Source organism: Sphingobacterium allocomposti (genome assembly GCF_008124885.1).
Classification (GTDB): domain Bacteria; phylum Bacteroidota; class Bacteroidia; order Sphingobacteriales; family Sphingobacteriaceae; genus Sphingobacterium; species Sphingobacterium allocomposti.
The window spans coordinates 56,986-168,624 of record NZ_VNHX01000007.1; the positions used below are offsets into that span (position 1 = coordinate 56,986).

Sequence of the window (111,639 nt, forward strand, 5' to 3'; positions counted from 1 at the left end):
ATATCTTTGTTAAAAATCTATAATCTCGTTAACCTTAAAAAAATAATCCGCCCATACATGAAAAGAGTTTTAATCGCAGACGACCATAGTATTGTTCGGTTAGGTGCATCTGTAATTATCAAAGAATGTATCCACGACGCGACGGTCCTACAAGCTCAAACCTACGATGAAGTATATTCACTTGTAACGGAAGAGGCTATAGACCTGCTTCTGTTGGACATCAATATGCCGGGCGGAAATAACATCAAGGTGGTCAAAGAAATCCTAACCGTACAACCGCAGATTAAAATCCTTATCTTTTCATCTTACGAAGAAAACCTGTATGCACTACGGTACATAAACGCCGGAGCTTGCGGATATCTTAACAAAAATACCGCGATGTCTGAGCTGAAGAATGCCATCCAAAGCATCTTAACACGGGGAAAGTACATGTCTGAAGCGGTAAAGGAACTTTACGTACAAAAGCTAACGACAAGCAAATCTTCCTTCGACGAGAGCAATCCGCTTCACAAACTATCCAATAGAGAGATGGACGTCGCAAAACTCCTTATAAAAGGACTAAGCATCCAGGAAGTAGCGACGTTAATGGATCTCAGCTCGTCCACTGTGAGCACCTATAAAAGCCGCGTATTCGAGAAACTGGGCGTCAACAACCTACCTGACCTTATCCAGTTATATCAACTACATAGTGAAGAGTGACAAGAGCTAATACATAAGCTCTTCGCCCCCTTCACCCCTTGCTATAAGCCGCGCCCGCTACACCAATTGCTCCATGGTTACTTCAGGAATATCCTGAACCGACGGGTGCCGCAATTCATGACTAGGCTTATACGCATATCCCCTTTCCACGTCAAGTTCCCATAGTAACGGCGATAAAAACCGTATACAATTTGCAAACCCCTGCGTCGTAGCTGCCAAGTTGCCCGTATCTTTTGAATTTCGGGCTTCGTTTTCAATTTCAAACGGACCATCGAATCCCCTGCTATGCAACACGTCAATAAACCTATTCCAGTCCATGTTGTCTGTACCGCCGAATCCCGGCAGCATCGCTTCGTAATGATGCCGATCCCAGTCGTGTTTGGGTATATCCACGCCGGCATGTTCGGCCAGCTGCGCATCCACATGCTGCATAGGGTACATACCTCCCCACTCTATACGCGCCTTCGTTGATAAGTTCCGTGTGGTTTTTACATGAATTCGCTTTAACCGGTTAATATCCATCTGCTTCATGACTTCAACAGGATCTGTATTTTGCCAGATATCGTGCGACGGATCATAAATTTCGCCATGAGCAGGGCTCGGTATCAGCGCGTACATCAACTTCCGCGCAGCCAGAACAGCGGGCAGATTGTTGTACGTAGATGTATAACGGGAGGATCGCCAGCCTTCCATCGGGCAATTTTCGTAAACAATTGTCACCCCCAGATCTTCAGCATAACGCACAATCGGCTCAAATACCCGCTTATACTCTTCCAGATTTTTCTGAAAACCATCCAGTTCATTACCCAGCTCATGATTATAACCCACGAAAGTGCCCACTTTCACATCGTTGGTGTCGCCACCCAATAAGTGTGCTATACGAATAAGACGCAAGAGATGATTCTGGTTCTTAACCCGCTCAGCCGGATCGCCGCCGATCATATTTTCGAAAGCACCCACCGATAGCTTAAGTCCATTCGCGTTAAATTTATCGATCAGGCGCTTACCATCGTCTACAGAAAATCCTTCGTAAGAAAGGTGGGTTGCAGTATGGTCTTCTCTGGTACCGTCTTTCCTAAACACACATAGATCAATTCCCTGAGCTCCTACTGATGTCGACGTCGCAATCAGCTCGTCCAACGACAGCTTGTCGTAGGCAGAACTCATTATCCATATCGGATTATTTAGTTTTACTGACATATATTAACGGATTGTTTTCTTCGTAAACATAGCTAATTTAGCAGGTTTCTGCAAACGATCCGGCGGGCCGCTGGGGGTGTCAAAAGAAACAGCTAGCTTACGTCTACCCGCTGGGCCCGAGGTAGCAAACAGCACAATCAGCCACAAAAAAAGCCCTTCTCGGGCTAATTTCTGTACGTTCTGCAGAACACATTTATTTTTTATTTTTCAGTTCCTGTATGTTTAAACGCAGCTCCTGAGATAAATTCTTAATATCCTGCAACCCCTTCCGGACACGCGTTCCGGCGGCACTGTTCCCCTTCGTAAAGAATTTGTCGGCATCGGTTTCCAATCCATCTACGAGCGCCTTAAGCTCCTGAAACTTGTCAAAATTAGCCATAATTGAAGTGATTTAAGTTTTATAATTTATTAATATCCAATCACTCATAAAATTAGCATTCTTTGTCAAGAAAAAAAACTTTTATAAAAAAAGACAGCTTTTGCTGTCTTTTTTTATAAAATCCTGCTCTTTCATGGTTACACACCATGAACGGATTAAGATCAATCGACGTTGTCGTGTAAAAAAGAGTTATTAGGGCGGATTTCGGTCTCTCCATCATCGAAGGACAATGTAAATCTCGAAACCTGCGACTGCGATGAATGCGGCACATCCTCTAAGGACTTCTGACGTCTTTTATAAGCCGGCTCATTCTCCAGCTCCTGAAGACCATTGCTAGACTTCAGCTTCATACTCAACTCTTTCAAGCGCAAGATACGCTCTTTGGTCTTCATCAGTTGGTCTTCAAAATCTATTTCCTTCGGTTCAGCAGCAAACTCTGCGTTAACCGTTTCCCCCATATCCTTGGACTCGACACTTGCCGTACTCGGAGCCTCCTCCTTTTTATCCTCGTAAGCATCAAAAACAGACGGAAGCTTGAATTCAAACATAGACGGCGACGTCTTCAGCTCAAATCCGCCCACATTTTCCTGCGTCTCTGCCTGCTCCGGCTCATCAAAGCTTAACGTATGCCGGATAACCTGAGGCTCCTCGCTTTTCGTTACTGCCGAGTGAATAGGCTTGGGCGACGTAAATAAATCCACCTGAGGCGTTGACGATACAGTCGGCGACGCGATTACTGTATTCTGCACCGGTTTAATATACGTCGGCGCAGCAGCCGGCGTAGACGGTTCCTGTGTAGCTACGAACTGATTTTGAACGACAGGCTTCACAAATTGATTGGCAACAGGCTCGGGAGTTAAAGGGAGGGCGATTTTTTCTTTTTCCTTTTCTTTCACGCGCTCCTCCGCTGTCTGAAAACCGGTGGCAATGATGGTTACAGACAACTCGTCTTCTAATTTTTCGTCGATACAGTTACCCCAGATAAGGTCGGCAGACAATCCGGCTTTTTCCTGAATATAATCAGTAACAATAGCTACCTCGTCCATCGTAACCTCCTTCTTGCCCGAGGTAATATTTAATAGAATGTAACGTGCACCTTCAATTTCGTTGTCCTTCAACAACGGCGACGCCAACGCTCCTGTCACGGCCTCGATAGCACGGTTATCGCCTTTGGCAACAGCGTTACCCATGATCGCGACCCCGCTGTCGTTCATCACGGTACGAACGTCTTTAAAATCCACGTTTACATATCCGGGGATCGTAATGATTTCAGCAATACCTTTGGCGGCGGTCGTCAAAATATCATCTGCTTTTGCAAAAGCAGCAGTCATTGTCAGATTACCAAATATCTCGCGCAATCGGTCGTTTGAAATTACGAGGTAAGAATCTACATACTTACGTAACTCTTCAAGGCCTTCTTCCGCCTGCGAGCGTCGACGCTTACCTTCGAAAGTAAATGGAGTTGTAACGATAGCCACGGTTAAGATACCCAGTTCCTTCGCCGCCTTAGCCAGCACAGGACTGGCTCCCGTACCGGTACCACCACCCATTCCCGCTGTAATGAACAACATCTTGGTGTTCGTACCTAACATACGCTTGATGTCTTCAATACTTTCAATAGCCGAATTCTCGCCAACGTCAGGATCTGCTCCGGCGCCCATTCCTTCCGTCAAACTCACCCCTAACTGTACCTTGTTCGGAATAGGACTCAACTCTAACGCTTGTGCATCTGTGTTACAAACGATGAAATCTACCCCGCTAATTCCTTGCTTGTACATGTGGTTTACGGCATTGCCACCGCCTCCACCTACTCCAATAACCTTAATTATTGAAGATTGCTCCTTTAACATTTCAAATTGTATCGACATAAAATAACCCTATTTAACTGTTGCTAAACCACTTAGAAAATCCCCATTAGGTTCAACAATTCAAATGTAATAATACCAAAAACTCAACAAGAGTTTTCCACATTTGTTAGAATGTGGAAAATTTAAACATTGTGGAAAACTTACTTCTTCCCGATAAACGTATCGTCGTCAATTCCGGCGTCGTCCCGGATAAAATCGGAGAGAATTTTAGTAAACCAGCTCTCTTTTTTCCGCTTCTCTTCCGCAATTTCTGTCACTTTCTCCTTCGTCATCTTCTTCGAAACAACTTCCTGCTGCGTCGCCTCGTCGTCTTCAATAGCCTGCACTCCCTTTATTAATAATCCAATCGACGTCGCATACATCGGGCTCTTCAGCTCTTCCAGTGCCTGCCGGTTTAACATTTCCGTTTTTGCAAGATACTCGTTCGGATAACCGATGCGGCAACCTATACCGGTAATATACTCAACAAGCTGAACCAGATGCTTTAACTGCGCTCCTCCTCCGGTGATCACAATACCAGCGATAAGCTTATCCTCGTATCCGGACGATTTAATTTCGTAATACACATGCTCTATGATCTCCTCCATACGGGCCTGAATAATGTACGCGAGATTCTTTACCGATATCTCTTTCGCCTCACGGCCACGGATACCGGGGACACAGATCACCTCATTATCCTTGTTTTCATCGGCCAATGCCGAACCATACCGTACTTTTAATTGCTCCGCCTGATTACGTAATACAGAACAGCCTTGTTTAATATCTTCCGTCACGATGTTTCCACCTAGCGGGATAACAGCCGTGTGCCGTATAATACCTTCGTGAAAAATAGCAACGTCTGTGGTACCGCCACCGATGTCTACCAAGACGACACCAGCAGTTTTTTCCTCTTCATCTAACACAGCCTCAGATGATGCTAGAGGTTCCAAAACCAAAGACGACACTTCAAGATCTGCGTTATCTACGCAGCGTTTGATATTGCGGATATCGGTTACACGCCCCGAAATAATATGGAAGTTAGCCTCCACACGGCGACCCGCCATACCGATAGGTTCTTTAATACCGGGCTCGTTGTCAATCGTAAATTCCTGCGGCAGCACATGGATGATCTCCTCTCCCGGAGGAAGCACGAGCTTGTACATGTCCGAAATCAGCTGTTCGACATCCAGCCTGCCCACCTCATCGTAATCACGCTTAGTCAATATACCGCGGTGCTGAATACTTTTTATGTGCTGACCGGCAATCCCGACGTTGACGACTTTGATATCTACATTCGATTGCGATTCAGCAATGGAAACCGCCTCCCGGATGCTGCTTACTGTCTTTTGAATATTCGCAACGACGCCGCGGTTCACACCCGAAGATTCTGCTTTACCTACACCCAACAGTTCAATCTTATTCGTACCGCTCCGACGACCGACTGTTACACAAATCTTTGTTGTACCGATATCCAATCCCACAATAATTGGATTCTCTTTTTCATTTTCTGCTAATCTTGGTTTCATATGCTGTGTATTTATTGCTGTATATTACTGTATTACTTAATTCATTTTCATATTCATCTGTAAGCTATCGAGCAGCCATCCCTCTTTGCGCTCACAGATAATCTGGTCGTCGTATTTTACATTTACCTTTTGATATGCCTCCGTCCCCACCTTAGGCAGAATATTCTTGTAAAACACGACTAATCTTTCCAACTTCTCCCCAAGCTTGTCTGCGTTGCCCAAGATCAGCTCCTGTGACCCTACACGTGGAACGATCTCAATGTCCCGATTGCTGTTCACATAAAGCTGCACGATCTGGTTGCTCCATAAAGGATCACCCTTAACGTGCTCCACGATTTTCATCAAGTCCTTTACAAGCTTCGTCTGCACCGTATCGAGCGCGTTCTGGTATCCCTCCGCGATATTGCCGTTCGCTATCAGAACGTGCGGCACATATTTTAACGTGACGGGCACCTTTGCTCCCTTTGTATCTATGTAATATTCCTGCCCTACTTTATTTATGACCCGCAAGATCACTTCACGTTGCTGAACTGACACCTGCAGTACACCATCCATGTCGGCGTATATCTCCGCTGCCGCAACATACGGCAGTTCCAGCAACGCCTTTTCTATCTTATCAATGGGGATGTCTTTCAGCGGCTTTCCTACCACCCGTCCGAATTTCGCCTTTACCAGATCCGAAATGTCGTGCTGGTCGATGAAGGCTTCCTTGCCTTGGATCATCACTTTCATGGATACGCATGCCTGCGTCACATCTTTCTTCTTCACGAGGCTCATTAACATACCCACACCGGCCAGCGCCACCAACCCCAGGCATACGTAGCCGACAATATTCCACGGTATGTTACGAATCGCTTTAAGCATGCTCCATGATCTCTTTAAGCGGTTTAACCAACCTATCAATATCTCCGGCGCCAACGGTAACTACCAGCTCCGGACGCTCTGACCGGACAATTTCCAGCACTTCCTCCGGAGAAACCAAGCGTTTCTTGGCCAGCTTTACCTTCTCTAACAACCATGCCGACGTCACGCCGTCAATTGGCAGCTCCCGGGCAGGGTAAATATCCATTAGCAACAACTCGTCTGCAAACGCCAGCACCTCGGCAAAGCCGTCCACAAAATCGCGTGTCCGGCTGAAGAGATGCGGCTGGAAGACGACCGTCAACTTCTTTGCTGGATACAGCTTCCGCATAGACGTCAGGAATGCACGCAACTCCTCAGGGTGGTGTGCGTAGTCGTCAATATAGATGGCATCCGGTTTCTTCACGATATACTCAAACCGCCGTTTAGCGCCGCGGAAGGAAGACAGCGCAGCCTTGATTTTCGAAGGCTCAATACCAAGCTTTAACGCCACGGTCACCGATGCTATAGCATTCTCCACGTTGTGTAACCCCGGGATCCCGAGATGTATCGACGGGATCACCACGTCAGCAGAAACATAATCGAAGTAGAACGCTCCGTTTACAATCTCGATATTCCGGGCATACGCGTCCGACTCTTCTTCTAAGGCATAGCTTACGGTACCACCGAACGGAAGCCCCTTTTTCACGATGGATACGCCTCCTTCTACCAACCGTCCTAGAAACAGCTGAAAGGATTCGACCAGATGGGTGGCATCCCCATAGATATCCAGATGATCCGCATCTGCCGATGTGACCACCGCAATATTGGGATGCAACGTCAAGAAAGACCGATCGTACTCATCCGCCTCAACGACGACAACATTACTTTCGCCGTAAAGGACATTACTCTGATAGTTGGCGCTTATTCCGCCCAGAAAAGCCGAACAGTCGAAACCGGAGTCCTTTAAGATGTGCGCTATCATCGTCGACGTCGTCGTCTTTCCATGCGTACCGGCAACAGCGATGGTAAATCTACTGTCGCTGATGATCCCGAGCACTTCAGAACGTTTAAACAGCTTATTTCCTTTTTCCAATAGAAAATTTTTCAATGCCAGATCTTTTGGAACCGCAGGTGTAAAAATAAGCAAGGTCTCCGCCGAAGGTTCCTGATACTCCGCGGGCAGCAAAGCCACGTCATCCTGGTAGATGACATCAATGCCCTCATTGACCAGCGCCTGCGTCAAATCGGTCTCGGTTTTGTCGTACCCTTTTACCTCGCAGCCCAAGTGCTTAAAATAGCGAGCCAGCCCACTCATTCCTATCCCGCCGATCCCAAGCAGGTAAACCCTCTTTATATGATCCAGATTCATCATCTATTAATTAACTTCAACACCTCTTTTGCAATCACCTCATCGGCATCCAGCATCGCCAGCGACTTGATCTGCGTGCCCAACTCTAAACACCGGCTTTCGTCAGCCAACAGGTCCAGCACCGTATCCACCAGCGTCGTGCGGGCACTTGTATCCGTCACCAGAACGGCCGCCCGCTTGGCAACCAGCGCCTGCGCGTTTTTTGTCTGGTGGTCTTCTGCCACATTGGGCGAAGGCACCAGCACAACAGGCTTTCCTACCGCACACAACTCCGATATCGTCCCTGCACCGGCCCTGGAGATCACCAGATCTGCAGCAGCATATGCGTAGTCCATACGTTGCAGAAACGGCAACAACACTACATTTTCTCCGAGTCTGCCATCCAAAGCCTGCTGCAGCCCCTCATAATAGTAGTTGCCACATTGCCAGATAACCTGAATATCTCGTTTCGAAAATTTTTCAAGCCCTTCCAGTATGCAGTCGTTTAGTGTCTTGGCCCCCAGGCTTCCTCCAGTTACCAGAATGGTCTTCTTCCCCTCCTTCAATCCAAACGATGCCAAAGCTTCCCGCTCGCGGCCAGCTATCTCCACCGAAGACCGCCGGATAGGATTTCCTGTCAGCAACAACCGTTCCTTTGGAAAGAACTTATCCATCCCTTCATACGCCACACATATTTTCTTCGCTTTCCTTCCGAGGCGTTTGTTCGTTACACCGGCGTAGGAATTCTGCTCCTGTATCAAGGTTGGAATACCCATGCCGGCTGCCATCATCAATAGCGGCCCCGATGCATAGCCCCCTACTCCAACAGCCACGTCAGCGCGGAAGCTGCGGATAACACGCCGGGCTTTTAACAGGCTCCCCAACATCTTGATGGGAAGAGACAGATTTTTCATCAGAGATTTCCTGTTTATGCCCTGGATGTCTAAGCCGATGATCTCGTACCCCGCCGCAGGAACCCGATCCATCTCCATCCGTCCCTTGGCACCAACAAACAGAATTTCAATATCGGGCTCCAAACGGCGCAATGCATTTGCAATCGCAATCGCAGGAAAGATATGCCCTCCTGTTCCACCTCCACTGATGATGACCCGATGTGCCATGACTGTACCTCTTTCTTTATATAGTTCCGACCACTACCTTATTAGGCTTTGGCCCTTCGTTTAACTCTTCTTTACCTTTCAGTTCCTCTATGTTTCTGCTAACACTGAGAATAATCCCCAGCGCGACACTCGTAAACAAAATCGACGTCCCTCCCATACTGACCAGGGGCAGCGGAACGCCCGTCACCGGCCCCAGTCCGACGGCTACCGCCATGTTGGCCAGCGCCTGAATCGTCAGGCTAAAGCCCAGTCCGGCAGCGAGGAAGGCACCAAATGCCCGCGGGCTCAATGTCACGATACGTATACACCGGTACATCAACGCGATATACAGGAACAACAGTATCGCGCCTCCAACGGTGCCGTACTCCTCGATAATAATCGCGAAAATAAAATCGGAGTACGGGTGCGGCAACAAGTTACGTCCCACACTATTTCCGGCGCCCTTTCCAAATAGCTCGCCGGAAGCTATCGTCATTTTTGCCAGATTGGCCTGATAGTTTTTGTCTTCCTGAAACGGAACGTCGGCAGCCCCCGGTTCCTCCGTACGGAAAAAACCCTCAATGCGGCTCAGATAGGTCGCCCGCCGCGGACCAATTAAAATAACCAGTGCCAGAAGGAAGCCCCCACCCACACACACAATAGCTATCTGCTTAAAACTTATCCTCCCAATCAGCAACAGCAAGACACTTGTTCCGAACAACATCAATGCGGTAGACAAATTGGCCCAGGCAATCAAGATAAAAACGAGACATACCGCCCCCATGATTGGTACGAAAGACTTTTTAACATCTTTAATATCTTCCTGTTTACGCGACAGCATTCTAGCCAAAAAGGTAATTAGCGCCAGTTTGGCTAAATCGGACGTCTGAAAGGTCTGGTTGATGACCGGAATGGTCACCCACCGGCTGGCATCGTTAACCTTGTTACCGCCGATCAGCGTGAACAGCAATAACGGGATCGTAATAATCATCAGCAATTTCGATATTCCTGCGTAGTAACGATAATCCAGTTTATGCGAAAGATACATTAACACGATGCCGATAGCTATGATGGAGAAATGCTTAAATAAATACAATTCCGTGCCCTTTCCTTCCTTATATGCCAACGTTCCTACCGAACTGTAAACGGCAAGCAACGACCAGCCGGATAGGATGATCACTATGATCCAAATCCACTTGTCTCCCCTTAATTTACTAAAAATCTGATCCATCATGGGTTCCCTCCTTGTATTATAACGCCATCACCGCCTCTTTAAATTTGTCGCCACGTTCTTCATAATTTCTAAACCAATCGAAACTTGCACAGGCCGGAGACAACAGCACAGTATCGCCTTTTTTTGCCAGGTGCGACGCCATCTCAACGGCCTCCTGCATAGACGAGCTGTTGACAATGACATCTGTATCCTCTTCGAACGACTCGTGAATACGAACCGTATCTTTACCGATACACACGATCGCTTTGACCTTGGCCTTCACAAGATCGCGCAGCATTTCATAGTCATTCCCTTTGTCCACTCCGCCCATGATCAGGATGATATCAGGCGAAAAGCTCTCCAAAGCATACCAAACCGAATTGACGTTCGTCGCTTTCGAATCGTTGATATAATTAACACCACCAATACAGGCCACATGTTCCAAACGGTGGGCAATATTGACGTACGACCCCATACTCTCCTTCATGGTCTGGTTACGCAATTCCTGAGCCTTTGCTATTAAGCCCGATGCCATATTGTTGTACACATTGTGTTTGCCCTGTAACGATAACTCTTCAATATTCATCGTAAATGTTTCTTTATTAGGTATGTTAATTACTATATTTCTATTACTATCCAGATAAGCTCCCGCCGCGACTTCATCTTGCTGTGAAAATGGCAGATGTAAAGCCTTCGTCGCAAACCGTTCCAGTCCTTTAGCCGTCTCCGGATCGTCCGCACAATAGATGAAGTAGTCGTTCTCCGTCTGATTTTGTATGATACGGAACTTAGACGCCACATACGCTTCCATACTGTGGTTATAGCGGTCCAGATGATCGGGCGTTATGTTCAGAATCACCGCAATGTCTGCACGGAACCGGTACATGTCGTCCAACATAAAACTTGATATCTCCAACACGTATACATCGAAATCCGAACGGGCAACCTGCCGCGCAAAGCTCTTCCCGATATTGCCTGCAAGCCCCACGTTTACGCCCCCCTGCTTCAACATGTAGTAGGTCAACATCGTCGTTGTCGACTTCCCGTTTGACCCCGTGATACAATACAGCCTGGCTTCCGTGTATTGAGCGGCGAACTCGATTTCCGAGATGACCGGTATTCCCATTTTTTTCAGCTGCTGCACCAGCGGAGCCTGTTCCGGAATTCCCGGACTCTTCACAACGATATCGGCCTTCAGGATTTTCGACTCCGTATGTTGCAGCTCCTCAAACACAATACCTTCGCTCTCCAGCTCCTTCCGGTAGCTCTCCCCAATGGCACCACGATCGGAAACAAACACCTCGAAGCCCTTTTCCTTACCCAGGACAGCAGCACCCACGCCGCTCTCTCCGGCGCCCAGAACAACAAGCAAACCTTGTTGAGGATAATATGTATGTGCTATATTGGGCATCTTATCGGGTTTTTAATGTTACAATCGTTACGATAGCCAGTATGATAGACACGATAAAAAACCGCATGACGATCTTTGACTCGTGATATCCTTTCTTCTGATAATGGTGATGCAGCGGCGACATCAGAAATATACGGCGGCCTTCACCGTACTTTTTCTTTGTATACTTAAAGTACGAGACCTGCATGATCACCGACAGGTTCTCCAGTAGAAAAATACCGCACAGCACCGGAATCAATAGTTCTTTCCGGATAAGAATGGCAAATGCGGCGATGATCCCTCCGATAGCTAAGCTCCCCGTATCGCCCATGAACACCTGGGCCGGATACGCATTGTACCACAGGAAGCCGGTGCACGCCCCGACAAAAGCCCCCGCAAATATGACAAGCTCGCCCGAGTTGGGGATATACATGATATTCAGATAGTCGGAAAAGATCACGTTACCCGAGACATATGCCAGGATGGCCAGCGTGATACCGATGATAGCTGACGTTCCCGTCGCCAGGCCGTCTATTCCATCCGTAATATTCGCACCATTGGAAACAGCAGTAACGATAAAGACGACAACTACCAGAAACACCAGAAAAGTAACGAGGTTTCCGTTTAAGCCAAACATACTCAACACCTTCGCATAATCAAACTCGTTGTTTTTATAGAAAGGAATATTGGTTTTCGTCGACTTTACATTTTCTGCATAATACCGTTCTCCCGTCTGCGTATCCGTCATTATTTGTACTGCCTTTGTCGATGTTGGATTTTTCACTTCCTGGCGAACAACAATATCAGGGTGAAAATACATCGTAATCGCAATCAGTGTCCCAAGCCCAACCTGGCCTATCACCTTAAACCTGCCCGCCAGGCCTTCCTTATTTTTTTTAAAAACCTTAATATAATCATCTAAAAAGCCGATAGCGCCCATCCAGATCGTTGTTACGATAAGAACAATGACATATATATTCTCCAGCTTGGCAAACAAAAGCGTAGGAATAAGTATGCCGGCAATAATAATTAGCCCGCCCATCGTCGGCGTCCCCGCCTTCTGTTTTTCTCCGGCCAACCCCAGATCTCTTACCGTTTCGCCAACCTGTTTGTTATGCAGTGCCCGGATCAGACGGCTACCATAGACCGTCGTGATGATTAACGAAACAATGACAGCCATTGCCGTTCTGAAGGAGATATACTGAAACAACCCTGCCCCCGGAATGTGCACGTAGTCTTGTAGCCAGTCAAATAGATAATATAACATTCGTTCTTTTTATTGTTCGTTAAAAGTCTGCTCCAGTACCTCCCTATCGTCAAAGTGATGTCGGACACCATTTATTTCCTGATATTTTTCGTGTCCCTTTCCGGCAACCAAAACAATGTCTCCCGGCTGCGCGAGATGACAGGCCGCCCGGATCGCTTCCCGTCTCTCAGCGATCGTAAATACGTTCTTTTTATCCTTAGCGTCCACACCGGCTTCCATATCGCGGATGATCGCCATCGGATCCTCGGTCCTGGGATTATCGGATGTGATAATCACTTTATCGCTTAACCGGACAGCCACGGCAGCCATTTCAGGCCGCTTCGTCTTATCGCGGTCTCCACCGCACCCTAACACGGTGATGATCTGCTGCTGCCCGCTCCGCAGGTCGCGGATAGTCGACAGCACATTTTCAACGGCATCCGGCGTATGTGCGTAATCGACCACCCCCAAAACACCGTCCTTGCTACGCAACACTTCAAACCGGCCATCAGCACCTGTTATTGCACTCATCGCCGTTAAAACTTTCATGGTCTCCTGCTCCAGTAAAATCGCAGCACCGTATACGGCCAGCATATTGTACGCATTGAAGCCACCCACCAGCTTTACCCAGACATCATGCCCGTCGACATGCAACAGCATGCCATCAAAGTGGCTCTCCACGACCTTTGCCTTGAAGTCGGCCATATTCTTCAAGCCGTAGGTCTTTTTATGGGCAAACGTATTTTGCAACATAACCGCACCATTTTTGTCGTCCGCATTCGTCAGGGCAAATGCAAAGCGGTCTAAATCGTCGAAAAACTTCTTTTTGGCCTTTATATAATTATCGAATGTACCATGGAAATCCAAATGATCATGCGTGATATTCGTGAAGATACCACCTGCGAACCGCAGTCCTGCAATGCGTTGCTGCACAACAGCATGCGAGCTGACTTCCATAAAACAATAGTCGCACCCATCGTCTACCATCTCGCGGAGCAGGCTGTTCAATGCGATAGGGTCAGGCGTCGTATGCGTAGCCGGAAGCACTCTGCCACCGATCTTATTCTGAACAGTCGAGATCAGCCCCACATGGTATCCCAGATTTTCAAAAAGGTTAAAAAGCAACGTCGCGATCGTCGTCTTACCGTTGGTACCTGTAACGCCGACCAGCTTTAGGTCTTTCGACGGATCCCCGTAAAAATTTGTAGCTAAAAGCCCTAGCACATACGAGGTGTCGTCGACGAGGACATATGTCACGCCTGTGTCGGTAGTTTCAGGCAGCACCTCGACCACCACCACGGCAGCTCCCTGCGATATAGCCGTATCCAGGTACAGGTGCCCATCCGTATGAACGCCACGGACCGCCACAAATAAGCTATCCTGCGCCACCTTGCGCGAATCGAAACATATAGACAGCACATCAACATCGAGTTCACCCTCAAGTTGCTGCACCGGAATTGCATGTAATAATTCTTTTAGCTTCATATCTCTAATTCAGCGCCAGGATAATTGGCGTTCCCACTTTTAATTTAGTTCCCGCGACCAGTGATTGGCTGACCACCTTCCCGTAGCCCGAAACCCTGGTCTTGAAACCTGCATTCTCCATCGTGAACACAGCATCTGAAAGGCCCATCCCTATCACATTGGGAACGACACCTTCTTTCACCTGCACTTCAACAAAAGGCCCCTGCTTTGCCGAGGAATCTGTCGCCTGCGCGAGCATATTCCAATTGGTAGGGTTAAACCCTAAAGCCCGGTATACGGCTTCCGAAGCCTCCTTGGATCCATTCAACGTAAGCGGCACCTTGGCACCCGACACATTCACTTTCCGGCTTGCCAACGTACCGTGCAGTGAGAGGTCGTTTGCATAAACCATATCCGCGAGCTCTTTGAATACCGGTCCGGCAATCGCCCCGCCGTAATAGCCTTTACGCGGGTTGCGGATCACGACAATCATCGAATATTTTGGGTTCTCCGCGGGGAAATAACCCGCAAACGACGATTGATAACGACGGGCCCCATAACCTCTGGCGCCGTCATTCATCTGCGCCGTTCCGGTCTTACCGGCCGAAGTATACAAGGGCGAACGCAAACGCTTTCCTGTCCCTTCAATCATAACCCCTTCCAACATTTTCTTAGCCTTGCGGATAGCCTCCGCCGAAGCTATCTGCTTATTGATAACTTTAGCCTCAAACTTTTCCACTGTATTCCCCAGATGCCTGATCTCCTTTACAAAAAGCGGCGCAACAAGCTTACCATCGTTGGCCACGGCGTTATAAAACGCCAACATCTGCAGCGGCGTCAGCCGAAGCTCATACCCGTACGCCATCTGCACCAAAGAGAGCTTGCTCCACGTCCGGCTTTCGGGCGTTTTCACCCAGGGCTTCACCTCTCCGGGAATCTGTAGCCCCAAAGCCTGGCCCAATCCAAATTGATGGAGTTTCGATGTGTACCTCGCCGGCTTGTCCCCATAGTGCATATTCACAAGCTTAGCAATACCAACGTTCGACGACTCCTCAAACGCCTCCTTAACCGTCACTATCGACTTTTTAGGCGCATGCGAATCCTTAATGGTATGCGAGGGCACCTTATACGTACCATTGCCGATATCAACTGTCGTCGACGTATCCACTAACTTATCATCCAGCAGCGCAAGATAACTGGCAAGCTTAAACGTCGAACCCGGGTCGGCACCCTGCGCTATCGCATAGTTATACTTCTCCCGGAAAACACCTTCGCTATCCCGGGTAAAGTTTGCTATTGCCCGAACCTCGCCCGTTTTCACTTCCATTAAAATGACGCAGCCATTATCCGCATCACTCGCTATCAGCTGCTTCTCTAACGCGCGCTGAGCCATATCCTGCATGTTCACGTCCAGCGTCGAGATGATATCCGACCCATCCACAGGAGCAACCTCTACCTCGCGGTTTACAGGCACCCACACACCACCGGCAATCCGCTGCATCATCTGCGAACCGCTCGTTCCGTCTATATAAGATCCATAGGCACCTTCCAATCCCACCAGAACCGTGTCCCCTTTCGTATTTTTATAACCTATCGTTCTTGCCGCCAGATTCGTGAATGGCAATATGCGTTTATTCTCGCGCACCGTCACCAAGCTGGTAGGATATCGCTTTTTTCCTTCCTTAAAAGAATGGAACAAAGGAAACGTTTTGATCAGCTTCAGATCCTGATGCGAAACATTCCGTTTTATCAAAACATACCGTTGACGCTTTGCACGTGCATTCTTTAACATGACCAGGTATTGCCTCGTCGACTTATCTTTGAAGTGGGCAGCTAGATGATTGGCCAACGAATCCACTTTGGAGTTAAACACGTCGTCCGCCTCCACAGGAATAGACATCGCGTCGAAACGCAACTCATACTCCGGCACCGAAGTCGCCAGCAGGCTTCCGTCGTTTGAATATATATTCCCCCGCGCCGCCTCGATCACACGCTCGCGGATTGTCAGACTATCCACCATCGCCCGCCACTCGCCACCATCCACGTACTGCAGGTGCAACAGCTTACCAAAAACCAACAATGCCCCAAACACCATTAGCCCGAACGCTAGGTACACCCGTATAAGTATAGACTTCCTAATATTCATATGCTATGTGTTTATTCGCACATCAATCCTCTTGTTTAACTACCTCAACCTTAATCGGAGGCTCCGTACGCTCCTTCAAACCCAATGTGTCCGCGCGTTTAGCTATCTCCGTCTGCGTAGTAAGCTTCATCAACTCGGCCGAAAGCGATTTATAATCCCAACTCAATTCTTTGACATCACGCCCCAGCCGGTCAATATCCCGCACTGTCCTTTCCGCCAGATGCCTATTGGAAATATACAACAGCCCCAGCAGCGCTATAAAAGCCGCAAAAGGAAGATTCCGTGCCACCAGATAACTTGACAACCGCCGCCCGGAAAAAAATGAACGCAAAAAGTGCTGAGTCTCCTCAACCTTCTCCTCCACCGATTCATTCATCTTTTCCTGAATCTCCTCGCTTAACTCCTTATTTTTAATCGTATTTCTCGACATCACTAAAAAATTAAGCTTCCCGCTCAGCCACGCGCAGCTTCGCACTGCGGGCCCTATTGTTTAACTCCAGTTCAGCGGCACCGGCCGTGATCGCTTTCCGGCTAACCACCCGAAATGGCTTTATCTCATTCCCGAAGAAGTCCTTCTCCACCTCTCCTCTAAATTTTCCTTTTTGCATGAAGTTCTTAACCAGCCGATCCTCCAGCGAGTGATACGACATCACCACCAATCTCCCTCCTGGCTTTAGAACCGATACCGTCTGCTCCAAAAACTCCTGCAGCACGTCCAGCTCCTTATTCACCTCAATCCGCAACGCCTGAAACACCTGGGCATGATACTTATGCTCCTTCGCCCGGGGCACCAATGGCTTAATCACCTCTTTCAGATCCGACACCGTCTCAATACCCCCATTCAGGCGGGCCGTAACGATGGTTTTCGATAACGTCCGGGCATTCTGAATCTCCCCATACATCCCGAAAACCCTATGCAACTCCGCCTCGGGGTACGTTTGCAACACCATCTTCGCGTCGAGTTCGGAAACCTTATCCATCCGCATATCCAGATCAGCATCATAGCGAATGGAAAAACCACGATCGGGAGAATCAAACTGATGCGAAGAAACACCCAAATCTGCCAAAATACCATCAACCTCCTTCACCCCCAACAAACGCAGATTGTTTTTCAGAAACCTGAAATTATGGTGCACCAACGTAAACCGGGGATCATCAATAGCGTTATGGATAGCATCAGGATCCTGATCAAATGCAATCAGCCTACCGCCGTCGCCCAGCCGCTGTAATATCGCTCTCGAATGTCCGCCACCACCAAAAGTCACATCAACATACACGCCATCCGGCTTAATAGCAAGCGCATCCATACACTCCTGCAACATAACAGGCACATGATAACCCATCGAATTAGCCATCCAAACCTCCTTCCATATCAAATCCACCCATTACCTGTTCTGCCAGATCGGAAAAATCCTCCTCCGACAATGCCACCATCTGCTCTTCGTATTTCGGCTTCGACCAAACCTCTATCTTCTCCAGATTACACGCCAACACAAGCTCCGATCCAATCTCGGCATACTCCAGCAAACTCTTAGGTAGCAGCACCCGTCCCGCCGAATCGAGCATCAACTCTGTCGCCCCGCTCATAAACTTCCGCACAAACTCTCTGTTTTTGGTCTGAAACTGATTCAGCCGCGAAAGCTGCTTCAGAATCTTGTTCCATTCCGTACGTGTATAAATAACCAAATTTCTCTCGAAGCCACGGTTCACAACAAGCCCTTCACGCTCAACATCAGGCAGCTGCCTCTTGAGCCCGGCAGGAACAACCATCCTGCCTTTCGTGTCCAACTTGCATTCGTATTCTCCGATTAAAAAGTTCATTAGTCTATAAGCCTAACCTAAAATTAATGTAAAAGTATACACTTTCTCCCACTTTCTCCCACAATTTAACACAAAAAAGTTTTCCACAACACCCAAATACCTAGCCAACCGGCACAATACACCGTAAATATTTAATAAACAACCACTTGAATACATCAAGCAAGCTTTTCCCGCGACGGCAGGCAAAAATCCATGCCACCCCAAAAGAAATCTTCCTTGGGTCGTGCAAAAGCATTCCTGACACATTTTAACACATTTTCAACGACGATGTGGGAGAAAGTGGTAGAACAAGACAACAGTGACGCATCGCATTCTAGTCGCACACTTTTTCGTTATTCTGACGGAAATCCGATATTTTTGCTTTCAATCGTCAGCACCTGCTTGTTAAGGTCCAGGAAGCAACCGGTCCTATATGTGTATCGGTGTCCGTTCCCTATCAGCCAGGCGACAGGCCTGCAGGGGCATTAGTTCAAGTTTTAATTTTTATTTCACTATAGGAAATGTACAGAAGTCATAATTGCGGAGAGTTACGCGCGACACACGTTAACGAGGTAGTCACCCTTGCCGGATGGGTACAGAAATCACGGGATAAAGGTTTCATGGTTTGGGTGGATTTACGGGATCGCTACGGAGTTACGCAATTGATATTTGATGAAGCACGCTCGGAAGCGTCGTTAATGCAGTTAGCACGATCGCTGGGGCGCGAATTTGTCGTCCAGGTAAAAGGCACGGTCATCGAACGGGAATCGAAAAACAAAAACATACCGACTGGCGACATCGAGGTTCTGGTCAACGAGTTAACCATCCTGAACAAAGCCCAGGTCCCCCCTTTCACCATTGAGGACGAAACAGACGGGGGCGAAGACATCCGCATGAAACACCGGTACCTTGACATACGGCGGAACCCTGTTAAAAACAACCTGTTGTTCCGTCATAAGGTAGCTCAGGAAGTCCGCAATTATCTATCCAACCTCGATTTTTGCGAGGTCGAAACACCTTATCTGATCAAGTCCACTCCGGAAGGTGCCCGCGACTTTATTGTACCGTCACGGATGAATCCGGGCCAGTTTTACGCCCTGCCGCAGTCTCCTCAAACGTTCAAACAACTGTTGATGGTAGCGGGAATGGACAGGTATTTTCAGATCGTGAAATGCTTCCGCGACGAGGATTTACGGGCAGACCGCCAGCCGGAGTTTACACAGGTCGACTGCGAAATGTCCTTTATTGAACAAGAAGACATTTTGAACGTTTTCGAAGGATTAACGCGTCACCTACTGAAAACGATCCATAATATCGACATTGAAAAGTTCCCACGCATGACATTTGAGGAAGCCATGCGCCGATACGGAAATGATAAACCGGACATCCGTTTTGGCATGGAGTTCGGCGAACTCAACGCCGTTGCACAGCACAAAGCCTTTTCCGTGTTCAACACAGCGGAACTCGTCGTGGGCATTGCTGTACCGGGAGGAGCTTCGTATACGCGGAAACAGATCGACGAATTAATAGAGTGGGTTAAACGTCCGCAGGTAGGGGCCTCGGGTATGGTGTACTGCAAGTGTGAGCCGGACGGAACGTTTAAGTCGTCTGTCGACAAGTTCTACGATCAGGCTGACCTTGCCCAGTGGGCAGAAGCCACCGGCGCACAGGCCGGCGACCTCATACTGGTGCTCTCCGGACCGGCAGACAAGACGCGTAGCCAGCTCAGCGCGCTCCGTATGGAGCTCGGCAACCGGCTGGGATTACGGAAGCCGGACGAATTTGCTCCACTGTGGGTAGTCGATTTCCCGCTTCTGGAATGGGACGAAGAGACCGGACGTTACCACGCCATGCATCACCCGTTCACTTCGCCGAAGAAAGAAGACATGCACCTGCTGGATACCGATCCGGGGAAAGTGCGTGCCAATGCCTACGACTTGGTCTTAAACGGAAATGAAATCGGAGGCGGTTCTATACGTATTCATGACAAGGAAACACAAGCCCTGATGTTTAAACACCTCGGATTTACGCAGGAGCAGGCGCAAGAGCAATTCGGCTTTCTGATGAATGCTTTTCAATACGGTGCTCCGCCGCACGGGGGGCTGGCATTTGGCCTTGACCGTCTAGTGGCCATTTTAGGTGGGCAGGAAACCATCCGCGACTTTATCGCCTTCCCAAAAAACAATGCGGGACGCGACGTCATGATCGACGCCCCCGCCCGGGTCGACGCAGCACAGCTGGAAGAGTTGAGCCTTGCCTTAGCACTGCAGGAAAAAACGCAGTAGAACAGCGTATAGCATGACACAACAAAAACTCCGGCCCCACACCTGCGCCGGAGTTTTTTACATCCGTCCGAAGAGCCGCCGAAACAAAAAAAGAGCCCTCGTGGGTGGCAGACCTTGTTAATCTTTTAGAAAAAGATTAGCTTTACCACATGGGAGAGCATGTTGCCGAGAAGTTTTTAAAAGATAGCGCAGTAAAGTCCTTCGACCTGCGCCACCGGGAAATTGTCAACACCAATATAGGCAAGTACAATCTCGCTTTTGAGTACGGCAAAAGCAAATTTTTTGACCTGGAAAACTCCAAAAAGAAAGCGCATCTCATCAAATGGAAGGCCATCGAAAACCTTGACCGATATCTACTCGATTTCGAAGCCAATTTTACGCGGCGGGGAGGTAAAGTAATATGGGCCAACGACGCAGAAGAAGCACGCGTGGAGATCGCACGCATACTAGAAGAGGTAGATGCTAAATCTGTTGTCAAATCAAAATCCATGGCCACGGAAGAAATTGAACTCAACCAGTTTCTCGAGAAGAAGGGCATCGAAAGCATAGAAAGTGATCTCGGCGAGTTCATCATACAACTTTTAAAGCAGAAACCCTATCATTTTGTGACACCGGCCATGCACCTCAGCCTCGAGGAAATTGCGCAGCTGTTTCACGAAAAATTCGGCACACCGTTGGACGCTACAGCTGACCAGCTGACTGTTAAAGCACGGGAGCTGCTGCGCGACAGATACGCCGCTGCCGATGTCGGGATTACCGGAGGCAATTTTATGGTCGCCGACACCGGTAGCATTGCCATAACCGAAAACGAAGGGAATGCTCGCCTGACAACCACCTTCCCAAAGGTGCACATCGCCGTTGTAGGCCTTGAGAAAATTATTCCGAGCCTGCAGGATCTAGACTTATTCTGGCCGCTTTTAGCCTCGCATGGCACAGGACAGAACCTAACGGTATACAACTCGATTTTAAGCGGACCCCGTCAGCCGGGCGAGACCGATGGGCCCGACCAGATGTATGTAATCATCCTGGATAACGGACGGACAAACCTGCTCGCCCAAAAAGATCAGCGCCAGGGTCTATATTGCATCCGTTGCGGCGCGTGCCTCAACGTGTGCCCGGTATATCAGAATATCGGCGGCCACACCTATGATACCACGTACCAAGGCCCCATCGGATCGCTCATCGCCCCCCACCTCAACGGTCTGAAGGAATTCAAACACCTTAGCTTCGCCTCTTCCCTTTGCGGGAAATGTACGGAGGTATGTCCGGTAGGAATAGACATCCAGAAAATGCTACTACTGAACCGCCGTGACAGCGTCGAACAAAATCTCTCCCCAAATAGCGAGAAAAAAGCATGGAAAGGATTCGCCTACGTCCTCCAACGTCGGAGCCTGCTCGACTTTCTGGGCGGGAAGATGAAAAACTTCTTTCTCAAAACGCTGTTTAGGAAGACTTGGGGTAAGCATCGGGAGTTACCGAAAATAGCCGACAAATCCTTTTCCAGACAATGGAAAGAACAGGAGAAGTCCGGCAAATAAATACTTAATAGGGATCTACATCAATCGAAATACGAATCCCTCTATTTGCTTTATCCTGTTCAAACTGCAAGATAGCTTGCCGGATCAGTTCCTTGACTTTGGCAATACTTACATTGTTGCGTTCTATCTTTAAGGTAACTGTTTGTATAAAGTGATTCCGGATCCGCGAGATCAATGGCGGCTCCGGGCCGAGGACCCTACTGCCCAGCTGTACGCGGAGCAGATCCGCCATCCGTAGCGCTCCATCATGCACCACCTGCATATCCGTATGTTTCAGGTCTACCTTTATCAGCCTATAAAACGGCGGATACAGATAATTCTTCCGTTCTTTTACTTCGGTCATAAACATAGCCTCGTAGTCGTGCTGTATCACCTGTTCGAGCACGCGGTGGTTCGGTGTATACGTCTGTATGATAACTTTTCCCTCGCGCTGTCTCCGCCCTGCGCGCCCCGCCACCTGTGAAAATAACGAGAATGCGCGCTCGTAGGCCCTAAAATCGGGAAAGTTGATCATCGCATCGGCATTGATAATACCGATAAGACTGACACGCCCAAAGTCGAGCCCTTTAGCAACCATCTGCGTACCGATTAAGATGTCGAATTCGTGGTCATCGAAGGCCGAGATAATCTTGTCGAAGCCGTATTTTCCCTTCGTCGAATCCAGATCCAGCCGGCCGATTCTCGCCTGGGGGATGAGCAGCTCAAGCTCCTCTTCCACCCTCTCGGTGCCAAAACCCTTGCTCTCGATATGAGGCATCCCACAGGCCGGACACACCTGAACGGGGGGCTCCGTATGTCCGCAGTAATGGCAATGCAGATGATTTGTCGATTTATGGTATGTCAGGCTCACATCGCAGTTTATACATTTCGCCACCCAGCCGCACGTACTACATTGCACGAACGGCGTGTGTCCCCGCCTGTTCTGAAACAAGATAACCTGCTCCTTCCGTTCCAGGGCTTCCGTTATCTCCTTCAGCAGGATGCCGCTGAAATAGGAAAACATCTGCTCCTTCCGTCCCTCCTCTGCGATATTGATCACCTCAATAGCCGGCAGCTTTGCATCTCCAAAACGTTCTGTCAGCGCAACCAGTCCATACTTTCCGGCTTTCGCATTGTAATAGCTTTCGATCGATGGTGTGGCCGATCCCAGCAACACTTTCGCGCCGTGTACGTACGCTAAATATATAGCGGTATCCCGGGCATGATACCGCGGTGCCGGATCATACTGCTTATACGAACTTTCGTGCTCCTCGTCGACAACGACGAGGTCCAGATCCTGAAATGGCAGGAAAATCGAAGAGCGGGCGCCGATAACGACCTTATATTCGCCCTTCAATACTTTATACCATACTTCAGCCCGTTCGTTATCGTTGAACTTCGAGTGGTACACACCAAGCTTTTCGCCGAAATGCAACTTCAGTCTATCGGTAATCTGGGTGGTCAGCGCGATTTCGGGCAACAGGTACAGTACATTTTTTCCCCGTTGAAGCACCTCTTCAATTAGACGGATATATAGCTGCGTCTTTCCTGACGCCGTAACGCCATGCAGCAGCACAACGTCTTTTTCCCGAAATTCCTGTTTAACCCGCTCAAACGCCTCCTGCTGTTTCTCATTGAAGACAAAGGCTGACGTTACTTCGACCTCCTCGCCGCCCAGCCGTGACACTATTTTCTCTTCTGTACGAAAAACGCCTTTTTCGATAAGCGAAGTGACAACAGACGAGCCTACCCCTGTTGCCTCCATAATATCTTGTCTCGTCACCTCCGTTTTCGTCTTCCGCAGCTGCAGAAAGGCCAGCACCGCATCCTGCTGCTTAGGTGCCCGGTTAAGGGAATCCAGCAGGATACGCACCGCTTCCCCATCAGCAAATTCCGGCGCAAAAACGAGAAAAGATTTCCGCTTTGGTTTAAACTTATCTTTTATCTCTTCGGATATCAGGATATATCCCTGGTCGAACAGCGATTTCAACAGGGGAAAGACCGTTTTCTGACCGAGGAGTTTAATAATGTCATTCACCGTAAGTTCGCTGGCGACCTCCAAAGCCTCCATAACCATATATCCTTTATCGGAAAGCAGGGACCGATCCAGATCTTCGCGCCCCGAAGCCACAATCTTCGTCTCGCTCGCCATCTTCATGACAGCGGGCAGAGCGGCCTGCATCACCTCGCCCATATAGCACATATAGTAGTCGGCCATCCACTCCCAGAGGGCCAGTTGGGCGGCGTCTACCACAGCATGCTCATCGATAAGGTTCAAGATATATTTGGCCTCATAATTTAACGGAGCTTCCGATGAAATCCGATAAATAACGGCCGAATAAATCTTGTTCCGGCCAAACTGAACGATCACCCGTTTTCCTACAGCGACCTGTGCGTTCCATTCCAAGGGCACACGGTACGTATAGGTCTTCGCTATGTGCAGCGGCAAAATAACCTCTACAAATAAGGTTTCACGGTCCAGCTGAAATAATGAGGCTTCCGACATAACAGCAAATGTAACAAAACCGCCATGTACTACCATGGCGTCATCAACGAAAAAAACAATTCTTATGAGTGGCGGATGCCGTTGCTGATGCTACGGGATTTGCTATGCCCTAAGGCCACGCGGCCGGCTATCGCAATTTTAGAAGGCTACCCTATTTACGGGCTTCAAAGCGGAAGGATGCTAAGGTTGTCAAAAGCTGAAACGGGCATTGTGATAAACGTCCGAACGCTCCCTCCGCACACGGCAACTTACTTCAGATGTCTATGAGCGGTTTCGTAGGGCGGCTACAAACAGGCCGACCCAGCCGACAATAAAACAAAGCCCCCCGAGTGGAGTAACAGGACCAAGCAGTCGCATGCTTTCCATCCCGAGCAATTCCCGGACACTTAACAGGTACAAGGAGCCAGAGAATAACAGTATACCCAATGTAAAAGCAATAAACGAAACACGGATAGATGCATTCTTCGCTCTAGAAAAGGTAGACAAGAATAATAAAGCCAACGTATGATAAAAGTGGTACTGGTTCCCCGTCTTCCAGGTATCCAGATGATAGTCACTAATTTTCCCTTCTAATCCATGTGCACCAAATGCTCCCAATATCACAGCGGTAAGCCCAAAAAAGGCCGCTGTCAATATAATTTGTTTATTCATAAAAGAGATTAAAATCTAATGTATCTTTTTTGCGCATATAAATGTATAAAATATAAGGCATATTGCGCTTAAACTTCGTGAATTTTTAAACCGTCCGCTTTGAAACGGCCGTTAGCTGCCGCACGGCGCGGGTACTCTACCAAAATTCAGGGAGATCAAACAAATACACTTTATTTTTTTATTTTTGGGTAGATACAGGCTTAGTGCGATGAGAAACACGATTATAACAACGATTTTACTATTCATAGCGGTCATTGGAGCTTCCATATATTATTTCGCCAATCTGGACGGTGACAAAAAGAAGACACTACGTCCCATGACCTTTCTTCCAAAAGAGACCTTCCTCATCGCAACCCTAAACAATGATGCCACATCCGACAATATATTTAAGGACTTCGAGATATTCGACGCACTCGTTGGCAGCGAAGCTATACAGCGATGGACATCATTGAAAGCGAAAATCCTGAGAAATGCCTCCTTACAACCTTATGTAGACGGTGTCGAAATGTACATATCTTTTCACCCTGAAAAAGAACAGATCACACCTCTATTTACCATCCCCACGCTGACTCCTGTCGAGAAAGCAGATCTTCCGGCCATCGTCGATGAGCTCCGAAAAACCTATCAGGTAACGCAAAAGGATACGCTGGGCAGCCGGTTTTTTAGCTTTTCCGGAGAGGAAGCAGCAGACGTGTTTCATGTACTTTACCATGAGGGGATATTTTTTGCCTCTTACTCCGCCCCCCTTCTGCATCAGATTTTAGACGACAACGCGGCCAAGCTGGAAAAAGCGCATATAGATTACTTCATAGACAACAACAACCGGAACTCACCGATGAGTGTCTATTTTATACATGATCAGATTCCGCAGATCGCTAAGCAGGTATTACGCCGTAAGTCAGGCGATACGCTGGGCCTCTTTGAACAACTTGGCGGAAAATCTGCATGGAATCTGAATTTTAAAAACGACGCACTGATACTCAGCGGCGAGAGTGAGACTTCCGGAAAAAAAGACAACTACCTTGAAATATACGGGCATCAAGCGAAGACGACCCAAAGTTTGTATAACGTCTTTCCCGAGAGCACAGCCAGCTACCTATCATTCGCGATCAGCGATACCGCGCGGTTCAGACAAGATCTGACGGCGTTATTCACGGCGAGGCAGGAGCTGGATCAGCTTCAGCAGCAATTCTCCCAGATCAAGAGAGATAAAGGCGTATCGTTCGAGACCGATTTGCGTCCGGCATTCGGACGGGAGTTTGCTGTTGTCGAGCAGAGCAACCAAACGACGTTGGCCTTTGTGGTGCTGGCCGACACAGCAGCGTGGAGACAGGCTGCGGCGCCCATTGTGTCGGAAGTCGCAGATTCCATATACCGGTTCAACCACGCCAATATACCGTATGCCCTATTCGGAGACCCGTTAAAAGCATTCTCCCGCCCCTATTTCATACGCCTAAAGAACATCTTGGTGCTGGCTAATCACCAAAGCCTGCTTCACACCTATCAGCAGGACTGGCGGCGGTCGGACCTGCTGATCAACACGCTGGGATTCAAAAATTTCGAGCGAATACAAGGGAATGAAGCCAATATAACCTACTTCCTCCGTACGCGGACGGCAGCAGGTACGGTCAGCAATTTATTAAAGCCCGCATACGCAAAAAACTTTCAGGACAAGGACAATTTTGGCTACCAAGATTTCTACTCCTGGTCGGTCCAGATATCGGGAAACAGCGGAACGTTTCTTTCCAGTATCTATGGCATATACAAAAGCAAAAGCGCTTTAGGCGCTACGCCGGCGTGGACCTATGCGTTTGAGAACCGCCCAATAACGGCTCCCGCCGTGTTTGAACATTCCGATACCAGCCAGTTCATCCTCATTCAGGAACAGGATCATACCGTGCATGCGATCCATCCGACAGGAAAAAAACTGTGGTCGGCGGTTTTCCATGGCCGGATCGTCGGGCAAACCCAGCAGCTGGCGGACCGTTCGCTTGTTTCGGTTACGGACCGTAATCAACTGTATCGCTTTGATCCTTTTGGCAACTCCCTCCCGGGCTTTTCATTACATATGCCTTACGAGCCTTCGTACTCGCCGACCATCGCTCAGGTAGGCCGGGAGCAGCTGATATTTGTTCCGGCCGGCCGACGTATAGCTGTATATACCCTCGAAGGCAAAAAAGTAACGGATTGGGATCATGTCGAACTGGACGGCCGCATATTATTCGACATCAAAGTTAAAAACGACCGTGTATTCGTGGGCACCGACCGCGGACACTTCTATCAGTTTGGTGCGGACGGCGAACTGCAAAAAGAAGTCGTAATCGAGGGAAGCCATTTTAAAAACCCCATTGGACTGGCCGACAACACACAAAAGCAAACCGCCATTTACGCAGTGGATACAGCGGGAAATCTGTTATCAATCGACTTCGAGCACACACCTGCGAAAAGTAGCCTGGGCGCTTCGGCCCCCGAAGCTATCGTCGCGTTTTCGCCACAGGGGAACGAGGATGCGAGATCTATAGTGGCCATCGACCAGAAACAACTGCTGTTACGGGACATACAGGACAGCGCGACCCACCATGAATATACCTTTACGCAGATCATCGAGGACCGTCCACAGCTGTTTGCCGCAAACGGTGGAGGCCGCCTCCTTGGGATCGCAGTTCGTGGCAGTTCACTGATATACCTTTTCGACGAACAAGGAGAACTTCTGGACGGGTTTCCCGTAGAGGCACTGCCCGGCTTTTACTACGGAAAGATAGACTATAACAGCGCTCCTTACCTGTTATGTATACGTCGGGATAAAAAGCTGTATGCTTTTAAAAACTGAGCAAACGACGCCGGATAAAAAACGGCGGTTTTATCGGGGACACAACAACCACAGGATGCAGCATGAAAACCGTAAATTTGTAGGACCCGCCGGGTTGCGCAAGCCACTAAGGATTAACATTTTTTTAAGCATTCTTATGCTTAAAAAATTTCCTTAACCAATAAAATTATAGTAGGTTTGCAAACTTAGAATACATATGCTGACAGGAGAAAATAATTTACAGTTACTCGCTACACCTAAAAACATTGTTGTTACCACCCATCACAAACCAGATGGAGACGCACTAGGCTCTTCATTAGGTTTATACCACTGGCTGAAGGCTAAAGGACATGTTGTACAGATCGTGTTATCGTCGGATTTTCCTTCCTTTTTAGATTGGATGCCGGGCAGCGAGCAAGTAATTATTTATCCACAGGCTCCCGACGTGGCCGAGAAGCTGCTGAAAGAGGCCGACATCATTTTCTGCTTAGACTATAGCGCACTAAGCCGTACAAACGTGCTAGAACCGATTATCCGTTTAGCTGAAGGGCAGAAGTGGATGATTGATCATCATCTGGATCCCGAAGATTTTGCTGCCGTAAGCTATTGGGATCCGAACGCCGCCGCAACGGCCCAACTGATATACACCTTTATCTGCGACGTTAATGGCGACCGCGGGGCGCTGACGTCCGATATTGCAACGTGTCTATATGCAGGCATCATGACAGACACGGGATCATTCCGGTTTCGTTCGACCACCGCAGCGGTACACCAGATTATTGCCCAATTAATTGAAGCTGGCGCAAAAAACTGGGAGATTCACGAGTATGTATATAATAGCTCAACGGAAAACCGTCTGAAGTTTTTGGGCTACTGCCTATTAAACTGCCTCGAAGTTATTCCTGAATACAACACGGCGATCTTTGCCGTGACCAAAGACGATCTCGAGAAGTTCGAGGTTACCACGGGCGACACCGAGGGGCTGGTGAATTACGCATTATCCGTTAAAGGCATTCGATTAGCTGCGTTATTTATTGACAGAACCGAATTAATTAAATTATCTTTGCGATCAATTGGCGAGATTCCATGCAATGAAATCTGTAAAAAGTATTTCAACGGAGGAGGACACCTGAATGCGTCGGGAGGCAGTTCCAACGAGGAATTAGGCGCCGTCGTTAACAAGTTTAAATCGATATTACCAGAATATAAAGAAATATTAACAAAATAACTTAGTGATTATATCAACAAAATGAAGAAATCAATTTTATTCCTATCGGCAGCTGTCACCTTGTTAGCGACTGCAGCTTGTCAGAATTTTAAGAAGGGCGACGGCGGTCTCGAATATAAAATCGTAGAAGATGCCGGAGGCGAGAAAGCAAAAGCCGGAGACCTATTATCCGTTGACATGATTGTCAAGTCAGACCGAAAAGATTCTTTACTGCAAAGTACATATGATATTGGCCTGCCGCAGATTGTAAATATAGCTCCAGATTCTATTCCGGGCTTATATCCAGGCGATTATAACTCGATGTTCAAATTACTCGGCGAGGGCGATAGCGCTATCTTCCGCTTAAATCTGGATACGATGGCTGCGAAGACCGGACAACCAAAGCCTGAATTTGCGGACAAGTTTGTTACCTTCACCATCAAAGTAAGAAAGCATTTCAAAAAAGGCAACCTAACCGATTCAGCCTTATACGCTCAGATCGACCAATATTTCAAGGGTGAGATCGAAGGACTTAAAAAAGCCGAAGAGGGCAAACTGGCCGGATATATTGCCAGCAACAAGCTAGAGCCGAAGAAAACAGCATCAGGTCTGCAATATGTTGTTTCGTCTGAAGGAAGCGGAAACAAGCCTGCGGTTGGCGACACGGTGGTTGTTAACTACACCGGTACACTGGTATCAGGAAAAGTATTTGACACCAACAACGCTGACATCGCAAAGAAAAACAACACGTTTAACCCGATGCGTCAATACGAACCTATCCGTTTCCGTCTTGGACACGATCCAGTTATCCAAGGGTGGACAGAAGGCCTACAGTTGTTCAGCAAAGGAACAAAAGCGACGTTATTGGTACCTTCTAGCTTAGGTTATGGCGAACGTGGCGGCGGTGCTATTCCTCCATATGCGCCGTTAGTGTTCGATGTGGAACTGGTAGACATCATTCCTGGTCCGAAAGCACCGGCAGACTCTACAGCAAACAACTAAGTATCTTATCAGATTAACAATAAAAACGCGGGATTATTATTAATCTCGCGTTTTTTCGTATTACGCTATGTCTTCTTATACGAAAGTCCTAAATTTAGCCGCGTTATCTTTTATATAGCTATGTCTTTTGAACCATATGTCCTAACGGATACACACACACATATATATTACCACGCAGGAACCGGGAAACTGGAAGAACAGATGCAGCGGTGTTTCGACCACCGTATCGAAAGGCTGTTTTTACCAAATGTAGACACGGAGTCTGTTTCTGCCGTATTCCAAACGGTAAACGACTATCCCGAACATTGCTTTCCGATGTTAGGCCTTCACCCCTGTTCGGTCAAGGAATCGTACAAAGACGACCTTCGGCAGCTGGAGCACCTACTCTCTGTGCATAAGGTATATGCCATTGGCGAAATCGGCCTTGACCTGTATTGGGACAAAAGTACGCTGGCGTTTCAAAAAGAGGCATTCCGCATACAGGTCGGTTGGGCGAAATCCCTCGGTCTTCCAATCGATATACACTGCCGCGAAGCATTCGATGAACTCTTCGTGCTCCTGAACGAGTTGAAAGACGACAGGCTATTCGGCGTCCTTCACTGTTTCACGGGCAACCTACAGCAGGCCCATCAGGCTATTGAACTCGGCTTCTCGCTGGGAATCGGCGGCGTGGTCACATTCAAAAGGGCCGGCTTAGATCTCGTTGTAAAAGAAATAGATCTCTCGCATATCGTATTGGAAACGGACGCCCCCTACCTCGCGCCCGTACCCTTCCGGGGAAAAGAAAACGAAAGCAGCTATCTGCACCATATCGCCCAAAAAGTCGCCGACCTACACGAAGTCGACCTGGCTACCGTCGCCAAAATCACGACCGAAAACGCTAAAAAAATATTTGGGATTTAAGCATTAACCATGCAGAACATATTTATTATTTACACAGGTGGAACCATAGGAATGGTTAAAGATCCGGATACCGGCACCTTCGTCCCGTTTGACTTCGAGCTGATCGCGAGAAACCTACCCGATCTGGCCCGATTAAATTATAGACTGACCGTACACTCCTTTACGCCGATCATCGACTCTTCGAACATGAAGCCATCAATATGGTTGGAAATGGCCCAGATTATCAAAGACAACTATGAACATTACGACGGCTTTGTCATCTTACATGGATCAGACACGATGTCGTTCTCGGCTTCCATCTTAAGCTTTATGCTGGAAGGACTACAAAAGCCGGTTATTCTTTCCGGATCTCAGCTGCCAATCGGCGAAATACGAACCGACGCAAGGGAAAACATGATGACAGCCTTGGAAATCGCATCGGCTAAAGAGAATGGAAAGGCCATCATCCAGGAGGTATGTATACTTTTTGATAACAAGCTGTTCCGCGGAAACCGGTCGTTCAAATACAATTCGGCAAAATTTGAAGCGTTCCGCTCGCCCAACTATCCCGTACTGGCAGAAGCCGGCATACACATCAACTACAACCGGGAGGCCCTGCTCGATAATACCGATAAGGAATTTATCCTGCACACCGAACTCGACAACCGCGTGGGCGTTCTAAAGCTTTTTCCGGGCATCAGTCCCGACTTCATACGTGCTATACTCGACGCCGACGTCCGCAGTATCGTCATGGAGACATTCGGATCGGGCAACACAATGACCGACGAATGGTTTTTAGATATGTTGGCGGCCGCAGTAAAAAATGGCAAGAATATCCTCGACATTTCGCAATGTAAGGTAGGATCGGTTGAGCTGGGCAGGTACGAGACATCTCAAGGACTGAAAGCTATCGGCGTTCTAAACGGGTACGATATGACGTTCGAAGCCGCCGTTACCAAGTTGATGTATCTACAGGGACAATTTGATGATCAGGAATCCGTAGCATATTGGGTCGAAAAGAACATTCGCGGTGAACTGACAGTAAACGACTAAACGGGCAAAAAGACCGATAGAAAAAGAGGTTGGTGAACTGCGTCACCAAACCTCCTCTTACTATACATATAATCAACCGTTTTCTTTTTTTACGCGGGACAGGTTTCCCGACGTCTTTTTATAAATAGCTGTTTCACGCGCGTCAGTTTATAAAAATCGTACAGTGCAATGATCAGCAGGATCGCGCAGGTCAGGTAGAAGGTTCCGTTTTGAAGATAGAGATAGCCCAACCCCGCAAACAGACCGCCGAGTACGTACGCGATCATAATCGTGAGCAGCAAGTGAAATTTGTCTACCAACGCCTTGTTTTCCCGGTTCTCACGTTTACTGAACATGGACACCAGAATGGCCAGGTCTGTCGTCAGTCCTGTCAGGTGCGTGGTTTTCACGACAGAGTTTGAAATACTTGCCGTAAGCCCGTTCTGGAGCCCCATGGCAAACAGCAGCGCGGCAACCAGAAACTCCGTCTCCTGCAACGTATTTTTATAGAAAAAGTCCAGATATATCCCTACAAACAGAATACTTAAAAATTCCAGCATCACGGGTATAGCATGAGAAATATATTGGCTCCAACGTCCTTTCCCTTGGATAATCACGAAATTGGACAGGAAACTTCCGATAAAAAACAGAAGTATCCACAGCAGCACGACCGCCCCTTGATACCAGTTGCCCTTGCTCAGCTCCTGCGCAAATACAGCATAGTACCCCGTCACGTTCGACGTGAACGCAAAAAATACGGTAACCGATGCTACGTTAACCATGCCCGCCGAAAAGGCCGTCAGCCCACCTAGCTTCAGATTATCACCTAATGTTCTATGATTGCTATACTTTCTTAGCATACTGGTCTATCTGTCCCTTTCTTTCCAAAACAATTTCAATAATTCCCTTTACCTGCAGGTCGAAGTTTAAATGCAGCACCAGCTTATCTTTACTGATTTGCTGGATCTGAAAACTCTCCACGGTCTTTCCGTCCTTCCGCACTTCCAGCACGTGCCCTCTACCCTTGATAACCCATTCCAGTCCGTTACCCTGTCCAGCTTCTGCCGACTCGAGCGTACCATCCTTGTAAAAGCGCCACACGCCGAGATGCAGATCCTCAATATTCTGAAGGATTTCCCTCTTCAACCGTTCCTGCAACTCAGATGTCGAAGCCGACGCCGGCGTCGCGTTCGCCTTCTCCAGGCGCCAGTCTTTCTCAACCCACTCGCCCTGAATCAAACGTTCAGGGTTCTCATGGTACATAACGGTCAACGACGCTCCGATTAACAGCAGCGCCACAAACACGTAGTTTATCTTAATCAATACATCCCTACTCATAGCTAACCTTCCATCCTTTCCTGAAAAAAATACTGTCCATTGTATCGATATTGTCCGTCTCGTTTCCTACGACAGGCAGCGAAACAACTTCGGGCAATGCTTCCAACCCAACAGCTTTCAACACGTTCAATATGTCAAAAGAATGACGGTTGAAAAAACGGAATCCGTATGTCTCCGGTAGCACCACTTGCGTAATGCGGTTTCCTTTCAGATAATTCCGTACATAACGCGCATTTTTTGAAATCAACAGATCCGCGTACATCTCCACGACCGTCTGTTTAAAACGCGACTTGATCATCTCACAACCCTTAACAAAATCTTCGCCCTGCAGCCTCGCCAGATGATCATCTTTGGTAAAGCCCAGCAGTCCGGTAATAGAATCGCCAAGATCATATCCACAAACTAACACCAATTCGACCCGTTGATTATCAACATTGTTCTCTAAGTATTCCAACGCTATACGCAAAGAATCTACGGTGAAATCTGTAGGAACAAGAACACGCTGTATACCTGACATAAACTTTATTTTAATACAAAGGTAGGTCGCGCACATAGCAACGGCATGAAACCGCTATTAGATTTCCATTAGACTTTAAGGCAGAAGATTAAAACAGGATTAGAAAATAAAGAAAGATTAAAACAGGATTAAAGACGCTTGATGGTGGGCAGTTCAATCCGGACGGTTGTCCCCTTTCCCAGCGTCGAAGATACCGACAGGTCGCCCTCGTGCATTTTTATTATATTTCGGGCTAAGGGAAGACCGATCCCATAGCCGGAAAAATTCGCGGTGTTGGAGGCTCGGAAATAGGGATCGTAAATATAAGCAAGCTCCTGCTCCGGAATACCGATTCCCTCGTCTTTGATCAGAATGAGCACACCATTTTCAAAGGCGCCTAAGGCCACGTAGGCCGTGTGATTGGCGGAATACTTACAGGCATTAGAGACAATATTAGAGATGGCTAACTGCAACAAAGGGGCAGAGCCGTTTACCTTAAGCTTCATGCTGTCGTCCGGAAGCATGCTGAAATCTGTTTTGATATGAAATCGTTCGTTGATGGCCTTGACAGTCATCTCGGCGTCCATTACGATCTGATCGATGCGCACGGGCTTGAAGTTAAGGTTATTGTTTTCATAGCCGGTCCTCGCCAGCAATAAAAGTGCGCTCGTTTTCTTTTCCAGCTTCTCGGCAGCGTCGACAATTTTTAGCATAGCCTGCTTATATTCCTCAACGCTCCTCTCTTTAGAAAGAGCAAGATCGGCGATACCGATGATAGACGTCAAAGGTGTATTCAGCTCGTGGGAAGCATTGCTGATAAAATTTTTCTGCGTTTCAAACGATGTCTCTATCCGGTTCAGCATTCGGTTGAACGTGTTGGCCAGCTTGTTCAGAACGCCTTTATCCTTTTCCTCGCTCAGACGTAAGTAGAGATTTTCCGATCCGATTTTTTTTACCTCATCTATCAGTTCGTTAATAGGCTTTATGAAAGAACGCTTAACAAGGAGGGAGACGACGATGACAAATAGAACGCCCAACACCAGCGCTATCAGCAGCAGGTTGCGCAGATAGTTTAAGTGGTGCGTGTAGAAATAATTTTCTGCCGAAACGCCTACGATGTAATGCTTCCCTTTGTAGGGGTAATATTTTGTAGAATAGAAAGTATTCCCCACTTTGAAATTACTTTCTCCCGTTTTCTGTACCTGATTCCACAGCGATGTATCAAAGCCCGTTGTGTGTATGATCGATGATTTTCCGTCAAACTCAATGACAAATTCGCGCTGGTTGTTAAGTTCTTCCACGTAGGTCAGCGACCAGCCGGTATGGCTTCCTTTTCCGTTGAACATATGCTCTGCCGCCAGATTGCGCCGAAGATCCAGACGCTTATAAAAGTCGGCAAACGCAAAGTTCGTAATCGAATACATGATAAATCCCACAAACGCCACCGTGTAAATGACCAGTATGGCAATCAGCGCGTACAGTGTGTTATTATAGTTTCTCATGCATTCTCCACTTTTAACACGTATCCCATCCCGATAACGGTATGTATGGCCTTAACCGGCGTTACACGCTCAATCTTTTTACGCAGGTAGTTCACGTATACATCAACTACGTTCGAGCCGATGTCGAAATTTATTCCCCAGACTTTATCGAGCAGCTCGCTACGCTCAAAAACTTTTTCAGGCGACTGTATAAAGAGGAGAAGCAGGCGGTATTCCGTAGACGTGAGGTTAAGCTCATGACCGTCGGCGTACGCCACCTTTTTGTAGTCGTCGATTTCCAGAAATTTATAGTTGAACTTGCGTTTTTCGGTCGACTGTACCTGTTTGGCAATTTCCTGTTTACGGCGGATTAATGTTCTCACTCTGGCTTTCAGCTCAATCAGCTTAAACGGCTTGGACAGGTAGTCGTCCGCACCGCTGTCCAACCCTAGCACCACATTTTCGGCGCTGCCCAGGGCTGTCACCATCAAAATCGGCAGATCCGTATATCCGATGGCACGCAGGTTCTTGCATATCTCCAATCCGTTCATCTCAGGGAGAAGCACATCGAGAATAACAAGATGAACCGCATTCCGCTGCAGCTTATGAAGGGCATCCTCGTATCGCGTCGCATGAAAAACTTTGTAACCGTCCTCTTCCAGTCCCTGAATGATGAATTCGGCTACATTTTTCTCATCTTCCACTAACAATATTTGTTGTCCTTCCATAACCACCACGTTTATCTATAGATTTAACCTTAGCTAAAATAGAAAATTTTCGGACATAATCCGGAAAAGCCGCAACGAAATCGGGGGCGTATCAGGGGGGGGGCAGCAAAAATTACGCGGGAGCGGGATGACGATATCTCGCCGTTTCTACTGTCGGAAGAACAGCAAACGTCATCTTGGTTTACACCTATCGACAGCTATCCCATTTCCTGAAACAGCGGTAAAACTCGGTGGGGTCTTTCGGTTTGATCACCCGATAAGTGCGCTCATCGACCTTGGTACAGACGAACGCACAATGGAGGATGCGCAGCCAATCCATGTCCAGCTTGCTCAGACAATAGTCTGGAAACGAGAAACTGAAAGATTTGACGTTTCCAATATAATCGACCGACTGCTCCCGTGTGGCATCCTGAAACAGCTGCTTCGCCAATGCCGCACTCATATCCGAATCTAATATACCTCTAAACTGCTTATTCATACGTTCTGTGTCTTGTCTCGGGATTGTATATGAATAACGTTTAAACCGGCATTTCGTTGGCATCGGCGGCAGATTTTAACACCATGACACGCCTTTTTCTGAAGCCATGCCATCGTCCCTGCGCGTTATGGCCGGCGCCGTCTCTCGTGCTATATCGACCAAGCAACAGAAACGGGCGCCTTCCGCGGGTCAACGGCACATGAACAGGCTCTCACTATAACGGGTGTGCAGTATGTTGCAAAGGTCCTTCGAGCAGCAGGTTTATCAGCAGCTGAAACCGCTGCTCATATTCGGGGCTCACGCTGCCTTCGGCATCAAACAAATCCTTTTTCTGAATAGGAACGCTATAAGGAAGAGTCCATGCCCGCAACGACTTGGCGACGACGTCCATCCCGTTGATCCCCTGCATTGCCTGAACACCGTCTGCCCAGCAGACCAGGCCGATGCGTTTACCGCTCAGGTACGGACGGGACATCTTCGAACTGCATTCCAGCCAGTCCAGGCAATTTTTCATCACCCCCGTCATCCCGCCATGATAAAGCGGCGTAAGCCAAATGTGGAAATCGGCGTTAGTGAAGCGCAGATTCATAAGCTCTACGGCAGTCGGAATCTTGTTGAGCTGCATATCAAATAGCGGAATGCCCGCCTCAGCCATATTAAACACGTCCACTTCCACATCACGTGCGGACAACTTATCTTTCAGATGATTAGCAACGCGCTCCGATGTCGATCGCGGACGGCGGTCTAATGCACCGTTGAATATTAATACTTTCATTTGGTTTCTATTTACTTGTTAAACCTACCATCACCAGCGGCGCCCGAGCTTCCATGCTTGCTTCGCAACCGTCCGACTTATCCCCCTGCCTTTAATGCTGGCCGGTCCTGATAGATCAATCCATATTCCTGTCCAAGCAAAATTAGCATATTTTTAGTTTTACAATTTACTGATTCTCCGTAAATCCACCTAATATTTCTAATATATTGGCACAGCAAAAAGAAGAGCGATGAACACATCCCGTTTTACGGCGCATTTCGGCACGGAGGAGGATTGCCGGCTGCATTTGACAATAGATTCTTAGCTAAGACATTTCCTCTTGTTATTTTAAAAATTTCACCTACTTCTTTTGACGCCCACTTAGGGACATTATAAGTATTTTCACTTTTAAATCTCAATTGAGCAGAGCATATTTTCTTACTAAGCGTATTCACATAGGAAGGTGAATACAAAAAACTCCCTAATGAAGTTGGTGGCAATGAAACTTGTCCACCTAGAGAGGTAACTGCAAAAATGAAAGATTTACTTTTTGGTTACCATTCCTAGCAGGTCGAAACATCCTTGTATATTTCTTCTATATTTATAGGGGGTTAGTAGGGGGTTAATAGGGGTATAATAGGGTATTGATAGAGATGCTATCCCTATTAATACGCTCTAATTTCCCTGTAAAGTTGCACTTAAGGTAGAATCTGTGACGATTATGCACAGTAAAGCCAGTGGCCCTGCTGCCTATCGTTAACAGACAGCAGCTTCCACTGGCTTTCCAATCATTCGTTTACAGTTATTTGTTCCACCAGACTTTGGTCCACAGCACGTCGTCGCCCTGTCCAGCCAACGCCCGTCTGTAGTTCTCCCGATTCACACTTTGTTCTTTTAACGGATAAACAAAGCGTGACGGAATGGCGTCGCCGACCTCAGGCGAAAAACGGTAGGTTCGCGTTTGCCCTTCCACTATGCCGGACCAGACGATATCATCCTTCTTCACCAGAAATAAAGGATAACCTGTCCGACGGATTTCCGACCACGCCTCTATACCTTGGTTAAAAAGCGCTAAATATTTCTGTGTCAACACCGTTTCTTTCGATGCGGCCGGCAGCTGGTCGAGGTACGAGTTGGCGTCTTCGTCGGCTACTCCCCATTTTTCCAGAGAAGCCCGTACACCATTTTCGTATGCAGACTGGTCCCAGGACTTGTACTCCGCTATCAAAAACTCCACCTCCGCGTATTCCTGCAATACCTCCGCATAATCGGCCGCATTGATAATGTCGCCGGGCAGGGAAATCGCAGTTACCGGAAACACGTTGGCCGCATCCAGCGGCAGTCCATAGGGATGCCCCACGTACGCACCCGCGGCGTTGGTCTTCGCATACTTAGGCAACCGCGGATCCTGCGCCGTAAAGGGACCCCGCTTCCCTTGAAGCGCTTCCACAACAACGTGCGATACCGCGAAGTCTTTCCGGTTTGCCGTCACCGTTGCCCGAAACAGCGGCGCCTCGTTTGGTGACGTCTCCGAATAGCGAAACACAGCGTTGTCGGCATTCGACGAAAAGACGCCCTTGGCCAGCGCATCTTCGATATGGTCCCTTGCAAACTGTGCCTCCTTGTTAGCGATACGGTTGGCCAACCTTAAGCGTAACGAGTTGGCAAACTTGGCCCATTTTGCATTATCGCCGCGATAGATAACGTCGGCCTGGCCGAAGGTCGCTTCGGAACGGTATTTTATCAACGTATCTCCTGCCTGTCGCAGCTCCTGAAGGATGTCCTTATAAATCTTTTCCTGTGTTGCGTACGCCGGCGTCAGGTTGTCCGGATTTTGTTGTAGAGCCTGAAAGTCTGGATCGTCCGATCCGTATGATTGATATGGAATATCACCAAACACGTCGCTCAAGGAGTGAAATGCAAACGCCTTTAACACGCGGGCGATGGCGATCTGGTTCGCATTACGGCCCGCCGTGCCAGCGGCAGCAAGCGCTTTGGTCTTTTCGTCCGTATTGAGTTTGATAATTTCGTCTAAGTTGTTGAGCGCTTTATACATCCCTGACCAGTAATTATCGGCATATGAAGTATTGATCACATAACGCGACTGATCCGTATAAATATGCTGGCTGAAATACTGCGCATATAACTGTGCTCCCCGCAGCCCGATCTCTTCGCTACGCAATGCGTCAACCAGCTTTTTTTCCGCACTCACCAGAATATAAGGGGTAGACACCGAGGAGGGATGGTTAGGATCCGTATTGATCTCCTCAAAAAGATCCTTGGAACAGCTGCTCCCCGCCACGAGTATCAATCCCAAAAGAACAATTTTATATAATTTCGATATTTTCATGATGCTAAAATTTTACGTTGATGTTAAAGCCGTAGGTAAGTGGAGTAGGCATGTTGCCACCCTCGATCCCCTGAACATTTCCCCCGCTCGAGGTAAACTCGGGATCGATATATTTACTCTTCGTGTAGATGTTCCACAGGTTACGGCCGTAGACAGCCACACCCAAGCCCCTTACTGCTTTATCGCTGTTTAGTCTAAAGGTATATCCCAGTGTGACTTCGCGGAGCTTCACAAACGTGGCGTCGAAGATAGAAAAGGCTGTCGGCCCGTTGTACTCATTCCTGGCCCACTGCTGAGCCGTGATACGCGTGTCATTTTCCCTAGCATTACTAACGGTATAGGTTCCGTCGGCATGAAAAGCCACATCCCCCTTTACACCGTCCAGAACAACACCTGTTTCCCGAACATTATTAGCGGCTGTCTTATCCAATATTCCGGCATACATCCCAACCTTATAGGTCTGGGAGAAGAACTTACCTCCTACCCGTCCATCAATGAGAAATCCCAGATCGAAGTTCTTGTACGTTATCGTATTTTGAAATCCAAATAGGAACTTGGGCAATATCGACCCTAAAGGAACGAGCTGGGATGTGCGCATATATGTTCCGTCTGCCTGCACCACTCTCCTTCCATCGGCCGCATAAACAAAGTCGTATCCCAGCAACTGTCCATAAGACTCTCCCTCACGGGCCGCAAGAGTTACAAGTGTATTGCTCAGCGTAAGCGTGTTCACGAGCTCATCCAGCTTAACAACCTTATTCTCATTGCGGGACCAGTTGACCGCGGTATGCCACCGGACGTTCTCCCTCCTGATAGGCGTACCACTTAGTATGACCTCTACCCCCTTGTTTGTAATCTCTCCAGCGTTCAGCACCTTTGCGTCATAGCCAAAGGCAGAGGACACCGGCACCGGAAGAATCTGGTTACGCGAGCTATTGTTGTAATAAGTCACATCAAATCCCACACGGTTGCCAAACAATTGTAGGTTCATTCCGGTCTCCCACGAGCTGGTTATCTCGGGCTTCAGTGCAGCATTGTTTAATATGCTGGGCAGACTGTACGACGGAATTCCCGAGAATGCTTGATCGGCTTCATAGACCTTTAGCAACTGATAGGGGTCGGTATCATTCCCCACTTGCGCCCATCCCAATCGTACTTTTGCGAAAGAAAGCCAGCCTAAATCTTTAAGGCCCTGTAATTCACTGACAACGAAACTCCCCGTGACTGAAGGATAAATAAACGAATAGTTATCTACAGGCAGCGTCGACGCCCAGTCATTCCGCACTGTTCCATCCAGATAGAACAGGTCTCTATAACCCAAAGAAAGACTTCCGTATACCGATGCGATGCGCTTATGGTATTTATAGTTTTCAATTGTCACTGCCGACGCATTTCTCAGGTTGTAATAATTCGGAATGGTGAGCCCTCCCTGCGTAACAGCGTAATTGACCTTCCGTTGCTGATCCCGTAGGTTGGCTCCTACATTGGCTACTAAAGAAAGGTTGTCCCATCTTTTGTTGGCTGTGGCTAAGAACTCGTAATTATATTCGTTTAGCGCATTGCCCGACTCCTCATATTGCGACTGGCTCCTTGAGTACACAGCTATACGGTCTTCGGCCTGAAAATTGTAAATATCGCCATGCGCCTTGATGTCGAGCGTGAGCCAGTCCAACGCTTGGTATTGCGCCCCCACGTTACCGTAAAAGCGGTCGCGCCGCTCTTCCAGATAGCTTTCGTACGCCGACCAGTAAGGGTTATCGATGAACCGCGTTGCCTCGGCCGCCGGCGTGTTCTCCCAGCTTGTTCTATTCCAGGCCAGCGGCGTGCCGTCTTCCCTTTTATAGTTCCTCAACCTTTTATAGTCTACCTGTACGGCGCCCCATTGGAAGGCCTCCAACATAATATTACGGTTCGAAGCTCCGGTCCACGGTTTTCCGACCGAAGCATTCCGGATATAGTTTAACGTGGAAGATATCTTTAGCCGCCCCAGTTGCGTACTACCTGAAAAGTTCAGCCCGTTACGCGACAAGGTCGAGTTCGGCGTCGTACCCCCGACATTTTTGTTGGTATAAGAAAGACGGTACGCGGTATTGTCTGAAGTCCCCGCAATAGCGATATTGTTGGTATTGGCGAGTCCCGTCCTAAAAAAGTAGTTGACGTCGTGCTTAGGGTAAAGCCAAGGCGTCGGCTTCAGGTAGTCCGCCTCATCTTCGGGATTTAAGCTGTACCACTGCAGCACTTCCGTACCATCCAGCCGTGGTCCCCAGCTCTCGTCAGAAGCATAGTCCACTATTTTATAGTCGTTCCCGCCGATATTTACGGTCTGGAACGTCGTGGAGTATCCCTGTCCATAAAGCTTTTGTCGTTTTGGAAGGCGGACAACATGCTCAAGGTCTAACCCCGTATTCACGGAGATCTGTGTGCGCTGGCCGCTGACGGCCTTCTTGGTGGTGATCAGGATGACGCCGTTGGCTGCACGTGCACCGTACAGTGCCGCTGCCGAAGGCCCCTTCAGAACCGAGATATTTTCGATATCATCCGGATTTAGATCCTGAATAAGGTTGCCGACATCCTTCCCCGCGCTTCCATTGATCGTAGATGAAGAGTTCAGATCGGTGTTATCTATCGGGGTGCCATCAACGACATACAGCGGCTGGTTATTGCCCGAAATGGAATTTATGCCCCGAAGGGTCACACGCGAAGAGCCCCCCATATTTCCTCCCGATGTCACAACCTGCAATCCCGCAACCTTACCTGACAGGGCGCTCAACGCGTTTGTCGGCCTGGTCTGGAGTTCCACGCCCTTTACTTCCTGAACAGCATATCCCAGCGCTTTTTTCTCTCTCGATATGCCAAGCGCCGTGACCACAACCTCGGTCAGTTCGGAGCTCGTCGGGTTAAGTTTTATGGTCAGAAAATCGGTATTCAGATCGGTGATCGTAACCTCTTCAAACCCCACGAATCTAACCGTGACGGAAGGCTGCTCCGCTTTCACCTGCAGGCTGAACTCGCCATTGGTATCTGTTTGTGTCTGTACCTTCGTATTGTTATCCGTAATGCTTGCTCCCTGGATAGGCTGGTTATGCTGGTCAATAACCTTTCCCCGTATCGTGGTCTGTGCGTAGAGCTGTCCCGTTCCAAGAGCAAAAACGGTCCCCACTAAACTAAAAAAGTTCAACGTATTCATTCAAAAGTAAATGGTTAAGGTGATGAGCTACTGCTCAAATAGAAATGTTTGATGCGTCACTGCGGACCTTTATCGGAGATAATTCTTTCCTCAATTATCTCCTATACACATTCGTTTACAAGTAACAAGCGACATAGTTTTAAAATAACATAATTCCGAAGCGCAAAAATACACTAATCCTATTAATCTAGTAGACTTTTTTGTTAAAATAACGTCATGTTGTAAAAAACCGATTTACAACATCGGCTGGGGGTATGTACGAGGACACAACGAAACGCAGGATAGTTTGTTCTATCTGTGTTATCAACTCGAAAATGAACGCAAAACATACCACAAGCATTTTAAAGCTTCTATTAATTTTTACGTTGACGGTCATCATCCTGGTGTACGCGAAAAGCGTACTCGCCCCGATAGCTATTGCAGCTATCCTTTCGATGCTTTTCGTCAATCTCTCGGCGAAGCTGGAAAAAAGGAACCTGCCCCGATGGCTTACGGCTCTTCTCTCCGTATTCATCCTACTCCTTGCGGTAGCCGCTCTATTCTTCATCCTCAGCTGGCAGGTGCAAAGTTTCGCAGAAAATGTTGACTCCATGAAGGCGAATATGTTAAAATTGCTGTCCAGGGTTCAGGACTGGATACATAACCAGTTCGGGATTGATCAGGAACAACAAAAAGATATCGCTAAAGAACAGGTGACGCCTACCCCCACCAACGGAATGGCCGGCAACTTTGCCGGCAAACTAGTCGGGCTGCTGGTTGATATGGTTCTGGTATTCGTATACACCTACCTCTTCTTATTTTACCGCAGCCGGATAAAGAGTTTTCTTATCCGGATCTCGGCGCCAAACGATCAGGAAAGAGCATTGAACATCGCCCATTCGTCGGCCAAAGTGGCTACAGACTATGTGGGCGGGCTCGTAAAAATGATTGTTGTGCTCTGGATTTTATACGGCATAGGGTTTAGCGTCGTCGGGGTCGAGAACGCAATTTTCTTCGCCGTGCTTTGTGGTGTTCTGGAACTTGTTCCGTTTATCGGCAACCTGACCGGGACTTCCATAACCATCCTCGGCGTTCTGGCTCAGGGCGGGAAGGGCGATATGGTCGTTGGCGTCATTATCATCTACGCCCTTGTGCAGTTTGTACAGACCTACCTTTTAGAGCCACTTATCGTTGGCAACGAGGTAAACATCAACCCCTTATTCACGATTATCAGTCTCGTGGCTGCCGAAGCCATCTGGGGCGTACCGGGAATGATCCTCGCGATACCTGTGACGGGAATTGTCAAGATAACATGCGACAGCATCCCGAGCCTTCAGCCGTTCGGCTACCTCATCGGAAGCGACAGGAAACGTCGAAAATCCATCTGGAAAAGGCAAGGCCGTCCGGCCTAACGATTTCGCCGCAGATTAGTACGCCGTCTGGTCAAGGTAATAACTGCGTTGCAACTGAAAAAGACAAGTCATACGGACTGTTTCGACGGGCTTCAGAAAAATGGTGATTTCAAGCGGAGCGACAACGAAGCTAATTCAATAGCCGCTTCAAGCTGCATTTCCTTCCCTGACTTATCCCGAAAAGCCTGCATGAAAGCGCCTTCCTGCCCTTGCTATGAAATCTCTGAGGTCATAAAGAATTGTCGAACGGAGGTGAATATCAAAGATTCGGTTATCTTTGTACCCAAAAGACAAACATGGGATTTCTCCGTAACAGATGTGATTATCCTCTTAAATACTGGATTAAACGTAGCGCGGGCTTCTCGCTGTGCATCGTTGCTATCCTCGTCATCGACTCCCTTTATAAGGATCAGTCCCGTTTCTGGTTAAACACAGGCGTAGGCTTCATCGGCTTTTTTAGCATAATACTATGCAATCTCGTACTCCACATACATTTCGACGTCAAAGACCCAATCAAGTCGCCCCTTAAAGTTAAATTGCTGAGCTTCCTGCTCACATTTACCGTCTGTCTGTCGATGTTAGCCTTTTCGGCTCATCTGGGGATGTTGACACATGAAGAATGCCTGATGATCGAAGGTTCAACGCTGAATTTCTTTCTGCTCTCGGGTTTCCGCGCCGCAATCTTAAATTTTATTGTCCTACTTTGGCTCTATTTCCTGATGACCGACTATTTTAAGAATCAGCTCGAACTGGAAAGGTCAAAACTGGATAAGCTGAAGGAGCGCGCCGTAAACCAGATGCTTAGACAGCAGGTACAGCCCCACTTTCTGTTTAACGCGCTCTCGAGCCTGAAATCACTGATCAAAAAGGACAGTGCCATGGCCGAGTCGTACCTGCTACAGCTTTCAGACTACCTGCGGGGCAGCTTTATGACGTCCGAAGATGGGCTGGCCACCGTAAAGCAGGAGCTGAACCTATGCGAGGGCTATCTCTCTATGCAGAAGATCAGATTTAAGGAAGCTATACAGTATCATATACAGGTGTCGGAAGCCGTGTACAAGGACCTGCTTCCAATTTTTTCGCTACAGCCTCTAGTGGACAACGCTTTAAAGCACAACCTATACACCACCGAACAGCCCTTGCATATCACCATTCTGGAGAAGGACGGCTGGATCATTGTCCGCAACAACGTATGCCCCCGCAAAACATCTGTCGAAGACAACAACAACTATGGTTTAAACAATTTGAAGGAACGTTTTAGTTACTACCTTAAAGATAGCGTGATCATACGCGAAGACGGTCCTGCTTTCGAAGTACACGTCAAAATTATTCAGGCATGAGAACCATCATCATTGAAGACGAAGACTTAACGGCCGAAGACCTAGCGCTTACTTTAAAACGACTGGAACCAGCTACCCACCTATGCGCGCGGCTGTCGAGCGTCAAGGAGGCTATTGCCTATTTCGAAAACCCGCCTGAAATAGATATCATTTTCAGCGATATACAGCTGGGCGATGGTGAGTCATTCGATATTTTCAAAGCCGTTCAGCCGCAGGCCCCGATTGTATTCTGCACTGCTTACAACCAATACATGCTCGAAGCCTTTCAGCATTTTGGGCTGGATTATATTCTAAAGCCGTTTTCGGACGAAAGCATCCACCGGACGTTAGACAAATACCGTATGCTCCGCCAAACATTTAACAAGTCGGCGTTAGACATGGTAAATGCCGTAGATCAGCCGGCGAAGCTACCGGATGGTCGGAAAAAATCCCTGATTGTCATCCACGGCGATAAAATTATCCCCATTCAGCTGCAGGATATTGCACTCTGCTACATAGAGTATGAAAATGTTTTCGTGAAGACACACACAGGAAAAGAATATATCGTCAACAAGTCGCTCGAAGAAATGGAGCATTTATTGGGGGCCGATTTTTTTCGGGTCAACAGGCAGCACATCCTGAAACGGGATACCATCGCTTTCGCGAACATGACGCTCTCCCGCAAGCTGGTGCTGACCCTTCATGTGGAGCATCCGATCAAAATTTCCGTAAGCAAAGAAAAATACCACACGTTCATACAGTGGTTAGAGGGATAAGTTCACGGCCGCTGACCAACCATTCGCCGAATGAATGGGCAGTTCAACCGAAATTTTGTCCGTTTCGCCCGAATTTCTATTTCGGATAAGGTGCAATCCTTGCATATTTGTTCTGTGTCCATTGCGACATACAGACCGGTACAATCTAAACAAATAGTACAACCATGAAAAAGTATGTATTGATTTTCAAAACTTCTATTCGAACTATTTTAGAGCGCTCGCATCTGATCAGCAAACTTTACCAAGTATCAAAAGATGTAAAGTTTGCCACCATCGATTTAGATGACGAAGATTTCATACTACGGGTAGAATCCACACAGCGGAACGAAGATTTTATCTCCAGATTCCTGAAATTAGAAGGGCATCAGGTAGCTTTTCTCGCCGCCTTCGAAAAAGACGAACAAGGTCGTCCGCTACTGCAGGCAGCCTATTACTAGAGAAAGACATACCCATACGTATTTTTTCGACCGCTATGTATGGGCAGCCGCTTATACGTCCTTCGGCAGACCAAAACTGTCCGAAGGACGCTTACTGTCCTGTGCGCTCCTCGTTACTCTTAAAGTCTTCCACCAGCACACTCCAAACCACATTCGCTGCGTCGTCTGTCACCAGCATATAGGATTTTGTAAACGCCACCGCGACGGGCCTGCCATAAACTTCATTGGTCTGTTCGTTCGCAATAAAACCAGTTAAGAAGTCCTGAGGTTCTCCCTTCGGCCTCCCTTTATCGAACGGTATAAACAACACCTTATATCCCGAAAAGGTAGACCGGTTCCACGAGCCGTGCTGCCCCACATAGGCTCCCTCGGGAAAGCCCGGCGCCTGATTAAAAGCGAGTCCCAGGGACGCTGTGTGCGCGCCCAAGGCGTAGTCCGGCACGATCGATTGCGCAACCAAGGTCTTGGGCTGACGGTTTTCCCACCGCGGGTCGGGGTGAGTTCCCCAGTACGCATACGGCCAGCCGTAGAAACCGCCTTCCTTGACGGAGGTAATGTAATCGGGCACCAGCTCATCGCCTAATTCATCCCGCTCGTTCACGGCCGCCCACAAAGTCGACGTACGGGGTTCGATCGCCATACCTACAGGGTTGCGGATACCCGTAGCGAACTGACGCTCATTCTTTCCATCGAGATCGACCTCCAATATGGCCGCCCTCCGCTCCTCATGTTCCATGCCGTTTTCACCCACGTTACTTCCGGATCCTACGGATATAAATATCTTGGAGCTGTCGGCATTCAGCACAATATTGCGTGTCCAATGGTTGTTATACCCACCCGCCGGCAGATCGACCAGCTTCTCACCGGTCCCCAATGGCTTGCCATCCCTGTAGGGGAACCTTAGCAGCGCATCCGTATTGGCAACGTAAAACCAGTCTCCATGCACGAGCATCCCATAGGGCTGGGACAGGCCTGACAGCACCATCTCCTTCTCGTCGGCCATCCCGTCGCCGTCCGTGTCGCGGAACCGCCACACCTCATTCGGGCTCGCACTTCTAAACTGGTTCCTCGAATCTACTTTCTCATCTTTATCGCCCGGTTTTTCCGTACGGGCCTGTGCCACGAAAACATTTCCGTCCGGTGCTACATATATATTCCGCGGGCTATTCAGCCCATCCGCAAAGCGGGCCACCTTAAAGCCCTTGGCCGCCTCGGGATGCCGGCCTTCTTTCCACCCTAAAATTTTGGCAAACTTATTTTTTGATGGTGTGGCCAATGGCTCCTGTGGGACGATCTGCAATCCATATTCTGTATCGTGCGCCAGCGAATCGGTTCCTCCATTTTTAATCCGGTGTGAATCCCGCTTCGTATTACCGCACGATGCGGTAAAAATTAGAACGCCTATAGCTGCCAGAAAACGGAACCTGCGGTCTGCTACCCTTCTTTTAACCATTGTCAATCTCCTTTTCTTTACTTTAACAACAAATTATTCACCTAAGTTATAACAGAAAAAATGCAGAATGGTTCTCTACAGGTTTACACTCCGTAAAAAATCGTATCGGCAACGCGGCAATGGCCATATCTGCCCCACAAGAGCGGACCAACGCTTGCCACGAACTTTTTTATTCGTAACTTTACGACTTACCAACGACCGAAAGGAATCGCTTTACCTGAAATGGGAGATGTCTTATTTATCTATAAAAGACTCATAAACACGGGAGTAAATCCGGGGAGGTCCTATTTGGAAAATAAGCGTACACAGATGCTCAATCTTATTGCCGCTATGTGTGCTCCGCTGACTCTCTTTTTTTTTGTTTTAAATATCTCCGAGTCCCGCTATCTGCTTTCGGCCATTAATCTATCAAACTGTCTCGTTTCCGCATCCGTCTTTGCGCTTCATCGCGTCGGCCGTTATGGTACCGCGCGGATCATGCTGTTGGGCTTTAATTTCATCTTCTTCACGCTTGGTAATTATTTTTATCAGAACGGATCGATATATTTTTTACTTAGCATTTTAATTGTCAGTATCTTGGTATACGACAGCAAATGGCTACAAACCCTCTTTGCAGGAAGCATTATCGCGATTATCGTCTGGCTGACGTTTTACCCCAACCCCGCCATAGAGGCTGATCAACTTTCCATGGGCAGGAAAATGATGAATACCGTAGGTGCGCTCTTCTTCATCGCTTTTATTATCGCTTTCTTTAAACATATCCAATATGATTATCAGGCCAAGATCGAAGAGCAGCATAAGAGGCTGAAGGACATAAACGACAATATGCAGAACCTGTTTTCCATTGTCTCCCACGATATCAAAAGCCCACTGGCGTCCCTGCAGAACATGCTCTCGCTTTTCAAGGCCAATCTGCTGTCGGCAGAAAATGCACAACATTCCATCAACCTGATGAACAAACGCGTTGTGCAGCTCAATATAACCCTCGAAAATCTCCTCCACTGGAGCAGTAAAAACCTGGACGGCATAGAGACCCACCCGAGCTACATTAATATACGTAACGCGGTCAAAGAAACCTGCTACTTCTTCGAACCCCTGGCCGAGCAAAAGGCCATTACGTTTACCATCAATATACCGGAAGGCCTCTTCGTCTTCGCCGACTACGACCAGCTGGGAATCATTCTACGCAATCTGGTCAGTAATGCTATTAAATTCAGCTTCCCGAACGCATCCATATGCCTGACGGCCAAACCGAAAGGACAACAGGTACATCTTCAGGTCATTGACTTTGGGACGGGCATGGAACAGGAAAAAGCCACGCAATTGTTTCTGCACCTTCAAAGCCCCATGTTCGGTACGGACGGAGAACGCGGATCAGGTGTAGGTCTTTTGTTGTGCAGCGAGCTGGTCAGGCGGAACGGAGGAACGATTACGGCCACCAGCAATCCGAACCAGGGGTCGATATTTACGGTCACGCTGCCCGCGGGCGTACCGAAAAGCCCGTCCGGAAACCAGACGTCAGGAGAGACGACGACGAAGCAATCGATCTTCTAATAGCTAATGGCAGATGGCAGATGGCAGATGGCTATAGCCGTAAAGGCGTTGATTTGCAAAATTGTAAAGCGAGAGGCTAATAGCGGATGGCTATTGGCAGATAGCTAATGGCAGATGGCAAATGGCTATAGGCCAGCAGCCATTAGCTAGTAGCCGCAGAGTCGTTGATTTGTGAAGTCGCGAGAAGGTACGACGAAGCGATCTAACCTGCTAACTATTCTAACTTCCAATTTCTCACTTCTCATATCTCATATCTCACTTCTCATATCTCACGTCTAATATCTGAGTTCTCACATCTATATTGCCCCTCAACCCGGGGCGGGGTTTTACTTGGAAGGACCCAAGTAAACAAGGTCCTCCGGCCGAGGTTCTTGGTGCTACCGTGCCTTATCATAGCCTAAACCGTTCCGAACTTACTGCGTTCAGACAAGGAACGGTTCTTAACGGCTATTATGGCGGCCCGCTGACGCAGTCGAACCAATGCCGGTCCTTCCCCCAGTGCAAGGCCGTGGAACCGTGAAGACTACTTCGTAGTTAGATGGGTTGTTCGTAAAGTCGTGGCTCTTGGCGTAAAGATTGACCCCGTAGGGGTCATATATTCATAGAAAAATGTGACATCCATCAGACGACCCTGACGGGGTCGAATATATTAGCGATTGGGGGAGATCGTGAAGTCGTTGATTTGCAAAGCCGTAAAGCGAGAGGCTAATGGCAGATAGCTAATGGCAGATGGCAGATGGCTATAGGCCAGCAGCCATAAGCTAGTAGCCGCAGAGTCGTTGATTTGCAAAGCCGTAAAGCGAGAGGCTAATGGCTAATGGCTATTAGCAGATGGCAGATGGCAGATAGCTAATGGCAGATGGCAGATGGCTATAGGCCAGCAGCCATAAGCTAGTAGCCGCAGAGTCGTTGATTTGTGAAGTCGTAAGCGAGAAGCTAATGGCTATTAGCAGATGGCAGATGGCAGATGGCAAATGGCTATAGGCCAGCAGCCATAAGCTAGTAGCCGCAGAGTCGTTGATTTGTGAAGTCGCGAGAAGGTACGACGAAGCGATCTAACCTGCTAACTATTCTAACTTCCAATTTCTCACTTCTCATATCTCATATCTCACTTCTCATATCTCATATCTCATATCTCACGTCTAATATCTCACTTCTAACTTCTCACTTCTAAAACATTGTACCTAAAAAACAGTTTATCTAAATTTGGTAAACTAAAAGCAACATATGACAGCTTTATTTGGCGACGATAAACATATCCCATGGGTCGACTTGGGGAAAGGCGTAAAACGGAAGGTGATGGTATACAACGAAGAACTAATGGTTGTCAGGGTACAGTTCGAAACAGGTGCCGTCGGCGAACTCCATCGGCATCCTCACACCCAGACTTCCTATGTCAGCGCAGGGAAGTTCAAGTATACCATAAACGGCCGGGAGCAAATCATGGAGCAGGGCGACGTATGCCTCGTTCCGGGCGGTCAGCTCCACGGATGTGAATGTCTGGAAGCGGGCGAGCTCATAGACGCCTTTACCCCCTATCGGGAGGACATGATCTAGCAGCTACGGCGGCACCCGCTAGTCTTCCACGACAAAGCGGATTTCCTGCATCGAGCGGCGGTCGCGGAAGCTCACCGAAAGCCGCTCACGGATGCCGTGAAGCAGCTCGTAGTTGGGATCCGCCTTATACGCGCGTTCAATCTCCCGGAGTGCAACAAGCACGTCCTGATCGTCGTCACATTCTTTATACACCTCCTCGGAGAATGTCCCTAAGTGTCGGTCCTCGACACTTCTGACTATTTTAATCCGTCTTTCGGGTATCGTGATTTCCATATGTTAATAACCGTGTTAAAAATTTCAACCAGCGTTCGATTCAAACCTTCTAGACGATGCGTTGCCACTGAATGCTGATCCCTTAATTTTGCGTTCCCTGATTTCCCTGTTGCATGATGCTGTCCCGAGGCACCTCCCTCGCCGCCGAATCGCCGATGCTATCATCCTGAACGGTCGGCGCCGCCGACTCTGGCCTGTTGTGTACGTTGGTACTGCTCTGGCATCCTCCAAGAATGCTGATCAAGCCCGATAATCCTAGTATACACCAAATTTGCTTATTCATACCACCTCCTCTTTTTTTACTTATTTAACACAGATGTCAACAGGCGGTTCCCCGCCTACACAAATTCGCGTATATGCTCCGTAAGAAAAGGTGTTTTTCTTAGAAAAAAGGGGGAAACACGCGCGCGGTGCACGCGCTACCGGAGCAGCGGGCGGCAGTGGTCTTTTGCTATTACCGAAAAAAGGCCGAATACCATTCCGCGGACAAACGTTGCGGAAAGGCAAATAAATAGTTAGTTTTGATAATAGATGATACGATTCGGCATTATACTGCTGTCACTTATGGCGGCGATCGCTTCCTTCGCTCAGGAAGCGAACAAGGGAAAACGAGCGCGCGACTACGGCGTTGAGATCGGTGTCATGCCCACAGGGCGATGGAACGCCATTACCGACGTGCAGGGCGTCAAAGTGGGCCATACGACCATTATCCGTGGAGACACTGTTCACACCGGAGTCACCGCAGTGCTACCGCATGGCGAAAACATCTTCCAGCACAAGGTTCCGGCGGGCGTCCTCATTGGAAACGGCTTCGGGAAGCTAACAGGATCGAGCCAAATTGAAGAATTGGGCAATATAGAAACGCCCATCATTCTTACCAACACGTTGAGTGTCGGACCCGCCGTCGAGGCCGTAGTACGCTACACATTGTTACAGGAAGGCAATGAGAAAATACAATCGGTAAACGCAGTCGTCGGAGAAACCAACGATGGCACGTTGAACGACATACGCGGTATGCACGTATCCGCGGGGGATATTATTTCGGCCATTTCCGCAGCCCAATCGGGCGAGGTGGCCGAAGGAAATGTGGGCGCAGGTACCGGCACTGTCTGTTTCGGCTTCAAAGGGGGCATTGGAACGTCTTCCAGAAAGCTGCCACCATCCCTTGGCGGCTACACCGTGGGCGTACTCGTCCAAAGTAACTATGGGGGAATACTGCAGATCAATGGGGCACCTGTCGGCGCTGAACTTCAGCAATATTCATTTCGTGACAAACTACTCAACAATGTGGATGGGTCGTGCATGGTCATCGTCGCGACAGACGCGCCGCTGGATGCGCGAAACCTAAAACGGCTGGCGCACCGGGCCTTCCTCGGCCTCGGAAAAACAGGAGGCATAGCGTCCAACGGCAGCGGAGAATATTTCATCGCTTTTTCGACGAACGAACAGTCGCGTATTCCGCACCAGACAGAAGACGCCGTGCTAACGCTGCCCACGCTGCAAAACGACTTCATGTCTCCGCTCTTCATGGCCGTCATCGAGGCCACCGAAGAAGCGGTCATCAACTCCCTCTTCGCGGCGGAGACCGTCAAAGGACACCACGGCATTATTCAGGCACTGCCGAAGGAAAAAGTACTACCTATTCTCGAAAAATATAACGCAATAAAAACAAACGTAAAACCATAAAAGCACGCATGCAACCCCTAAAAGCTATAATCAACGGACGTCTTTTGTTGGACAATGAGGCAACCCTGAGTATCCACGATCTATCCGTCACCCGCGGCTACGGCATATTCGACTACTTCAAGACGGTCGATGGGCGCCCCATATTCTGGGAAGATAGTCTCGACCGGTTCTTCCACTCTGCACAGCTCATGGATCTTCCCGTCCCGTACACACGCACGGAACTAAAAGACCAAATACAGACGTTGATGCAAGCCAACCAGATCGCCGACTCCGGAATCAAGTTATTACTTACCGGCGGGGACAGTCCGGACGGCTATAGCATCGGAATCCCTAACCTGATAATTACCCAGCATCCGTTACAGCGGAATGCCGACAAAGAGCAGAACGGAATAAAGCTCATCACTTACGCGTATCACCGTCCTTTCAGCAGAGTGAAAAGCACAGATTACGTAATGGGTATACAGGCGTTAAAAAAAGCAAAAGCCGCCGGCGCAGAAGATGTTGTCTACGTACAGCATGGCCTACTCTCCGAATGTCCACGGGCAAATATCTTTCTGATTGACAAGGACGGTACATTGATTACGCCTGAGGAAGATGTTCTCGCAGGCGTGACAAGAAGATACATACTGGAAATGGCCCGCCCACATATGAAAGTCGAAACACGCAATGTGACGTTGGAGGATATGACAAACGCCTCCGAAGCGTTTATCAGCAGCACGACGAAGAACATCACGCCCGTATTGCAAATCGATGACGTCGTATACGGAAAGCAGCCGGGTCCGCACACAAGGATGCTTCAATCCCTGCTTAATCAGCTGATATACGACAGAGAAGCGGCGTCTGCTACACACCTGCCGTAGTAGCTCCGGCTCTTTTGAGACCGGCAGCCCCTATACTTTCGATAATGCCGCGGAGTATGGGGGCATACTTCGCCGGACACAAAGCCCCCTATAGGAAGACCGCCTATAATAGCCGAAGCGATGAATGTTGGCATTCATCGCTTCGTTGCGGCAAACCCGCGCTATTTTATACTACCGTTCTACCACCCCTCATTTTGCGCAATCCCCGCATTCGATACATCTTGTGGCGGTATCGGCCACACATGATGAACCGAAGGGTTAAAGCGACGGGCAGGCCACACTTCAACAACGCTGTACGTCGAAGCCGGATCAGTTTTTGTGACATGTGCTCTTCCCGTCGCAGGTTTAGCGTAGGCTGCCTGTGCATCTCCCCACCGCACCAGATCCGAATGACGATCTGTATATTCCGCTGCAAATTCTGAGCGGCGCTCTCTTTTCAGCTCCGTCATCGTCGCGCCCTGGATAGGGGGCAAACCAGCTCTATTCCGTACCAAGTTTATTTCTGCATCTCCGTTCTGCCCCTGCATGATGAGCGCCTCTGCCTTCATCAACAGGATTTCAGCATAACGCACCAACGGAACATTAAGATCGGAAGTAGGGTAATCGCCGTTCGGATTTAAATGTTGCTCCTGCGGAAAACGGAAAGGCTGCATATACTTCTTAAACTGAAAGCCTGTCTGGGAGTTCGACGAATAATAGCGTCTGTCCTGGCCGAAAAGCGTAAACTCGTCGCCAAACTCTAAGATCGTGGCCTTCTTCCGATGGTCTCCTTCCTCAAAAGCGTTATACAGTTCCAAAGTCGGATGGAAATATCCCCATCCGTTATACAAGCCGTACCCGGTATTTTCAAACAGCACAGCCGGCAATATCGAACCTCTTATTTTGTTCGAAACGACAGAAAATATATACTCGGTGGAGTAGTTATTCTCGATATAAAATACGCTGGCGAAGTCTTCTTCAGGCTTGTCGGTATCAATGAGCCGGCGCCCTGACCCTGAGTTTGTGACCATATCGCAGTATCTTACCACCTGAGACCACTTACTTGCATCATAGCGTGCCCATTGCAGGTTTGTCTTAGCTAAATACGCATATGCCGCGTCTCTATTTGCCCGGCCAAGATCTTCCGGTCCGTAAGCTGTGAGCAATGGCAACATTTCGGCGGCCCTCAACAGATCAGCTTCAATCTGCGTAAAGTTTTCCGATACATGCGCCGGGCGCACAAACTCCGTCTCCAGCATATTTTCCTCGGTGACAATCGGGATGCCCGCGCGCTGATCGCCATAGTACTGGGCCAAGTAGAAATAGGCATACCCCCGCATAAAGTACGCTTCGCCCAATACCCGTTGTTTCGTGCTTTCGGCAATATCCATTGCAGGAACCCTATCGAGGATCGTATTGGCCCGCTGTATGATCTGGTAAAACTTTTTATACATACTATTCACGCGACTTTCTGCCCCGGTGGCCGTAAAATTACGGACCGCAGCAGATCCTGCGTCGGTACGCCCCGTAACCATATCGTCCGAAGCGTTGACATACCAAAACAACCCGCGACCAAACATGTTATCATCGCTGAAATGTTCATACAGGCCGTTGGCGGCGAAGATAGCGTCTGTCTCCGTCTTCCAATAGTTTGCATCCGTCGTCGTTCCCTGGGGAACAAGATCCGTGAAGCTCTTGTTACATGCCTGTGTCACTACCGTTAACCCTAAAAGTAAAAAAGCTATATTTTTATTGAATTGCAGTTTCATCGTATTTTCTATTATCTGTTAAAAATTGACATTGAGTCCCAACGTATATGTCTTCGCCAGCGGGTAATTTGCTACATCCAGTCCGATTGTCCCAACTTCGGGATCAATGCCGGAATAAGAGGTGAACGTAAATGGATTTTCGGCAGAGAAATATAATCTGGACTGTAGCTTTCCAAAGAATCGGGGCATGTTATAACCTACCGTAATATTCTTAATCCGGAAATAATCGCCGCTTTCCAGATACCAGTCGGAGTTTGTTCCGAAATTGCCATTAGGGTCTTGGCGGGACAAAATAGGAATATCCGCTCCGGGATTCTCCGGTGTCCATGCCTGCAACACCCGGGCATCTAAATTGTATCCTTGTAGACCGGCATGATACGTTGAATATTTATAACCGTTGAAGATCTTAGCCCCCGAAATACCGTATGTCAGCACATTTAAATCAAATTGCTTATAGCTTGCGTTGAACGAAAAGCCATACGTGAACTTCGGAACAGCGCTTCCCATATATACCCGATCATTGTCGTCGATACGCCCGTCGCCGTTAGCATCCACAAAACGCAAATCTCCTGGCCTTGCTCTTTCTTGTATTACTTGGTCTCCTGTCCGATGTGCCTGTACCTCGTCTTCCGACCTGAAAATACCGGCGGTAGGCACCAGATAATACGAATAAAGTGCCTGCCCAGGGGTAGAGCGATAAGGTAATAGCACACCGCGAACATGGTTGCCGTGCGCTATAAAGTCGTTGAAGTATCCATCCAGATGCAGCAATTCGTTCTTATTGAAGGCGATGTTGGCATTTACTCCCCACTTCCAATCGCCAAAACGATCGTTATAACGGGCTGCAAACTCAAAGCCTTTATTCAGCACGTCCCCGACGTTACTTGTGGGGCCAGACGCCAAGCCCAAATGAGGATTTGCTTCATTCTCCATGACCATTCCAATCGTCTTTTTACGGTAATAGTCAGCCGTCACGCTCAATTTGTGGAACAAGCTAAAATCCAATCCCACGTCAAACGATTCAGATCGCTCCCATATAATATCCGGATTGAACTGTTTGGTTATCGAATAATACCGCGCAAGGTCCCCGCCACTTCCTATGGGCACGGTGACGCCCGTCGACAAAGGCAGGTTATACGCATATATATCCACAGACTGTATGTTACCTATCTGCCCCCACGATGCGCGTAACTTTAAGTCGCTAACGACCGATGCATTGAAAAATGGCTCGGCAGAAATTTTCCAGGCAGCAGACACGGAAGGAAAAACGTCGGAACGATTTTCTTCCGTCAATCGGGAACTACGATCTTGACGCACGCTTGCTCCGATAAAATAACGTCCATCGTAGTTGTAGTTCACCCGCGCGATTGCCGAAGTAAGAGCGTCCTCCCAAACATCGCTTCTCGGCAGTGTGGGAATCGATGCCGCGTTCCTGATATATTGATTCCAGGGTTCCTCGCTTTCAAACCCCATCGCCTGGATATAAAAGCTCTCAAACCGTGTTTTCTGCGCCGAATAAACGGCCACCGCATCCAGGTGATGCTGACCAAATTCTTTGGTATAATTCAGTTGCTGGTCCCATATCCAGCGCTGCTCCTGCGACTCTTCGTGCGTCAGGTAGTTGTTGGCGTTCGATCTTCCTATTTCGGGGATTTTAGGATCAAAACGTTTGTAAGAATTGCGGTTAAGGTTGAGCGCAAAGTTTGACGTAAACGACAATCCGTCGACGATTGTCACACGTGCAAAAGCATTGCCGTTGATGTTCAGTCTCGGATTATGTACCGTTGGGCGAAGTAAAAGAGCAACGGGATTATACGTATCTCCGTATGTTCCGGAGAAGTTGGACAGTTCGAACGGAACTGTACCGTGAAAGTTGCCGGACTCATCATAGACAGGTGCTGCGGGATTCATATAAATTGCATTGATTATAGAACCGCTATAGCTGCTTGAGGTGTTCGTCCCCTGCATCTTCGTCTGGTTCAAATAGATATTCTGTCCCAAGGTTAAGCGATCAAAAAAATCGAATTCCGTTTTTAGACGATAGGAAAACCGTTCATAACCAGTATTCAGCAGTAGTCCCTCTTTATCGTGGTAACCAAATGAGGTACTATATCTCGATTTTTCGCCGCCTCCCGAAAGCTGTACATTGGCATTCAGGATGTTGGCCGTTTGGAAAATTTCTTTCATCCAGTTGGTACGTGTCACCTGCCCCCATGGATTCAATGCCGCGTCGTGGCCTGGTGCAGGCGTTACTCCATCATTTGCAGCAGCGATATTGTACACGTTGGCATACTGTTCCGCCTTTAGGGCGGTGGGCAGGTTGTGGGCGTTCTGCCAGCCTCTATATAGGTCTACATTCAACCGTGGAGGCCCCATTTTGCCGCTCTTTGTCGTGATAACGATCACACCCGATGAGGCCTGCGCTCCATAGATAGCTGCCGCTGCGGCATCCTTTAATATATCGACGGTTTCGATGTCATTTGGGTTGATCGGGCCACCGTAATAGGGTATCCCATCGACGACATACAAAGGCGACTCACCATTCACGGAACCCATCCCGCGGATCATTACACTCGGATTCGAAGTGGGGTCGCCTCCGGCCGACATCACCGTGACACCGGCGACATTTCCCTGCATCATATCGGACAAATTGGTCAACGGCCGCGAGACTTGTTGAGATACGTTCGGCAACGAGCTTACAGCTGTCGTGAGGTCTCCGCGTCGCTGCTGCCCGTATCCAACAACGACGACCTCATCCAATTCGGAAGTCTGCTCGGTCAAACGGATCAACATAGAGCTGCTCTCTCCCGCTTTTATCTCCTTTGCTACAGTCTCGTACGGATTGTAGCCCACCATCGTGACCTTCAGGCGGTAGGATAGCGATGCGTCAATACCATCCAATACGAAGATACCCTTCGCGTCGGTGGCGACCTGAGCTACGGTCTTCCCCTGTGCATCCAGCAACTCCACGGTGGCGCCGGGAACAATTGCTCCGACATCATCCACAATGGTACCCCTCAATAGTCCGCCTGTCTGCGCCCAGGCATTGGCGGCCATGAAAAGCGCTGCGCCGCTCAATGCCAGCCTAACGCTTTTAAAGATGTTTCTCTTTTTCATCTGATTAAATTTGATTTTTATCGGTAATGAAGCTTGCATTATTCATTTATTCCATCTTCAACTGCATTCATGAACATACGACGTTCAGTTATTCATCCCTTTTATTGACGGGAGTTTATGCAGATTGCCTTAATTAATGTCTGTAAGTTGATTGAACGCTTAACCATGATTTCACTGAATCGAATAACCCAAACGTGATATCGAAAATTAATAATGGTTGTTCTTTTCTAATTCTTTATGCCCCTTTCGGATATGGATCCCCTGCTCACTTTCCTCATAGAGAAGATTGTTCATCCGGCATATAATCTGCAGGACTACCTGAAGGGAATCTTCATCGGTGAATTCTCCCGTGAATGTCAGTCCATGTAGATCGGCTTGGTCAAACAAAATATGTATATTCTTCTGTTCTGACAGGCTGACAAAAACCTTTTCTAAAGGCGCATTATCAAAACGTAATATCGGTACGCTCGCGTCAGGAACCAACTCCCGGGCTTTATCCCCCGTGAATTCCGGCCGGGGTCCGCCCTGTACGGAAGGGTTCCGATGGAGTTTTATGGAGTTAGATCCCACATGTAGCTCATCCCCTGGCATAAGATATTGATCGTCTATTGTCTTAAAGCTCTCCGCTGTTGCTTTAACAACCACCTTCCCGGATAGCAAGGTAACCTTTAACATCTCCTTGGTATACGTATCGACGATAAACTCGGTCCCCAAGGCAGTTGTCGTATACGCATTTGCCCAAACGACAAAAGGCAACAACGTGTCGCGGACAACCTGAAACCGTGCGCGCCCGGATAAGACAAGTTTCCGCTCTTTCTGACCAAATAGCGTCGTATAGGACAATGTACTTCCGGGGGATAAAATCACCTTTGAGCCGTCAGGCAGTACCATCCGCTGGTCACGGTCCTTGCTGTTGCGCGCTGTGATGGTGTCTATTGCGGCATAAGACTGCCCCGGTATCTCCTGAGGGGTAGATCTCCTCAAAAAAAGATGAGCGGCCAAACCGAGACATAGCACTAAAGAAGCCGCAGCCAACCAAGGTGATACCAACCTTCGCTTTACGTGGGATGCGGCTTCTGTTATACCCATCTGGTGATGTAGCTTGTCTAAAATTTGCTTGTATTCGTTGTCCGCGAAGAGCTCAGACTCATCTATAGCAGACTGAAGGAACTCATCCCCCAGTTCCTTTTGCAGTTGTTCTTTTCGTTCTTCCAATTCTGTTAATAGGCGCATGTGTTCACGCGCGGACATGTGTCCGGCCCAGAATTTCTTTATAAGACTTCGAATATTCCTGTTCATCACCCGTAAATACACGAGTTTGGGGCGGAGGGGATGATTTTTTAGGTTAAAAGATTATGAAGAAAATATGAAGAGAAAAAGATTGCGACCTAGCTACAGAAAAAAAAGAAACAACATAGCCTTCCCCACATACGCTGGATAGCGGTCTATGAGATAGGCCCGGATAGCTTTGTTTGATTGCTTAAGGTAGTCGCTGACTGTTTGGGGGCTGATGCCAAGTTGCGTAGCCACGTCTTCTTTTGTACGCCCCTCGTACCTGCACATCCGGAATACTTCTCTTTTTCGCGCAGGCAAAACATCAACTGCTTCGTCGAGTAGCTGCAGCTGCACCTGGAAAACATCCTCTTTGCTAAGAACATCCTCCTCGTCGGCTGCGATTTCCTGCGGATAGTCGGCTAAATATGCGACTGATTCCTGAACCTTCTTCCGCAGCACATTCAACGACTTATTATAGCTGACCACGAATAGCCAGCTGCCAACGCTTATTTCCGGACTGATTTTATATCGATTCTGCCAAAGGGCAAGAAAGACGTCCTGTAATACCTCTGCCGCCAGCTCCCGGGTTTTAATGAGCTTAATGATATTGGCATGCACCGGCTTGTGGTAACGGGCATACAGCCTGTTGAAAGCGGTAACGTCGCCCAGGGCCATTTGTTGTACATCGTGAATCTCGCTGGCAACGTCGAGTTTATCGTTTTTTTTCATATGCATACGGCTGCTCGGAAAAATCTCAACAAAATTATCCAAAAACGAAACCGAAGTCCAACTGCCCCCTATTATAAAATTGTTAAGTTATGAGTAGCCCTCCCGGGTATCTATCCTTCGACAAGCTCAGGATAGGCTCATCAAACAGATGTCAGGCTGAGCCCATCGAAGCCCTGCTATCCTTCGACAATGTCAGGATGACAAGGCGCCCTCTGGCGATAACGTCAGGCGGAACACATCCGGCGGCCCGCAACACCCCTGTCGAAGAGATGTCAGGCTGAGCCCGTCGAAGCCCAGGATGACGCCATATGTAAACGAGAAAGGTCTCCTTCCGGGCGAAAGAAGACCTTTGTAAAACCAATTATAACTTGCCGCCATGCTCTAGCGGTTTGAATTATGAACTGTTAAGTTACATACATTTCCGCAGTTTCGCAAATATTTTTAACAAAATAAAAGGGCTAATTCACTACCTCAAAGGCACGGAAAACAGCATGCTCCTCAGTACTTCCGGAAAAGTGCAGCCCCGGCCGCGGGCTCCTGTCCCATGGCGGGAGGTCATAAGCCTGGTCCTCCGGCACGAGGCTCTCTATCTCCGTCCACGTAGACGCCGTCTTCGTAAATGCAGAACAGTGCCCATCCTCGTCCAAGACCAATCTCAGCGTCGCCTCTTTCGCATACTTTGGCAACGTAGATTCGCCTATGGTGCGCCTCACCCCTTTTTCCATCCGCCAAAAGATAGCCTTGTCTTCCAAAATCCCTACACCGACAGCCCGATCTTTGTCCCCATAAATGACCAGCCCCTTTAGCGCCCCGACGCTGCTGTTCGTCAAGTCGATAGCAGCTATGGCCTGGTATGCCTTCCGGAGCGGCCGGATGGTCAAGGCAATTCCTGCCCGATTGTCTTCTGCGGATGTTCCTGTCAACCACAGCCCTTCCGGCCGGTACGTGAACTGAGGTGCTGCGTACCGGAAATCCCACTGCCAAAACCTGCCGTTAGACGTCGAAGCTTTCAAGGCAACATCCTGCTTCTGATATCGTCTCTTATTTTCAGGCTGGATAAACGTAAATATCGGCTCGCCGGACGCCGACCAGTCGAGTTGGGCAAGCAACCCTTCACGGCCCGTATACACATTTCCGGTTTTACTGTAACCATGGAGCAGATAAAATATCTTATCCTCAGCCGATTTCACAAAAGTGCCATGCCCCATACATTTCCAGTCTTCATTTTCTCCCAGGAGAACGTCGGTTCCGACCCGCTCGTAAGGTCCTTTCAACGTGCGGGAGCGTACGGCCTGCACATGGTAATCGCAATGGAGCCCGCAACAGTTCCCTGCCGCGTAAAACATATAGTAGTAGCCGTTGTGTTTCAGGAAGCTCTGTCCTTCGATCCCGACCTTCGCCGTGTCCTGTAATAATGAAAAGGGTTCACCTATCAGACGCAGGCCGTCGGAGGAGAGCTCGCTGCCCAAAATTTCTATGGGCCGCTCATCAAGACCATAAGCCTTCCATGTCATAAACAGGCGGTCATCTTCCTTTACAACAAATGCGTCGATGGACTCCGAGCCGTATGCGACCACGATACCACGGTCAACAAAGTCTCTATCCGGAAAGCGCGAGGTTGCCACACCGATGCAGGAGACGCCGTCCGATTTTCGCTTTGCGGAATAATACACATAATAAACACCGTCGTGATAAAAGTACTCCGGTGCCCAGAAGGAAGAGGCTGCCCACGCTGGGGGTTCGGAAAAAACGAACCCCTGCTGTTCCCAGTTTTGCAAGTCTGTCGACATATAAATCGGAAAGTGCGGCCCCCATTCGCTGGATGTCCCTACGGCAAAATACGTACCGTCTACCAGTATCACAGTGGGATCGGGAAAATCTCCCGGTATCATGGCGGCCCATTGTCCAAACGTTACAGACGTAATGACGATCTGCAACAGCATTGACAGACCTATTCGATATAAGAAGCGCTGTGTTAAGAAGTTCATAGTTGACCTATTATTTGAGGAAACAAAATACCAATTTTTCTTCAGTTTCAAAACATGTGCTGCCGTGCCGGCCGCCCCAGAGCCATAGACCGTCAGCCTGTCGGCGGCAAATAGTACGTCCTGGCACACGTTACCGCGCTCTGCTCTTTAAAAGAACAATTTTACACAAACGATTGACTAATCAGATTGTTACAAGACGGCCCCGATTTGGTCCTTCGCAGCTTCAGCTAAACCGTTTAAATTAATTAATTTTACAGCGAAACTTCAACCATCATAAGAATAGATAAGAATGAAAAAATTACTTCTTTGTGCACTGGCACTGCTGGCGGTTGCCGCCGCTTCTGCACAACATGCTGACAAATCGGTTCCGATTATTCCCTTGCCTAATTCGGTGAAACAGTTGGATGGCCGTTTTGTCATCAGCGACGCTACCGTAATTAGCTACGACAGCAAAGAGAGCAAAAGTATCGCCGAACTCCTGCAGTCGTTCGTGGCATCGCAATATGGCATGAACCTCCAACTTAGTCAAAAGAAACAGCCTAAGGGTATTTCTTTTGTCTCGAAAGATCAAGGCAATAAAGAAGCCTACGAACTTCGCGTGACACCTCAGGAGGTCGTTATTTCTGGTGTCGAAGCGGGGTTGTTTTACGGCTATCAATCGTTAATACAGCTTTTTCCCTTGAACGCCACACCGGATCAGCTGTCTCTCGCAGCGGTGGAAATTAAAGACGAGCCCCGCTTTTCGTATCGTGGCCTGCACCTTGACGTGGGACGTCACATGTTTCCGCTTAGTTTTATAAAGAAATACATCGACATTCTAGCGTCTTATAAGCTCAATACCTTCCACTGGCATCTGACCGAAGATCAGGGCTGGCGGCTGGAGATCAAAAAGTATCCACTTCTTACAGAGGTTGGCGGCTTCAGGAAGCAAACCTTACTCGGGAATTACAAGACGGACGGCGACTACGATAACACGCCCTACGGAGGCTTTTACACCCAGGAAGAGGCCAAAGAGATCGTAGCATACGCCAAAGAACGCTTTGTCACGGTTATTCCGGAGATCGAGCTGCCCGGACATGCTTTAGCTGCGCTTTCCGCTTATCCGCACCTTGGCTGCGGAGACAATCCCGGCCCCTATACTGCTGCGCAGACGTGGGGCGTGTTCGACGACGTATTCTGTGCCGGTAAAGAAGAGACCTTCGAGTTTCTCGAGAACGTTTTAGACGAAGTAATTGCTATATTCCCCAGCGAATATATTCATATCGGCGGAGATGAATGCCCGAAATCGAAATGGAAGAGCTGCCCGCATTGTCAGAAGCGGATCAAAGAAAACAACTTAAAAGATGAGCATCATTTACAGAGCTACTTTATACAGCGCATTGAAAAATACATTAACAAAAAGGGGCGCCGTATCATTGGATGGGACGAGATCTTGGAAGGCGGGTTAGCACCAAATGCTACCGTGATGAGCTGGAGAGGTGACGAAGGAGGAATCGCCGCCGCTGAGCTCGGACACGATGTCATCATGACACCCAACAGCTATGGTTTGTATTTTGATCACAAACAGGGACCGGATCGACACCGTGAACCCCTAAGTATCGGAGGATATTCAAATCTTGAAAAGGTGTACAGCGCAGACCCTCTGCCTAAAGCGCTCGATATAACGAAACAAAAGCATGTAAAAGGCGTTCAGGCCAACGTGTGGACCGAATACATTGAGACGCCGAAGAAAGTGGAGTTTACGATCCTCCCGCGGTTGTTGGCTCTCGCCGAAATTGCCTGGACCGCGCCGGAACGAAAAGACTGGAAAGACTTTTCGGAAAACCGTGCTGCCCGTCATCTGGCAAAGCTCGATCAGACAGAAACTGTATACCGCGTTCCCGAAGTGTATGGTCTTAAAGACACCATTATTTATGCGTCGGAATATACGATTAGGGATCTGAAACCGTCCGTCGAGGGTGCAAAAATTTATTACACGCTAGACGATTACGATCCGTCGGAGCTGGATTTAGAATTCACCAAAGAAGTCAAGATCACGGTACCGGAGAACAAACAACGGATATTTAAGGCTGTAGTTGTTACGCCGGGCGGGCGCCGGAGCAATTATGTGAAGGCGGTTATTATCAATACGAAGAAATAGCTTTTTTATTCCTCGCAGAGAGGAACGGGGGCGCGATCTTCAACGTCCTAAAAGAATAGATCGCGCCCTCATTAAGTGTAAAGTATAGATTGCGTCACCTTCGTTCGTAAGGTTGACAATCGCGCTTAAAAACGTGCAAAATTCCGTCATCGAGAAGGGACGACGATAGCGGCAGATGGCTAATAGCAGATGGCTCTAAGCTGTAAAATCGTTGATTCGTAAAGTCGTGAAGATATAAAACCGTGGCTCTAAGTGCAAAAGATTGACCTCGTAGAGGTCATATTTCAATAGAAAACCGTGTGCCCAATTACACGACCCTGACGGGGTCGAATAAAAAGCCCGATGGCAGATAGCTCTAAGCTGTAAAATCGTTGATTTGTAAAGTCGTAAAGCGAGAGGCTAATAGCTAATGGCAGATAGCAGATGGCTTTAAGCCGTAAAGGCGTTGATTTGTAAAGTTGTAAAGCGAGAGGCTAATAGCTAATGGCAGATAGCAGATGGCTCTAAGCTGTAAAGTCGTTGATTTGTAAAGTCGTAAAGCGAGAGGCTAATAGCTAATGGCAGATAGCAGATGGCTATAAGCCGTAAAGGCGTTGATTTGTAAAGTTGTAAAGCGAGAGGCTAATAGCTAATGGCAGATAGCAGATGGCTATAAGCCGTAAAGGCGTTGATTTGTAAAGTCGTAAAGCGAGAGGCTAATAGCTAATGGCAGATAGCAGATGGCTATAAGCCGTAAAGGCGTTGATTTGTAAAGTTGTAAAGCGAGAGGCTAATAGCTAATGGCAGATAGCAGATGGCTATAAGCCGTAAAGGCGTTGATTTGTAAAGTCGTAAAGCGAGAGGCTAATAGCTAATGGCAGATAGCAGATGGCTATAAGCCGTAAAGGCGTTGATTTGTAAAGTTGTAAAGCGAGAGGCTAATAGCTAATGGCAGATGGCTGTGGAGACGCAAGATCTTGCGTCTCAGCTATAAGCCGCAAACCTACACTCTCAAATCTCACTTCTAACTTCTAACTAACTATTCTAACTCCAAATTACTCACTTCTCATATCTCATATCTCATATCTCACGTCTAATATCTCACATCTAACTCCTAACACCCCCGCTCTCCCCTCGGTAGTGAGAAATAAAAACTACTTCCCTTCCCTAGTGTACTTTCCACGCCGATCTCTCCGCCATGCGCCCTGATAATCTCGCTACATAGGTAAAGGCCTATTCCAAATCCCGAAACGGATTTCGTCTTATCACTCTCAATCCTATAAAAGCGCTCGAATATTTTTGGGATATCTTCCTGATTTAGCCCGAATCCCTCGTCGGTTACGCGCAGCAATACGCGGTCCCCATCCTCCGCGCACGATACGCAGATCGACGACTGCTGTGGCGAATATTTCTCGGCATTACTGACAAGGTTCTGGATCACCTGCCCGATCTTCTCCCTGTCTCCGGTAACCCAGATGGCGTCCGCAGCGTCGAAAGTAAACCGGTGCTTTGGCCCCGACGTTTTAATTTCCGCTTCCAGCTCCTTCAGAAGTATAGCCATGTCGAACACCTGCCTTTCAAGGAAAAGCTTTCCAGACTCGAGCCTGGATACATTCAAAAAGCTGTTGATTAGGTTTGTCATTTTGCTCAGCTGCCGCGCAGTTGAGCGCAGCAGGCTCTCCTCTGAAGTATCTCCGTTTTTCTGTGTCCGTCTTTGCAATATCTGGATATAGCCCAACGCCGAAGTCAACGGGGTCTTCAGCTCATGGCTCACCATACTGATAAAATCGTTTTTTCGCTGCTCATCCGCCTTCATCTCCGTGATGTCGACCGCCGAAATAACAGAGCCCGCAAACGAACCGTCGGCAAGAAACCGTGGAAGACTCCGCGCGAGCAGCCATCGGTTCTCCTCGCTGCAATCCGTCAGCCGGAATTCGCACTGCCACTGCTTCTGTTCCGATGTACCAGTAGCCAGCATCTCCGTTAACGCCTTTCTATCTTCAACGAAAACGTGATTGAGCCAGGCGCCCTTATGGAGAAAAGCCACGGGTGTCCCCAGAAGCGCTTCCCAACGCTTATTGAAGTAGATCTCGCGCCCCTGGTCATCGGTTAACACAATCAACACGTCCATTCCTTCAGCCATCATACGGAACCGCACCTCGCTCTCCGAGACGGCCATCTCCGCTTTCCGGATATCAGTAATATCGCGCGTGGTCCCGGCCACTGCCGTTACCTCTCCCTCATCATTCAATACAGGCGTAAAAATATAGTCGTAAATGCGACGTCCCAACACAGCATGAGGAAAAGAGACTTCCCCGCGGATCGGCTGCTTGGTAGCCCTTACCTGATCAATTTCGCGTTCGTGCATTGCTGCATGCCAGTCCTCGTATCCGTTTTCTGTCAGCCGCCTGCCGATGGCCTCGTCCCATGTTTTTCCCCACATGGTCAGCAGGGCATCATTTGCATAGGTAAAACGGTACTCCAGGTCGAATACGTAAATAAGATCCGGCGTTCCCGAAGCAATAGCTTCGTATACACGCTTTTGCTGCTCCGAATCCTCTTTGGCCTGACGCAACTCCTGCTCGACCTTCCGGCGCTCCGTGATATCAGTCGACGTACCAAACCACTCGACGACCTCCCCGTCATCATTAAAAACAGGGACAGCGCGCGACAACGTCCATCCCACCGAGCCATCCGCGCGAAGCACCCGATGTTCCGATTCAAACATCATGCGCCTTTCCGAAGCCCGCTGAATGGCGGCAGCCACGCTGTTATGGTCGTCGGGCGGGATGTATCTCACCATCCAGTCAACAATTGGCTGGTTCGCGTCTGAAAGGAAACCCCGTCCCGCAAGCGAAGTCATTACGCTCCAGTCAGGACTCATGCTGAACACGATATCGGAAGTGGCGCGGACTAAAGCTAGAAAACGTCCTTCCCGCTCTTCAATAGAACGGAATTTGTCCCCTGACGGCTTATCGTTTAGTAGCTTCATAACTCAATTCTCTGTATATAATAAATAGCCGGATAGCACGTTTTGTTTTCTCATTCACAATTAAGAGAAAACCGGCATTTCTCCGTTGCAAACCGCGACGATCAACAGTGTTGGTTGTCAGACACTACAGTGATTTTATACGCTAATTAGCCCGTTTTCTATTTAAAGGTAGTGCAAAGTACATTAAATAGAAAATAAAAAATTGTTACCATTCTTGTAAAGCTGGGCACCGTCAGGATAAATAGCTACCTTTGCGGAAGTTTCGTGGAGAAACACCAGCAGAGCACTCAATGGCGTATGGGAGTAACTGAAGGTTCGATCCCTTCCTCTGCAACAACAGAATACGACTATAGATCCATTCCGGCTTCTCTTAGCTATCGGTGTATGCCGGCTGCGGTATCCGCCGTCGTTTCGGCAGATCGGCCACAGCGGTTGCGTAAATGGGCGAAACCGGAAGATCGTACACAGCTACTTTGATATGACCACAGCGCGGACAAACAACGGCATAGCCTCTTTTATCTTCTATCTTCTTTTATGGAGCAACCTTGTGCTCCCCCGATCACTATATGGGCAGACAGCCACTGCTGACCACGGGAAGCGGTTTTCCGACATCAACGACCTGGCATCCTTTTTCTCGCTAGACAAGGGGCCGCAGGTCATTATCAGCGGCCATCGGGGCAGCACGGAGAGTGGGCTCGCCGAGAACTCGATCGAAGCTTTCGACACCGTATTGTCGCATCATTTCGCTTTTTTCGAAGTCGACCCCCGTCTGACGAAAGACAGCGTAATTGTGCTCATGCACGATGCCACGCTAGATCGGACAACCAGCGGTACGGGTAAGCTCGCCGATAGGACCTGGGACGAAGTAAAATCCTTGCGGCTGAAGGACCGAAACGGGCAGCTGACTGATTGCCGTATTCCTACATTGAAGGAAGCTATCGCCTGGGCGACCGGCAAAACCATATTGAATCTAGACAAAAAAGACGTCCCTTTGCCGGTTATGGCCAAACTGCTACGCGACCTCGGCGTCGCAAACCTCGTTATGGTAACAGTACATTCACCTGCAGAAGCGCTATTCTACCGCAACCATTTCCCCGACCAGATGCTCTCCGTTCATGCAAAAACCGAGCAGGCTTTACAGCAGTACATCGATTCGGGACTTGAAATGCGTCATATGATCGTGTACATCGGTTCTCAGATAACCCCTGCGAACAAAGCACTCTACCGGAAGCTTTCTGCAATGGGCATACGGGCAATGATCAGTGCCTCGTCCTCATACGACAAGCATGGGGACGCATCAGAAAGAGCTCAAGCTTATCGTGCTATACAAGAAGACGGGGCGACCGTTATAGAATCGGACTTTCCTATGGAAGTCAGCCGCGCGTTGGACATCAAGTAAAGGACGGAGAATATGGCATTTTAACCCTATGAAAGGTGAAACAAATGGGGTTTTAGACGAAAACTGACGTATAAAACGGCGGATATTCGTCAAAAACTAAATGACCACGGCCACTTTTCCAACTCAAACTTCGTTTTTGTAAAATGACCATGGCCACTTTTAAAAACGAACGTTCGATTTTTTATTTGACCACGGCCATTTTGGGGTGTATAAGCACAAAAAAGCCGGCAACTCGGGAAGCCGGCGTCATTTTAGATCTGCGCTGCGTTATGCTGCCATTGCCCAGCACCGGACATACCGCTGCTCCCGCGGACCTGCGCTCATGCGGCAATCCAAGCCAGCACTGTATTTTTGAGTAATGTTACGCTCTATTTTCCGCATGATGAATGTCATTGATATTGATAATAATTCAAAAAAACCATATTTTTACCCCGAACTCCGGCTCTTTATCCGTGATATTGTTTGCCTTTTTTCCAACTTCCGGCCGGAAATATAAATTTAGGATGCGCTTTCAAAAAAAAGCAAATTTTATTACAATTGGATAAAATTTACAATAGTTCCTTGCCACAAGAAGGCCTTATCTCCCTTTCCGGCAGCTTTTCTTTCTATCCAGAGAGGATGCATACAGCTATAATATAACATATTATCACCCCGACGGACCGGAGCCGACGAGAGTGGTGGCGTTCTATTCCTTGCGAATTTTTGTGCTTAAAAGACCGGTGACAATCCCGTATTGGTTATTACGTCGACACAGCGCTGCGGGTGATCACCTCCTTCGGTTCAGATATTCATTATAACTGTTTTTAATATACAAAATAACGTCGTACTCCGACATCCTTCGGACAGAATCAGCAGATGGGCGGTATAACTGCATGAAAGTTTGTAAGGATTCCCCCTCCAGACCGGTCAGCCTTTGAACCGTAGGCTTCGAGAACATGTTGTCAACATATCTTTCGTCTTCCTCCTTTAACAGAACTTTTTGCAGTCTGGACTGAGGGGACTGTCTTTTTCCCAATAATGATACAACGGAAAGCACATCAATGCTAATTAATGACGCGGTACTGCTATTAGCCTGGTAATAGGGGCGCGGAGCACCGGAGTAGTCCTTCGGCACGAAAACACCTTTAAATCCCGGCTTCCTGTAATTGAATGCTTCAGCAAACTCCTGTCGAAGTTTTAAGGAGTCCATCGTATAGTTTCTTGATGCCACCACCTCCACCGCATCCAGCAGAATGGATGTTTGCTCCATATAAACGTCGAGGTGTCCCGCATGTATGCCATGGATAAACTCCTTATGCGCCCGGTACCCGACTAAAGAAAAGGTTATGGTGTCGCCGGGACTGACGTCCGGCAATATAAATCGGCCATAGATGTCAGAATACGCGGTGCGGGAGGTTCCGCTGACAGCGACGCCCGGAAGATAAATGCCTGAGTATTTATCTTTGATTGTTCCCTTCAGATCCTGCGCAAAAGATGTGCGGCCCATGGTAAGCAACAGCAACAACAAATGTAATCCCTTCAATTTCAATTAGTTTTATATAAAACTAATTGAAAAACAGCATTCCGCAAGGCCATTAACCCCTTTTTAACACCTGTCAGACGGTTTCCTACCCGCCGCTGCCTAGATTATATCTTATAACCCGCGCGCGCTAAAGTTCACGTTCGATCTTGTCAAAATAGCGCATTACCTGCTCCTCTGTTCTAACTTGCAACTGCACGTGACTGCCGTAAAGACTGGTCCGCAGTTGTCGGTATAACGATACGGCATTTCGCAACGCTTCCAGTAACGGCTGCTTACCGTAAGTTGGAATAGTGAGTTTTAGCTGGCCGAAATCCTCGCTGCTTAAAGCAGTCTCCACCTTCCTCACTCCTCTTGGCAGCGCTTTGTTCTTAATATGCAGTAATGGCCCGAATACGACCATCCGTAGAAAACCGAGGAAGTCGAACGCTTCCAGATACTCGCCTCTTCCGACTTTCAGCAACGCATAATGTACCCACGTCCAATACCGGTCTTCAATCCACTGGTAGTCCGGGTACGGAAAGGCGGCCTGTGAGTTGCAAAGCGCCCGTTCAAGCTGCTTACCTTTATCAAGTAATAATATAGGCGTCTCGACACGATGATGAAATTCGTCGAGCGTCAGAAATTTAATATCAACATGCAGAAGCGGATTATCGTAGAGACAGATAAGCACTCTAGGTTCGCCGACATGCTCTCCGGTAAACCCTGACAGAAAATCGCCCAGTCTTTTTGCATAATTTACCATCAGGTCTTTATTATCGGAGATTTTCTTTTCCGTCACGATGATCAGGTCCAGGTCGGAAAATTCATCCAGCTCATTTGTTATCCAAGAACCGGCGGCCGCCAGTCCAATAACATTATCGTCCGTTTCTAACAGCTGTTTTGCGCGGTCTGCGAACTCTCGTTGTATCATTATCTCTCCATTTGGTGTATTCGGAACGCCGATACCCCAAATATAGGCACTGCCGTCTATTCTATCAAAATCGAGGTGCCATAAAAAAGTGAATGCGCCTTTTTCTATTTCCGCGATGGATAGGGCCCGGCCCGGGCCGCCAGAGCCTGTCGGATCTCTTTTAGCTGTTCTAGTTGGCCCGCCTTGTTTATTGTTAGATATAGTTGCTGTTATTGCTTACTTTTAAGCTATGGAAACATTTTTGGAAGCTGCCCGAAGGTATACGCCGATCTCGCAGCAAGATGCCGAGTACTGCTACTCGTTCTTTAAACGAAAGTCTTACAAAAAGAACAGCCTGCTGCTGGAGGAAGGCCATGTAGCCCACGAGGTGTTCTTCATTGAGAAAGGCACATTGCGACAGTTCTTCTTCAATGAAAAAGGTGTCGAGAAGACGTGCAACTTTGCTTTCGAGACCGACTTCCTGACGGATCTCGAGAGTTTTTCCAAGCAGATTAAAGCGACAACAAACATTGTGGCCCTTGAGGCCACGGAATGCCTCGTCATGACCTGTGAAGATGCCGCGGCTTGCATGCGCCACTCTGCTGGCATTGCCGCATTTTTTAGCCGCGTTATCGAAATGGTGGCTACCGATAACATCAGGCGTATTCAATCCATGCTCTCACAGCCCCCAGAGCAACAGTTCAGGGAGCTGGTGCAGGCCAGACCCGACATCCTGCAACGGGTTCCACAGCGTTACGTCGCCCAGTATTTAGGCGTTGCGCCGGAAAGCCTCAGCCGCATACGGAAGAGAATGTTGCGGATCTCAAAATCTTAACCAGGATCATCGTTTTGCTGCCTATTAGCCCGTAGCTTTGCATAGTAAACATATACTCATGCAAGTTATACTAGGAGCCGGAGGCGATATCAGCACGCTATTGGCAAAAGAACTAAATTCTTATACATCCCAAATCAAGCTGGTGGCACGACATCCGAAGCCGGTCAATCCAGGCGATGAATGTTTCCCTGCCGATCTGCTGGATGCCAAACAGGTAGACCGCGCCGTTACGGGTGCCGAAGTGGCCTATCTGACAGTCGGTCTGAAATACGACAGCCGCATCTGGGAGCGGCAATGGCCGTTAATCATGCAAAATGTGATTGATGCCTGCAGGAAGCACGGCTGTAGGCTGGTATTTTTTGATAATGTGTACCTATATGATCCCGAGGCGGTATCGAACATGACGGAAGAAAGCGCCACGAACCCCATATCAAGGAAAGGCCGGGTACGCCTCCAGGTGCTCGAGCTCCTGCAGCAAGCCATGGAACAGCAGGGGCTGCAGGCGTTGGTCGCCCGATCGGCCGACTTTTATGGTCCGGACTCGAAAAACGGGATACTCAATACGCTGGTACTGAACAGCGTTTCACAACGAAAAAAACCGAGCTGGCTGGCCGATGCACACAAGATCCATTCTTTCACCTACACACCCGACGCCGCCAAAGCAACTGCTCTCCTCGGGAACACCGACAGCGCGTACCAACAGGTGTGGCACCTCCCCACCTCAGGGGAGCGCTTAACCGGAAAGGCCTTTGTCGAGCTGGCCGCTTCCATAGCGGGCACAAAGGCCTCATATACCGTGCTGACACCGTTTCTCCTTTCGCTAGGCGGACTATTCAACCGGACGATCAAAGAAGTCATCGAGATGAACTATCAATACGACAGGGATTATTTCTTTGACAGCAGCAAATTCTGTGATGCTTTTGGCTTTGTACCAACGTCTTACGAGACAGGGATACGCGAAGTGCTGGGAAGGTAAAAAAGCCACGTTTTCTCACCGCGTAATACCAAGGTGCTGGAACACTCCGCTGCGAAAATCAATTCGATAACATTGCTAATCCCATAATCCGGAGGAACAAAGATGACAATGTTTTTTTGGAAAAACATCGTCATCTTATTCTTGTTCTTTTGCTTTTAGCGTATCACCTTCACCCGAAAATTCTCTATTGTGTTGGCTTCATGCGCGGCTACCTTTAACTTTGTAAATGGCTTCTTAGTAAAGAACAGGGCACTCATATTACTTATGCCTCCATCGGCAAACAACTCTATAGAATTGCGGTCTACTAAAAAGCGAATGCCCAACTTACCTCCTTGAACCAATCGCGATGCAACGGGGCGATGGATAAATTTGTCGCTGAAATTCGTATTCCCGGCTTTTGAACGGTCAATGAAATACTGCTGTCGATCTGCATCGTAACCAAACACCAAAGCTTCCCCATCTTCATTCGATAACGTTACCTGGAAGCCGGTAGCTTTATTCAACGTAAACGATGCGTCAAAGGTATTTTGGAGTGAAGCGATAGCGTCACTTAAATCAGTTTCATTAACTAATTCTACCGACTTGACTTTGGTCGTTACTTCGCTTACCTTGTCAATTTCCGAAACGGGCATAGAGGTTAACAGCCATTTATCGCCCTCTTTCGCCAAGCCCAGTTCCCGTACAACCGTATTTCCGCTTCGCCAGGTGGAGGCCGGAACATCGTTTGCATATTCCCAGTTGCTCATCCAGCCGATCAGCAACTTGCGGTCGCCGGTATTCGAAAAAGTTACCCCCGCGTAATTGTCGGGACCGTAATCCATCCAACGGATATCGTTGTGTTCGCTTGTGAATGTTTTGCCATCAAAATCTCCGACAAAATATTGCGTAGCCGAGCCGGTGTTCGGTCCACCGGGATTGATACTAACTAATAACACCCATTTCTCGCCTTCAGCTGTAGAGAACGGCAATAAATCCGGACACTCCCACACGCCTCCATGTGCACCTATTCCCTCACCAAACTCGCTTAATCTTTCCCAAGCTTTCAGATTTTTGGAACCATAAAAGGTTATGGATTGCTTAGTAGCCAACGTCATGATCCATTGTTTTGTTTCGGTATGCCACATCACCTTAGGGTCGCGAAAATCCCAAATGCCTGGATTGGGCAATACGGGATTCCCTTCATACTTCGTCCACGTTTTACCTTGGTCCAAACTATAAGCGATACTTTGGGTTTGGTGCAATCCGGTTTTCTGATCCTCAATTTCGTGGCTGTGGTTGGTATATATAGCTACTAACGCGTTTGCGCCAAAACCTGCGGTATTATCTTTGTCGATAACCGCGCTTCCTGAGAAAATTGTTCCCAAGCTGTCGGGAAAAAGCGCAATCTCCTGCTCTTCCCAATGTACTAAATCCGTACTCGTAGCATGTCCCCAGTGCATGGGACCCCATTTCGTATCATCCGGATTATGTTGGAAAAACAAGTGGTAGGTTCCATTCAGATAAACCAGACCGTTGGGGTCGTTCATCCAGCCATTTTTGGGAGAAAAGTGATAAGCCGGGCGATAGTCTTCCAAACTATCGATCTGCTGGTTTTGCTTTGTGGAAGTTTGCTGTGGTCCACATCCGATTAGAGCAAAAGCCAATATCCCAATTGTTAATTTATTCATCGTTATTCCTTTAATAATTTGTTTATAAAAGTAGTTCATTAAACATTAGGATTTTATTACGGCCATTCCCGATATTCTTATTGTTCCGTGATCGGAAAAAATAGCCCAAGGATTTTCATTCATTTTGTAAATACGATTAGTAAATGCAACGTTGTTATTTACGTAGACCACACAAACCGAGTTTTCGATGACGATCTTGATATCAAACACTCTGTTTGCAGGAACAACGAGCGGTGTAAAGTTGAGTTCTTTCTTCGTTACAGCATTCCTGTTTTCCTGATGCATAAATAGAGAAGGCATCCCCCAACGATTGGATGAAGTCAAGTCAAAAGATACACTATAAACCTCTGACAGATCATCACACGCCCCGAATGAAAAACCAAAACGTTCCGATTGTGACGCATCTATTTTCATCGAAATCTTTACCGGTTCCCTATTTCGATTGAATAACACATAACTCCGATTAGAAGACGAGGTACTGATTGTAAAAGTATTCGCATCGTTTGAAACATTGCCTTCTGATTTTATCTGGGCAAAAGCCACTTCTGTATTAAACTTTGCATCCACGGCATCGGGAATAGCTGGATACAGCTTACCGCTCGGCTGTTTTATCAATTTATGCGATATCAATGATCCAGACCAGTGCAACTCGTTATTGCTATTTACCGTCTGTCCGGTAGAACACCATCCCGATAGGTAACGTGTAGTGCCGTTACTCGCCGTCTTTCCGGCATATAGGTATAACCCATCAAACGTCTCGTGATGTCCATCCGCATCACGACAAATCCTCCACGGACCATCGGGCGAATCCGAAATCCGATAAAAGGTTTTACGATGCTCATCACGATTAACACGGGAAAACGTTAGGTACCATTGGTTATCCATTTTAAATATATCCGGGCATTCCAATATTTCCGAATCCGTTTCTATTTCGTGCTTTCCGGGATGGTCAGACGTTGTTGCTACTAAAGGCTCGATGAGTGACCAGTTGCTCAAGTCCGGAGATGTAAAACGTGCAAGTGTCCCTTTACCATCTTTACGGGTCGTAACCAGCATCACATAGCTATTACGCGTTTCGTCCCAATAAACATGGGGATCTCGGAAGTTATTTTGATCATATCCGCCCGGTGCTTGGAAGGCTGCTCCCGGTTGTTTCGTCCAATTTAGCATATCCGATGACGTAGCCATCATCACTTTTTCAGCTGGATTCAGATGGGCATTATGCCCGGTATAAAAGCTATAGTACGTATTATCTTTTTTTATAAAACTTCCCGTGCCTATCCACTCTTCTTGACTTCCTATCGCTCCAGAAGGTATGATTTCTGTAAAACCTTCAAAAGATGCAAAATCAGCAGATCTTGTCAGATAAATAGGATGATGATTTGCATTTTCATACAGATAGAACAAGTAAAATCTATTGTCATCCGCATTGAAATAAGGCATCGGATCACCCACAAAGCCCTGTTGTGGTTTATAAAACAGCTGATATCCGCCGGCTTCTTGCTTGTTACTGCATGTTATAGACATATCAACCGTGGGGTCGGGTTCTGGATCGGTCGGAGCAGGTATCTCATTGTTTTTGCACCCTGTCAGCAGGTGTACATAGAATAAAAATGGAAATAGGCCTATCATTGCTTTCATATCGTTATTCTTTAGGAAATGCTTTCAATTCGTCCCAATACATCCGCTGTGTTTCGAAAGCTAGAGGCGAGCCGTTAGGGTGCTCATGCGGCATCACCAGGATATTATTAATGATCGCTGTGCGATTCGCAGGAATTTCAAATATCAACTCCTGCCATTCACCGAGATGATCTTCGGAATACCATGCTCTTAACCAATCCTTATTGTTTTCGCCATCAGATTGTATTTCAAGCTGCACATCTCCAGCCACCTGTTTAAGCACCATAATGGAGAAACGGTTGTATTCGGCAGGATCGATGTTTACTTTGTTCTCGTTCCAAAGTGCTCCTCCATGCCATCCTTCTCCTGTAACTGCATTTCGCACCATGGAAACACATAAAGGTGAAGCATTGATTCCATCGGTTTTAGGGTTGTTACTTTGGTTTTCAACCGCCGTTCCCAAATCCGCCCATTGGGGGGCAATGTTTTCACCGTTGAAGATGATCAACGGCTGCTTCGGCTCATCTCCTATTATTGCCGTGGCTGTATAGCTGAACGTTTCTCCCATATACGACAACGTATAGGTTACCGGCGAACTGAAATCAACATAGTTTCCTTGTGCCGGAGATATTTCTGCCCCGTCGGTGTATTCTACCATCGGGCTAAGCTGGGTCAGATCGGTACCCTCGGGTAAATAAATGACAATACTGTTATCATTTTGGTTGATCATACCGGTACGGTTCCCGATACGAAAAGCTGTTATTTCGGCTTTGATTTCCTTAACTATTACGCGATACGTCTGGAATACATTTCCATTATACACACGGTATATTACTGGCGAACTAGCAGAAAACTGGAAATTCTGCGCAACTCCGGAAGCTGGCTTTATTGCTGCATTGGCAGGCAAATCGATAACAGGTGCGACAGCGGATAAATCGGTACCCGCTGGAACTAGAACCGTGATTGTTCCGGTTTCGTTATCTACGACGCCATTAACATGGGCTACTTTAAACGCCAGCACATGGACATCAGCATTCAAATCCAGCGAATCGGCTACTTCTTGCTTGCAGGCATTAAAAAGCCCGCCGAGTAGTAGAACCAGTCCTATATTGATGATTATTTTTAAAGTGTTCATACGATTTTATTTTCCAAACCCTCTTTTTAATATCCAGGATTCTGTTGGTACAGATACTTACTTAACCTAATCTGTGCTTCGGGAATAGGCAGGTACTCGTGCTTATTCGCTGCAAACTGTGCGGAAGCATAATAAGACCGTCGCGACCGTTCCGCATTGTAATAAGCGTTCATAGTCTGCTCGGCTACGCCCCAACGCACCAAATCAAAAAAACGTTCGTTTTCCATAGCCAATTCCAGCCGTCTCTCCCATCGTAGTGCTTCCCGGGCGACTGATTCACTCCAGTTAATATTCACACCGTCTCTATAAGTCTCAATAAGTGTCTTGTCGCTGGTGTAACCTGTGAACTGCATGCTACTTTTTGCACGGGCGCGTATCTCATTGATTAAAGGCAAAGCTTCTTGAGGACGATGTAGTTCGATAAGTGCCTCAGCCCGCATCAATAAGACATCAGCGAAACGAATCAGAATCCGATTTTTGGTATTGGCATAGAAAGGAACCATCGGTACAAAACAATCGCAGTCGGGGTCTACATTTTCTTTTAACGAAGCGTATACAGAATAATCTGCCGGGTTACGATTCCAACTTTCTTCATACAAACGGTCTGTATTGTATTTATAAGGTAAACCCGGGATGGCTACCGTATGGAAAAGTCTTGGATCGTATTTTTCTGTGTTACTGTAGTTATCCAATGTATTGTAATTTTCTATCGGTAACCCATTGCCCGTTGTACGGAAAGCGTTGACCAAACTCTGGCTTGGTTTTTTAAAATCACAACAACCTAACCCCATCGGTACCGAAAGGACATCCGACAGGTTTACCCGTCCGAATTTCGTTCCATCGTCCTTCGAATATTGTACGGAAAATATAGCTTCTTTACCATTTTCATAACTACCGGGTAAAAAATTGAAGGCAAAATCGGCTTCCAGGCTGTAGTCCGAAGATAACACGATCTGTGTGTTTTGCAACACTTTTTCCAAGTCTGCCGCATCAATTCCTGTGACGGTATTTCGCTCCGGATCACCTTGCCTATATGCTTTATACAAATAAGCTTTTGCTAGGTATGCAGCAGCAGCCGTCTGATTAGCCCTCCCGATCTCCGTTTGTGTCGGAGGTAAATGATCTACAGCATATTGAAAGTCATCAACGATTTTCTGCCAAAGCTCATCGTTCGACAGTTCCCGATTGGACACGGTCTCATAACTGTCGATCGGTGTATTTTCGTCTATATAGGGTACATATTTGAACAGGATTTTAAGCATAAAGTAAAAATGTCCCCGCAAAAAACGAGCTTCTGCTAGTTTTACTTCTTTACCCTCAAAGTCACCAGCTTCGTGTATCGTACGGATTGTCGTATTCGCACGGGAGATGGAAAGGTAACATTGAAACCATAGACGGTCTACCTCACCAAAATTGGTCATGATATTATTGGATACTTCCAAGAAATGAAAAACCTGTATATCCTGCGGACCAGAGCCACCTTTATAGGCGTCATCCGAGCGAACCGTACCATAAGGCCATAAGCTAAAAGGTACATCGTAGTGATCGTTTCCCAAAGCCGAGTAGGTTGCAGTAAGTAGCCTATCCACGTCATTTACCTGATCTGAACTCAGCACCCCATTGGGTGTTTCGTCCAGGAAATCGGCGCAACCGGCTAACAAACCAGTGGCAAAAACCATCGTAACTATTTTATTAAATGCTCTTTTCATGGTGTAATAATGATTAACGTTTGTCTTCTAATGATTAAAATATGACATTCAATCCTGCCGTCCAGGTTGTTGGAATAGGGTAACCCCATCCCACATTTTCAGGGTCTACCCCTGTAAATGCCTTTGACTTTACCGTGAATAGATTTTGTCCGGTCACATAGAAACGCAGACGGCTCATGCGCAATTGCGAAACCATATCTGTAGGAAGCGTATACCCAAGCGACAAATTGCGTAATTTTAAATATGAACCATTTTCTATATAATAGGTAGAAAGACGGCCTTCGTCATTGTTATTGGTTGTTTGTAACGCCGGAATATCGGAACCGCTGTTTTGCGGTGTCCAAGCATTCAACAAGCGTCTTCCTTTATTTGAATTTACATCGTCTACACTCCAGAAATCCGTCTGCTTTTTTAACCAGTTTTCGACATCAATACCTTGTACGCCTTGAAAATAAGCGGAGAGATCAAATCCTTTATATTTGAGTGTTGCATTCAAGCTGTACGAAAAATCAGGGTGTGGATTGCCAATCCAGGTCCGGTCAAGATCGGTAATTTCGTTGTCGGCATCATAAACATTCACATAACGTAAACGTCCGATACCTTTACCTGTCTGGTTAACATGTGCATTCACTTCATCTTGGTTTTGAAAAATACCATCTGTTACGAATCCGTAGAACGATCCCAATGGACGGCCAATAATGTTATCGCCTTGACGGCCACCATATGAGTTTTCCACCGCTTCCGGCAAATGCGTTATCTTATTTTTATAAGCAGAAATAACCCCCGTTAATTCATAGTCCAGGCCAAAAGCCGTCTTGTTACGATAACCAGTGGTCACATCAATACCTTTGTTCTCCATGGAAGCACCATTTGCCCAACGATAGCCGCCTTCACCCACCACACCGATGTAAGCAGGATTAATCAACATATCCTTGGTGGCTTTCACGTACCAATCAACCGAGCCGAACAAGTTCTGTCCGAAAAGTGAAAAATCGAGACCGATATTGGTTTGTGTTGTTGTCTCCCATTTCAAATCATCGTTTTGGGTCTGGATCTTGCGATATCCCGATGGTAAAATCCCCGATCCGTTTCCTGCCAAGTCATAAGCTGTTCCATTTACGATATCCCAGGTCGGGTCGGCGACACCATATTCCGGTACAAAGAGTGCATAGGTCGCTAAGTTATCGATACCTTGATTTCCGGTCTGACCCCAACCTACCCGTAGCTTTACGTCAGAAATAAAGCTTTTAGTGCTTTCCATAAAACGCTCTTCTGAAATACGCCAACCTGCTGTTACCGCAGGAAAGGTTGCAAAACGATTGTTTTTTCCGAAGCGTGAAGACCCGTCGTGTCTAACAGTAAAAGAAGCTAGGTAACGATCATCAAATACGTAGTTTACTTTTCCGAAATAAGAAAGCAAAGAAAAACCTGTCGAACCGCCACCTACTGCAGCTGTTCCGGTACTGACGCCTGGCCACATATATTCCGGTGTTTCAATAACGAAAGCGCCTTCTCCGGCGGTATATGCATTAAAGGATAGGTCCCGTTGCCTATTCATCTCCATACCACCTAATATATCGAAAACATGCTTCTCTATTGTTTTTCTATAATTCGCGGTATTTGACCAAGTCCATTTCATCCCATGGCTTTGTTCCATGTTGACGCCCGTTCTATTATTGTTCAAAAAACCGGATTGATAGGAAACTTCCATGTGACGTTTATAAAAATTGCCATAGTCAACACCATAACTGGTTCTTACATGCAAGTCCTTGATAATCTCTAAATTTGCATAGACATTTCCGAAAAGCCGCCAATAATTGTAGGCATTATTCCGATTGTCGTAAAGCAATCGCATAGGATTATGTCGGTCATTCATCCCTTGAGAAGGGCCTCCCCAACCGATACCATCCACGGTATGCACCGGAATAACGGGCAACGCTTTTAATGAAAGATCCAGTACGTCCCCCGGCGCCTGAACTTCTCCCGTATTATTCACCGTGAAGTTTTCTCCTACAACCAGTTTCCCATCAAAAAACTTATAGTCGGTATTCAAACGAGCCGATATACGTTTAAAATTCGTATGCTTCAGCGTTCCGTTATTATGAAAATACCCCAACGAGAAAAATGAACTGCTTTTGTCGGTTGCTGAACTAAATGAAGCATTATACGATTGAATCAACCCCGGTTTAGACACCTCATCAAACCAATCCGTATCCGAGGCGCGCATCGTCTGTCTGCTGTCCAGAAATTGAGATACATAAATATGATCCAGCTGCGGCTGACCGTCGGCATTGTTACTCCAATCAAACTGATAACCGATATTATTGCTATTCGGATTGGCTCCGCTATTCATCATGGCCTGCCACATCGCTTGTCCGTATTCCTGTGCATTGAGCACTTCCATCCGGTTGTTAAAAAAGGTGCTTGTCGCATAGGCATCAAAAGTGAGCTTCGGATCGCCTGATTTTCCTCGCTTGGTCGTGATAACAATAACACCGTTTGCTGCCCGTGAACCATAAATGCTTGCAGAAGAGGCATCCTTCAATACCTGTATACTCTCGATATCGTTCGAATTCAACTCATGCATTCCTCCCTGAGTAGGCACACCATCAATAACGTATAATGGGTCTTGGCTGCTATTTAAGGAGCTGATCCCACGCATCCGTACCGTAGCCGCGCCGCTGGGGTTACCATCTGCCGTTACGGTCATGCCCGGAACACGTCCTTGTAAAGCTTTAATTGGATTGTTTTCGGGCGCTTTCATCATTTCCGTCACATTTACGACGGAAACCGCGCCGGTCAAATCCTTCTTGCGCTCGGTTTGGTAGCCCGTAACTATCACTTCCTCCAGCGCCTGTTCAATACTGGTCAGACGAATTACCAGAAATCTTGCGGTTCCTGTGGCTACGGTTTGCGGTTCGTATCCTACATAGGATATCTCGAGAGAAACATTACCGTTTGGTAGCGACAACGTAAATTCTCCTTTTTCATTCGTCTGTGTGGTCTGCTGCGTTTCCCTGACCACTAAAGATGCGCCCACTATGGGCACGTCTGTACTGCTGTCTGTTACCCTCCCTTGAAGCGTTACCTGCTGTGCAAACCCGGTAACCGAAAAAAGAACTACATACAAAAGCAGGATTGCTCTCTTTTTTGTAAACATATAATTGGTTGCTTGTTAATGAATAAAAAATTTAAGTTTATTAATATTTGGTATTGTCTAAAGAATTTAACCATACAAACCTATTGATCGTAACCTCGTCGTAACTCGGACATGCCCCCGTGCTTTGCGTAACAAAGGCGCTTAGCGTTGTGGCAAATTCCAACATTTCCTCAGGTGTTTTCTGATGGTCCTGACGGCAGCGCTGCGATAGAAAAGCGGCCAGAAAAGAGTCTCCGCTGCCAATAGTATCTTTCACCTCCACCTTCAAGGCGGGGAAATGGTAAGAGAATTTTCCTAACCAAGAATGATAGATAGCACCTTTCGCCCCATAGGTTATGATAAGTTCATTAATATTAAAGGTAGTCATGACGGCTTCGGCTTTTGCAGTATCAGTGTCCGCATCCGATAATCCCATCCAAGCAGCTACAAAACCCAGTTCCTCTTCATTCATCTTCACCAAATCAGCATATCCGAGCAACTCAAAGATGCGCTCTTTCGTATAATGAGGAGCACGCAGATTAAGATCGAATACTTTATAATTCGCCACTTTTATTAGCATTTGAAGCGTTTGATAACTGGCATGATGACGCGTGGACAAACTACCGAATACAAAAAAATCGGCTTTATTCACAGTTTCTATTTCTTTTTCTCCTAACGCAATATAATCCCACGCAACAGGGAACACAATTTCGTAACGTACATCTTTGTTTTCGTCGATATCAACTTCTACTGTAGATGTTGGATATTTGCTATCTTTTTGGAAAAGCGTTAAAGGAATAGCCAATTCCGCACATAGCCTTATAATATCTTCTCCGTCAGCATCCCGACCTACACGTGTAAGCATGTCAGTATGGATACCCAACTTGTTTAAATGATATGCTACATTAAGCGGCGCTCCACCTAATTTCCGTCCGGTAGGCAGGTTATCCCAAAGTATTTCACCGAAACACACACCTTTGCTATTTGATATTTCTCTCTTCATGTTTTTTTCAATTAGTGTAAAGGTCTCGCATCCCCCATATCCTCGAGCGACTTCCCTTTGGTTTCCGGCATCAATTTCCACACATACAGCAACTGTAGTAGCATACATCCTGCGAAGATCAAGAATGTATATCCCCCTCCTAATAATTCGGTAAGTGCAGGAAAACAAAAAGTAATGATCGCTGCCATTACCCAGTGGGTTAAACTGCCAAGAGTTTGCCCCTTTGCTCGAACTTCATTCGGAAAAATCTCCGAGATAAACACCCAAATAACTGCTCCTTGTGAGAAGGCGAAAAAGGCAATAAAAAATAGGAGATAAAGGGTCACTGCGATACCTTCTGTGTGACCGGAAAAAAAGGCATACGATACCAGCGATAGCGACGCGATCATTCCGATGGAACCAATAAACATCAGTTTACGCCGACCGACCTTATCGATAAAGTTGATGGCAATCAACGTAAAGATAAAGTTAACCAAGCCTATACCGACCGTAGATAACAACGAGCTCTGTGTCCCTAATCCCGCCATCTCAAATACACGAGGCGCATAATAAATAATCGCATTGATGCCCGATACCTGATTGAATACGGCGAATAGAATCGCTAATATTACCGGAAAACGATTAGCTTTCGAAAACAAACGGGCTTCTCCTTTACTTTGGCTCTCTTGCTGACTTTTCAATATTAATTCGATATCGTTGTCTGCCTGCTCTCCGCTGACCGTCTTCATAATAAGCATAGCTTCTTCTTTTTTCCCGCGATGTAATAAAAGCCAACGTGGACTTTCCGGCACAAAAAAGATCAAGATAAAGAAAATAAGGGAGGGAAAGGCTTGTACACCAAGCATCCAGCGCCACGACTCTTCCCCTCCTTGCCCTATAAAATAGTTGGACAGATATGCTATCAATATTCCTAACACCACGTTGAACTGAAATAGTCCTACCAACTTCCCTCGCGATTTGGCTGGAGAAATCTCTGATATGTATATAGGAGCAGTTACGGACGATACGCCTACCCCAATACCGCCTAAAAAACGAAACAGGATAAAAGTGTGCCAATCTTGTGCTAATGCGGTCCCAATCGCTGAGAAAAAATAAAGCGCTGCTACCAAGAACAAGGTGGTTTTACGACCCAATTTATCGGAAGGATAAGCGCCCATTGCTGCACCGGCAACCGTACCGATTAACGCTATCGCCATAGTCAGCCCGTGTTGAAATTCGCTGAGCGACCAGAATAGCTGAACGGCTTTTTCTGCACCCGAGATAACGGCCGTATCAAAGCCAAATAAAAATCCGCCCAACGCCACGACGAATGACCAGGCCAAAACTGTGTTTTTGTTCATGTTACTTTATTTACAACTGATTAATCCAAAATTAACATGGACTTTATCTATGCGTAAATAATGGGCGATTTTATTATATCAAATTTGTAACCATCACAAACATTACACAAAACACTGTGTATCAATACATTTACAAGAATCCAGATATTTAGATATATGAATTTTGTATCATTTCTTTAGATTATGTTACCTATCCGGATCATTAGCAAAAAGTGTATTATAGACACTAAGCTGTATTCTTTTGTTAAGAAAAAACAATTTCATGTATATTGTCATTAAAATTCAAAAACACGAGGATGTCAAAGTTTTACGTTTTTTTTGCTTTCATGATGCTTTTATGCTGCCATTCTTGCCAACCGACTGGAAATAATACGCAGTTTACCATCGCTTTTTCACAGTGTATCGGTGATGACGCTTGGCGGGAAACCATGTTGGATGAAATGAGAAGGGAACTGTCTTTTTATCCAGACATCGAATTTGTCTACCGCGATGCCGGAGGAGATAACCAAAAGCAGATACAGCAAATCAAAGAGCTACTTGAACAAAACATCGATCTGCTCATTGTTTCGCCCAATGAAGCCGAACCTTTGACGCCTATTGTCGATTCCGTTTTTCACAAAAATATTCCGGTCATTGTGACCGACCGCAAAACTTCTTCAGGTTTATATAACGCTTATGTTGGGGCGGACAACCTTGCGATTGGTAAACTAGCTGGACAGTTTATTGTGCACGCACTCAACGGACAGGGACAAATAGGTATCGTCACCGGTCTGAAAGGCACATCGGCATCTATCGAACGGAAGAAAGGATTACTCGATGCGTTAGATAGTGCAGGTACGGTTCATTTGGGGGTTGAAATACAAAGCGACTGGGAAAGGAACACTGCCTATGCACAAGCTAAACAGCATATTGAACAGCTTCTTGAGCAAGACATCATTCTGGCGTTTAATGACCAGATGGCTTTTGGTGTCATCCAAGCACTCCAAGAAGCGGGGGAAAGCCATAAGAAGGTTATCGGTATCGATGCACTTCCCGGCGAGGGCAATGGATTGTCTGAAATTGTCAACGGAACACTATTCGCCTCCATGCTCTATCCCACCGGCGGCACGGAGGCTATTCGCACCGCAATGGCTATTTTACAACGTAAACCTTATAAACGGGATAATATTCTGGGAACAATCGTCATCAATCAAGATAACGCCGGACTCATGATGTTGCAATCCAACAAAATACAGGAACAACAGGAAGATATAGACAAGCGGCAAAAGCTTATTGTCGAACAAAATAAAATATACCGTGACCAACAAACGACGTTAAACGTCTTAATAACAAGCTTGGTCCTGGCGGTGGTGTTCGGCGGCATATCAGTTATCGTCATCAAAAGCAATTGGGAGAAAAATAAGCACCTCGAAAAGCAGAATGAAGAGATACTTTCGCAGCAGCAGCAGATTGTTGAGATGAATCATCAAATACAAGCAGCTTCGGAAGCGAAAAGTAGATTCTTTACAAACGTGTCTCATGAATTTAAAGCGCCACTTACACTCATTCTCGCTCCTATGGAGGAATTAGAAAAGGAAAAAAAGCTCTCGGCCGAAGGGCTGGACCACTTGGCGCGCATCAAACGGAATGCGAAAAAGCTTCAGCAGCTTGTTACGGATCTAATCGATATTCACCGTATAGATAAAGAACAAAGACAGCTACAGGCTACATCCGTCCAAATCGATATATTTGTACAGCAGCTGTTGAGCAGTTTTAAGCCTCTGTCACAAAAGAAACGTATCTCGCTAAGTTACATCAGCAAAACGCCCCTTAAAGAATTATGGATAGACGAATATTTGATGGAACAGGCGCTTTCGAATCTCTTGTCAAATGCTTTTAAATTTACGGCGCCTGGAGGAAAAATAAGCGTGATTGTAGAAGAAAATACCTTCGGCGACTATCTACTTATTCGAGTTGTCGATAACGGAAGCGGTATAGCTTCCACAGATATCGATTATATATTCGACAACTTCTATCAAGGTGAGCAGCAGCTTTCTGGTTCAGGAATTGGCCTAGCTTATGTAAAGGAGATTGTAGAGCTTCATCATGGGCAGGTGACAGTCAGTAGCAAGAAAGGAGCCGGCTCTTCTTTTACCTTACGTCTGCCAACGGGACATTCACATTTAACAGCAGACGAAAAGGCAGGATCGTTGAACAAGGCACGCCAAACGGAACGTGAAGAACGCATTCTCACCATAGATACGTTAACGGAGGAAAAACCCTCCTTTTATTCTAGCAAAGCTCCGAATATTCTGATTGTTGACGATCATACGGACCTTCAACTTTTTCTAAAGGACATCCTAGAACACGAGTACAACTTGACATTTGCGAAAAGCTACGCAGACGCTTTCTCAAAAATCGAAAAAAGCTATCCGGATCTAGTCGTGAGCGACATTATGTTGCCCGACGGGAGCGGTCTGGATTTATTAAAAATGGTCAAGAACAGCCCACAGTATGACAAAATACCGGTATTACTGCTGAGTGCGTTGGACACAGAAGAGACCAAAATTGAGGGAATGCGTCTGATGGCTGATGCTTATCTCACCAAGCCCTTTGGCGTCGATCACCTGAAAGCCGTAATAACTAATCTCATTACATCCCGAAGGCGATTGAGAGATCACTATACGAGCATTCTTGAACCGGACGACACGGCATTAAACACAACACAGCGAACTGCACAGGACAGGAGATTTATGCAGAATTTGGATACAATTATCGAAGAGCATCTGGGCAACAAATCGTTCGGCGTAGAAGATATTGCGCGCGCAATGAATATGTCTCGTGTACAGTTGTATCGCAGAACCAAGAATCTTCTAAATAACAGCGTCAACGAGTATCTTCTACAACGCCGCCTAACCAAGTCCAAGCATCTTCTGTTAGACGGACTTGACATTAACGAGGTCGCACAGCAGGTCGGCTTCTCGTCGGGTGCATATTTCGCAGCGGCGTTTAAAAGACAATTTGGTACTACCCCAAGCGCGTTTCGAAAAGGCAAGCTAAAGCAATAGCAAAAAGAGCCAGAGATGTGGCAGGCTATGGATAACACTTCAGACACAGCACTGTTAGCAGCTCATCGCTACCTGTAGCGTTCAACTTAACCATACCGTTATAGAGTAAACTTACTTATAAGCCATGAAGCACATCTATTTACTGCTCGCGTTACCTGTTTTTTCTTCCTGCTCAAAAGACACCGGCCCGGTGGGCGCCAACCATGGCCTGGAAGTTGACGTGAAGTGGAAATCCGTCAGCGCTACGTGCCCGCACCGCTCTAACAACTTATGCAAATCTTATTTAATATCCAAGATCGAATTCGCGGAATAGGCGTGTGACGTCCGGGCCATCGAAGAATAAGACGAAACGAACGCCTTTTGGAATTCAAACAACATTTTACTGATGAGTGAAAAAGTCAAAGGCAATTTGGAGCTCTTCCGCTACCGTACCAGCTTTCTTACCCGCCGATGGAGTTTATTGCCTGAAAAATTTCGTGTTTGGACCTTTCAAATATTTCGCCGCCAAATTCCTCATTGTCCAAAGAAATGGTCGTGACATCGCTTACCCCCATGATGCCGAAAATAAAACGGAGATAGGTTGTCTGAAAGTTCATGTGGGCATTTTTCTCATTTTCCCCGTAACCGGAGTCGCCCCTGCTTGAAAGGATGAATAATTTCTTGTTTTCAAGTAAACCAACATAGTCGCCATCCGGCTTTCCGGACCGGAATTTCCATGTCTCATTGATACGCATCACCTGATCTATATAAGCCTTTAAACCACTTGGTATAGACCAGTTATACATGGGCGTGCCGATGACATAGATATCGTGCTCCTTCAGCTCTTTTATTAACCCGTTGCTGAAGTGCAGCGCTGCCTGTTGTTCTTCGTTTCTGTCCTCCGATTTTATAAAAGCACCTCCAATCCACGTTTCATTGATGGGCGGGATAATATTTAAGCCCACTTCCCTGAACGTAAACTGGTCTGTCGGGTGTCTGCCTGACCAGTTGGCAACAAATAGTTCCGTAAGTTTTCTACTATACGACCGTCCGCTTCGCACACTTGCATTAATTACCAATACCTTTTTCATCTGCTTTAAATTTTGATTAAAGCAAAGCTCCGTCGTATAAAAATGAAAAATATTGATCTAGTTCAATGGAGGTTGTTTTTCCGGCGAATTCTGCTCAGAAACTCAGCGGAGATTCCCAAATAGGAAGCAATAAGGTACTGGGGAATTTTAGCCGCCATTTCCGGATAGGTCCGTACAAAATCGAGGTATCGGTATTCCGCATCGTACACATTGTTGAATACCAATCTCCTTTGTAAAGTACCAAGATAGCCTTCCAGAATAATACGGAAATACCTTTCAAGCTTTGGCATTTGCTCGAGCATCCGTTGGAAGGCGTGAAAGTTGATCTGCAAAAGCTCGGTTCGTTCCAAGGCCTGAATATTATATATGGACGGTTTCTGCTTACGGAAACTATCAATATCGGTTGCCCACCAGTCGTCTATCGCAAAATAAAGAATCTCCTCATCGCCGCTATCCGCATTTATATAGAACGCCTTTAAAGTACCCGAGATGACGTAGTTGTCCGTACGGCATACTTCCCCATTTCTCAGTAGATACTCGCCTTTGCGCAGCGTCTTTGTCGTCCAGAATGTATCGAAAAGGACGACATCTTCCTCGGTAAGCCGGATATGTCGGGAAATGTGCTCCATTAATTTTTGCGTAGCTGCCGTCATTTGCTATCTCCTGTGTATCGGTTGCGGGACCAACTTAACGAAATTAACTTAATTCACCAATATTCGCGTTCCAGCGATCTCCGCACCAGTTGAGGCGCCACCTGTTCACCGTTTCAATAAGCTAAAATATCAACTACAGAATCACGGGCTAAGCCCTTCAAAACAACATCTAATCAGTTGCTCTGGTTAAAAAAAATAAATCCTTGATCCGACATACGTGGACCAAGGATTTTGTTCGGCTCCCGAAAGTTAATTTTTAATTATTTGAACTCGATCTTCGTGATAACCGGAAAATGATCAGAAGGAAATATTCCATCAGTTTCATCCTGTAGTACCGCGTATTCGTTTACCCGAAAGTGGCTACTTGTAAAAACATAATCAATACGACCTTCATAGGCGCGATCGTTATTCATTCCGTTATATGTACCGATCGGTCCTTTGGGAGCAGTTTCACTGATGGCTCGGCTATCGTTGAGGAAGCTTGTCAAGGTAATGATAGGCCTTTCCCCCGGCCGGGCATTCATGTCGCCGGCCATGATCACGGGCTGTCCTTTCGCCATAAATTCTATACGCTCTTTCATGAGCAGCGCAGATTTCTCCCGTGCCTCCACACCTATATGATCGAAATGCGCGTTAAATACAAAAAAGTTACGCCCGGTATTCCGGTCATTAAAGAGTGCCCAGTTACATAGTCTAATTACGGCCGCGTCCCAACCATATGAACTTTTCTCCGGTGTTTCAGACAAATAGAAGCGTCCTTCGCTGCGCACAGCAAATCGCTGTCCATCGTAGAGTATCCTTTTGGATGTCCCTACCATCTGCAGCCCGGTTGCTCTTTGAATATCCGCCGCTTGGTTTGCTTGATCCTCTTGAAGACACAGGATATCAATATCGTGTTCGATAATCTGCTTGATCAGTAAATCCTTGCGTCGAGCCCACTGATAATTTGCCGGTATGGCCTCCGTATCGTGCAGGATGTTATAACTTGCCACAATAAACGCTGGCTCGCCTGGTTCCGAATCGTCATCTTTATTCTCAAGGGTCGCTGGTTCGCCCTTTTGGCAGGAGACAATGCCCACCAAAAGAACGAACCAATAGAGGATAGCGTATCTCATAACAAACGTATATTAGATCAATCTGTAATAATCCTGAACTCCGCGATTGCCGGTCGCCGGCTACTGATAGAGGGACCCAATCGATAATCGACTAATCTTTGTGCATCAATATTCTTATACAAGATATGATCCGCAACAAAGTCTGCTCCGTGCTGATTTACCGTCGCTTCACAAGGGCGGCAACCCGGCGTCATTTCATCTGTCAATACAGAAGGCAGCATATCCGATCCTTCATTCTGAAAAAAGAAATTGCCAGCTACAAAAACAGGAATATCCATGTCTTTAATGAAATTTACGATGGTTTCTGCCTGTAAAGGACGGTTATGATTTCTTCTATTCGCATTGCTCCCATCGTCTAAGTGTACGCCAATAAAGGCTATATCAATGTCTCTGCTGAAACTGACTTTCAGGTATGCCAACGGACGTTCATCCCCGTTTACAGCGGGATCTACGGGCAATTTCATGACGGACGACTCCGCTATCGGCAACTTAGACAACACCGCTAGGCCGAACTGTCCTTCCCGGTAGCTGTCAAGCTGCGGCGCAAATACATACTGCATACCTACATCGGTTGCGATAACTTCCGCCTGATTGATGTTGATGCCCGTACGCGTATTATTTTTATCCACTTCTCTCAGTACCACGAGATCAGCCTGCTCACTGTTAATCAGTTGGGTGATGGCCGAGTAGTCGGCATTTGCATTGTTTATACCAATGGAAATAATTTTGATATTGTTAGGATCTTTCTCTTCTTCTTCTTTATCATCATCAGGATTAGTTGCACCCGGTGTCGGTGGATTTGGATCCACCGGCGCAACATAACTTTCCCAAGGCGCTTTACTGCAAGAAGAAAAGACCATCAGGCAAATAAACAAGAAACTTAGTGAAGTTTTCATGATAGGTATCTTTTAAATATAATTTTCAATAATTAGTAACCAGGATTTTGTTCCATATTCGGGTTCGACAACATTTCCACTTCCGGTATCGGCCACCAAAAGGAGCGCTCGCCATTCGTCGTACGAGTCTCCACTTCGATCCTCCTTCCGGTTTCTGGATCGACGGCGCCATACACCGTACCATTCATTACTTCTTTCCATGTTCCCCATCTTCTGATATCAAAATAGTGAACACCTTCAAAGGCAAGCTCTACAGATCGCTCCTGACGGATAAGTTGGCGCATCTTTTCCTGGGAATTGTATTTATTTAGGGAGATATTCGGCATCCCCGCTCTATTGCGTACCATATTAACATAATAGAGTACATCCGGATGATCCCATTCGCCGAGCTCTACGAGAGCCTCAGCATAGCTTAATAAAACCTCCGCATAACGGATAATCATAAAGTCCAGTATCCTTGTGCTGGCTGTATTCACTTTATCCCGCTCATCGAGATATTTTTTTACCCAGTAGCCAGTAGACGTGGAATATTGGATCCCCAAACGATTGGAGTTAACACCGGAGTTATCAAATGGGTTTAAGGTAGAGCTCATAAAGGTGTCGCCCACCAAAAATACAGACGCTTTCAGTCTAGGGTCGCGCATATCCTTGTGATTAGGATCGCGTCGAAATAGTTCAATAGAATCTGCAGAAAGCTCGTTTAAATTGCGTCCATCCTTGAGCTGATACGTATCGACGATAGCGGCCGTAGGCGACAGGACAGTTTGCCCTCCCTCGCTCGGTATACCAATAGCCGTAAATGCACCAGTACTTCCCTGATCCCGAAAGAAAATCCGTTCTTTGTTTTCTTCGCCGGCGTAACGAAACAGATTCGTATAACTATCGGCTGGATTTGGTGCGCGATACAGCTCATACTCTCCCAATTCTATCACCTTTAATGATGCCTCTCTTGCAGCTTCGTAATCATGGAAAAATAAAGCGAGCCTTGTCATCAGTGCGTAGGCAATCCCGGATGTGATGCGTGTACGGTCAGCGAAATCGTAGCGGGTAGGAAGCTTTTCTGCACAGGCCTTCAGCTCGGACATGGCAAACGCATACACTTCTTCTTCTGTATTCCGCTTCATATAGCTATTCTCCGGACTGAGCGCGGTGGTTACGATCGGCACACCCCCAAATAGCATCAGGAGTTCCATGTGATAATACGCCCTTAGCGCCCTGGCTTCCAAAATAAACCGTTCCCGTTTCCACTCTTCCATATACACACGACCGATATTTTCGAGCAGGCGGTTTGTTCGTCGGATGGTTTTGTAGTTGTCCATATAAATATGGTTGGCTCTGTCCCAGTTCGACGCCTGTATCCCCCTGACGTACGCTTCGTATTCGCCACGCGTATTCTGCCGTGCCACCAGCTGGTCGCTCAGGGCGTCCAGAAACATGATCTGCCGGCCCGACAGACCATGCGGAATGCCGACATAGCACCGATAGAGCCCCAGCTCCGCATCTGCGGCTGTATTCCACCACAGCTCATCGTAGACACTGGTAGGGTGGTCCTGCACCAAAAACTTCTCACAACTAGTTGTTATTAACAAACCAACTGCTAAACATGCTGAATAAATATATCGTTTGTTCATTTTTTTAAAATCTTATACTTGCTCCTACTGAATATGTTGCCATGATACTGTGTTTCCATTGATCGCCCCGGCTTTCGGGATCCACTAATTTCATACTCGTGAAGGTCATGGGGTTTTGGGCGTTCAAAAACACGCGTAATCCAGAAAGCTTAAGTCTGTTGGCCAACTGTTGGTGTAGTGTGTAGCCCAACTGGATGAACTTCACACGCACGTACGCGCCATTCTGGAACCAGAAGTCGGATGCCATACGGTTATCACCCGGGCTATTATTTAAGCGTGGAAAACGCGCATCGGTTCGATCAGGTGTCCAATAGTTATCTGCGTAATAAGTTGTAGGCACGCCACCATCGGCTATCCCATCGAGTGGAAGCGCAAACATTCCCGTCAGCATGGCATCACTCCTGCCGGTACCCTGAAGTAAAAACTCCAAGTCGAAATTTTTGTAATCAAACCTAAAGTTGGAAAAGAAGTTAATGCGGGGCATAGGATCGCCAATGATTGTTTGATCAGCTTCATCAATCAGTCCATCCTGATTGATATCGATGTATTTAATGTCACCAGGGGCTGACAAGTGGCTTCTGACCGGAATCAGTGGGTTGCCGTTGTCGTCGAAGTCGTCTGCCTGCAATAAACCATCCGTTCGGTACCCAAAGAAACTGCCGATACTCGAACCCACTTGGTTGCGGACCGCGCCGCTACCGTCGTAAGGTCCTCCTACAAGACTCAAAATCTCATTCTTGTTGTAAGTAAAACCCGGTCGTACCGAAAAACCAAAGCCGTTATCCAGCTTTTCTGTGTAGGTTAGCGACGCTTCCCATCCCTTATTTTGTACCTCGCCGGCATTAACCGGCACTTTTTCCTGGAAGCCTCCAGTCAAGGGTAATTGTGGCTGCAAAAGCATGCCGTTGGTCCGCTTGTCATAGAAATCGACCGTCAGCTCCAGTTTATTAGATGCAAACAAACCCAAGTCGAACCCGACATTTAGCATATCGACTTTTTCCCAAGAAATATCCGGATTGCCGTGAGTCACTTCCAAAGCGGTGCTTGGATTGATCAACGATTGGTAAAGGTAAGGGTCGATGTTCTCGTTTCCGAGACTACCGTAAGAGGCTCTTAGCTTTAGGTTGTTTACTATGGTAGACTCGTTCAAAAACGCCTCGTTGTGCAAGTTCCATCCTACCGCTACCGAGGGGAAGAAACCATACTTTTTGCCGGGGCCAAAGCGAGAGGATCCATCCATACGAACCGTACCTTCCATCAAAAAGCGATCATCGTACGAGTAATTCAATTTGGTATATGCCGAGCGCAAAGCATATACGGTCCAATCACCCTGATTTCGCTGCTCCTGTGAATAACCCAAAATACCGTACACGCTATGCTTATCGCGGTTAAGCGTATAGTCTGCATTCAGACCCACAAAATAATAGGTCGAACGAGACTGGCTCGCCTCCCGTTGCAGGCCCCATGTCCGCAGCAACACGCCGGTATAATAGTTAAAGTGATTGAAGTTTTCGCGTACATTATGGTGCGCGTCGCTATTCAACCGGAAGCTAAACTGTCCGTTCAGATTTAATCCCGGAAGCACCGTCCATTTCGGGCGGAAGTTGATCAGCGATTCTGTGTACTCATTTTTACGTACTCCGCCTACTTCCGCGTAAGCCAAGGGGTTCACAATATCTGCAAACTGTCCATAAAATCGTCGTCCGTCCCGATCGGGATAGCGTGGCAATACATTCGGCGCTACACGATACAAATCCTCCAAAAAGCGAAACGTACCGCCTGATGTCACCCGATTTGCGAGTTCCCGATTCCGTTTGATGGCCGTAAAATCTAAATTGACCAAAAAATTGTCAGCCAGGGTGACTGTCGTATTTGCCCGGATATTAAAGCGCTTGAGATTCGAATTCGGAAGCATACTGCCCTGATCCATATAGTTTCCTGTCACCGCGAAGCGCGCCAGGCTGTTACCGCCACTCACAGAAAGGCTGTGGCTCGAAATCGGCGCCATCTTATCCAGCATCAGGTCGACCCAATTCGTATTGGGGTACAAGAGCGGGTCTGTTCCCTTACGCGTCTCCTCAATAGTAAGATCGGTATGTGGGGGAAGTTTCCCCGCCGCAACGTGCGCTTCGTTATCCATCTCCATATATCGGACCGCATCTACCGTTTGGGGCAATGCTGTAGGTGTCTGATAGCCGTAATAACCGTCGTAATTCACTCGCATTTTGCCGGGTACCCCCCTCTTAGTTGTAACGACAATCACACCATTTGCGGCACGCGACCCATAGATAGAAGCTGCGGCGGCGTCTTTCAGTATCGTAACACTCTCGACGGTAACCGGATCGATATGGTTCATATCCATGGGCACCCCATCTACCAAAACTAGAGGGTTCGCACTATTTAATGTGGTTATACCGCGAATATACACCGTCGCGGCGTCACCTCCTGGTAAACCCGAGCCTTGGTTGACTTGAATACCAGTTACTCCTCCCTGCAATGCCTGTGAAAGGTTCGTGATAGGCTTCCCAGCAACATTACTTGCTATAGGCAGGGTCGACAACGAACTGGCAATGTGCTTTTTCTGTTGTTCGTTCATCCCCACAACGACGACTTCTTCCAGAGCAGCGACATCACTCTCCAAAGCAACCGGTAAGCTTCTCTCGTTCTTCGTAACCCGGAACTCTTTGGAAAAAAAACCAACCATTGAAAAAACAAGTATATCACCTTTTTTTGCACTTACAGAGAAAAACCCCGATTCATCCGTTATAACACTTTTAGAAGTTCCTTTTACATGTATGCTTACACCAGCTAGGGGTACCGGTGGCTCCTGGGTGTCATATACCACACCATTGATCGTTACTGTTTCCTGCTGGGTGTTAACGGATACCCTCTTGTTTTTCTCTCTGTTCTTTTCGAGGATAATCGTTTTCCCTTTCACGGTATAACTCAATCCCAAGTCTTTGGAGATATCATTCAAGGCAGTAGAAAGGGGAACATCTTTTAGGTTCACCGCTAGCGGGGTGCGCTTTACCAGATTTTCATTGTAGATGAAATAATATCCTGTTTGGTTGTGTAGCTCCTTAAAAATCTCTTTAAGGCTACTGTTTCGAGTTTGCAACGTAACATGTTGAGCCATGGTATTCGCGCTGAGATGCACGTTACATAGCAATAATAAAATACCAATAAATTTCATAATGAAGAATATTCGTCGGAGTGAGTAGAAAAATCTACGGTGTTTTACATTGTCCACTAGCGTTTTAGGCCATAGGAGTTTAAAATGTAATACTTCTTTCATACATTTGCGTGTTTGATTAATTCTTTAAAGAATGTGCTGACTAGCAACGGCAGCAGTTGATTTGATCGAACGTCTTCCTTCTCGGTTGCCGCCGGGAAGGTTTTTTAGTTTACTGTTTTGTTATTCTACATAAGTTCTTAATTTGATTGTTTAACCATTATTTTATTCTTCTGGACGTCAAAACTTACCCCCCCTGCTCGCTCCAAAATATCAAGAAGCACCGCCAATGAGTCGTCCCGCGACACCATACCGGTTAGTTTCACGTCTGGTATTTCTTTTTCGTAAGCAACTTCAGCATCATACCATCTTCCTATTTGCCGCATTACCTGTGGCAGTTCAGATTGGTCAAAAAGAAAGACTCCATTTTTCCAGGCGATGATAGGTTCTATATCTACGACACCCACCCGAATTCCTGTTTCTTTCCGCTGAATTTCAGCCTGTTGCCCCGGGATTAGGCGTCGGGCTTCTTTGCCCTTCTTCACGTTAACAGAGCCTGTCAACAAAGTAATCTCGTTCTTTTGCTCTTCTGGATAAGCCATCACATTGAAGGAAGTCCCCAACACTTCCACCTCGCTTTCCGCGGTCTGCACCAAAAACGGTTTGGCGGCATCGTGCGCCACTTCAAAATAAGCCTCGCCTTCCAACTTGACGCCACGCTTGTCTCCGGAAAAATGACTTGGAAAAATTAACGAGGACGATGCATTCAGCCAGACTTTGGTGCCGTCGGCCAAAACAATTTGATACTGCCCACCTCGTGGCGTGCGGATCGTATTTAACTGCGCCCCCGAGTCCTTAGCCAAGGTGGATTGGTCGACTTGGTACACGACTAATCCTTCAGTGTTATTGGATATGGTGATACCTGATCCAGCAAGGATTTGGTCTTGCTTTGCGTCGGTCAATATAATCTCTTTTCCATTAAACAGTGTCAGTATGGCTTTATCGGTCCCAGGCTTCGGATAAGAGACCACAGACTCTTCTGCTATTTTTGGTTGCGTGGTATTGGTTATCTGCCAATATGATATAGCGGTCAACATCGTGACAAAGACAATTGCCGCAGCGGCAACACTTGCCCTTCTCCCAAACCACCGTCGTTTTTTTAATGTCTGCTGTTCTTCAGAAATTTGTGCTTTTTCGCTTATCCGGTCAAAAAGATCGGCGAGATGCTGGGCTTGTGCCGGTGACTCCTCGCTATCCAGATCTCTATCCAATTCTTCTAGGATTATCTCCTTTAAGAGATTTTCATTCTCATCTATATCAAAATAATAGTATAAACGGTTCAACTCCTCTGGACTACACCTGTTTTGGAGGAACTTTCGGAACAAGAGCGTGATCGAATGCGGATGTTTTTCCAATCTTTTATGTTTTCTTTCCCCTATTACGTCTGAAAAGAAACTTACATCTGCTTTGGTTACATTTTTTTTGAGGAGGGCGATGCCAGCACCCTATTTAATGGGCAGGCTAACAGTGACTATATCTACAAACGTGTGAGATGGAACAAGTGGGAAGTGAAAAAACCAATAACGTTCACCATGTTATTTAGAAAATCAAGAAAAACAGGAGGGCGATATAATGACGGGCATAAACTAAATACTCTTTCAACGTTTTGGTCGCCTTGACAATATGATCATTTATAGTGGACGTCGATATCCCGAGTAACATACTCACCTGATCATAGCTGTAGCCTTCTAATTTACACAAGCGGTAAATTTCGCGTCGTCGAGGAGGGAGCCGTTCCACGGCTTTCCACAGTATAGTATTGTTTTCCTTTTCTCCGATCCATTTTTCTGTTGGCGATTCACGTTCTTCTGAATCTTCCCGTTCTCGCGTAACAGTCGAAATAAGCACACGCTCTCTTGCATTTTTCCTAAAATGGTCGTAAACTGTATTCTGAGCTATTTGATAGATGTACGGCTTGAATGGCCGATCTGCATCAATGAAAAGTCGGTTTTCCCAAATTTTAACAAACACTACCTGCAACATGTCGTCGGCTATGTCATTAGATTTGGTCATCCGCAGTATATTGCCATAGAGTTTGCCGCTATACCGATTATAGAGTTCACGAAAAGCGCATTGATCGCTTCGCTTCACTAAATCCAGTAAGGCAATTTCGGACAAATCAACGTACAGATCGGTATTTTTTTTCATCTGTCTATTTTTTACAATGGCGATGAAGCTGTCATGGTTTAATTATACTGCTGCATCATTTTTGAAAACCACGACGGTTTTATCACTATTAACCTATGCAAGCATTGAATCCCATGCAATTCAACTGCACAAATTTAAAGCTCGAATATTACCTGTATATTAAGAAACGATAATTTATATCGATCTTGTGCTTTATTGGTCACCTATATGAAGCGCCGACAAACTGAACGTAAAATGGTCTCTTGGGTGTCTGCCTGAGCAGTTGGCAATAAATAGTTCCGTAAGTTTTCTGCAATACGACCGTGCGCTACGCACACTTGCATTAATTACCAATATCTTTTTCATCTGCTTTAAATTTTGATTAAAGCAAAACTCAGCAAGATAAAGATTAACTTAATTCACCAATATTCACTTTCTTGCGATCTCCGCGCCATTTAAGGCCACCTATGTGTCCGTTTCAATAAGCTAAAAGATCAACAAAAGAGCGACATAGGCCAAAATCACACCGAAGCGCGTTTCTCTGCCAATAGCCTCAGAGCCGGCAGGGCGAGGTCTTTGTACCAGAAGGAACGTAAGGGACCAGCTTTAGCGCTTGTACGATATGTCTCCGGTTGTGATAAATCACCACCCTAAGCGTGTCACCTAAGCGCAGTTTTATCCACTTGGATATCGATATCGATGTCTTGACCTGCGTGAGGTCGACCCTTTTGGAGGCTTCCAGAAGTTGGAGTAACTGTTCCTGTTGATGGATGGATCTGTCCAACACAGAGGCACCCAGAGAGGTGCCTGCCGGATCCATCGGTTTAAAAGTCTTCATTCTGTTGAGTTTTTCTTTAGGTAACATGCTTTTCGCAAAATAATTACCCAGAACCCCAGGTTTGAAAACAGTCGAAGGTCGACTATTTGCATTATGGAGCCGGAACGCTATTTCTGGGATGTAAAAATCTCCGTACCGGTTCAAGTGTTCCACACATTCCAATATATTCCAACCACCTGTGTCCGGCTTGCGGTTCAGCACGTCTTGCGGCAACTGTTTGAATGATTGTAACTCCTGGATATGTTGCTTTGTAAGGTCTGTTAATTCGGCCAGTAGTTTGTCAACGTATAACATGTCTGTTTGTTTTTGACAAAGCTCCGGTATTCCCTGCACATAATGATTGATTGAAGTCAAGATTTTTTGAGGCGAGATAAAGTCTCGGGAGCCATTTTCAAATACGAGGCAATGTGTTTATGTGGAATCCGATGAAACAATTCCGGACTTCGCTGCAATACCCGTTGGTAACGATCTTTAGGCGAACTGGTAAGCAAATCCATTTCGCGTTCCAATTGTTGAAGCACCAGCTGTTCAAGCATGTCTTGCCACAATTGGCCGTTTGCAGGGTCTTGCTTAATGAACGATAGGCAAGCAGACCTGGAAATCTGCTTCACTTTGGTCTTTTTGATTGCTTGTATTAAAAAAACAGAGGGTCTTCCACTAATAAAACTATCCAACGAGGTGACAAAATCACCAGTATACCCAAATCGAACGATATGCTCTTCCAAGGTATCCTGCATACAGACTTTCAAGCTGCCGGATACGACGTAGTACAGGCTTCTCTCCACCGAGCCGTACGCCGTGAGATATCCATTTCTTTCCACAACGATGGTCTTTTCCCATAGGTTGAGGTCTTCCAGCCGGCTGTACAGTTCGCTTGCGAAATTCATGTTATTCTTTCAAGATGCTCGAAGATAACAAATAGTTTGGGCACATGTCAAAATGCATCGTGTTTTTTCGTGTTAGCTACATTGGCAGCATCTCTCGTAACAACAGCCAATTTTATCGATCGTTTATGCCATGGCGATTTAAAATGCGCTTCGTCGAACTGCATATTTGTTAAAAAAAATTCTTTGTTGTATCAGCTGACGCACGCTATTTTTTAGGCGCACAAAAAAGGAGACAACCCGTATGTGGTGTCTCCTTTAGTAGCGGGGAGCAGGATCGAACTGCCGACCTCAGGGTTATGAATCCTGCGCTCTAACCATCTGAGCTACCCCGCCGATTTTTGTGTTGCAAATATAGCAAATAGTCGGGATATGCAAAGGAAAAAAAATTGCTTTCTACACTTTTTTCGCAGCCAGCGATACAATAAGCTCATTCTTAACGCGATAATTTCTTCCCCGAAGCACGACAAAATAATTCGGCTTTCTATTTTGATTCACAAAATAAAATTGTATTATTACGACGAACGGGAACGTCGTTAGTTTTAACCAAAACAAACTATATGGAACAAAAAGTAGAAATTCATCTAGAATATATCATAAACTCATCGCCTCGAATTTTATTTCCATTTATCCAAGAACCCAATGCCTTGTCACAATGGTTTGCAGACGACGTCAACTACAAGGACGGTGTCTACGAATTTATCTGGGATGACGAATCTAATCGCGCAAAACTGATATCAAGCAAGGAGAACAAGTCGGTAAAGTTCAAGTGGCTCGATGACGACCCGTACTATTTTGAAATTGAGATTCTGCAGGACGAGCTTACCAACGACGTAGCCTTGTCCATAACCGATTTCGTAAAGCCCGACAACCTCGAAGACAGAAAGAAAATCTGGGACAACTCTATCGGTTATCTACAGAGCGTAATCGGCGCATAAAAACGACTTGATTGGTACAAAAAATCGTATCTTTGTAGCGGAATAGCAGCAGGAAATCTGGTGGCGGCATGAAGAAGATACACTTATTAATTTTACAGGCATTCATTAGACCATTCATGGTATGTTTTTGTATCGTGATGTTTGTCCTTTTGATGCTGTTTTTATTTAAGTATATCGACGATCTTATCGGAAAGGGCTTCGAGTGGTATGTATTGATGGAGCTGATTGGCTATCAGTGCGCGGTTCAGCTATCGATGGCACTCCCCCTCTCTATGCTGCTTTCTTCCATCATGACTTTCGGCAACCTCGGAGAAAGCTACGAACTGGTGGCCATAAAAGCAGCTGGCTACTCCCTACGGAAAGCGATGACGCCACTGATTTTTCTTGTCGCGCTTTTCGCTGGTGGATCTTTCTTGTTTTCCGACTACATCCTGCCGGTCGTCAACCTGAAAATGGGCTCCCTGCTATGGGATGTGCGGAATAAAAAGGCTGATTTTTTAATTAAGCCAGGTATTTTCAACAACAGTATTCCGGGTTATTCTATCCGCGCCCGAAGCAAAAGTGAAGACGGCACGATTCTCTACGATCTCATGATCTATGATCACCGTTCCGGAAATTCGGCCAGCAACGTTCTTCTGGCGAAAGAAGGTTTCATGCAGAACTCCGCGGACAATAACTATATGATCCTTCGTCTGAAAGATGGCGTCCGTTACGAAGAATCCCGTGCAAAAAATGCGAAACGCTACGACCCACGCCAGCAATTTACGCGGTTCCGGTTCAAAGAAACCGAACAGAAGTTTGATATGGAAGCCTTCCAAATGAAAAGAACAGACGAAAGCCTGTTTAAAACGCACCACTCCATGTTGAATCTTAAACAACTTAAGCTGTATACGGATTCAAACCGCCTGCAAATGGACAGCGTTTCGAGAATCGTCTTCATGGAAACCAAAAACTATGTCAGCTACCTATCGAGCTATTACCGCGATCCGAAGGTAAAGCCAGCTCCTATTAAAGGATTTAATGATTTCCTACAGGATTATGTTCCCGCAGATCAAAGAAGATCAATAATAAGCAATGCGCTTGGTCAAGCCCAGCAGCTAAACAACATCTTCGAGATGAAAGATCCCGAGTTCAGGACATACGTCGATAAAGACATCCGTTACCACATTGAATTCCACCGTAAATTTACCCTCGCTGTATCCTGTCTGCTGTTGTTCGCCATCGGGGCCCCTCTTGGCGCAATCATCAGAAAAGGCGGCCTCGGGCTACCCGTCGTTGTAGCCATCATCTTCTTTTTAATATACCATATTATCTCGACGATGGCAGAAAAAGCAGCCAAGGATGGTAGTATGGACCCGCTTATCGGGATGTGGATGGCCGTCATTGTCCTGACGCCGCTGGCTATCTTTCTTACCTACAAGTCGACCACGGACTCAGCTCTGTTCGATGCCGACCAATACAAGATCAAAGCAGAAGCGGCATTGAAGTGGATTAAGGACAAGCTGGGAAGGAAAGCGAAATAACAACTGCTCTATTTTTGACAAGTTGATTATACAAAACAGCGTTAAGAAATCTACCTTTGCACAGAAAGACTAACACAAAAAATGGATATAAAATTAAACACGATCGAGGAAGCCATTGAGGACATCAAGGCTGGAAAAGTCATCATTGTTGTCGATGATGAAGATCGGGAAAACGAAGGCGATTTCGTTACGGCAGCCCGTAATGCTACGCCTGAAGTGATCAACTTCATGGCCACCCACGGACGGGGGCTGGTATGTGCCCCGCTGACGCAGGAGCGGTGTGCCGAGTTAAAGCTCGACCTTATGGTTGGACAAAACACCGCGGTTTATGAAACAAATTTTACGGTTTCTGTAGATTTACAGGGATATGGATGTACGACGGGGATCTCGGCGTCTGACCGTTCCAAAACAATCAAAGCACTTATCGATCCCAATATCCGCCCTGAAGAGCTCGGGCGCCCAGGACATATTTTTCCATTAATAGCAAAAGATGGCGGCGTTCTACGCCGCACAGGCCATACCGAGGCAAGCGTCGACCTGGCCCGCCTGGCAGGATTCGAACCCGCCGGCGTACTGGTAGAAATATTGAAAGAAGATGGCGAAATGGCCCGCCTCCCCGACTTAATGGAGGTGGCTAAGCGTTTCGACCTTAAAATAATCAGTATCGAAGATCTGATCGAATACCGGCTGAAACACGACTCGCTTATCCAGGAGGAAGAAACGGTTAACATGCCGACAGAATGGGGCGACTTCAAATTAAAAGCATTCACACAGAAGAACACGGGCGAGCAGCACCTGGCGCTATACAAGGGCGAGTGGAATGAAGACGAACCCGTGTTGGTCCGCGTGCATAGTTCGTGTATCACGGGCGATATATTCGGCTCCTGCCGTTGCGACTGCGGACCGCAGCTGCACAAGTCCATGCAGATGATTCAAGAAGAAGGCAAAGGAATAGTCGTCTACATGAACCAAGAGGGCCGTGGCATCGGCCTGATCAATAAGCTGCATGCCTACCGCCTGCAAGAGCAAGGTGTCGACACCGTTGACGCGAACCTTCAGCTGGGATTCAAAGCAGACCTCCGCGATTACGGCGTCGGCGCCCAGATTTTACGCCACATGGGCGTTAGCAAAATGCGGTTGATGTCGAATAATCCTACAAAGCGGGCGGGCCTTGTGGGATACGGACTAGAAGTGGTGGAAAACGTGCCCATTGAGATCACCCCCAACCCGTACAACGAGCGTTACCTCAAGACCAAGCGGGATCGCATGGGCCACTCGATTCTGAAAGGACACTAGGCATACATACGAAGGCCATCCCTGCCGGATGGCCTTCCTGCTCAAGCTTCCCGCGCGTAAATATATCGGGGATATCCCTGAGACTTTCGGTATCCCCCGTTAGTGCCTGGCTCTTCGATAAGTAACAGCATCATATTATTACGAACCTTTTCCACCTGTGAGGTGTTTATCCCTGTAAAAAAGATCGTTATGAACAACCCACTATTCCTAGAAAAAGCATATATAAACGGAAAATTTGTCGAAAAGAACAAGATGTTCGAAGTAGTCAACCCCGCTACGTTGAAGGTTCTTGGATCCGTTCCGGACCTTGGTGTAGCCGATTGCCAGAAAGCTATTGAAGCAGCCCACACGGCATGGCACGGGTGGCAGGAGACGCCTGTCGGAAAACGTTGCCAGCTGGTACGCCGGCTTTTCGAGCTGATCAATCAACATGCAGCGGATCTAGCGGAAATCATGACGAAAGAGTGCGGAAAACCGTACACCGAATCACTGGTTGAAGTGGAATATGCGAATTCGTTTATGGAGTGGTTTGCAGAAGAGGGGAAACGAATGTACGGCGAGACGATACCTGCCCTGAAGTCAGGCACACGCCTCGCGACAATCAAACAGGGAGTCGGCGTCGTTGCAGCAATAACCCCTTGGAACTTCCCGCTGGCAATGATCACACGCAAGGTAGCTCCGGCGCTGGTTGCCGGATGCACCGTCGTCCTAAAGCCGGCTTCACAGACGCCGTTCTCTGCTATCGCATTAGCCAAGCTCAGCGCTGAAGCGGGCATACCAAAAGGCGTTTTCAACGTCGTAACGTCCAAGGACAGTCAGGGCATCGGAAAAGAGCTGGCAACCAACCCGGCGATCCGTAAGATTTCCTTTACAGGCTCCACGAGCGTGGGAAGTACGCTCATGGCGCAGGCGGCGGGCACAATCAAGCGTGTATCGATGGAGCTCGGAGGGAACGCACCGTTTATAGTGTTCGACGACGCCGACATCGACAAGGCTGTTCAGGGGGCTGTTGCCGGCAAGTTCCGCAATGCCGGACAAACCTGCGTGGCCGTCAATCGATTTTATGTACAGGAGCCGGTGTACGACCGCTTCGCCGAAAAACTCAGCGAAGCCGTAAAGAAACTCAACGTTGGAGACGGCATGCGGAAGGATGTACAGGTAGGCCCTTTAATCAATTCAGCGGGGCTCAAAAAAGTGGAGGAGCATGTCGCAGACGCACGGCAAAGAGGCGCCAACATACGTATGGGCGGCGAACGGCTGGACGGCCTGTTTTTCCAGCCTACGGTGCTTACGGACGTTCCCCATGACGCCCTGATCGCGTCTGAAGAGACGTTTGGGCCAATATGTGCCTTGTTCCGCTTCCGCACAGAAGAGGAAGCGATAGACCTTGCTAACGATACTCCATTTGGCTTAGCCGCCTACTTTTATTCGAATGATATCTTCCGCTGCCAGCGTGTAGCCGAGAAAATAGAGTCCGGAATGGTCGGTATCAATACGGGAATGGTATCCAACGCTTCTGCGCCCTTCGGGGGCGTGAAACAATCGGGCATCGGTCGCGAAGGCTCCTCCTATGGATTGGAGGAGTACTTAGAGGTCAAATATCTGTGCTACGGCGAATAGGCCTAGCTGCCCGTTACCACAAATGGTACCGGACACCCAGCATCAGGAAGTTCGGATCGACGTCTTCCCACTCGAAGTGGTATTTTGCTTTGTATCCTGCATATACAGACAGGTTTACCGTCGGGAAATAATAGCTGACACCGGCCTGCGCATTGGCTACCGTGTAGTTTTCCCTCTCCTCGGGCATTACAACCGTGTTTTCGAGTACGCTGTCGTACCGATAAAAATCCTGACTGAGACCCGCGCCTAGGAACACGTTAAAATTGCTCTTGGTTTTGTCGAGGATCGAAAAGAGATAATCCGCTCCTACCGCCACGAGTCCGTTCCGGCCATATACCTGGGCCTGCACCGCAGAGCGGGTGGCAAAGTCGTATTTCCCCTGAATACCGAAGGTGCCATTGTATGCAGGCGACTCGAGCTTGACATCGCCGTAAAAACCGAAGGCCCATGCGTGGTCCTGCGATTTCACGATCGTAACCGTAGCGGCCAACATGAGCAATAAAACTATCTTTTTCATTTCGATTTTAATTTTAATCTGTATTTTCTCCTTTTGACTTTCGATATAGCTTGTAAAGCCTAATAAGGACCATCAAGAGCATGGCGAGACCAACCAGTCCCAGAACGCCATAGATCCAGCTGACGGCCGACCGCAAGATAACCAAAAACACGATAGCAAAAAGAATAATGGTAGAAACTTCATTCCACATCCGGAGGCGGGACGATGTCCACGTACAGCTGCCGGCTGCAAGCCGATGCATAAGCTGCTGGCTTTTGAAATGATAAAAAATTAATCCGGCGACAAAAAGAAGCTTCATCTGCATCCACCCCTGCTGTAAGAGCGCGGGAGACAGGTACAGCATTGTCAGCGCAGATGCGATAGTGATATACATTGCGGGGGTTGTAATAACCCACCATAACCGCCGCTCCATGACGGTAAACTGTGCGTGAAGGATCCGGTATTCAACATCAGACTTCTGCTTCGCTTCAGTATGGTAGATAAACAGACGCGGCATATAAAATAGACCGGCCATCCAGCAGACCATAAAAATAATATGTAGCGACTTTGCGTATAGATATAGCATGTGCAGATCTGATTGCAGGTTATAGGCAACATGTAGCTCCCTATAACCTGATACCGTTAATATTTAAATTCTTTCACGACCTCTATGGCATATTTCACATTGTCAAAAGGAATGTCCGGCATAATACCGTGTCCAAGATTAAATATAAAACCAGCTTCGCCACGCATCCGTTCGAACAGCTGAAGAATTTTCTCTCTGATGACCGGTTTATCCGCATACAACACAAAAGGATCTAGATTCCCCTGAACGGCAATTCCATCGGGCAATATATGTTTTATATTTTTCAGGTCCGCATTCCAGTCGACCGAGATAACATCAGGTGCCGCTTCGGCCATCAACGGAGCAAATACCGAAGAGCCTTTGCAGAACGATATTACGGGTACAGAACGTTTAATATTCGACAATATGTACTTATTATAGGCGTGCGAAAAATCGCGGTAGTCGTTCCACGATAATGCCAATGCCCAGCTGTCAAACAGCTGGATTGCGTTTACCCCCGCGTCGATCTGCATGTTAAGGTAGCTGACGGTTACGTCGGCAATTTTCTGCAAAATCGTGTGGGCCAGCTCCGGTTCGTTGTTTAACAAGAGCTTGGTGCGTTTAAAGTCTTTAGAAGAGCCTCCTTCCACCAAATAGCTTAGAATGGTAAATGGCGCACCGGCAAAACCTATAAGCGGAACACGTCCGTTTAAGCGATCCTGTATGACACGGATGGCATCCGCAACATATTCAAGCTTGTCCAAACAATCGACACGCAGGACTGCGGCATCCGCTGCCGAACGCACGGGATTGCTGAAACGTGGTCCCACGCCTTGCTCGAAGGACAAGTCGCCTCCCATAGCTTCCGCGGTTACCAAAATATCCGAAAATAAGATTGCTGCATCCACATCCAGAAGATCAACAGGCAGCATGGTTACGTCGGCAGCGATTTCCGGCGTTTTGCACATCTCCAAAAAGCTGTACTTATTCTTTATTTCCCAATACTGCGGCATAAAGCGGCCCGCCTGACGCATCATCCATACGGGGGGGCGTTCTGTTGGCTGCGACAAAGCAGCCCTGATTAATAAATCGTTCTGTAAAGTTCTCTCCACTTAGCTCTGTTTATTTAATTCTATTTCTATTTTTTCAACAATTCCTCTCTGCCTTTCGGTCAGCTTTAGCTTCCGCGCCAGCTCCAGATAGGCCGGCACGCGGTCGAAGTTACGTTTCCGCAGGTTAATATTTGCAAGATTAATCAGAACGAATCCCTTCTCGGTATCCCGCTTCCATGGTAAACGGGAAGCGAGCTGAAAATGGAACTCGGCTTCGTCGATTTTATCTTCTTTTAACGCTATATTTCCCAACATAAACTCGTAGTAGTTTCTCCGTCCTTTACGCAGCTTATTTGGATCTTTTATCTCGTCCAGCAGCGACTTTGCCTTGGCATAGTCCTGTTTGTGGAACGCCTGAGTCGCCAGAAAAACTGTGCCTTCCCGAAAATGGCTCCACACGAGGTAACCGATTCCTCCGAGGATATAAACGACAAAATTGTAATGTCCCGCGTAAATGGCATAAAGAAGAAAAGCCACCGCAATGGCGATGATAATCATTCTGGATTTTGTATTCATCAGTTCGTTAAGCGGTAGGTGTATCCGTAAACTTATAGCCTACACCGCGTATCGAATGGAAATAAACAGGATGTTTCTGGTCGGGCTCAAAGTACTTTCGGAATGTCAAAATGAAGTTGTCTATCGTCCTTGTCGACGGATATACATCGTAGTTCCATACCGTCTCCAAGATCTGTTCGCGGGAAACGGCCTCGTTCTTCCGTTCGATCAACAGTTTAAGCAGCATGGTTTCCTTCTTCGTCAACGATGTTATCGTTCCATCAGCATGATGCAGCTCATAGGAGTTGAAATAGATGGTCTTATCTCCAATAGTATACGAGTTGAACTCTTTTAAGTCGTCGGGCTTCAGACCGCGGCGGATCAGGTTGCCGACACGTAGAATCAGCTCCTCCAGATTGAACGGCTTGACGAGATAATCATCTGCACCCTTCTTGAGGCCTGTAATCCGGTCTTCGCTGCTATTTTTGGCGGTGAGGAACATAATAGGCACTTCCGTGTTCTGCAAACGGATGGTCTCCGCAACCTGAAAGCCGTCTATTTCAGGAATCATGACGTCTAAAATGACCAGATTGAAACGTTCTTCTTTGAAGATCCTCAAGGCTTTCTTGCCGTCAGTCGCCGTTGTTACGCGGTATCCTTCCAGTTCCAAGTTTAATTTGATGGCTTCTAACAGATGTTCTTCGTCTTCCACCAAAAGTATACGCTGTTTAGCTTGCATAGTTTTCAAATGTTACTTCAAAAATACTCCCCGAGGGAGTGTTATCTTTAACCCTTATCGAGGCATTATGTTTTTGCAATACGGTCTTCACGATATACAACCCCAAACCTGTGCCTTTAGTTTTACGTGTCGATTCATTCCCGACCCTGTAAAACTTATTAAATACGTTCTTCTTCTCATCATCAGGAATTCCCTGCCCATGGTCGGCTACCGAAAACACTAACCTGCCCTCGTCCTTTTTCTTTAAGGTCACAAGAACGTTGGCACAGGGCGGCGAATACTTGATGGCATTTTCAATCAGGTTGTTCACGACATTCGTAATCGCGAACTTGTCTGCGTGAATTACAACGTCCTGCTCAAGGTCACTCTTAATGATCTGCGAGCTGCAGACGTTTTTTTGCAGGCGGTCCACCACGCTGTTGACCACGTCCGTAAAGTTAAAATTTTCTTTAGGCAAGTTAAAGCTACGACTTTCCAGCTTCGTGGTCAAGAGAACGTTTTCAACTAAATCGTCCAGCCGCTCAATATCCTTCAACGAGTTCGCCAGAAACATCTTCTGCTGCTCACGTTCCAGATCCCGCTTCAGAATGGTCTGAATATATAGTTTTACCGACGCCAGCGGCGATTTCAGTTCATGTGTCACCGCCAACAAAAAGTTCTGCTGCTGCTGCTGTAATTTATGCTCCCTGCTAAAGAGCTTTTTGAGACGCATGGCGCCCCATATAAAAATCAGTAAGAAGAATATCCCTTCGCCGATGATCATCCCCTTTCTCTCGGGCTCATAGCTCACCAACAGATAACCCCACCAGAGAAGCTGCATCACCGCGTAAAACACCAAAAAATAAAATAATACGAGGGCTCTCTTCATATAAGAAATATCAATATATGCACAAAAATAACCATTTACGGGGCCGAAAGGAAATAGCGGACACTTTTTGACACTAATACGAAGAATCGAGCTGTCCCCTGATAGTAAAAGATCCCCCCTGCCGGCCCCTTACTTTTGTTTCTGAAAACGATTTGCCTACCTTTGCATATGTTTTTTGAAAAGAAAGATATCTTTTTCGATTTAGATCATACCATCTGGGATTTCGACAGGAACGCACGTGAGACACTGCACGAGCTGTACTATAAATACGCCTTCGACGAACTGACCGGCTCCAAAAGTTCGGATGCGTTTATAGAAACATATACCTACAACAACCATCGGCTTTGGGATTTATATCATCACGGCAAAATCGACAAACCGACACTTCGAAAAGCACGTTTCGAAGACACTTTCCTTGCGCTTGGCTTGGATCCAGAACTTTTTCCATGGTCGTTTGAGGAGGACTATCTGCGGATATGTCCCACCAAAACGAATCTGTTTCCCAATGCACACGAAACGTTAGCTTACCTAAAGGGCAAATATCGGCTGCACCTGATCTCTAACGGCTTTAAAGAAGCCTGCGAAAAAAAACTCTGCCATAGCAAACTTGCCTCCTATTTCCAGACAATCGTCATTTCTGAAAATATCGGTGTCAACAAACCTCATCCGGATATCTTTCACTATGCGTTAAAAAATGGATACGCACAGTGCGAGCGTTCGGTCATGATTGGGGACAACTTAGATGCCGACATACGCGGCGCGCAAAACGTGGGCATCGATGCTATATTTTTTAACTCCATCGGCCTCGAGCAGCCCGCAGACGTGAAGTACATGATCACCGATCTACAAGAGCTACAGACGTATTTTTAAGCGCCGGCGACTGCAGCGGACGACTTTTGTGGGAATAAAAAAACCGTCTCATTTGAGAAGGGCACTGAAAAAGTCCCCTTAGAAAAAAGGCTAAAAAAAGGAGTGGAAAACAGCAGTTTTCTGCTCCTTTTTTCGTATCTTAATGTAGGCTT

Annotated in this window: 87 protein-coding genes and 1 tRNA gene; 27 read left to right on the plus strand and 61 right to left on the minus strand. The window is 47.3% G+C overall.

The window, feature by feature from the left end:
* Positions 1–57 precede the first annotated feature (57 nt).
* On the plus strand, positions 58–699 hold the full coding sequence (locus BC792_RS07020) for a response regulator (protein ID WP_148908284.1): 642 nt from the start codon (positions 58–60) through the stop codon (positions 697–699).
* A 57-nt stretch (positions 700–756) separates the two neighbouring features.
* Here BC792_RS07020 and BC792_RS07025 read toward each other — a convergent pair whose 3' ends face one another.
* The 15 genes from BC792_RS07025 to mraZ all read right to left on the minus strand — a co-directional run bounded on the left by BC792_RS07025 (position 757) and on the right by mraZ (position 18,222).
* The gene (locus BC792_RS07025; RefSeq protein ID WP_148908285.1) at positions 757–1,899 is read right to left on the minus strand and encodes a sugar phosphate isomerase/epimerase family protein; all 1,143 of its coding nucleotides are present in this window, start codon (positions 1,897–1,899) and stop codon (positions 757–759) included.
* A 193-nt stretch (positions 1,900–2,092) separates the two neighbouring features.
* A complete protein-coding gene (locus BC792_RS07030) occupies positions 2,093–2,278 on the minus strand; it encodes a histone H1 (RefSeq protein WP_148908286.1) in 186 nt (61 codons plus the stop codon).
* A 161-nt stretch (positions 2,279–2,439) separates the two neighbouring features.
* Positions 2,440–4,146 (minus strand): cell division protein FtsZ, encoded by a 1,707-nt coding sequence (gene ftsZ / locus BC792_RS07035; RefSeq protein WP_148908287.1) that lies wholly within the window; start codon positions 4,144–4,146, stop codon positions 2,440–2,442.
* Between the two features lie 140 nt (positions 4,147–4,286).
* On the minus strand, positions 4,287–5,651 hold the full coding sequence (gene ftsA / locus BC792_RS07040) for a cell division protein FtsA (protein ID WP_148908288.1): 1,365 nt from the start codon (positions 5,649–5,651) through the stop codon (positions 4,287–4,289).
* Between the two features lie 36 nt (positions 5,652–5,687).
* Complete coding sequence (locus BC792_RS07045) at positions 5,688–6,515, minus strand: cell division protein FtsQ/DivIB (RefSeq protein ID WP_148908289.1); 828 nt, start codon at positions 6,513–6,515, stop codon at positions 5,688–5,690.
* The gene (gene murC / locus BC792_RS07050) at positions 6,508–7,863 is read right to left on the minus strand and encodes a UDP-N-acetylmuramate--L-alanine ligase (RefSeq protein ID WP_148908368.1); all 1,356 of its coding nucleotides are present in this window, start codon (positions 7,861–7,863) and stop codon (positions 6,508–6,510) included. The genes BC792_RS07045 and murC overlap by 8 nt, the downstream gene beginning before the upstream one ends.
* Complete coding sequence (gene murG / locus BC792_RS07055; protein ID WP_148908290.1) at positions 7,863–8,963, minus strand: undecaprenyldiphospho-muramoylpentapeptide beta-N-acetylglucosaminyltransferase; 1,101 nt, start codon at positions 8,961–8,963, stop codon at positions 7,863–7,865. The genes murC and murG overlap by 1 nt, the downstream gene beginning before the upstream one ends.
* A 16-nt stretch (positions 8,964–8,979) precedes the next feature.
* Positions 8,980–10,173 (minus strand): FtsW/RodA/SpoVE family cell cycle protein, encoded by a 1,194-nt coding sequence (locus BC792_RS07060; RefSeq protein WP_148908369.1) that lies wholly within the window; start codon positions 10,171–10,173, stop codon positions 8,980–8,982.
* 19 nt (positions 10,174–10,192) lie between these two features.
* The gene (murD, locus tag BC792_RS07065; protein ID WP_148908291.1) at positions 10,193–11,566 is read right to left on the minus strand and encodes a UDP-N-acetylmuramoyl-L-alanine--D-glutamate ligase; all 1,374 of its coding nucleotides are present in this window, start codon (positions 11,564–11,566) and stop codon (positions 10,193–10,195) included.
* 1 nt (position 11,567) lies between these two features.
* A complete protein-coding gene (gene mraY, locus BC792_RS07070) occupies positions 11,568–12,812 on the minus strand; it encodes a phospho-N-acetylmuramoyl-pentapeptide-transferase (protein WP_148908292.1) in 1,245 nt (414 codons plus the stop codon).
* 9 nt (positions 12,813–12,821) lie between these two features.
* Positions 12,822–14,276 carry a UDP-N-acetylmuramoyl-L-alanyl-D-glutamate--2,6-diaminopimelate ligase gene (locus tag BC792_RS07075; RefSeq protein ID WP_148908293.1) on the minus strand — a complete coding sequence of 485 codons (1,455 nt, stop codon included), beginning with the start codon at positions 14,274–14,276 and terminating at the stop codon, positions 12,822–12,824.
* A gap of 4 nt (positions 14,277–14,280) precedes the next feature.
* Positions 14,281–16,401 (minus strand): penicillin-binding protein, encoded by a 2,121-nt coding sequence (locus tag BC792_RS07080; RefSeq protein ID WP_148908294.1) that lies wholly within the window; start codon positions 16,399–16,401, stop codon positions 14,281–14,283.
* Between the two features lie 22 nt (positions 16,402–16,423).
* Positions 16,424–16,831 (minus strand): FtsL-like putative cell division protein, encoded by a 408-nt coding sequence (locus BC792_RS07085; protein WP_148908295.1) that lies wholly within the window; start codon positions 16,829–16,831, stop codon positions 16,424–16,426.
* A 10-nt stretch (positions 16,832–16,841) separates the two neighbouring features.
* Positions 16,842–17,744, minus strand: a complete 903-nt coding sequence (rsmH, locus tag BC792_RS07090) for a 16S rRNA (cytosine(1402)-N(4))-methyltransferase RsmH (RefSeq protein ID WP_425262449.1) — start codon at positions 17,742–17,744, stop codon at positions 16,842–16,844.
* A gap of 4 nt (positions 17,745–17,748) precedes the next feature.
* A complete protein-coding gene (mraZ, locus tag BC792_RS07095; RefSeq protein WP_148908297.1) occupies positions 17,749–18,222 on the minus strand; it encodes a division/cell wall cluster transcriptional repressor MraZ in 474 nt (157 codons plus the stop codon).
* Between the two features lie 500 nt (positions 18,223–18,722).
* Here mraZ and aspS point away from each other — a divergent pair, with 500 nt between their 5' ends.
* Complete coding sequence (aspS, locus tag BC792_RS07100; RefSeq protein WP_148908298.1) at positions 18,723–20,486, plus strand: aspartate--tRNA ligase; 1,764 nt, start codon at positions 18,723–18,725, stop codon at positions 20,484–20,486.
* Between the two features lie 149 nt (positions 20,487–20,635).
* Positions 20,636–22,024 carry a LutB/LldF family L-lactate oxidation iron-sulfur protein gene (locus BC792_RS07105; protein ID WP_148908299.1) on the plus strand — a complete coding sequence of 463 codons (1,389 nt, stop codon included), beginning with the start codon at positions 20,636–20,638 and terminating at the stop codon, positions 22,022–22,024.
* A 4-nt stretch (positions 22,025–22,028) separates the two neighbouring features.
* On the opposite strand, the gene priA is transcribed toward BC792_RS07105, so the two are convergent.
* The gene (priA, locus tag BC792_RS07110) at positions 22,029–24,509 is read right to left on the minus strand and encodes a replication restart helicase PriA (RefSeq protein ID WP_148908300.1); all 2,481 of its coding nucleotides are present in this window, start codon (positions 24,507–24,509) and stop codon (positions 22,029–22,031) included.
* Between the two features lie 261 nt (positions 24,510–24,770).
* Positions 24,771–25,160 carry a DUF423 domain-containing protein gene (locus BC792_RS07115; protein WP_148908301.1) on the minus strand — a complete coding sequence of 130 codons (390 nt, stop codon included), beginning with the start codon at positions 25,158–25,160 and terminating at the stop codon, positions 24,771–24,773.
* Between the two features lie 208 nt (positions 25,161–25,368).
* On the opposite strand from BC792_RS07115, the gene BC792_RS07120 reads away from it, so the two are divergent.
* The 5 genes from BC792_RS07120 (at position 25,369) to BC792_RS07140 (ending at position 32,113) form a co-directional block, all read left to right on the plus strand.
* Positions 25,369–27,990, plus strand: a complete 2,622-nt coding sequence (locus BC792_RS07120; RefSeq protein WP_148908302.1) for a PQQ-binding-like beta-propeller repeat protein — start codon at positions 25,369–25,371, stop codon at positions 27,988–27,990.
* A 196-nt stretch (positions 27,991–28,186) separates the two neighbouring features.
* Positions 28,187–29,197, plus strand: a complete 1,011-nt coding sequence (locus BC792_RS07125; protein ID WP_148908303.1) for a DHH family phosphoesterase — start codon at positions 28,187–28,189, stop codon at positions 29,195–29,197.
* A gap of 21 nt (positions 29,198–29,218) precedes the next feature.
* Positions 29,219–30,178, plus strand: a complete 960-nt coding sequence (locus tag BC792_RS07130; protein ID WP_148908304.1) for an FKBP-type peptidyl-prolyl cis-trans isomerase — start codon at positions 29,219–29,221, stop codon at positions 30,176–30,178.
* A 120-nt stretch (positions 30,179–30,298) separates the two neighbouring features.
* Entirely contained in the window at positions 30,299–31,081 is a 783-nt protein-coding gene (locus tag BC792_RS07135; protein WP_148908305.1) for a TatD family hydrolase, read from the plus strand.
* 9 nt (positions 31,082–31,090) lie between these two features.
* Positions 31,091–32,113 carry an asparaginase gene (locus tag BC792_RS07140; RefSeq protein WP_148908306.1) on the plus strand — a complete coding sequence of 341 codons (1,023 nt, stop codon included), beginning with the start codon at positions 31,091–31,093 and terminating at the stop codon, positions 32,111–32,113.
* A gap of 89 nt (positions 32,114–32,202) precedes the next feature.
* Here BC792_RS07140 and BC792_RS07145 read toward each other — a convergent pair whose 3' ends face one another.
* The 9 genes from BC792_RS07145 to BC792_RS07190 form a co-directional block, all read right to left on the minus strand.
* Positions 32,203–32,952, minus strand: coding sequence for a YoaK family protein (locus BC792_RS07145; protein ID WP_148908307.1), 750 nt, complete (start codon positions 32,950–32,952; stop codon positions 32,203–32,205).
* Positions 32,936–33,430 carry a hypothetical protein gene (locus BC792_RS07150; protein WP_148908308.1) on the minus strand — a complete coding sequence of 165 codons (495 nt, stop codon included), beginning with the start codon at positions 33,428–33,430 and terminating at the stop codon, positions 32,936–32,938. The genes BC792_RS07145 and BC792_RS07150 overlap by 17 nt, the downstream gene beginning before the upstream one ends.
* On the minus strand, positions 33,423–33,947 hold the full coding sequence (locus BC792_RS07155) for a hypothetical protein (protein WP_148908309.1): 525 nt from the start codon (positions 33,945–33,947) through the stop codon (positions 33,423–33,425). Before BC792_RS07155 ends, BC792_RS07150 begins: the two co-directional genes overlap by 8 nt.
* A 128-nt stretch (positions 33,948–34,075) precedes the next feature.
* Entirely contained in the window at positions 34,076–35,428 is a 1,353-nt protein-coding gene (locus BC792_RS07160; protein WP_148908310.1) for a HAMP domain-containing sensor histidine kinase, read from the minus strand.
* On the minus strand, positions 35,425–36,135 hold the full coding sequence (locus BC792_RS07165) for a response regulator transcription factor (protein WP_148908311.1): 711 nt from the start codon (positions 36,133–36,135) through the stop codon (positions 35,425–35,427). Before BC792_RS07165 ends, BC792_RS07160 begins: the two co-directional genes overlap by 4 nt.
* 187 nt (positions 36,136–36,322) lie before the next feature.
* Positions 36,323–36,613: a hypothetical protein gene (locus BC792_RS07170; protein WP_148908312.1), complete on the minus strand. Its 291-nt coding sequence runs from the start codon at positions 36,611–36,613 to the stop codon at positions 36,323–36,325.
* Between the two features lie 214 nt (positions 36,614–36,827).
* Positions 36,828–37,388: an NADPH-dependent FMN reductase gene (locus BC792_RS07175; RefSeq protein ID WP_148908313.1), complete on the minus strand. Its 561-nt coding sequence runs from the start codon at positions 37,386–37,388 to the stop codon at positions 36,828–36,830.
* 781 nt (positions 37,389–38,169) lie between these two features.
* The gene (locus tag BC792_RS07185; RefSeq protein WP_148908314.1) at positions 38,170–39,717 is read right to left on the minus strand and encodes a SusD/RagB family nutrient-binding outer membrane lipoprotein; all 1,548 of its coding nucleotides are present in this window, start codon (positions 39,715–39,717) and stop codon (positions 38,170–38,172) included.
* A gap of 4 nt (positions 39,718–39,721) precedes the next feature.
* The gene (locus BC792_RS07190; RefSeq protein WP_148908315.1) at positions 39,722–42,904 is read right to left on the minus strand and encodes a SusC/RagA family TonB-linked outer membrane protein; all 3,183 of its coding nucleotides are present in this window, start codon (positions 42,902–42,904) and stop codon (positions 39,722–39,724) included.
* 314 nt (positions 42,905–43,218) lie between these two features.
* Here BC792_RS07190 and BC792_RS07195 point away from each other — a divergent pair, with 314 nt between their 5' ends.
* The 4 genes from BC792_RS07195 to BC792_RS07210 all read left to right on the plus strand — a co-directional run bounded on the left by BC792_RS07195 (position 43,219) and on the right by BC792_RS07210 (position 46,827).
* Positions 43,219–44,295, plus strand: a complete 1,077-nt coding sequence (locus tag BC792_RS07195; RefSeq protein WP_170249982.1) for an AI-2E family transporter — start codon at positions 43,219–43,221, stop codon at positions 44,293–44,295.
* Positions 44,296–44,591: 296 nt separating this feature from the next.
* A complete protein-coding gene (locus tag BC792_RS07200; protein ID WP_148908317.1) occupies positions 44,592–45,635 on the plus strand; it encodes a sensor histidine kinase in 1,044 nt (347 codons plus the stop codon).
* Positions 45,632–46,390: a LytR/AlgR family response regulator transcription factor gene (locus BC792_RS07205; protein ID WP_148908318.1), complete on the plus strand. Its 759-nt coding sequence runs from the start codon at positions 45,632–45,634 to the stop codon at positions 46,388–46,390. Before BC792_RS07200 ends, BC792_RS07205 begins: the two co-directional genes overlap by 4 nt.
* A gap of 164 nt (positions 46,391–46,554) precedes the next feature.
* Positions 46,555–46,827, plus strand: a complete 273-nt coding sequence (locus BC792_RS07210; protein ID WP_148908319.1) for a hypothetical protein — start codon at positions 46,555–46,557, stop codon at positions 46,825–46,827.
* 91 nt (positions 46,828–46,918) lie between these two features.
* On the opposite strand, the gene BC792_RS07215 is transcribed toward BC792_RS07210, so the two are convergent.
* Entirely contained in the window at positions 46,919–48,280 is a 1,362-nt protein-coding gene (locus tag BC792_RS07215) for a PQQ-dependent sugar dehydrogenase (protein WP_148908320.1), read from the minus strand.
* A gap of 309 nt (positions 48,281–48,589) precedes the next feature.
* Between BC792_RS07215 and BC792_RS07220 the strand changes: the two genes are divergently transcribed.
* Both BC792_RS07220 and BC792_RS07225 read left to right on the plus strand, forming a co-directional pair.
* Positions 48,590–49,834, plus strand: coding sequence for a sensor histidine kinase (locus tag BC792_RS07220; RefSeq protein ID WP_170249983.1), 1,245 nt, complete (start codon positions 48,590–48,592; stop codon positions 49,832–49,834).
* 1,227 nt (positions 49,835–51,061) lie between these two features.
* Entirely contained in the window at positions 51,062–51,391 is a 330-nt protein-coding gene (locus BC792_RS07225; protein WP_148908322.1) for a cupin domain-containing protein, read from the plus strand.
* 18 nt (positions 51,392–51,409) lie between these two features.
* Here the strand turns inward: BC792_RS07225 and BC792_RS07230 are convergent, their stop codons facing one another.
* Positions 51,410–51,664: a hypothetical protein gene (locus tag BC792_RS07230; protein WP_148908323.1), complete on the minus strand. Its 255-nt coding sequence runs from the start codon at positions 51,662–51,664 to the stop codon at positions 51,410–51,412.
* Positions 51,665–51,746: 82 nt separating this feature from the next.
* The gene (locus BC792_RS07235) at positions 51,747–51,947 is read right to left on the minus strand and encodes a hypothetical protein (protein WP_148908324.1); all 201 of its coding nucleotides are present in this window, start codon (positions 51,945–51,947) and stop codon (positions 51,747–51,749) included.
* Positions 51,948–52,195: 248 nt separating this feature from the next.
* Here BC792_RS07235 and BC792_RS07240 point away from each other — a divergent pair, with 248 nt between their 5' ends.
* Together BC792_RS07240 and BC792_RS07245 are read left to right on the plus strand one after the other, a co-directional pair.
* A complete protein-coding gene (locus BC792_RS07240) occupies positions 52,196–53,350 on the plus strand; it encodes a DmpA family aminopeptidase (protein ID WP_148908325.1) in 1,155 nt (384 codons plus the stop codon).
* Positions 53,351–53,358: 8 nt separating this feature from the next.
* The gene (locus BC792_RS07245) at positions 53,359–54,210 is read left to right on the plus strand and encodes an aminotransferase class IV (protein ID WP_148908326.1); all 852 of its coding nucleotides are present in this window, start codon (positions 53,359–53,361) and stop codon (positions 54,208–54,210) included.
* Between the two features lie 179 nt (positions 54,211–54,389).
* Here the strand turns inward: BC792_RS07245 and BC792_RS07250 are convergent, their stop codons facing one another.
* From BC792_RS07250 to BC792_RS07265, 4 genes are all read right to left on the minus strand, one after another.
* Positions 54,390–55,958 carry a RagB/SusD family nutrient uptake outer membrane protein gene (locus BC792_RS07250; protein ID WP_148908327.1) on the minus strand — a complete coding sequence of 523 codons (1,569 nt, stop codon included), beginning with the start codon at positions 55,956–55,958 and terminating at the stop codon, positions 54,390–54,392.
* 18 nt (positions 55,959–55,976) lie between these two features.
* Positions 55,977–59,075 carry a SusC/RagA family TonB-linked outer membrane protein gene (locus BC792_RS07255; protein ID WP_148908328.1) on the minus strand — a complete coding sequence of 1,033 codons (3,099 nt, stop codon included), beginning with the start codon at positions 59,073–59,075 and terminating at the stop codon, positions 55,977–55,979.
* A 207-nt stretch (positions 59,076–59,282) separates the two neighbouring features.
* Positions 59,283–60,308: a FecR family protein gene (locus BC792_RS07260; RefSeq protein WP_170249984.1), complete on the minus strand. Its 1,026-nt coding sequence runs from the start codon at positions 60,306–60,308 to the stop codon at positions 59,283–59,285.
* Between the two features lie 159 nt (positions 60,309–60,467).
* Complete coding sequence (locus BC792_RS07265; RefSeq protein WP_170249985.1) at positions 60,468–61,079, minus strand: RNA polymerase sigma factor; 612 nt, start codon at positions 61,077–61,079, stop codon at positions 60,468–60,470.
* Between the two features lie 89 nt (positions 61,080–61,168).
* Between BC792_RS07265 and BC792_RS07270 the strand changes: the two genes are divergently transcribed.
* The gene (locus BC792_RS07270; protein ID WP_148908331.1) at positions 61,169–61,360 is read left to right on the plus strand and encodes a hypothetical protein; all 192 of its coding nucleotides are present in this window, start codon (positions 61,169–61,171) and stop codon (positions 61,358–61,360) included.
* Positions 61,361–61,537: 177 nt separating this feature from the next.
* Here the strand turns inward: BC792_RS07270 and BC792_RS07275 are convergent, their stop codons facing one another.
* Positions 61,538–63,067 carry a glycoside hydrolase family 43 protein gene (locus BC792_RS07275; protein ID WP_148908332.1) on the minus strand — a complete coding sequence of 510 codons (1,530 nt, stop codon included), beginning with the start codon at positions 63,065–63,067 and terminating at the stop codon, positions 61,538–61,540.
* Between the two features lie 289 nt (positions 63,068–63,356).
* On the opposite strand from BC792_RS07275, the gene BC792_RS07280 reads away from it, so the two are divergent.
* Positions 63,357–65,207, plus strand: a complete 1,851-nt coding sequence (locus BC792_RS07280; protein WP_148908333.1) for a beta-N-acetylhexosaminidase — start codon at positions 63,357–63,359, stop codon at positions 65,205–65,207.
* A 1,093-nt stretch (positions 65,208–66,300) separates the two neighbouring features.
* Here BC792_RS07280 and BC792_RS07285 read toward each other — a convergent pair.
* Complete coding sequence (locus BC792_RS07285; RefSeq protein ID WP_148908334.1) at positions 66,301–68,178, minus strand: PAS domain-containing sensor histidine kinase; 1,878 nt, start codon at positions 68,176–68,178, stop codon at positions 66,301–66,303.
* 478 nt (positions 68,179–68,656) lie between these two features.
* Here BC792_RS07285 and BC792_RS07290 point away from each other — a divergent pair, with 478 nt between their 5' ends.
* Positions 68,657–69,577 carry a glycerophosphodiester phosphodiesterase family protein gene (locus BC792_RS07290; RefSeq protein ID WP_148908335.1) on the plus strand — a complete coding sequence of 307 codons (921 nt, stop codon included), beginning with the start codon at positions 68,657–68,659 and terminating at the stop codon, positions 69,575–69,577.
* Between the two features lie 766 nt (positions 69,578–70,343).
* Here BC792_RS07290 and BC792_RS07295 read toward each other — a convergent pair.
* Both BC792_RS07295 and BC792_RS07300 read right to left on the minus strand, forming a co-directional pair.
* Positions 70,344–71,099, minus strand: a complete 756-nt coding sequence (locus BC792_RS07295) for a peptidase associated/transthyretin-like domain-containing protein (protein WP_148908336.1) — start codon at positions 71,097–71,099, stop codon at positions 70,344–70,346.
* 127 nt (positions 71,100–71,226) lie between these two features.
* On the minus strand, positions 71,227–72,009 hold the full coding sequence (locus BC792_RS07300; protein ID WP_148908337.1) for a nucleotidyltransferase domain-containing protein: 783 nt from the start codon (positions 72,007–72,009) through the stop codon (positions 71,227–71,229).
* Between the two features lie 229 nt (positions 72,010–72,238).
* Between BC792_RS07300 and BC792_RS07305 the strand changes: the two genes are divergently transcribed.
* A complete protein-coding gene (locus BC792_RS07305) occupies positions 72,239–72,823 on the plus strand; it encodes a Crp/Fnr family transcriptional regulator (RefSeq protein ID WP_148908338.1) in 585 nt (194 codons plus the stop codon).
* 58 nt (positions 72,824–72,881) lie between these two features.
* Positions 72,882–73,799: an NAD-dependent epimerase/dehydratase family protein gene (locus BC792_RS07310; protein ID WP_148908339.1), complete on the plus strand. Its 918-nt coding sequence runs from the start codon at positions 72,882–72,884 to the stop codon at positions 73,797–73,799.
* A 155-nt stretch (positions 73,800–73,954) separates the two neighbouring features.
* On the opposite strand, the gene BC792_RS07315 is transcribed toward BC792_RS07310, so the two are convergent.
* From BC792_RS07315 to BC792_RS07345, 7 genes are read right to left on the minus strand one after another with little or no spacing between them, the layout of a single operon-like run.
* The gene (locus BC792_RS07315) at positions 73,955–75,466 is read right to left on the minus strand and encodes a glycoside hydrolase family 32 protein (RefSeq protein ID WP_148908340.1); all 1,512 of its coding nucleotides are present in this window, start codon (positions 75,464–75,466) and stop codon (positions 73,955–73,957) included.
* 45 nt (positions 75,467–75,511) lie between these two features.
* Positions 75,512–77,107 carry a glycoside hydrolase family 32 protein gene (locus tag BC792_RS07320; RefSeq protein ID WP_148908341.1) on the minus strand — a complete coding sequence of 532 codons (1,596 nt, stop codon included), beginning with the start codon at positions 77,105–77,107 and terminating at the stop codon, positions 75,512–75,514.
* 4 nt (positions 77,108–77,111) lie between these two features.
* On the minus strand, positions 77,112–78,221 hold the full coding sequence (locus tag BC792_RS07325; protein ID WP_148908342.1) for a hypothetical protein: 1,110 nt from the start codon (positions 78,219–78,221) through the stop codon (positions 77,112–77,114).
* A gap of 26 nt (positions 78,222–78,247) precedes the next feature.
* A complete protein-coding gene (locus tag BC792_RS07330; RefSeq protein ID WP_246154890.1) occupies positions 78,248–79,930 on the minus strand; it encodes a RagB/SusD family nutrient uptake outer membrane protein in 1,683 nt (560 codons plus the stop codon).
* Positions 79,931–79,964: 34 nt separating this feature from the next.
* Positions 79,965–83,090, minus strand: a complete 3,126-nt coding sequence (locus BC792_RS07335) for a SusC/RagA family TonB-linked outer membrane protein (protein WP_148908343.1) — start codon at positions 83,088–83,090, stop codon at positions 79,965–79,967.
* 40 nt (positions 83,091–83,130) lie between these two features.
* Positions 83,131–84,072 carry a carbohydrate kinase family protein gene (locus tag BC792_RS07340; RefSeq protein ID WP_148908344.1) on the minus strand — a complete coding sequence of 314 codons (942 nt, stop codon included), beginning with the start codon at positions 84,070–84,072 and terminating at the stop codon, positions 83,131–83,133.
* An 11-nt stretch (positions 84,073–84,083) separates the two neighbouring features.
* Positions 84,084–85,412: a sugar porter family MFS transporter gene (locus tag BC792_RS07345; RefSeq protein ID WP_148908345.1), complete on the minus strand. Its 1,329-nt coding sequence runs from the start codon at positions 85,410–85,412 to the stop codon at positions 84,084–84,086.
* Between the two features lie 296 nt (positions 85,413–85,708).
* Here BC792_RS07345 and BC792_RS07350 point away from each other — a divergent pair, with 296 nt between their 5' ends.
* Positions 85,709–88,459 carry a substrate-binding domain-containing protein gene (locus tag BC792_RS07350; RefSeq protein WP_148908346.1) on the plus strand — a complete coding sequence of 917 codons (2,751 nt, stop codon included), beginning with the start codon at positions 85,709–85,711 and terminating at the stop codon, positions 88,457–88,459.
* 440 nt (positions 88,460–88,899) lie between these two features.
* Here BC792_RS07350 and BC792_RS07355 read toward each other — a convergent pair whose 3' ends face one another.
* The 11 genes from BC792_RS07355 to BC792_RS07405 all read right to left on the minus strand — a co-directional run bounded on the left by BC792_RS07355 (position 88,900) and on the right by BC792_RS07405 (position 101,301).
* Positions 88,900–89,529 (minus strand): FMN-dependent NADH-azoreductase, encoded by a 630-nt coding sequence (locus BC792_RS07355; protein WP_148908347.1) that lies wholly within the window; start codon positions 89,527–89,529, stop codon positions 88,900–88,902.
* A 62-nt stretch (positions 89,530–89,591) separates the two neighbouring features.
* Entirely contained in the window at positions 89,592–90,158 is a 567-nt protein-coding gene (locus BC792_RS07360; protein WP_211357490.1) for a Crp/Fnr family transcriptional regulator, read from the minus strand.
* Between the two features lie 284 nt (positions 90,159–90,442).
* Complete coding sequence (locus tag BC792_RS07365) at positions 90,443–91,297, minus strand: endonuclease/exonuclease/phosphatase family protein (protein WP_148908349.1); 855 nt, start codon at positions 91,295–91,297, stop codon at positions 90,443–90,445.
* Positions 91,298–91,314: 17 nt separating this feature from the next.
* Complete coding sequence (locus BC792_RS07370) at positions 91,315–92,193, minus strand: endonuclease/exonuclease/phosphatase family protein (RefSeq protein WP_148908350.1); 879 nt, start codon at positions 92,191–92,193, stop codon at positions 91,315–91,317.
* Positions 92,194–92,225: 32 nt separating this feature from the next.
* Positions 92,226–93,824 (minus strand): RagB/SusD family nutrient uptake outer membrane protein, encoded by a 1,599-nt coding sequence (locus BC792_RS07375; protein ID WP_148908351.1) that lies wholly within the window; start codon positions 93,822–93,824, stop codon positions 92,226–92,228.
* A gap of 4 nt (positions 93,825–93,828) precedes the next feature.
* Complete coding sequence (locus BC792_RS07380) at positions 93,829–97,017, minus strand: TonB-dependent receptor (RefSeq protein ID WP_170249987.1); 3,189 nt, start codon at positions 97,015–97,017, stop codon at positions 93,829–93,831.
* A 239-nt stretch (positions 97,018–97,256) separates the two neighbouring features.
* Positions 97,257–98,471: a FecR family protein gene (locus BC792_RS07385; protein WP_148908353.1), complete on the minus strand. Its 1,215-nt coding sequence runs from the start codon at positions 98,469–98,471 to the stop codon at positions 97,257–97,259.
* Between the two features lie 184 nt (positions 98,472–98,655).
* Complete coding sequence (locus tag BC792_RS07390; RefSeq protein ID WP_148908354.1) at positions 98,656–99,264, minus strand: RNA polymerase sigma factor; 609 nt, start codon at positions 99,262–99,264, stop codon at positions 98,656–98,658.
* 532 nt (positions 99,265–99,796) lie between these two features.
* A complete protein-coding gene (locus BC792_RS07395) occupies positions 99,797–100,375 on the minus strand; it encodes a DinB family protein (RefSeq protein ID WP_148908355.1) in 579 nt (192 codons plus the stop codon).
* Between the two features lie 56 nt (positions 100,376–100,431).
* The gene (locus BC792_RS07400) at positions 100,432–100,968 is read right to left on the minus strand and encodes a Crp/Fnr family transcriptional regulator (protein WP_148908356.1); all 537 of its coding nucleotides are present in this window, start codon (positions 100,966–100,968) and stop codon (positions 100,432–100,434) included.
* Positions 100,969–101,227: 259 nt separating this feature from the next.
* Positions 101,228–101,301: transfer RNA gene (locus BC792_RS07405), tRNA-Met, on the minus strand.
* Positions 101,302–101,525: 224 nt separating this feature from the next.
* On the opposite strand from BC792_RS07405, the gene BC792_RS07410 reads away from it, so the two are divergent.
* The 4 genes from BC792_RS07410 to BC792_RS07425 all read left to right on the plus strand — a co-directional run bounded on the left by BC792_RS07410 (position 101,526) and on the right by BC792_RS07425 (position 106,342).
* On the plus strand, positions 101,526–101,903 hold the full coding sequence (locus tag BC792_RS07410; protein ID WP_148908357.1) for an START-like domain-containing protein: 378 nt from the start codon (positions 101,526–101,528) through the stop codon (positions 101,901–101,903).
* Between the two features lie 68 nt (positions 101,904–101,971).
* Positions 101,972–103,426, plus strand: a complete 1,455-nt coding sequence (locus BC792_RS07415) for an LptF/LptG family permease (RefSeq protein ID WP_148908358.1) — start codon at positions 101,972–101,974, stop codon at positions 103,424–103,426.
* Between the two features lie 81 nt (positions 103,427–103,507).
* On the plus strand, positions 103,508–104,722 hold the full coding sequence (locus BC792_RS07420; RefSeq protein WP_148908359.1) for a bifunctional 3,4-dihydroxy-2-butanone-4-phosphate synthase/GTP cyclohydrolase II: 1,215 nt from the start codon (positions 103,508–103,510) through the stop codon (positions 104,720–104,722).
* 189 nt (positions 104,723–104,911) lie between these two features.
* Positions 104,912–106,342, plus strand: coding sequence for an NAD-dependent succinate-semialdehyde dehydrogenase (locus tag BC792_RS07425; protein WP_148908360.1), 1,431 nt, complete (start codon positions 104,912–104,914; stop codon positions 106,340–106,342).
* 13 nt (positions 106,343–106,355) lie between these two features.
* On the opposite strand, the gene BC792_RS07430 is transcribed toward BC792_RS07425, so the two are convergent.
* The 6 genes from BC792_RS07430 to BC792_RS07455 are packed head-to-tail and all read right to left on the minus strand — an operon-like array spanning position 106,356 to position 110,617.
* Positions 106,356–106,859, minus strand: a complete 504-nt coding sequence (locus BC792_RS07430) for a hypothetical protein (RefSeq protein WP_148908361.1) — start codon at positions 106,857–106,859, stop codon at positions 106,356–106,358.
* Between the two features lie 13 nt (positions 106,860–106,872).
* Positions 106,873–107,424 carry a CopD family protein gene (locus BC792_RS07435; RefSeq protein WP_148908362.1) on the minus strand — a complete coding sequence of 184 codons (552 nt, stop codon included), beginning with the start codon at positions 107,422–107,424 and terminating at the stop codon, positions 106,873–106,875.
* 56 nt (positions 107,425–107,480) lie between these two features.
* Positions 107,481–108,515: a uroporphyrinogen decarboxylase gene (hemE, locus tag BC792_RS07440; protein ID WP_148908363.1), complete on the minus strand. Its 1,035-nt coding sequence runs from the start codon at positions 108,513–108,515 to the stop codon at positions 107,481–107,483.
* Positions 108,516–109,031, minus strand: a complete 516-nt coding sequence (locus BC792_RS07445) for a hypothetical protein (RefSeq protein WP_148908364.1) — start codon at positions 109,029–109,031, stop codon at positions 108,516–108,518. It lies immediately after the preceding gene.
* 7 nt (positions 109,032–109,038) lie between these two features.
* On the minus strand, positions 109,039–109,749 hold the full coding sequence (locus tag BC792_RS07450; RefSeq protein ID WP_148908365.1) for a response regulator transcription factor: 711 nt from the start codon (positions 109,747–109,749) through the stop codon (positions 109,039–109,041).
* Positions 109,739–110,617 carry a sensor histidine kinase gene (locus BC792_RS07455; protein WP_148908366.1) on the minus strand — a complete coding sequence of 293 codons (879 nt, stop codon included), beginning with the start codon at positions 110,615–110,617 and terminating at the stop codon, positions 109,739–109,741. Before BC792_RS07455 ends, BC792_RS07450 begins: the two co-directional genes overlap by 11 nt.
* Before the next feature lie 168 nt (positions 110,618–110,785).
* On the opposite strand from BC792_RS07455, the gene BC792_RS07460 reads away from it, so the two are divergent.
* On the plus strand, positions 110,786–111,487 hold the full coding sequence (locus BC792_RS07460; protein WP_148908367.1) for a YjjG family noncanonical pyrimidine nucleotidase: 702 nt from the start codon (positions 110,786–110,788) through the stop codon (positions 111,485–111,487).
* The last annotated feature ends 152 nt before the right edge of the window (positions 111,488–111,639 follow it).

What these genes read in the sequence shown, in the direction of transcription:
- BC792_RS07020 (WP_148908284.1), top strand. Translation starts at nt 58, where the DNA reads ATGAAAAGAGTTTTAATCGCAGACGACCATAGTATTGTTCGGTTAGGT.
- BC792_RS07025 (WP_148908285.1), bottom strand. Translation starts at nt 1,899, where the DNA reads ATGTCAGTAAAACTAAATAATCCGATATGGATAATGAGTTCTGCCTAC.
- BC792_RS07030 (WP_148908286.1), bottom strand. Translation starts at nt 2,278, where the DNA reads ATGGCTAATTTTGACAAGTTTCAGGAGCTTAAGGCGCTCGTAGATGGA.
- ftsZ (WP_148908287.1), bottom strand. Translation starts at nt 4,146, where the DNA reads ATGTCGATACAATTTGAAATGTTAAAGGAGCAATCTTCAATAATTAAG.
- ftsA (WP_148908288.1), bottom strand. Translation starts at nt 5,651, where the DNA reads ATGAAACCAAGATTAGCAGAAAATGAAAAAGAGAATCCAATTATTGTG.
- BC792_RS07045 (WP_148908289.1), bottom strand. Translation starts at nt 6,515, where the DNA reads ATGCTTAAAGCGATTCGTAACATACCGTGGAATATTGTCGGCTACGTA.
- murC (WP_148908368.1), bottom strand. Translation starts at nt 7,863, where the DNA reads ATGAATCTGGATCATATAAAGAGGGTTTACCTGCTTGGGATCGGCGGG.
- murG (WP_148908290.1), bottom strand. Translation starts at nt 8,963, where the DNA reads ATGGCACATCGGGTCATCATCAGTGGAGGTGGAACAGGAGGGCATATC.
- BC792_RS07060 (WP_148908369.1), bottom strand. Translation starts at nt 10,173, where the DNA reads ATGGATCAGATTTTTAGTAAATTAAGGGGAGACAAGTGGATTTGGATC.
- murD (WP_148908291.1), bottom strand. Translation starts at nt 11,566, where the DNA reads ATGCCCAATATAGCACATACATATTATCCTCAACAAGGTTTGCTTGTT.
- mraY (WP_148908292.1), bottom strand. Translation starts at nt 12,812, where the DNA reads ATGTTATATTATCTATTTGACTGGCTACAAGACTACGTGCACATTCCG.
- BC792_RS07075 (WP_148908293.1), bottom strand. Translation starts at nt 14,276, where the DNA reads ATGAAGCTAAAAGAATTATTACATGCAATTCCGGTGCAGCAACTTGAG.
- BC792_RS07080 (WP_148908294.1), bottom strand. Translation starts at nt 16,401, where the DNA reads ATGAATATTAGGAAGTCTATACTTATACGGGTGTACCTAGCGTTCGGG.
- BC792_RS07085 (WP_148908295.1), bottom strand. Translation starts at nt 16,831, where the DNA reads ATGTCGAGAAATACGATTAAAAATAAGGAGTTAAGCGAGGAGATTCAG.
- rsmH (WP_425262449.1), bottom strand. Translation starts at nt 17,744, where the DNA reads ATGGGTTATCATGTGCCTGTTATGTTGCAGGAGTGTATGGATGCGCTT.
- mraZ (WP_148908297.1), bottom strand. Translation starts at nt 18,222, where the DNA reads ATGAACTTTTTAATCGGAGAATACGAATGCAAGTTGGACACGAAAGGC.
- aspS (WP_148908298.1), top strand. Translation starts at nt 18,723, where the DNA reads ATGTACAGAAGTCATAATTGCGGAGAGTTACGCGCGACACACGTTAAC.
- BC792_RS07105 (WP_148908299.1), top strand. Translation starts at nt 20,636, where the DNA reads ATGGGAGAGCATGTTGCCGAGAAGTTTTTAAAAGATAGCGCAGTAAAG.
- priA (WP_148908300.1), bottom strand. Translation starts at nt 24,509, where the DNA reads ATGTCGGAAGCCTCATTATTTCAGCTGGACCGTGAAACCTTATTTGTA.
- BC792_RS07115 (WP_148908301.1), bottom strand. Translation starts at nt 25,160, where the DNA reads ATGAATAAACAAATTATATTGACAGCGGCCTTTTTTGGGCTTACCGCT.
- BC792_RS07120 (WP_148908302.1), top strand. Translation starts at nt 25,369, where the DNA reads ATGAGAAACACGATTATAACAACGATTTTACTATTCATAGCGGTCATT.
- BC792_RS07125 (WP_148908303.1), top strand. Translation starts at nt 28,187, where the DNA reads ATGCTGACAGGAGAAAATAATTTACAGTTACTCGCTACACCTAAAAAC.
- BC792_RS07130 (WP_148908304.1), top strand. Translation starts at nt 29,219, where the DNA reads ATGAAGAAATCAATTTTATTCCTATCGGCAGCTGTCACCTTGTTAGCG.
- BC792_RS07135 (WP_148908305.1), top strand. Translation starts at nt 30,299, where the DNA reads ATGTCTTTTGAACCATATGTCCTAACGGATACACACACACATATATAT.
- BC792_RS07140 (WP_148908306.1), top strand. Translation starts at nt 31,091, where the DNA reads ATGCAGAACATATTTATTATTTACACAGGTGGAACCATAGGAATGGTT.
- BC792_RS07145 (WP_148908307.1), bottom strand. Translation starts at nt 32,952, where the DNA reads ATGCTAAGAAAGTATAGCAATCATAGAACATTAGGTGATAATCTGAAG.
- BC792_RS07150 (WP_148908308.1), bottom strand. Translation starts at nt 33,430, where the DNA reads ATGAGTAGGGATGTATTGATTAAGATAAACTACGTGTTTGTGGCGCTG.
- BC792_RS07155 (WP_148908309.1), bottom strand. Translation starts at nt 33,947, where the DNA reads ATGTCAGGTATACAGCGTGTTCTTGTTCCTACAGATTTCACCGTAGAT.
- BC792_RS07160 (WP_148908310.1), bottom strand. Translation starts at nt 35,428, where the DNA reads ATGAGAAACTATAATAACACACTGTACGCGCTGATTGCCATACTGGTC.
- BC792_RS07165 (WP_148908311.1), bottom strand. Translation starts at nt 36,135, where the DNA reads ATGGAAGGACAACAAATATTGTTAGTGGAAGATGAGAAAAATGTAGCC.
- BC792_RS07170 (WP_148908312.1), bottom strand. Translation starts at nt 36,613, where the DNA reads ATGAATAAGCAGTTTAGAGGTATATTAGATTCGGATATGAGTGCGGCA.
- BC792_RS07175 (WP_148908313.1), bottom strand. Translation starts at nt 37,388, where the DNA reads ATGAAAGTATTAATATTCAACGGTGCATTAGACCGCCGTCCGCGATCG.
- BC792_RS07185 (WP_148908314.1), bottom strand. Translation starts at nt 39,717, where the DNA reads ATGAAAATATCGAAATTATATAAAATTGTTCTTTTGGGATTGATACTC.
- BC792_RS07190 (WP_148908315.1), bottom strand. Translation starts at nt 42,904, where the DNA reads ATGAATACGTTGAACTTTTTTAGTTTAGTGGGGACCGTTTTTGCTCTT.
- BC792_RS07195 (WP_170249982.1), top strand. Translation starts at nt 43,219, where the DNA reads ATGAACGCAAAACATACCACAAGCATTTTAAAGCTTCTATTAATTTTT.
- BC792_RS07200 (WP_148908317.1), top strand. Translation starts at nt 44,592, where the DNA reads ATGGGATTTCTCCGTAACAGATGTGATTATCCTCTTAAATACTGGATT.
- BC792_RS07205 (WP_148908318.1), top strand. Translation starts at nt 45,632, where the DNA reads ATGAGAACCATCATCATTGAAGACGAAGACTTAACGGCCGAAGACCTA.
- BC792_RS07210 (WP_148908319.1), top strand. Translation starts at nt 46,555, where the DNA reads ATGAAAAAGTATGTATTGATTTTCAAAACTTCTATTCGAACTATTTTA.
- BC792_RS07215 (WP_148908320.1), bottom strand. Translation starts at nt 48,280, where the DNA reads ATGGTTAAAAGAAGGGTAGCAGACCGCAGGTTCCGTTTTCTGGCAGCT.
- BC792_RS07220 (WP_170249983.1), top strand. Translation starts at nt 48,590, where the DNA reads ATGCTCAATCTTATTGCCGCTATGTGTGCTCCGCTGACTCTCTTTTTT.
- BC792_RS07225 (WP_148908322.1), top strand. Translation starts at nt 51,062, where the DNA reads ATGACAGCTTTATTTGGCGACGATAAACATATCCCATGGGTCGACTTG.
- BC792_RS07230 (WP_148908323.1), bottom strand. Translation starts at nt 51,664, where the DNA reads ATGGAAATCACGATACCCGAAAGACGGATTAAAATAGTCAGAAGTGTC.
- BC792_RS07235 (WP_148908324.1), bottom strand. Translation starts at nt 51,947, where the DNA reads ATGAATAAGCAAATTTGGTGTATACTAGGATTATCGGGCTTGATCAGC.
- BC792_RS07240 (WP_148908325.1), top strand. Translation starts at nt 52,196, where the DNA reads ATGATACGATTCGGCATTATACTGCTGTCACTTATGGCGGCGATCGCT.
- BC792_RS07245 (WP_148908326.1), top strand. Translation starts at nt 53,359, where the DNA reads ATGCAACCCCTAAAAGCTATAATCAACGGACGTCTTTTGTTGGACAAT.
- BC792_RS07250 (WP_148908327.1), bottom strand. Translation starts at nt 55,958, where the DNA reads ATGAAACTGCAATTCAATAAAAATATAGCTTTTTTACTTTTAGGGTTA.
- BC792_RS07255 (WP_148908328.1), bottom strand. Translation starts at nt 59,075, where the DNA reads ATGAAAAAGAGAAACATCTTTAAAAGCGTTAGGCTGGCATTGAGCGGC.
- BC792_RS07260 (WP_170249984.1), bottom strand. Translation starts at nt 60,308, where the DNA reads ATGCGCCTATTAACAGAATTGGAAGAACGAAAAGAACAACTGCAAAAG.
- BC792_RS07265 (WP_170249985.1), bottom strand. Translation starts at nt 61,079, where the DNA reads ATGAAAAAAAACGATAAACTCGACGTTGCCAGCGAGATTCACGATGTA.
- BC792_RS07270 (WP_148908331.1), top strand. Translation starts at nt 61,169, where the DNA reads ATGAGTAGCCCTCCCGGGTATCTATCCTTCGACAAGCTCAGGATAGGC.
- BC792_RS07275 (WP_148908332.1), bottom strand. Translation starts at nt 63,067, where the DNA reads ATGAACTTCTTAACACAGCGCTTCTTATATCGAATAGGTCTGTCAATG.
- BC792_RS07280 (WP_148908333.1), top strand. Translation starts at nt 63,357, where the DNA reads ATGAAAAAATTACTTCTTTGTGCACTGGCACTGCTGGCGGTTGCCGCC.
- BC792_RS07285 (WP_148908334.1), bottom strand. Translation starts at nt 68,178, where the DNA reads ATGAAGCTACTAAACGATAAGCCGTCAGGGGACAAATTCCGTTCTATT.
- BC792_RS07290 (WP_148908335.1), top strand. Translation starts at nt 68,657, where the DNA reads ATGACCACAGCGCGGACAAACAACGGCATAGCCTCTTTTATCTTCTAT.
- BC792_RS07300 (WP_148908337.1), bottom strand. Translation starts at nt 72,009, where the DNA reads ATGATACAACGAGAGTTCGCAGACCGCGCAAAACAGCTGTTAGAAACG.
- BC792_RS07305 (WP_148908338.1), top strand. Translation starts at nt 72,239, where the DNA reads ATGGAAACATTTTTGGAAGCTGCCCGAAGGTATACGCCGATCTCGCAG.
- BC792_RS07310 (WP_148908339.1), top strand. Translation starts at nt 72,882, where the DNA reads ATGCAAGTTATACTAGGAGCCGGAGGCGATATCAGCACGCTATTGGCA.
- BC792_RS07315 (WP_148908340.1), bottom strand. Translation starts at nt 75,466, where the DNA reads ATGAATAAATTAACAATTGGGATATTGGCTTTTGCTCTAATCGGATGT.
- BC792_RS07320 (WP_148908341.1), bottom strand. Translation starts at nt 77,107, where the DNA reads ATGAAAGCAATGATAGGCCTATTTCCATTTTTATTCTATGTACACCTG.
- BC792_RS07325 (WP_148908342.1), bottom strand. Translation starts at nt 78,221, where the DNA reads ATGAACACTTTAAAAATAATCATCAATATAGGACTGGTTCTACTACTC.
- BC792_RS07330 (WP_246154890.1), bottom strand. Translation starts at nt 79,930, where the DNA reads ATGAAAAGAGCATTTAATAAAATAGTTACGATGGTTTTTGCCACTGGT.
- BC792_RS07335 (WP_148908343.1), bottom strand. Translation starts at nt 83,090, where the DNA reads ATGTTTACAAAAAAGAGAGCAATCCTGCTTTTGTATGTAGTTCTTTTT.
- BC792_RS07340 (WP_148908344.1), bottom strand. Translation starts at nt 84,072, where the DNA reads ATGAAGAGAGAAATATCAAATAGCAAAGGTGTGTGTTTCGGTGAAATA.
- BC792_RS07345 (WP_148908345.1), bottom strand. Translation starts at nt 85,412, where the DNA reads ATGAACAAAAACACAGTTTTGGCCTGGTCATTCGTCGTGGCGTTGGGC.
- BC792_RS07350 (WP_148908346.1), top strand. Translation starts at nt 85,709, where the DNA reads ATGTCAAAGTTTTACGTTTTTTTTGCTTTCATGATGCTTTTATGCTGC.
- BC792_RS07355 (WP_148908347.1), bottom strand. Translation starts at nt 89,529, where the DNA reads ATGAAAAAGGTATTGGTAATTAATGCAAGTGTGCGAAGCGGACGGTCG.
- BC792_RS07360 (WP_211357490.1), bottom strand. Translation starts at nt 90,158, where the DNA reads ATGGAGCACATTTCCCGACATATCCGGCTTACCGAGGAAGATGTCGTC.
- BC792_RS07365 (WP_148908349.1), bottom strand. Translation starts at nt 91,297, where the DNA reads ATGAGATACGCTATCCTCTATTGGTTCGTTCTTTTGGTGGGCATTGTC.
- BC792_RS07370 (WP_148908350.1), bottom strand. Translation starts at nt 92,193, where the DNA reads ATGAAAACTTCACTAAGTTTCTTGTTTATTTGCCTGATGGTCTTTTCT.
- BC792_RS07375 (WP_148908351.1), bottom strand. Translation starts at nt 93,824, where the DNA reads ATGAACAAACGATATATTTATTCAGCATGTTTAGCAGTTGGTTTGTTA.
- BC792_RS07380 (WP_170249987.1), bottom strand. Translation starts at nt 97,017, where the DNA reads ATGAAATTTATTGGTATTTTATTATTGCTATGTAACGTGCATCTCAGC.
- BC792_RS07390 (WP_148908354.1), bottom strand. Translation starts at nt 99,264, where the DNA reads ATGAAAAAAAATACCGATCTGTACGTTGATTTGTCCGAAATTGCCTTA.
- BC792_RS07395 (WP_148908355.1), bottom strand. Translation starts at nt 100,375, where the DNA reads ATGTTATACGTTGACAAACTACTGGCCGAATTAACAGACCTTACAAAG.
- BC792_RS07400 (WP_148908356.1), bottom strand. Translation starts at nt 100,968, where the DNA reads ATGAATTTCGCAAGCGAACTGTACAGCCGGCTGGAAGACCTCAACCTA.
- BC792_RS07410 (WP_148908357.1), top strand. Translation starts at nt 101,526, where the DNA reads ATGGAACAAAAAGTAGAAATTCATCTAGAATATATCATAAACTCATCG.
- BC792_RS07415 (WP_148908358.1), top strand. Translation starts at nt 101,972, where the DNA reads ATGAAGAAGATACACTTATTAATTTTACAGGCATTCATTAGACCATTC.
- BC792_RS07420 (WP_148908359.1), top strand. Translation starts at nt 103,508, where the DNA reads ATGGATATAAAATTAAACACGATCGAGGAAGCCATTGAGGACATCAAG.
- BC792_RS07425 (WP_148908360.1), top strand. Translation starts at nt 104,912, where the DNA reads ATGAACAACCCACTATTCCTAGAAAAAGCATATATAAACGGAAAATTT.
- BC792_RS07430 (WP_148908361.1), bottom strand. Translation starts at nt 106,859, where the DNA reads ATGAAAAAGATAGTTTTATTGCTCATGTTGGCCGCTACGGTTACGATC.
- BC792_RS07435 (WP_148908362.1), bottom strand. Translation starts at nt 107,424, where the DNA reads ATGCTATATCTATACGCAAAGTCGCTACATATTATTTTTATGGTCTGC.
- BC792_RS07445 (WP_148908364.1), bottom strand. Translation starts at nt 109,031, where the DNA reads ATGAATACAAAATCCAGAATGATTATCATCGCCATTGCGGTGGCTTTT.
- BC792_RS07450 (WP_148908365.1), bottom strand. Translation starts at nt 109,749, where the DNA reads ATGCAAGCTAAACAGCGTATACTTTTGGTGGAAGACGAAGAACATCTG.
- BC792_RS07455 (WP_148908366.1), bottom strand. Translation starts at nt 110,617, where the DNA reads ATGAAGAGAGCCCTCGTATTATTTTATTTTTTGGTGTTTTACGCGGTG.
- BC792_RS07460 (WP_148908367.1), top strand. Translation starts at nt 110,786, where the DNA reads ATGTTTTTTGAAAAGAAAGATATCTTTTTCGATTTAGATCATACCATC.